Below are 89,028 nucleotides of genomic sequence, written 5' to 3' on the forward strand. Positions count from 1 at the left end.
TATCTCAGGACGGGACAAATTTATACATAAAAAAGGCGAACTATTCAGTTCGCCTTTTTTTTATGTTAATACTTTATTGAAATATTAAAAACCGGCATCTTTACTTACTTTTTTAATATAGCCTCAAACTGTTTCATCGCTTGTTCGAACTTAGGCTTAATTAAAATTTGGCAATAGGGCTGCTCTGCATTATTGGCAAAATAATTTTCATGAAAACTCTCTGCTTGATAAAACGCTTCAAACATTGTTACTTCTGTCACAATAGGTTTAGGCCAAATACCTTGCTGAATCAGTTTACTGATAGCAATAGTCGCAGCATCAACTTGTTTGGCATCATGAGTAAAAATAACCGAACGATATTGAGGGCCTTTATCATTGCCTTGACGATTTAATGTCGTCGGATCATGAATCGCAAAAAATACTGCAAGTAATGTTTGATAACTTATCACGCTAGGATCATAAGTCACTTGAACAACCTCTGCGTGGCCAGTAGTTCCACTGGTGACCGCTTCATAATGCGCATCTTCAGTTCCACCGCCGCTATAGCCAGAAATTACAGATTCAACACCGTCTAGACGTTGGAATATCGCTTCGATACACCAAAAACAGCCAGCACCGAAAGTTGCTAGCTCCATCGACTTTGCTTTTGCTGAACGTTCATTTTCAATTTCTTCTTTGCTTTTAAACACCATCGAAGTTGAATTGACACAATGACGTGTATTTTTACCCGTTAACATTTCGCCTTTAAAAACATGGCCAAGATGGCCACCGCATTCGTGGCAGGTAATTTCTGTGCGTTGACCATCAGCATCCAGCGTTCTATCTATAGCACCGTGAATTTCGTCATCAAATGCTGGCCATCCACAGTAAGCATTAAATTTAAATTCGCTTTTATATAATGGGTTTAAGCATTTTTTACATAAGTACAAGCCTTCTGCATCATGATTGACGTACTCTCCACTAAATGGACGTTCAGTTCCTTTTTGCTCAATGACATACTTTTCAAACTCAGTTAATTCGTTCATTTGCATCGTCCTAACTTCAATCTAGACCTTCATACTTTAAAGCAATTTTTCAGATATGGCAGTATGCCGAATAAAGATCACTAATTCGACTTATTAGACCTGTTTTTACTTCAAAAAATTGCGACAAAGTGTGACCAAGGTTAAAATCAGCATGGGTCAAATAAAACAATAAGTAGAAAATATGAAATTAGAAACCATTGATTACCGCTCAGAAGATTGCGCAAAGCAATTTGTTGAGTCATTACGTGAGACCGGATTTGGTGTTTTATCAAATCACCCTATTAGCAAAGAGCTCGTAGAAACCATCTATAAAGAATGGTATGAGTTTTTTCAATCAGAACAAAAACAGGATTTTCTGTTTAAACCTGAAACCCAAGATGGCTTTTTCCCAGTATCAATATCTGAAACGGCAAAAGGACATACAGTAAAAGATATCAAAGAATATTTTCACGTATACCCTTGGGGTCGTATTCCTGAATCATTAAAACAGAATATTCTTGCTTACTATAAACATGCAAATCAGCTCGCCGCTGAACTACTCGGCTGGATTGAACAGTATGCGCCTGAGGACGTCGCCAAGCACTTCTCTATTCCTTTACCTAAAATGATTGAAGATAGTCAAAAGACATTATTAAGAGTGTTGCACTATCCACCAATGTTAGGTGATGAAGAACTGGGTGCAATCCGAGCAGCAGCCCATGAAGATATTAACCTTATCACTGTCTTACCAGCAGCGAATGAACCAGGATTGCAGGTTCAAACCAAGGACGATACTTGGATTGATGTCCCAAGTGACTTTGGTAATATCATTATTAATATCGGCGACATGCTACAAGAAGCCTCTGGTGGTTATTACCCTTCGACATCGCATCGTGTGATCAATCCAGAAGGCACTGATAAAACTAAATCAAGGATCTCTTTGCCACTATTTTTACATCCTAACCCTGAAGTTGTGCTTTCTGAACGCTATACTGCAGACAGTTATTTAATGGAAAGATTAAGAGAACTTGGTGTAATTTAAGTTTGTTAACGTTTCCAAGCAGTTTAAAGCGTCTTTTGGCGCTTTTTTTTATCTTTTAGAGGCATAACAAGGTAGAATATGCCCCCCTTGTAAGTAGTGGTTTAAAAAAGGCAAACTCATGGCAATTCAATGGTACCCAGGACACATGCACAAAGCTCGTAAAGAGATTGAAGAGGCAATGCCTCAAGTCGATCTTGTCATCGAGGTTTTAGATGCACGTATTCCATACAGTAGCGAAAACCCTATGGTGTCAACGTTAAGGGGCGATAAGCCATGTATCAAATTACTCAATAAATCTGACTTAGCCGATCCTGAAGTCACTGCTCGCTGGATTGAATACCTTGAACAAGAGCAAGGCGTTAAAGCAACAGCCATTACCACGCTTCAACCAGGTCAAGTTAAGAGCATTCCTGATATTTGTCGTAAATTAGTACCAGCTCGAGACAAAGTAGAAAAAGATATACGTACGATGATTATGGGGATCCCAAACGTCGGAAAATCAACCATTATCAACACACTGGCTGGCAGAACTATCGCTAAAACCGGTAATGAGCCCGCTGTGACTAAACGTCAGCAGCGTATTAATCTCAAAAATGGCATTGTACTATCAGACACGCCAGGCATCTTATGGCCAAAAGTTGACAATGAATCAAGTAGTTACCGCTTGGCAGTAACCGGTGCCATTAAAGATACCGCAATGGAATACGAAGATGTTGCTATGTTTGCGGCAGAATATTTCTTACAAGCTTATCCTATAGCGATTTGCGAGCGATACAAGCTCGCCGAGCTTCCGGAAACCGATATAGAATTACTCGAAGCGATTGGCCGTAAACGTGGTGCACTTAGACCTGGTGGCCGTATCGATTTACATAAGGCGTCTGAATTATTACTGCATGAATTCCGCTCAGGAAAAACAGGTTTACTAACACTAGAAACGCCTGAAATGGCAGAAGTTGAAAAAGCCGAAGTCGCTAGACTATTAGCTGAAAAAGAGGCGTTAAAGCAACAAAAACTTGAACAAGAAAAGCTAAAACGCTCAGGCAAGCGACACCAACAAGGTTAACGAACAAAAAAGGCTTACCACTCGGTAAGCCTTTATTTTAAAACATCTTGTTTACAACATTTTCTTTGCCAACTGACTTAAACTCGCTTCAAGCAAATCAAGAACTAATTCAAAACCTTGCTCGCCACCATAGTAAGGATCAGGCACTTCCCTTGCTTCCCCTTCCGTATCTGTAAAAGATAATATCAACTGCAGTTTATGTTGATATTGAGCAGGACAACGCCTCAGTAAGTCATTTAGATTATTCTTGTCTGCCGCAAGTATTAAATCAAAGTGTTCAAAGTCGCTATCGAGTACTTGCCGCGCCTGCATATTGGTAAAATCTAATCCTCTCTTCTCACCTGCTGCTATAGAGCGAGGATCTGGTGGATTGCCTTGATGATATGCAGCTGTCCCCGCCGAATCAATTTCTACCGTTAATGAAAATGATTTAGCCTGCGAACGAAACACCGCTTCAGCGCTGGGTGAGCGGCAAATATTACCTAGACAGACAAACAAAACCGATTTTATCTTGCTGAAATCCACTTTACTGGTAACGTTACGTGTATTAGTCAAGCTCACTAAATTACTCCTCACCGTGTTAACGGCTCAATTCTATATAAACCTAAACATAAACTCTATTGCTCATACTTATTCATTATTCTTGTTATTGTTATTGTTATTGTTATTGTTATTGTTATTGTTATTGTTATTGTTATTGTTATTGTGACTCTCTAACACGCAGAAAATGAGCGAACCGTGGAATGCCATTTTTAGTGAGTCCTAAATATTGATAAGTAATAATAGCGCCCAAAGGAGGCGGATTACGTCGTAGCTCATTAGAAAAACCAGAACCAAGATTAAATTGTTTTCCATTTGGCATTTCAACCTTAAGTGACCCCATCAAGCCTTCGAACTTTCCTTTGCCTTCATTAAAACCAATAACTCGCGCTTCAGCATCATATTTAGGTTTTAACTTTACAATATTCTGACTGCGGCCAATTTGATAATACCCAGATTTAAGATGAAGCATTAACCCTTCACCATTGTTTGCAATAACATGATCAAGTTGAGCCATTAATTGCGCTGTAGAGACAAGCTCCTGTTGCTCTATCGCCTCAATATATCTGCTTTCTAAGGCTATTTGTTGCATTGCATTTACGCGCTCAACAAACATCCCCCCATGCTCTGGCAAGTCAAAAATCATATATTTTACCAACTTCCACTCAGCATGATGTGAATGTGAACTGCGAGCTAACGCTGATACCGCATCAAATTCACCTTGCTTAATCCAAAGTTCTCCATCTAATGCTGTTTTGGGGAAATCTGCAGTAAACCAATCGGGTAAAATCATGACTCTTCCCGAACGCGACAGCATTTGATTTCCATCCCAATAGCCTCTTACTCCATCAAGCTTTTCACTGATCAAGTATTGAGTAACATCGGTGTCGGTTTGGTAACGCATAGCGAGTTGGAGCGCGGGCTTATTATTAGCATCTACGGCATCTGAAATCAGCAAAGCCATAAACACAATTAAGACTGACAATATAAATCGAAACATAGTAGCATCCTTGCTAATTTGAGTGATGGTGGTGGCAATATCCTATCGTACTTATTTTACGGTTCTTTATTTATTGAACTCATTGATTATACTAACCATTTTAAAAACCAATATTTAAAATGATTAATGATTCAAATACAGTTTAGTCAAATATGGCTGATTTGCTTATTTAGCTTACAATGCTAAAGGTTTAGGACATATCATCAATAATTAGGTCACCTATGAAACCCACTAATAATCACGGTATTAAACGCATCATACGAGCAACAGGTTTTTCATTTAAAGGGTTAACCAGCGCTTGGAGAAACGAAGCTGCTTTTAGACAAGAACTAATATTATGTCTTTGCCTTGTTCCCATCGCTTTAATAGTCGATGTCAGTGTGATTGAAAAAATCCTCATGATCATGACACTATTTATTGTACTGATAACTGAACTACTTAACTCAGCGATAGAAGCCGTGGTCGATCGCATTAGCGATGAAATTCACCCACTAAGCGGCCAAGCAAAAGATGTTGCCTCTGCAGCAGTATTTCTCAGTTTATTATTATGTGGACTGACTTGGATAGGGATTTTAACTCATGCTTACCTGCTTTAACCTATTCACAATTTAGCGGTTCAGCCATAATGTGTTCAGGCTTTCATGCAATACGGTTTAATAAACCAATAACTTTTTCAATTTCATTCATTCGCTCACTTGTTAGCGCATAGGATGCATAAACGTGGCGCCGGATTTCTTTCACATCACAAACTCGATGCAATTTGCCGCAGGCAATATCCTCTGTCACCATAACTTCAGGTAAAAATGCACACCCTTTATTTTGGATAATAAAGTCATGGGCAATTTGCGCTGAACTCGTATGCAAAACGGGTAATGGAAGTGCTGTTAACTCTTGTGCATGAGTAATATTAAAAGCAGTGCCCCAATCCACTTTGACATAGTGCGAAAGAGCCAAATCAGAGATATGCAAATTAGCTTGAGTGGAAACAAGTAATAAATTTACTTGGCTTAAGGTAATTGTATCAATGCCATCAATATGGAAAGGATCGAAGCTTAATGCGATGTCCAGTGTCGTTTCTGCCATCTTTTTTGCCATCACAGCTGAAGTAATCACATCAGTACGAAGCGACAGGCCGTGTTCAGTTTTATATAAAGGTTGTATTGCCGTTTTTAAATAACTTTCCCAAATATTATGACCCATGCCTATCGACAACTGAACACTGTGCTGCTCTATTAAGGAAACATCTTGCTTGGCGCGTTCCAGAGCAGTTAATACGGCATTAGCATGGGCTAACATTCGCTCACCCGCAGGAGTTGGTTTGATATTATTGCGTTCACGATCAAATAAAATAACACCTAGCAATGATTCAAGCTGTTTTAGCCTAAAACTGACTGCACTGCGGGTGATATATAAGTTATCAGCAGCCTTGCCAAAGTGACGAGTACGATAAACTTCAAGAAACGTTTTTAATAAATCAGTATCCATAATGGATTTTTACTCAATGTCTAACAAAACATAAACAGTCTAATCGCGTTTTATAGCAAAATTATGGCAGCGTGTAATCAAATTTAATTTACGCATATGACTTAAGTATAGGACTTAGTTGAAGCAGCTTTTCTTTAACCATTTGGGGTATATTTCTCCACACCTTGCTCGTTACATATTTGTTAACGTGCAGTCAAAAAGATGACATTTAAAGTTCTTCTGACACATTAAATAATGCTAATTTAAAGATGATTAAAACGTGCTAGCTAAATAAATAGCAATGAAAAAAAGCCGACAAGCAATAACCGTAAACCATTGAAATAAAACAATTTAAAATAGGCTTGCAGTTCTATAGTTTTACCGCCAAATGTTTAATACGAATAAATCGTGATCTTAGTTCTCATTTTTACATTTTTACAGCAACAAAAGCTTCACATTTAGTTACATAATGTTAGTATGACTACATAATAAGATATAACCCTGATTAACAATAACAATAAAAGCACAGTTTACTGATTTAAGTAATTTTAAAGTGCGGAGAATAAATGTTAAAGCAAGCCTTCGTAGGACTTTTAGCTGCAGCCAGTTTTTCTGGCCATGTTAATGCAGATGAGTATAAATTCACCATAGGTGCTTTTTATGCCAGTTCCGACTCCACAATGCTTGTTAAAAGCGCCAAAGATACTAATAGTTATTATTTATTAGATTTCGAAGATGATCTGCTACTTACTGAAGATCAATTCCTGCCTTTTTTTGAATTCACATATAGTTTTAACGACCGCCACAATATCTATCTTGACTGGAAGTCACTGCACCGTAACGCAGATACACCTCAATTAGGATTTGATATCGAAATCCCTGAGTTTGGTGATAACGATGATAATTTTTTAATTGATGGTGAAGCCAAAATTTCGACAACCTTAAATATTGATATTCTTCGATTAGGCTATGGCTACGACATTTGGGAAGGTGATAATTATACAGTGGGTGCTTCAATCGGCTTACATACAATGTTTGTTGAAACCGTATTTGAAGGCAATATAGGCTTATGTGAAAGCCGAAGCGATCCAAATGCCTTGTGTGACACAGCAACTTTTACCCCTCGTATTGTTGATAATGCCCTTACCGCTCCGTTACCTGATGTAGGTGTTTACGGAAGTTATGAGTTTTACCCTGGCTGGGTATTTAATGCTCATGCACAATACTTTGCGATAAAATATGACAATGTAAAAGGTTCTTTAGTTGATATTCGAGCTGGGGTTCAAGCTATTATTTGTGAGAACTGGCATTTATCATTAGCCTATAATTATTATGATGTTGATGTTGATATTGAGCAATCTCGTAGTATCTTAGACACTGAATTTAGAACCTTTGATTATAATATTAATTACAGTTTCACTGGCCCAATGTTTGCGGTATCTTATTCTTTTTAATATAAATTGAGCACTCTATCTTAGGGTGCTGAGTTTGACGTTATTTTTAAATCATTTAGCAAGTTGAACGCGTTCAAGAAAACTAAGCCCTCATTGGCCAAATTGTATTTAATTCAGCTTGGCCTAAAATTAGTACAACGTTTTAAACTCCTGCCTTAATTCGCTAAGTGATGTATCAGAGATGAGGGATTAAATGTCTAACGAGCTACTGAAAACAGCGGCATTAAATTTAAAAAAAGCTGTCCCATTGATGCTAAAACATAGCATCCCTACCACGCCAACCAATTATGCTCTCTGGTATGCTTACGTTTCAGAGTCTAATCCAAAATTAAACATTGCGCTTGATGCTACGATTGCACAAAACCAACAGTACTCTCCGACTTCGAGCGAGTTACTATATCGACAACATATTGCCGATCCTGTTGAATTAGACGTAAGAAGCATGCGCCAGAACCTAGATGCAATGGTTTGCGAACTGTCTCAATCTCTTAAAGACACCAACCACGATACAACCACTTTTCAAACAAAAATCCAAAAAGAATTCAGCAAATTAGCAGAACTGGAAAATCAAGGCTTTTCGTTGGAACAAGTGATAAAAGTTGTCAAAAATATCGTCAGCGAATCTGCAAACATTCATTCAAGTACAACCAGTTTTACCCAGCAGCTTGATAAAGCACAATCAGAAATCAATGCCTTAAAACAACGTCTAGCGGAAACCGAAAAAGATGTGCTTTATGACGCATTAACAGAAGCATTAAATCGGCGTGCATTTGATGATGACATTTCTGCGTTGGTCAATCAGTCGCCCAATGGAGCTTGTTTAATCCTAATTGATATTGATCACTTCAAGCAGTTTAATGACACTTACGGCCACCAGCTAGGGGATTTAGTACTTAAAGTGGTCGCTAAACGCTTACAAGAATCTTGTCGAGATGGTGTAAAACTCTATCGATTTGGCGGTGAAGAATTTGCAGTAATTATCCCCAATAGCCAACAACGCGTAGCAAGACAACTTGCAGAAGCAATGCGCCGTTCAATAGAAAAACTCAGTGTAAAAGACCGCCGTAGTGAAGCTCGCATTGATAACATTACTGCGTCTTTTGGGGTTAGCGAATGGAAGCACAAGCAAACAAGTAGTCAACTGATTGAAAGTGCAGACACTCTACTATATGAAGCTAAAAGGCTAGGTAGAAACAGGGTCATGCCAATCTCAAATTAGGCGATGACTGCCGTTGACTTTTTTAGCCGTCACCACATAACGATAATCACTGTTGGCTGATAAATCTTCAAATGGATAGCATGTAATCAAGGTTAATTGATTATCCGTTGTCATATCTAACACCTCGGTTTGTGTTTCGTGAACAATATCGGTACTTACGATAAGGTATTGCTGTAACACGCCTTGGGATGTTTGTAGCTCAACAATGTCGCCTCTTTTGACATTTTGTAAAGGCAGAAAGTGGGTATCTCTATGCCCCGCAATGATGGTATTACCCTGCTCACCAATCCCAGCTCCATTAAGCAATAAACTAGGACCAAAAGCGAGGTTTCTGCCAGAAGCACCTGCTAGTACAAACATAGGCTGACCAATTGGGTAAAAATCATGTTCTTTATCAGCAAAGAGTTTAAGCTTCCCAACTGGATGTGTGTCAGCCCAGCGCCAAGGTTTATGAGGACGCTGATCGGCTAAGGTTTTAGTCCACGCTTGTTCAATAAGAAATTGCGCAAAGTTTGCTTTAATTTGCATATACGCTCCATGTGATAAAAAACTCAGCCCAATCAAGGCTACACTGCAAGGAATAATCCATTTCATAGAAATCATAAGCAAGCCTCCTCATTAGGTTTCTTCGGTAATATCAATTTCTGACCTGGTAAATACCCTTTTAACCAACAAGCATTTAATAAGGCTATCAGTAACAGACTAAGCCCAATTAGCACATTCAAACGACTTGAGGTTGCGGTTTGTGGAAGCACTCCTACTGATTGATTTCTTCCTGCTGGCAGATGTCTCTTCACTTGTTTTTGCGCGGCCATCTCTGCCATAGGTTTAACCGGTGTAGTATCAATGGCAACCAAACTCGTTTGTGAAGTCACTAAGTGATACTTCATACCAAGCGCTTCAACTTGTTTTTTAATCCGCTGCTGATTCGCTTGTGTGCGAGTTGCTTCAATAGCCTGAATTTGTGCATTAGCCCACAGCAAATCTAGCCCACTAGCATTGTGACTTGCAGAGGTATTGTCCTGACGTTTAATCTGTTTTTGCCAGTACTGACCTTGGGTATAACCCGATACAATAAAGTCTTGTTGATTGTAAGCTGGCGACTTAACACTGACCAATATGGGCTCATTTGTGTACAAATCAGGAATTTGTGCTGGCCAATAATCTGGTATTGTCCCATCGGCATACGTCAAAGAAACATTGGTGGCAACTGGTTTTTCAATTTTTGCCATTAACTTAGTTATTTTTTGGTTCACTTCTGAAGTATTACCAATATAAGTAAACGTACCTCGACCAAATAAAGCCGCGCGCTCCATAAAGTAAGAATTTGGAGCAGCGCCAATACCGACTGTAAATAAACGGCTTTGTCCTAACTCCGCTTCAATCTGTTGAAAAATGCCATGTTCATTACTCACTGCGCCATCGGTAATAAAAATAACTTGTCTTAAAAAGTGGCTTATATCAGATACTGCTTGTGCTTGCTCAACCTGTAACGCCGCAGATAAGGCTTTGCCAATTTCAGTTCCGCCATTGGCTTGCAACCCTTTTACAAACTGATGCGCACGGCCAATATTACTACTTGTGCCAGCGAGAGACTGCTGAGATAGCCGATTAACATTATGATTAAACTCATAAATATTAAACTTATCTTGAGCCCTTAACCCAGCTAATGCATAGAGGATAGATTGCTTAGCTTGTGAAAGCGCAGCACCCTGCATCGAACCAGAGGTATCAATCACTAGAATTAACTCTCTGGGTGTATGTGAGGTATCTTCAGTATGCTTTTCACTTATCAGTGGCGGCGATAGCATCACAAGATCATATTGAACATCTTTCAGTCCAGATACATGAGGTGAATTATCATTTTTTGAGTTAGCCGAATCAGTCTTCTTCTGATGGGTTTGGCCCTGCTGAGAAAATACTGCAGCGATTGGTTGATAAGACTCTTGATGCTCTGCCCGCCATTGAAGCACAAAATCTTTATTCGCTTTTTCTGGCTTGGCAAACGAAACAAGCCATTGCTGATGATTCGAAAACGACTGAACTTGAGCTGCTTGTCGCACCTTAGCGATCTTGTGGTAGGGACTTGTTATAGCCTCTGCTTTCACATCAAAACCCGCATCTAAATTTACCGTCATATTCACCATTAATGCGTTATGATTTGACTCTTCCAGCCCCACATTCAAGTCTTGCTGCAAGTATGGGTCGGACAAGATTTCAGACTGAGTTTCGTCAATGAAATATTCAGGTAAGTAACGAGTGACGATATCAGGCAACTTGCTCGAAAGAGATTGATAAGACAAATAAGAATGCTGTTTAATGTCCGCGTTACTTTTTTCGGCTGATGACGCCAAGCCTTGTTGGCTATCTTGTCGTTGTAAACGCGCCGGTGTATAACGGGGGGTAATCGTCATAGGAAAGCGTAAGCTAAACATGCCTTCTTTATAATTCAGCTTCTCTTGATAAGTGATCTCCACAATTGCAGTTTCGCTAGGGCCCAAATTCGCGATCTCAGTGGTAAAAATATTGGGCCGTTGCTGGCTCACTAAACTTGCTCTTTTACCTTGAGATTTTGCCTTTTCAAAATTAGCTTTTGCTTGCTTTTTAGGCTGAATAACACCTTCAATACTACGATCGCCAATAATTAAGCGCATACTGTCTACGGCACTGTTATGAGATAAAGGAAACACATAACTGCCATTTATCCACTCAGACGAATTATTCATAAAGGTTTGCTTAACACTCACCCTATTTGTCCAGCCAGAAACATTCATTGTTACATCCGTGCTTAACGGCAAGCTTTCATACTGTTGACCACCTTGCTGATAACGTAGTACTCCTTGGGTGACTTCTTGATACCGACTTTCAATCGGAATCACCGTTTCGAGATCAGTTGTAACCGATGTAGCCATGGCATAAACAGGAAACAATACACTTAAAACCATTAGTCCAAGTAACACAGATGCAGATACGCTGTAGCCGAGTATTGATTGACCACAGTTGTTACAACTTCTATCACTAGGAGTTGGCTTATTAGATTCATAACCTGACAGGCATGCCTTATCGGCAATGGCGTAGCAGTGTGCTTTTGAGTTGATACCTTTCATTTGCTCTCTCCATGAATTCAATATCGCCCTAAACCAATACCTAATGGCACCTTGCTCAAGGCGATAATGAAGTAGGTAAATTAGTTGGCAGCTAATGCTTCACCTACAGGCATAACTTTTAATGTCACTCTTCGGTCAAAAAAGTCATTTTCAAAGCTTTGTTGCTCATGTAATGGCGCTGAAGCACCATATGCTTGAGAATGTAATCGCTCTGCTGACACACCTTGACTCACTAAGTAACTTGTCACTTCTATTAATCGCTGCTCTGACAGAGCTTGATTAAATTTACTGTCTCCACGTCTATCGGCATATCCGGTTAAATCCAGTTTTAATTCCGGTGATAACGCCATCAAATACGCCACATCATCAAGTTGTTGCTCAAAATGAGGTTCAATGGTCGAAGAGCCCGTTTTAAACTGAACATTTAAGCCAATCGCTAATTCTTGTAATTGCTGCTGTTGCGCCGCTTTTAAGTCAGAGAGCTGAGCTTGAACATGAAGGTATTCATCTGTCACCTCAGCAAGCGACTGCTGCTTTTCATGTAATGCAGTAAGCTCTGAGGTTTGCATTTCGATAGATAATTTCTGTTGAGCTAATAACTCTTTTTGCGACTGAATTTCGGTATCGTCACCGACAGTTTTACCAATTAACGTACCTGCGAATGCTCCAATGATGGCGCCAACGGGTCCACCAACGACAGCACCAAGTACAGCACCTGATGTGAGACCAACCAATTCTTCTGTGTGCTCTCTTTCCTCACCCTTCACTACCAACTCAGTATTAGCGTTATCATTGTCATAGGCGCTTGCATCGAAATGATTAACATCATCTGCTAGTGACACATTTGAAAAAGAAAGACTGCTGATGATAGCGATGGCGATTAGTTGTTTTTTCATGATATTTTCCTTTCAGTGTTTTAATGTGATTAATGAACTCAACAACTTGTTTACTGCGTGTCGTTAAGTTGATGTCACTATTAAACACCTCAGAAATGGCAACCTCAGGGCATAAAAGTGGCAATGTGCAGATGAAATGTGGCAACAATATGGCAATGTGTCTGAGGCGATTTTTTTGCAGTTAAAATCATGTATAGTCAGCCATATAAGCCAAAACAAAGATTAAATAGATGAAAAGAATCGCCATCGTTGAAGATGAAGTCGCTATTAGAGAAAACTACAAAGAGTTATTGCAGCAACAGGGCTACAGCGTACAGGGATATGCCAACCGACCTGCTGCGATGCTGGCATTTAATGCTCGATTACCAGATCTAGCCATCATTGATATTGGCCTAGAGAGTGAAATCGACGGTGGCTTTACTTTATGTCAGTCACTACGTTCAATGTCTAGCAGTTTACCGATCATTTTTTTAACCGCTAGAGACAGCGATTTTGATACTGTCTGTGGTTTACGTTTAGGCGCTGATGATTATTTATCAAAAGATGTTAGCTTCCCGCATTTAATCGCACGTATTGCTGCATTGTTTAGACGTTCAGAACTTATCGGCGCAGCCAACGTAGAAGATAATTTAATTGAACACGGCGCGTTAACCATTGATGGTAATCGTATTCAAGTGTATTGGAATCAACAACCGATTGAGCTCACGGTGACTGAATTTTGGATGGTACACGCCATGGCGAAACACCCTGGTCATGTCAGAAGTCGCCAAGATTTAATGCAAGAAGCTAAGATATTTGTAGATGACAGTACAATTACTTCTCACGTTAAACGGATCCGTAAAAAATTTATTAGTGCCGACAAAGACTTTGATTGTATTGATACGGTTTACGGCATGGGCTATCGCTGGGACAGTGTCAATTAATGTTTAATATTCCCATTGGACTAAGGGCCAAAGTTGTCATTTTATCGCTATTTTTGCTGTGCTTACCTTGGCTTGGGTACGAGTATGTATGGGAAATGGAAAAGTACTTACGTCACGGTCAGGAAAAAACCCTTGAAGGTACAACTCAAGCTTTAGCCACCGCCTTACATGAACGGCCAAAGCTGTTTAATCATCAAGCCAGCTTTTTAAGTCAGGTTGAAAAAGGTCGTGACTTATACGCCTACCCGCTTTCTGGTCCAATCCAATTAGATGGTAAGCTGCACGATTGGCAGCAATACCAACATCGAATGATTAACTACTCTAATGAGCACGTGATCTTTAATCGAAATGAAAACCAACCAGTCGATATTCACTTTACGCACATGGTGGGTAAATATGCTGGGTATTTATATGGCTTTTTTCAAGTCAATGACAAGCACGTGGTATTTCGTAATAAAAATAGTTTACGGGTCGACAAGAACGATCATTTAGTCATCGCTACACAAGCGCCAGATGGACAATTTCGTCGTTATATTATTGCCAACACAGAAGATGGTTGGTTAAGTGCGTTTGAGCTACCGCAAGATCCCACTTTATCCATGCCTGTTACTCCAGAGATCCGTATCCAAGGTCAATGGTTAAGTACTGCTGAAGGTTACAATGTCGAGTTTCGCTTGCCGTTATCTATGGTGGGAAGCAAGCTTGGTTTTGCAATATACAATGTCGATGATATTAAAACTCGCACAGTAAATACGATAATTGGTACCTCAGCCATCGATTCAGTTGCCCATCTTGGTACGGTACTGGTGCCATCACCAGAAATTGAAAATATCATTAAGGGGATGAGCCATAACAGCTCTCGGATTTGGGTCGTCGATAACCATGGCAGAGTGTTAGCAAAATCTGGAGATATCCGTGCCAATAATAATGTTTGGTCATCCAGTTTAGCTGAAACTCAAACCAGTAGCGCTTGGAGTCAGTTTAAAAAAGATTACTTATTACCACTTTATTATAAAATCCTTACCAAGCCGCCACAGGACTTTGTCGACTCGTTGCAAGACTCTACCGAACTAAGCGGTAGTCATATTCAACAGGCATTAAATGGCAAACGAGGCTCAACTTGGCGTTTAACGCCTGACAATAAAGCGGTGGTATTGGCTGCTGCGAGCCCTATTTGGATTGATGATAAAGTGATGGGTGCTGTCATTGCAGAAGAAACCACGCATGGCATTCGTACATTGCGTAACCGTGCATTAGAAAAGCTATTTAATGTCATCTTAACGATTATGAGCATGGGTACACTTGCCTTATTTATTTTCGCATCAAGTATTTCTAGCCGCATACGTAAGTTACGAGATCAGTCAGAGCAAGCCATCGATAGCCAAGGCAGAGTTAGACAGCAAATTGTGCCTTCTAAAACCCGTGATGAGATTGGGGATTTATCACGAAGTTTTGCCAATATTGTCGGACGATTAGGCCAATATACTCACTACCTTGAAAACATGTCATCTCGCTTATCTCATGAGCTTAGAACACCTGTTGCTGTTGTTCGATCTTCACTTGAGCATTTAAGCTTGCAGCCACTTGAACCAGCAAGTGAAAAATACGTTAATCGTGCTCAAGAAGGCGTTAGCCGCCTACATTTAATCTTAAATAACTTAAGCGAAGCCACGCGGCTAGAAGCAAGTTTGTCCCACGCCGAGCGCAGTGAATTTCCGCTGCAACAGGTTGTCAGTGGTTGTATGCAAGGCTATCAATATACTTATCCAGACAACGAATTTGCAATCGACATTGCGACTAACCAAATGATGATGAATGGCGTGCCCGAGTACATAGCGCAATTGATGGATAAATTAATTAATAATGCTATTGAGTTTAGCACTCAAGATACCATACAAGTATCGTTAACCTTATCTGGCAAAATCGCTACCTTAAAAGTAACCAATAAAGGACCGTTACTGCCAGTCAACATGAGTGAGCAAATTTTCGAATCAATGGTATCGATCCGTCCTCAAGGGGTGCAAAGTAAGCCACACTTAGGATTAGGCCTATACATTGGCAGACTAATTACTGAGTTCCATAAAGGGACAATAAAAGCTGAAAACCTTGCAGATGGAACGGGAGTTACTTTCACACTCACCTTCCCTGTAACTGAAGTAAAATAACTTTATTTTAGCCGTATAGATGTTAGGATGGCTAAAATATCAAATACGCCTATCACCTTGTAAAGATTGGGAATGCATTTATGAGTCACCAGCAAGATAAATTAGCCACTCAAATTGTCAGTGTTGGCCGAGACAAAAAGTACACTAAGGGCATTATTAATCCGCCTGTATTTCGTGCATCTACTGTCGTTTTTGACACGATGGATGACATGCGTTTTGCGATAAAAAACAAAACTAATGGTGAAATGTTTTATGGTAGACGTGGAACACCGACTCACTTCTCATTCCAGCAAGCAATAAGTGAGCTTGAAGGTGGTGTCGGCACTGCATTATACCCTTCTGGTTCAGGCGCTATTAGTGGTGCTTTATTATCATTTCTAAAAAGTGGCGATCACTTACTTATGGTCGACAGTGCTTATGAGCCAACACGAGACCTGTGTAATAAGTTACTGGCAGGCTTTGGAATTGAGACCACCTACTACGATCCATTAATTGGCGAAGGCATCAAAGAACTTATTCAGCCTAATACCAAAGTTTTGTTCTTAGAATCTCCAGGATCAATCACTATGGAGATTCAAGATGTACCGACATTAAGTCGTATAGCCCATGAACATGATATTGTGGTAATGCTTGATAATACTTGGGCATCGCCAATCAACTCACGTCCATTTGAGATGGGCGTCGATATTTCAATCCAAGCTGCAACCAAGTACATTGTTGGTCACTCTGATGTCATGATGGGAACAGCGACAGCTAATGAAGCACATTGGGAACAATTGCGTGAAAATAGCTATTTGATGGGACAAACCACCTCGCCAGATGATGTTTATATGGCTGCTCGAGGATTACGTACTTTGGGCGTACGCATGGCTCAACATGATAAAAATGCACGTATAGTCGCTAATTGGTTAGCAAGCCGTCCAGAAGTGGATCATCTCCGTCATCCAGCCTTTGATACTTGTCCTGGCCATGAATTTTTTGAACGTGATTTTAGTGGTGGTAACGGTTTATTCTCGTTCGTATTAAAACAAGGTAACTTAGCTTCGGTCACTGCATTTGTAGAAAATATGCGCCACTTTAAAATGGGCTTTTCATGGGGGGGTTATGAAAGCCTCATCCTTGGTGTTTTTGGTATTAATAAACTGAGAACCGCCACTCAATGGGATAGCAGCAAACCACTTATCAGGTTGCATATTGGTTTAGAAGATCCTGAAGATTTAATTGCAGACTTAACCGCCGCTTTTGAGCGTTATGCAGAAGTGGAAGCCAAACGTTAATTCGTCAATTTAGTTTAAAAATGTTAGCGAAAATACAAAAAGGCCAAACATACTTTGTTTGGCCTTTTTATTAAATGAGTGAAGCTTTACCGGTTTCAACCATTATTCCACCAGCAATATGGCAGCATTTCAACCAGCAAGTATCTTAAGAAATACTTTTATTAGCATCATAATCTAGTGCTTTCGCCTTTAATTGCTGTATATCTGATGCACATAAATACCTTTTTAACGTTTCAAACTTTTCAGCAGGCCAATCATAAATGTTGAGCAGTGTCAGCTCTTCGATGATAGCAGGCTCAAAACGATATTTAACTAATTTGGCTGGAGAGCCACCAACAATACTATAAGGAGCAACATCTTTCGTTACTACGCTATTCGCAGCAACGACAGCACCTTCACCAATACTGACACCTGGCATTACCATGGCTCGCATGCCGATCCATACACCATCATGAATATAAGTATCGCCTTTACCAATGTAAGCTTCATCGATGTAATTCATAAATGGGTACAAGCAAAACCAATCAGTTCGATGAGTGTGATTTCCTCCCATCAAAATGACGGCCTCAGCGCCAATACAAACGTAATCACCAATATGGAGCTTATCAATTTCCCATCTAGGCTCCCAATGACGACTGATTTCATCACCGTGTAAATACCTGACAACCGACTCTTCAAAACCATTATCCCAACTATCACTATAATAGCTATGTGTTCCCTTTATTGTGATATTGGAGTTAGTCACGACATCATGTAACAACTGAAATCTAGACCAGTGTTTTTCATGCATATATAACCTCAAGCTAATATTAAATAATAAAATGATTTACTTAACATTAAGCTCGTCAATGGACTCGAGGTTGATTTAATAACGGGATAAGTTGCATTATGACACTCTACAATAAACACAGCTTATAATAATACACCTGTATACTAACGTGTAAAATATATCTGTTGTTCTAACTTTGACATCGTTTAACTTTGACATCGTTTTGGGTAAGTAACAGCCCGTACTAAACCTGATGAACATTGTGTAAATTAAACAAAGATCAATTTGGCTAATTTGGCTAATTTGCATTCACAACTGATTGCAGGACTTTACGTAACTCATCACTATTTTGTTTCGATAACCCAAGAATGATACTCGGTTTTTGGCCACGTGTTTCTATTTCAATTTTATCCCAGATGATCCCACTTCGATAATTGAATCCAGCAATCTTATTCCAAGGCACTTCGTCAGTATTATTCCAAAGACGAAATATCCCCGGTGAGTTAATGGTAATTTTATCTTCATCGGTAATGATTTCTTGCGGCAACAAACGGAAACGAAACAATAATGAAGCAAGTACTTCTGCAGTAAAATGCATGGATATTTGTGTCACATCAACACTTATTTGGCTAAAACGATAATGGCAATATCCGCATACTTTAGCCCCTTCAGGCAAGGTATGGCTGCAGTCTGGGCACGTATGCCCTGATAAAAAAGATAAACAGGCAGCGCATTTTACTGCGCCGCTAGCAATACTCGTTTTGCAATAGGGACAGTCCATATACCCTCACTCATGTATTTAACAGAAAACAGATTCATGCCTTAGGTTTGAGTATAGAATCTTCGCCTTAAGCATGTTATTTGATATTTACTCATTAGCGACTATCAGATAATGCTTAATAGCTCATTGCTAGTCGTTAATGTTTATATCTAACAATTAGTGTCTAATAGCCATCATCGACGCTATTTATCTGAATGTTATTTTCAAATGTCGACACTAAATCGAGTCAATACAAGCCAGTTAATGCTATACAAAGCTAGACTAAATAGCAGGTTGTGCTTTCCTGTACGCTTTGGTTCCCCATAAAGGTACTGTAGATAGGCTGTGCTTATAACTACCTGATGTCTCTTTGGTTGAGTACGACACATACATTAACGTTTGGTTTTCTTTATCAAAGATACGACGTATTTTCATCGTCTTAAAAAAGATACTTTTCGACTTTTTAAAAACAATTTCACCCGATGCTGACATATCAATACCGGCAATCATTTCCGGTGTGATTTCACCCGTTTGGCGGCATGAAATAGCTGAATCTGATGGGTCTGAAAAGCTTAAATCAGCTTCAATACTTGCCACATGACAAGTTACCCCAGTCACAATGGGATCAACCATCATATTGAGCTTAATATCTTTAGTGGTAAACACCCCTAAACTGACTTTACCCACATCATCACTACAGCTCATTGTGAGGAAACTTGTTGCAACAATCAGTAAGGCTGACGATAGTTTTTTGTTTAAAAATAAGCTTGATTGAGAAAACATAAAGCGACTTTTCCTTAAGAGTTAAATTCTTTGCTTGCCCAGCGCACTAACCCACTGGTAACACTGCCAAAGTGATCGCCAACAACAATATCTGCACCAGTAAACTGATCAGCAATGCATTGATGTATCACCGGACTTTTTGCCGTCCCGCCTGTGACATAAACAACATCAGGTAACACACCAGCTTCATCTACCGCTTGCTTCATAATAGTGACTAACTTAGCAATGGGTTGCTCAACAGCGATTTCAAACTCATTTTGATTAACAGTGACGTCAAATTCTGGCTCTATAAACGTTAAGTCTGCAGCATAGGTTGAGGCTGAGGATAACCCAATTTTTGATTGCTCAGCTTGACGCACAAACTGATAACTCATTTGGTGCAACCTTAAGGATTTTAGTCGAGTCAGTAATTGTGGCTGTTGTGCATCCTTGATTAGTTCATCAATCAACTTAGCAGTAGACAATGCGCTAAATTCACGCTGCGCACTTATGTCATTCACAGCAACCCCATTCCAAAATGGTTGGCGAGGCACTGTTAAGTTATTTTTTAGTTTCGAGCCTAAACCAAGATGCGGCATAAAACAGTTCATGGCAACGGCAATATCTAAATCATTACCGCCAACACGTTGACCACTGTGACCAAGAACATCATCTGAGCGATCGGTTTTATGCTGACGCTCTGGTCCCATTTTCACCATAGAGCAATCAGTAGTACCGCCTCCCACATCCACAACTAACACGGTTTGATTGCTATCCATGGAGGCTTCATAATCCATCGCTGCTGCCATTGGCTCAAACAAAAAACGTACTTCGGTGAATCCAGCTCGTTTTGCGGCCGTTTCTAATATCGTTTGTGCTTGCTGATTACTTTGCTCACCACCAATACCTTGAAAGTTAACAGGTCGGCCAATAACTGCTTGCGTAATCGGTTCATTAATTAATTTGTTTGCACGGGACATAACCTCTAGCATCATCAATGTCACGATATCTTCAAACAAAGCAACTTGTTCTGGACGTAAACCACTGGCGCCAAGAAATGATTTTGGCGACCGGACATAAAAACCTTCATCAGGTAATTCCAGGTATGCGTCAATCGCTTCAGGCCCAACAAAAACCACTTGTTCGTCAGGGTAAATATCTAATTCATGGCGAACTTGGCGTGCACGGCTTAATTGTGATGAACGTAACTGGGCAAATTCTGGCTGAAGTTCTGGTGCAATGCGTTGATATACCGCTTCAGCAATCAACTCTCTATCCATTGCATATAAGGTAGAGGATAAAAAATGACTATCACCATTTATTGGAATTAAACTCACTTCACCATTTTTTTCTACGCCAACAGAACAGTTTGCACTGCCATAATCAAACCCAATAAACATTTCTTACCACTCAAAATTTCAAATCAATGCTAAAAATAACACAAGCTTTATATCGGATCTTATAAAGTTTAGTGTTCACTGTTATTTAGCTGACAATTTCATCAATTGGTTTAATTTGCTTAATCAATTTGTTGCACTATTGAATTTACTGAAAACAGTGTTCGCCTCAATAACATCACAAAATTGTCATATTACTGCATTAAAATACCTTTTGAACTTTATTCATATTAAACAGTGAATTAGCTATTCCACCCTACCGTATTATTTTCGCACCATTCGATTATGGCTTTTATGAAAGTATTACCGCGATGCTTTGCAGGAGCAAAATGTGACTGAATCCCGTCATCTAAAATTCGTTGATAAAGAACTGTCTTGGTTGTCATTTAATGAACGTGTATTACAGGAAGCTTATGATGCTTCTGTACCACTCATTGAGCGAGTGAGGTTCTTAGGGATTTTTTCAAGTAACATGGATGAGTTTTTTCAGGTCAGAGTCGCTGCAGTGAGACGAGCGATACTCGTTTCTGGTATCAGTTCTAAACAACTTAAGTACCAGCAATTAATGAACAAAATTCAGGAAAAAGTTTTCGACTTACAAGAGAAGTTTGATCAAATTTATCCTGTATTAATGAAAGAGTTAGCCCGCTGTAATATCTTTTTAATTAACGAGACTCAACTGAGTGAGTTTCACAGTGCCTGGCTTAAGAAGTACTTTAAAAATCAATTAAAGCGTCATATAGCACCCCATATCGTCACCGATGAAAGTGATTTAGTGCAGCACTTAGTTGATGGGACTACTTACTTAGTCGCTAGCCTGCAATCGGGCGATAATAAAGAGTACGCTTTGGTAGAAGTGCCCAATAAGAATGTACCTCGATTTTTAGAACTACCAACTGAAAAAACATCAAAAATTAAACACTTAATATTGCTAGATAATATTATACGTCACTGTATTGATGATTTATTTAGACCTTTTTTTGAGTTCGATACCATTCAAGTTTTCTCAATGAAAATGACCCGAGATGCGGATTACAACATCAGTAATGAGCTTGAACAAACAACACTTGAACGAATGACAAAAGGGATTAAAAAACGTTTAAATGCTCAACCCGTGAGGCTAGTATATGACCGCAATATGCCTGTAGATATGCTAGAAATGCTAAAGTCACACTTGCATATCAGCTCTACAGAGTGTCTTGTGCCGGGCGGCCGATATCATAGCTTCAAAGACTTTATGGACTTCCCCAATCCAAGTCGAAAAAAACTGGTAAACGAGAAGCTTCACCCCATTGATAGCAGTCAGTTTTTAGCGTTTGACAACAGTTTTGATGCAATTAGGCATAAAGATATTATGCTTAATTACCCGTATCATAAGTTTTCTCATTTTACTGAATTAGTCAGACAAGCCGCTTATGATCCAGCAGTTAAATTTATTAAAATTAACCTTTATCGAGTAGCGAAGAAAAGCCACATTATGCAGTCACTGATTGATGCCGTTAAAAATGGTAAACAAGTGACCGCAATCATTGAACTTAGAGCCCGTTTTGATGAGGAATCAAACATTAACTGGACTCGGCACTTAGCTGAAGCCGGAGTGACTGTGCATCATGGTATTCCGAGTTTAAAAGTCCATTCAAAACTATGCCTCATTGGCCGTAAAGAGCATGGTCAAACCCAGTATTATTGCCACATAGGTTCAGGTAACTTTAACGAAGGAACAGCCCGTTTTTATACTGACTTTTCGTTGTTTACCGCCAATCAAGATATTGCAGGTGAAGTCAAACAAGTCTTTGATTTAATTGAAAGGCCTTACCGTAAAGACGAATTTAATCATCTCATCGTCTCGCCTTATAACTCGCGAACACGCTTTTTAAGCTTAATCGATGATGAAATTGTACAAGCTAAACAAAACAAGCCTGCCAGTATTCAGCTAAAACTGAATAATTTGGTGGATGACATCATGATTAATAAGCTATATGAAGCCTCGAATGCCGGTGTCAAAATCACTATGCTTATCCGTGGCATGTGCAGCTTGATCCCGCAAATACCTGGGCAAAGTGACAACATTAAGGTTTATAGTATTATCGATCGTTATTTAGAGCATTCACGGGTGATGTTGTTCCATGCTGGCGACGAACAAAAACTGTTTATTGGCTCCTCTGACTGGATGACGCGTAATATTGACGAACGAATTGAAGTCTCAACCCCAGTATACGATAAGCAGTTAAAACAAATGGTTATTGCTATACTTTCATTGCAATTTAAAGATAATACTAAGTCTAGGGTGATTAATCAGCAGCATGATAATCGCTATAACCCTAGAGGAAACAAACGCAAACTTCGTAGTCAAGTTGCTATTCATCAATACCTTAATAGCTACGAAAAGAAAGTAAAAACTGCATTAGCAGTCAAACATAACAATAAGAACCAAGCAGAATTACCACAAGAGGCTTAAATTGGCTGATGTTATTGCACAAGACTCGCAACATTTTGTCGCTATCGACATGGGGTCAAATAGTTTTCATTTAGTTATTGCACGTGAACAAGACGGGCTTTTGCAAGTGTTACATAAAGAAAAACGCCAAGTGCAACTAGCCAAATACCTTGATAATCACAATGTGTTAGCAGAAGTTGCAATCGAAAATGGCGTTCAATGTCTTAAAGACTTTAGTCAGCGTTTTTCAAACTTAGCGAAAGCTCAAGTCAAAATTGTCGCCACACACACCTTACGGGTAGCCAAAAATCGCCAATCATTTTTAACCGCAGCCCGCAAAGTGCTGCCCTACCCAATTAATGTTGTTTCAGGTCATGAAGAAGCGCGGTTAATTTATACCGGTATCGCCCACAGCCAAGTGCTTGAACAAAAAAATATAGTTATCGATATTGGTGGTGGCTCAACAGAAGTGATTGTGGGTAATGAAAAACGCGCTAAACACTTAGCCAGTTTAAAATGTGGCTGCGTCAGTTATAACAAACGCTTTTTTGTGAATGGACACCTTACAAAAGAAGCGTTTAAACAAGCTATTCAAGCTGCAGATAAGCAATTTTCAGGCTTAAGCCAAGTTTATTTTAACCAAGATTGGTCACTCGTGTTAGGGAGTTCAGGCTCAGCAAAAGCTATCACTCTCGCCATCAGTGAAGTGACTGATAATGGCAAAGGTATAACCAGTAAAAACCTTTTAGCGTTAAAGAAACACCTCATCAATGTCGGTAGTATCGACAAGCTTGAATTCGAGCTACTAGATGAAAGAAGGATCCCTCTTCTTGCTGCAGGTTTAGCTATCTTAATCAGTTTTTTTCGGCAATTGGGAATTGAACATTTGCAAGCTGCAAAAGGTGCCCTTCGAGAAGGTGTCCTCTATGAGCTTGCCAAGATTGAACAACAAGATGATATTAGGCAACGCACATTATCGAGTTTGGCTCAGCTATATCATGCTGATGTTAACCAAGCATCTAAGGTGACTAAAACTGCTTTAACCTTATTTGAGCAAGTCAGTAATTCATGGCAATTAGCAGATTATCGTTGGTTACTGGAAGGCGCTTGTCAGCTCCACGAAATTGGCATTTCGATTAATTCAAAATCACACCATAAGCACGGAAGTTACATTCTCGAAAATAGTGACTTACCGGGTTTTAACCAGCAACAACAGCAAATGTTATCCTTGCTTGTAGGCAATCATCGAAAAAAACTAAACTATCCTGCAATAACGATAGCTGATGAGATTCAGCGCCAAGCTTTTACTCGCTTATTAACTCTTCTGCGTCTCGCTGTATTGTTTAATTTAGGCCGAACATCCAGCAGCAACCAACAAATAAAAGTTAAAGCGCAACAAGCTGATTTGACCATTAAGTTTTCGCAGCGCAAAGAGCTGGATAAAGAAACAATTCAACGCAGCGAATTATTAATACAAGACTTATATGCCGAACAAAAGAAGTTAGCCACTATTGGGATTAATTTGAGCTTTAAGTAAGTTGAATTTTAACTCATATGAATGCCCAAAAAAAAGTACACGCTATTATTCATAACGTGTACTTAAATAGTTCTTGAATCTAGTTAGGACTAATTAAAGAGCGGTAACTTGTTGATGCTTAGTAAAAGCAAACTGATATAAAGAGCGCTTTAACTAGCTTTCGTTTTGCGCTTGTTTTTGGGTTTCTTTTTGTTTCCGGCGTTGTGCAATGACTTGTTTTACTTCACTACCAATATGCGCCTCACCACGTTGTTTTGCTAGTTGAACTTGGCGTTCACGTTCAATAAAGCGCTGACGTTGCTCATCTGAAATTTTATCTATACAGTGCGGGCAACTTACCCCTTGAACATATGCTTCTGTTTGCATTTCTTCTTGGGTGATTGGCATACGACACGCATTACATTGGTCATAACCCCCTTTTTCAAGCTGATGGTTAACTGCAACGCGGTTATCAAAAACAAAGCACTCACCTTCCCATAAACTTTGTTCAGGCTTTACTTCTTCTAGATATTTTAGGATGCCACCTTCAAGATGATAAACTTCATCAAAGCCTTGCTCTTTTAGATAAGCTGTCGATTTTTCGCAGCGGATACCACCGGTACAAAACATGGCGACTTTTTTGTGTTTATTTGGATCAAGGTTTTCTTTTACGTACTCAGGAAACTCTCTAAACGTCTCGGTAACCGGGTTAACAGCATTTTTAAAGGTGCCAATTTGTACTTCATAGTCATTTCGGGTATCGACTAATAGCACTTCAGGATCAGATATAAGTTGATTCCAATCTTTTGGTTTAACGTAAGTGCCAACCACTTCACGGGGATCAATACCTTCTACACCCATGGTGACAATTTCTTTTTTTAATTTCACTTTGGTGCGATAAAACGGCATGTTGTCATCAAAAGATAACTTGTAAACAATATCAGCTAACCCGTCTTGTGTTGCCAACCATTCAAGAAGCCCATCTATAGCTTGTTGCGAACCTGCTACGGTCCCGTTGATACCTTCTTTTGCCAGCAGTAAAGTACCTCGGATTTCAGAGGATTCCATTTTATCTAATAAAGGAGCACGAATCGCTTCGTAATGGGGTAAGGCTACAAATTTATATAAGGCACATACGACAACTTGTGACATGTTTCTCTCCGCTAGCTGAAACTTAATTTCCAGTGCATGTTTAGTGAATAATTAACCGAATTATTGTTTCCAATACCGTCTGGCAACCGCAAGATGGTGATCGTTATCAAATAAAAGCGCAGAATTGTACCTTGCTCACAGCATCAAAGCCAAATAAATAAGACTTAGATCACAAATAAAAAATCGCCATCGCAGTTTTTAACTAACAATTATCGCCATAAGGACTTAAAATACTGCCAAATGACTCAATACTATGCCCTATAAAGAAGTCTACCCTCATGATTTTATACAGTTTCAGACGTTGTCCTTATGCAATGAGAGCCAGATTAGGCTTGCATTTATCAGCACTCAACCCAGATGTAAGAGAAATTGAACTGCGTAATAAACCCGAAGCCATGCTGGCTGTTTCGCCTAAAGGAACAGTTCCTGTGTTGGTAATTAATGCACATCACGATGTTTCAGCTGGGGAAAGTGAGGACAAAAGTACTAATCGCGCTGAAAATATATTGGAAGAAAGTCTTGATATTGCCCGTTTTTCTTTATCAAACTACCCTGATAAGTGCTCTGAATACTTATGCGGCAATGCTTATATCTCGCTACTTGAATCATTAGATGATGAAAGTACTGAAAAGCTGATTAGCAAAAATGACATTGAGTTCAAACCTTGGTTAGATAAATATAAATATGCAGACAGGCATCCAGAGTTTGATGAAATATATTATCGCGATCGGGCTTGCGAATTTATTCAGTGCCTAGAAGAACATTTAACTGATAAAAATCAATTAATGGCAGATACACCGACATTTGCCGATTTCGCTATTTTTCCATTTATTAGACAGTTTGCTCACGTCAATAAATCTTGGTTTGAGCAAAGTCCATATCAACATGTTAGACGTTGGCTGACTGCGCATATGGAAAGTGAGTTGTTTAAAGCTGTGATGATGAAGTATCCATTATGGCTTGATGACACCAATAAACAGACAAGATTAAAATCAGATAGTTAGCTCCATTATTCCAAAAGCTCGATAGATTGGTTATTTAATCAACGATAAATCAACCTTTTGTATATATATGCACAAACATCCTTGAATTATGAATAATGACTGCAGTAGTTTATGTCATCTATAAGATGGATTTTATATTGAAATAGCTGCTAAATAGTAAAATAGGATTAAGCTTAAGTTAGTCTTTTTGCAGCGCTCAAGGATGTAGACATGGAACAAATGGATTTGGTTGTGCTACTGATCATATTACTGATCATGTTGCACATTATGTTTTGCTATCGCGCAATCACTACTGGGGCTCATATTGACGACGTTAAACGTTATGTATGGGGCACCATAAGCCTATTTTTTGGGCCTCTAGGCTATTACCTGTTTCAAAACCTACTGCCGCTAGACTCGTTAGATCCGAGAGAATAACTTAATAAGTGGCTAACCATCTGTTGCGCCACTTATTATTCACAATTTACTTTCACCTATAAATAACGGGTAAATTGACGGCCTGGTTTTAATGGCTTAACCGGTGCTTTAACTGCTGGTGTACCTATATATAAAAAACCGACGATTTGATCATCAGCATTTAAGCCAAGCGCTTTATTCACAATGTCACTAAATGCAAAACTGCCCGTTCGCCACACTGCACCCAATCCCAACGAAAATGCAGCTTGCTGCATAGCCATCGTGGCGCAACCTGCTGCTATATGCTGCTCTAATACCGGAACTTTAGGATGCTCATGCTGTTTGGTGGCAACCGTAATGACCATTGGTGCGCGATGCGGCATCACTTTTGCTTTCGCTATATAAGCTTCATCTTTGTTTTTAGCTATTGCATCTTCTACAAACGCTTCAGCCAGTTTATCCAAACCATCACCGGTAGCAATAATAAACTCCCAAGGCGTCAATGCTGCATGATCGGGAACCCGAGCCGCTGCGTTAAGAATAAAATCAAGCTGAGATTCACTCGGTGCTGGTAGGGTTAATCGTGGTGTAGATTGACGAGTAAGTAATAATTCTGATGCGTCCAATGGAGTGTCCTTTTTACTGAATTCAGGAAGATATTAACAAAAATCCCACATTAACGTGGGATTTTTTAATCGCATTGTTTTTCAGAAAAGGCAGATTAAGATAAAAATCGTTTGCCAATAAAGTGATCAACACTGGTGTAGCGACCACCGCCAAGCATAAGTAATGCAAGCAACATGAACAAATACGTAATGGCAAATTCAATACCGTTATTAAGTATGACGAAGTTACCTGAGCTCGTCAGCCAGTCATAATTACCATGCTGCTGAAGAATCGACTTGGCTGCCGCCAGTTTTTCTGCGGACGCAGCAACATTATCATTCGCTAACCATGAACTCGCATCCGCTATAGCAAGCCAGCCATTATCAATATGTACAGCAAACGCCGCCACAAACATAGTGAACATCATTGGAATCGCAACTAATCGCGTCGCCAGACCTATTAACAATAAAAATCCACCAAAAAACTCTGTCCCTGCAGCCAATGCGGTCATCACTTCAGGAAAAGGTAACCCCAAGCCCCAGTCTGGATTACCGAACCAAGCTGCTGTATCGCTAAAGTGAGATAGTTTGTTATAACCAGCTTGCATTAACACTGGCGCTAAATAAATTCTAAGTGCTAATGGGGCTAAGCCTTCAATATGCTTCAAAAATCCTAAAAATTGTTGGTATAAATTTACCATGTTCATTCCTTTAAATTGTATCTTCTGTCTCACTAGACCTAATACGTAGAAAAAAACTTTCAATTACCACTACTAAAAATGCATTTCACATAGTGAGGTTTATTTAATTTCTTTAGATAAGTCACTTAAATCTTCAATTAATTCAGACATCTTACGAGTAAAATGTTTACGCTGTTTAGGACTTAAACTTTGGTTGATTTTATTAATAAGTTGGCCAAATAATTGGGTATTTTGATCCACATGTTGTTGATAAGCTGCAGATTTTAATTCATCAGGATTGGTCATTAATAGACGCATTCTTTGTTCAAGTAATGCCGTTTCATCCCTCTGCTCGATTGCAACTTGAAATTGCCTTAACCAATCTAAACGGTACTCTAACCACATATCCAAGGTCGCCACACGTTGTTGATTATATTCAGCAACTAATGCTGCTTGTTCATCAGATACTGAACCTAACCAATCATCCATACGGTCTTGAAGCTTTTCATTTGATTCGTTAACTAATTGTAGTTGAGTTTTACCTGCATACTTTTGGTTAAGTTCTTGGTTATCTTTCTTGAGCTGAGCAATTAGCTCATCTGCTTGTTCATCACTAAAGCTGGATAAAATCGGTAATAAATCAGGTAACACAAAATTAAAAATACGAAACCAATGCGCTTTAGCGTCAACAACTTGTTGCTGCCACATTTCGGGCGTTAAGGTTTGATTTTCGATGGCGACTGATAAGGATGTTAATTGACTACTGTATCGAACTAATTCATCTTTTTGATGCCAAACCAGAAATTTATCCAGTAATACATCAAACTTTTCTTGCTGCTCATCATCGAAGGTAACGTATTCTTCAACTCGCCACTCAATAGCCCAATCAAGAAAAAAATAACTAAATTTGGTGGAACAACCCGCCAGAAACATCACCAGCAACAATGGAATCAATGACTTTTTCAACTTGCATTCTCCCTAATTAGCGATACTAAATTAAGAATAATAGGCTTATGAGATTAAAGATAGGTATTTGTTGAACAAGATAAAATATGATGCAATTTCTTCATCGTGCTCTTTGGCATCTAACAAGCTCCTGCCTGCCATCATTAACGCCCAAGCTGCAGAATACATCCAAAATATGTTCATCATTTGAAGCATGAATTTTGGCGCATGAACCGATAAATTAGGGTGTAATGACAAGTATTGTGATGTTAGCTCATCCGTTTGTTGTGGTGTTAAAGGATGAGAAGCAATCACCGAGGCGAGATCAAACATCGGATGACTGGTCGCGCAATATTCAAAATCGATGCAAACCAGTTTGTCTTGCTTAAGTAAAAGATTAAAAGGCGTTAAATCACGATGACAAAATTGTGGTGAAATTAAACAAGACTCGGCATCATTAACCCAAACATCCATTTGTGGCTGCATAGCTAATAATTGCTGAAAGTTAGCGCGCCAATCTGCATGATATTGGGTTAATAATCCTGCCTGCTGAGATTGCGCGAGACGAAGTAAATCATCAAGATATATTTGCCACTGCCCTGACAAGCTCACCACTTTGTCAGGTAATGGTAGTGTTATAAGCTGATTGAGTAATTGCAATAGTAATGGGACGGGATCGACGGGGTAAATTGACTGAGTAGGCCTTAGAGGCTGGTTAAAACCAAACTCATCGTAAATGGTTGACCAGTCAAATTGCACCTGCTGAATAAACTCACTGATATAAAAACGTTTGTCGTCACTGATCCATAATAATGTGGGCGCAATGGACATCGCCGCGACATTTTTCCAGCAATCGACTTCATTATTTCTATCACACCACTGTGCTATGGATAGATTATCTCTAACAACCCAATCTTTGCCATCCATGTGCAAATGATAATTCGTGTTACTGAGTCCAGTAGATAACTTTTCAACCCGAGTACATTGTTGGCTAATCAATAATGCTAATGCTGGCGGTAAGGCCTGCTTTAGTGCATTTGGTAGATATTCCCAAGGTTCATCCTTGTTCATAACAATGATTAACAGGCACTTTTATTAAGTGATATGGATGTGACACCATTATCTTGCTGCATTTTTTTACGCCACATGAAGTAACCGCTAATGGCCATAAAGAGATATAAAATCAATAAACCAGACGTTAGCATTAAGCCTTTTTGCAAATATAAATAAATCGACAGCGAGTTAATCACCATCCAGTAATACCAGTTTTCAATCACTTTTTTAGCCACTAAGTAAGTCGTCATTACTGCAAAGCATGTTGTTAATGCATCAAGGTAAGGAAACGATGCTGAGGTGTTATTTGCCATAAGGTAGCCGACAACCAAAGCTATAACAGTAGTCACACCAATAATTATTAGGTGAGTTTGTAATGACCAACTGACAATAGGTAGCTCGGTATTGTCAGTCTCTTTTTGACCGTATCGCCATAGCCAAAAACCATAAACCGCCATCGCCATATAATAAACGTTTAACACCGACTCCATTAATAATGAGACTTTCCAAAACAACACTGTGTATATTGCCGTGCTGACAAACGCCGCAGCCCAGCACCAGATATTCGTTCTCATGGCCAGGACTAAATAGGCGATCGCCAATATAACCGCAATAGCCTCCCATCCGGTCATTGCTGACGCTTCAGATATCGCCGTTTGTATTGGTTGTGAAATCTCATCAAGCATAGTGTTAACTTCTTATTATTTGCTAATACAGCAGTTTTTTAATTATTCAGTGTGACTTAAATCCAGCTCACCACCGATGAACTTACACACAAATACCGCTTTGCCCCACTTTTGGTGAGCAGCTTCCATTTCTACAGCGAGCATAGACATCACATCTGCATATTCACCACATACTTGGGTGGCCATCGCATTGGTTTTTCTTTCAATATTGCTATAACTGTCTACACGGCCTATAAACCATTTAATGGGATCTAAGTAGTTTTCGTTAAACGGGTACATACTGATTTCAGCAGTTAATTTCATTCTACATTCCTCGATATTACACTAAATTAAATACCGCCATAGTTTAGCAAACTATGGCGGTATTTTACTGTTACATAGCGTAAAACTGTTGTAATTATTAAAGAAATTATCTTCAATAATGATCTACCATTTCTACATAAACTTCACATCTAATGTAATGCCTAATTGACGAGGGTCACCATATCTTACGTATTGCTTGTCGGCCCAATCGAGATCAGGTTCGTTACCGAAGTAAAAACCTCTAACGCCATATTGCTCATCAAATAGGTTTCTGCCCCATAAGTATGCTGACCACATTTGAGATTCATAACCAATTCGTGCATTGAAAATAGTATAGGCATCTGACTTAGATTCGTTACTATCTGAGTAATAAAAGTCACTTTTGCCACTCGCATTTAGGTTAGTAAACCAGCCAGAGTCGCCCACATAGCTCATGCCTGCACTGTAAGTAAATTTAGGTGCATGTGCTTGATCTCGGCCCGTTAAATCAATAACGTTGCCATATTTATCATTATATTGATAATCACCATACTCAGTTTCTAACCAACCGACGCTACCATAAAATTGTATATTTTCAGTAGCATAATAATTAAAGTCAGCCTCGGCGCCATAGTTTTTAGCACTGCCAGCATTTTCTGTGTATAGAATAAAGCGCTGCTGATCATCAGGATCTTGTTGAGATGCTGAAACTTGTTGGTTTTGACGATCCATATAGAACACTGCAACATTGGTTGCTACATCACCATCAAACCATGTCGATTTCAAACCTAGTTCGTAGTTATATAAGGTTTCAGCATCGAACTCTTTTTTATCAGACAATTCAGGTGGCAATGTCATGTTAAAGCCACCCGCTTTGTAACCTCGAGCAATTCTAAAGTAAGCGTTATGATCATCAGTTAACACTTTAGAAATGGCTAAATGTCCGCCCCACATGTTCTCACTTGGGCTAAACTCATCGCCGTTACTGTCACTGTATTCGCTTTCTCTGCGTTCTAAACGAAGACCTGCAGAAAATACATAACCGTCACCAAACTGAGTGTCGGTTTGTCCAAAAATGGCATAGTTAGTTGCTTCATACTCTGACACTAACACTTCATCTGGCCAGCCATTGTATTCAGAATATAAGTCATTATCTTCTTGAAGGTTCATGCCATATAAACCCACTAACCAGTCTGTAGAATCATTAAAGATTCGACCTGCATCATTTGAGCTAATGCGGAATTCTTGAGAAATGGTTTTACGATCGCCTTGTTTGTCCCAAGTGTAATCATAAACACATGGTTCAGTACCAATTACAGCCCAATTCTCGTCATAAGCTGGACATTCTTTTGATGCCCAGTAATCAGGGTTAGCCCAGTCACCATCGTAATTATGATGATGGTCTGTTTGTGCGTATGAGGTCAATGAGGTTAATTCAAATGTATCGAATTGAGAGAAAATAGCTTTAAAGCCTACACCTGTGGTTTTTTGGCTGTCTACACCAGGCTTGTCAGTAATGGTTTCAAAACCATTATTGTCTAATGTCCATGCATCATAGCCATTGTCAAAATTTGCATGCAGTAAAGTTAAGTCTAATTGGACATTTTCAGCAGCATACCAGCGTAATTTTGCACGAGCGGTAAACTCATCACGGGCATTGGTATCTTCGCGCTCAAGATATGTATTATCGCGGTAGCCATTTTGTGAGTGCTGCTCAAGCGATACGCGATATAATAATTTGCCTGAATCGCTCAGTGGGCCAGAGCTAAAACCAGAAAATGTTTGTAAGTCGTCATCACCAAGTGACATTTGGGCGCCATGCTCAAACACATCCGTCGGATCGTTACTTTTTAAATATATTAAACCCGCTAATGCATTAGCACCGTATTGGGTACCTTGAGGTCCACGAAGGACTTCAACTTGTTGCATATCGTACATGCTAGAAACCATGCCGATACCCGAGAGATCGATATCATCAACAATAAAACCAACCGATGAATTAGGGGCACCTTGATATTCTTCTTGCTCACCGACACCACGAATTTGAAAATATTTAGGACGCGAGCTGCCACCAGACCAGTTAAAATTGGCGATTGAATTTAATACGTCTTCGAAATGTTGAGCACCTTCATCTTGTAATTGTTGGCTATCAATGACAGTGACACTCGATGGAACTTTTTCAAGTTCAACACCACTAAAGTCAGCGTTAACAACAATCACTTCCATTTTTTCGGCATTAGGTGCAACACGTTCAATATTTTCAGTTTGAGCGACAGCTGAAGTAGATAAAGCGGCGAGAATGGCAACCGCCAAAGGCGATTTTGATTTAAATAAAGACATAGGACCTCAAATATTCATTTTGAGATCCGGCAAGCATAGTGAATTAGTTTGTGCATCCATGACAAAAATAGCAAGTAAAGCATGCAGCCCATTCCTACGCCGGTATTAGCCGGATCAGGTTCTAAGGGTTTGTCATAAGACATCTCAGTTTACGAAAAAAAAACGCAAACACCCCTTGGCGAGGCGGATTATAAACGATTCAACTAAAGTGCGACACTATTAGTGAACACTTTTCATTAACTAAATCAATACAAGCTGGCTTCAGAAACAATTGAATGATTAATAAGAGCACAAAATGCGTGATACTAGCACGAAGGCATGTCATAAATTGTGGTATTTAAGCCATAAAAAAACACCCGATTATTGGGTGTTTTATAATGAGTTTATTTAGCGGCCAAATTGGACTCAGTGAGAAGAAAACCAACGGCTAATGAATCACTAAATCATCACCAATTATGCACAGTATGATGCACGTAACGCTCTAAACAAGTGACGTTAGGATTAATTTGAAAACGCTTTTCTTACATACACTTCAAACCGAGTAGCATTGGCATTTGGCGCTAACGCACTCACCTGCATTTGCTGCTTACCGTGTAGTTTTAATGATTTCCAACTCACGCCTTCATCTTCAATAGTAAAGTCGTTTGCATCGTACCAAGTAAATTTATACTGCAGTCTTAAATCAGTAGAAACTTTACTTAAAATCAGTGCGGAGCCTTGCAGTAAATCAGCTTGAGTGCGGACTCTGACTTGCTCAATACCAACTTCTCGGGAAAATGAATTATTGTCGACTCGAACAACACCATTAGATCCTGCTGATAATCCAGCGGTGTGATTTGCACAACCAGTCATCAACAAAAATAAGGTTACTATTACGATTGAAATCTTCATCATTTATCCTTTTAACACTGTGAATTTGAATCCCATAGGTATTAAAGCGCTTCAGTCATCTTATTATTGATCTAACAAGAAGTGCGCTCTTGCTGTCGCAACAAGCTGTTTTCTGTTTGTTTGCCAACAATTAATACTCACATTTGCAACTCTGCGACCTTGGCGAGTAATTTTACACTCTGCAAACGTATCTTGATGCAAACCTGCTCGTAAATAATCAATTGAAAAATCGATTATTTTTGGCACTTTTTTAGCTTGCATAAACACCATTAGTTGCACGATGGCAGACATTTCCATAAAGCCAGCAATCACGCCACCATGAATGGCAGGTAAAATAGGATTACCGATATTGTCGTCTTTAGCGGGTAATTTAAACACCATTTCATCACCAAAGCGATTAACACTCATGCCGATGAATTGTGTATAAGGCACTTTCGCCAGTAAATAACTGTAGTCGTTTAAGTCTATTGCTCGTTTTACAATATCATGGACATTAATTTCTGCCGCCACAATATCAGTAAGACTTGCCTGAGTAGTTGCTTCTTTAGTAAGTGTAGTCCCATTCTCAGTCGCTAACTCATTGACCTTGATATCTGATTCACCCATTAATGCCTGACGAAACTCTTCCCCCACCATTTCAGGGCTAATACGCATAAAGGAACCAACAGCATGAGCAATGGGATCATCAATACTGTCTTGATAAGCAATTGCACGAGTAAAAGCAACATTAGAGGATAAACGATAGCACTCTGCAAAAGCGAAAATAGGCTTATCTGGCTCTGCAGGTTTCATATAATCAACCCGTAAATCTAACGTGGGTGATATTTCTAATGATTGATATTTTTCTAAAATCGCACTGACCACTGCCGTACCAGACGCAGTATCAATTAACGTAGTGACGACACCACCATGAATAACACCAGTATCAGGATCACCAATAATGTCCTGACTATATGGCAACTCTAACAGTACATGGTGCTCACTGGCCTCAAGTACCGAGATTTGTAAACGACGACAATGTGCTAACTGGCCAACAAAACGCGTGGCCACTTCAGTTAACGGGAAAAACTCACTGTTTATTTTCATTAATGGCTACTTAGTCTTTACGGCTTAACATTGGGCCAAGTGGCTTACCGCCCACCAAATGCATATGAATATGGTAGACCTCTTGGCCACCATGCTTATTACAATTCATAATTAACCGATACCCGTCTTCGGCGATACCAGCTTCTGCAGCTAGTTTGGCAGCAACAGTCATCATACGTCCGAGCGCAAGCTCATCTGACGCTTTAATGTCATTAGCTGTCGGAATTAAGTGATTTGGAATGATTAAAATATGCGTTGGCGCTTGAGGGGAAATATCACGAAATGCAGTGACCAACTCGTCTTGGAATAAAATATCCGCTGGGATTTCACGACGAATAATCTTACTAAAAATGGTTTCTTCGGCCATGTGTCATCATCCTTTTATTATGTGTTAGTTAACGCGGGTAATCGCAATGCTTGGCTAGATTATCTTATAGTATCAACTGCAGTGTTTGTCACTCCAGTCAAAAGCATAAACAGTTGTTACTATTCATGTACAGATGGATTTGCACATTAGTAATGAATTTGGCAGCATTGGGTTTCTTCTCGTTCTTATTTCTTTTCAGCAACACCTACTTACTTGGAAATTGCTCATGCATTATCACATCATTGCTATCGATCCTAAAGCACATTTGTTTGAAGTCACTCAAACTATTCAAGATGCAAAATCACAACAGATATTGTCTTTACCTTCTTGGCTTCCAGGCAGTTATATGATCCGTGATTTTGCCAGAAATTTAATTGAAATAACCGCAGTGGATGAGCAAAACACGCCAATTGAAATCGAACAACTCGATAAGCAAACTTGGCAATGTAAAAACAGTCAGTCATTTATTAAAATTTCATATCAGGTTTATGCTTGGGATTTATCTGTGCGCTCTGCCCATTTAGACACAACCCATGGTTTTTTTAATGGCAGTAGCGTGTTCTTAAGTGTCAAAGGCTTAGAGCATACCAAGCACACACTAACGATAGCCAAACCAGCCCTGGATGAACTTAAAGACTGGAAACTTGCCACCAGCATGAAAAGAACCGCTGGTGAACAATACGGTTTCGGTGAGTTTTACGCAGATAATTATGATGATTTTATCGACCATCCAGTAGAAATGGGCCCACTTGCAATAGCCAGTTTCGAAGCCTGCGGTGTGACCCATGATGTTGTGTTAAGTGGTAAACATGATGCTTCATTACCGCGTTTATGCCAGGATTTAAAAGCCATATGCGAATATCAAATCAACTTATTTGGTGGTCAAGCTCCTTTTGATCACTACGTATTTTTAACGACTGTTTTAGGTAATGGCTTTGGTGGATTAGAACATCGTGCAAGCACCGCATTAATGTGCTCAAGAAAAGATTTGCCAACAAACATGACCCATGAGGTCAACAAAGATTATCGCGTTTATCTATCGTTATGCAGTCATGAGTATTTTCATAGTTGGAACGTAAAACGTATAAAGCCTGCTGAGTTTACCCCATTTGATTTATCTAAAGAGGCTTATACTGAGCAATTATGGGCTTATGAGGGGATTACCTCATATTTCGATGATCTATTAACTTATCGCAGTGGTTGTGTCAGCCAGAACCAATATCTAACTATGTTAAGTGAAATTATGACACGGGTTTACCGTTCGCAAGGTCGCTTTAAACAAACACTGTCATCCTCAAGCTTTAATGCATGGACCAAGTTTTATAAACAAGATGAAAATGCCAACAATGCCATTGTTAGTTACTACACAAAAGGAGCTTTATTCGCTTTATACCTTGATTTAACTATTCGCATTGAAACCAAGGGAAAACACAGTTTAAACGATGTCATGTTGGCGCTTTGGCATGACTATGGAGCTAAAGGCATTGGCACTCAGGGTGATACACATCAGCGTATTATTGAGAAGCTACTAAACCGTAACTGTGATGATTTATTTGTTTATTTAAATAATACCCAAGATATTCCACTTGAACCTTTATTGAATAAAGTTGGTATCACCATGACCTTGCGTACCAGTGCCGGGGCTACTGATTTAGGTGGCGGTGAAACTAAAGGGCTTAATATTGCATTTGGTGCTAAAACCAAAGCAGAGGCATTCGGTCTCAAAGTACTGACCGTTACCAACGACAGCCCAGCGCATCAAGCAGGCTTAAGTGCTGGTGACTTACTCATTGCAGCCAATGACTTACAGGTTGATAGCCAATTTGAACAGCAATTACAATCTAAAGAATTGGACACAGAGTTAGCACTACATTGGTTTAGACGAGATGAGTTAATGCAAGGCAAAATGCCAATTAAACTTGCTATAAAAGATACGATTAGTTTATCTATCAATGATGAGAAAAAACTCAAAATATGGCTATAAACCTTCGCTAGTTCAATAAAAAAGGTGCCGTATGGCACCTTTTTAGTGTTAGCTTAACGATTAAAAAGTACGGGGTTTAACCACGTTTAATTCTTTCGCTTACTCGGGCTTCACTATGCGCTTCTAACCAATATTTTTGTAAGGTTTCATTTTGCATACCTGTTGCAGAATCACCTAAACTCCATGCGCCTTTCCAGATACCATCTGCAATTAAATGTACTACTGCACTTTCGATTGCTGATGCTACACATAAACTGACAGGTTCGTTAGACGTGTAACCCGCTTCTGCTTCCAGCAATTCTTGCGCATCGATAAATTTAAAAACCCCTGCGGTGATTTCTTTTGAAATAACCGATTTAGTTGTAGTCACACTGCTTAATAATCTACCCGTTCGAATATCAACTGCTCTTAGGTTAACGGTAATGCTATCAACACGATATTGGCCTGATGCTCCGATACCCAAGTAGCGCGCACCTGCACCACCTGTTTTAATATTGGTATCATAAGCCACAATACCGCCTTCCATTAAAACTTGTGCACTATTCAGTTGAGGTAACTTGCTTGCATCGCCTTTGAGTCCTGCTCTAACAATTTTTCGCTCTGTTAACAGGTTTTGTAGCCCTTCACGTTCAACTGGAATAAACCACGAAGAATCATTAAGAGATTGAGCTAGAAAAGCGGTCCCCGATTGCGGTACTGCAGTCGAAAAGTTACTGGACGGAATCGGCTTATATTGCCCAGTTTGATCACGAAAATCATAAACTGCCGCAACCATCGCACCTTGTGGAAAAGGTAAGCTAATTAAATCGTAATAAGTTTCACTTTTCGGCATTAAACTGGTTGTTGCATCAATATTCTCGAACTCTTCATCCACTGATGAACAAGCTGATAGCATAACCACAAGAGCCGATATAATAATCTTGTTCATATTAGCCTCCGGTACCAGTATCAACGATACCGCCGACTTCAATGATGGTTGTTTCGCCTGTTAAAATATCCGTGATGTGAACAATCAATGCGCCATCTTCATTCACAACGTTTATTTCAAAGTCATCTGTTAACAAGTAGCCTTCGCCACCATTTGCGGCGTCATTAAATAACTGTGACATTAACCGAGACTCTAAAGAACTGGCTAAACGCTCTAATGCCGTGGGCGGCGTATATCCTGAACCAGAGCTACTTTGATGGTCATTTTGCGCTGCTGCATTTGCTAATAAGTATGAGCCATTTAAATAACTACCACCAAAAGCGGGGTTAACAGGCTGATATATCAATTGAGTTGCTAAACACTCAACTGAAAATAATAATAAAATTGAGCTAAATAATATTTTTTTCATTTTGGCGTTCCCTGCTTAGAATTCGTCAGGAGCAAGGTCAGGATCTAAAAGAGCCCCTAACACTGCTTGTTCATTTTGTTTTATTACCGCGGTATTCACTCTTTTAGCGGCATAATTAACTTGTTGTTCCAAATTTCGACTAATAGGCGAAACAAAAGTGACAAAGATTGTTTTTCGATTTTGTTGGATTAAAATTTTACTACCACTACGCGCGGTAGCTTGCTCTATAACCGTAATTCCCGAATGCTTAGTCGCACCGCCAATATCCCGATAAGCACTCACAAATTCACGATAAAACTGATGCCCTATTCGTGTCATCGCTCTATTAAGGATCAAGCCCTCAATCAAGTCCGATTCACGTTTAGGTTTGGCATCACTGACAACGACTGTTTCGGTGTTTGATTTTTTTAAAGAGTTTTCTTGCGCAACAGACGCTTTAGATTCAGGGACAACTTCATCAGAAGCGGGTTTAATCTCAGGGTTAGTTAACCCTGAGGTTTCAGATATCGCTTCCAATTTCTTATCTTCAGCCGCACTTACCTGGTTTGCAGTAAACACAAACGCACAAGCTAAACACAATAGAATCGGAAGCGTTATCTTCACACTCTCACCTCATGCATATGAGTTTGGGCCCACGCAATGGCTTGGCCACGGCTAGATACCCCAATTTTGCGAAATGCGCGGTATAAATGAGTTTTAATCGTTGATTCACTCACAAATAATTGGTTTGCGATATCAAGATTAGTGCTACCGGTCAATAAAGCTTGTAATACTTCTCTTTCTCGAATGGTAAGGTGTTCGCTTTCATCTTCATTCTCAAAGCCCATTAATGATTTATGTAAATCATTTGGAATAACACTTCTTCCTTTGAGAATTTCATTAAAGCCGCTACTAATTTCAGCTAAATCTGCATCGGTATAAAATGCGCCAGAAGTGGTTGCTGGATGAATTAAAAATTTAGCGTCAACCTGTTTAGGAAAATTGATAAATACAGTTTTGACAACATAGTGCTCTCTCTCAATGAGCCTTTGTAATTGATAAGCTTGTTGTAAATCGATGGTGGCTAAATCAAAAACCACAAGAGAGATTTGCTGTTCAGACAGCTGCGAGCTCATCGTCGCAGGGGTTGCTTTCGCTAGTTTGACCAAGAACTCTTGTGGCCAACGACAATCAAGTAAATCAACAAGTAACCGCGAACGTGAAACTATCATCCAATTGATAACTTTAAACATCACTTACACTCCATGTGATTAAACAAAGTAACTTACATCTGATACTGTACCCGTATCATTAAAGCCAGATTAGCAAGCTAATCTGGCTTTAACAATTAGCCTAAAGGGTGTTTAAAATCCCTTTTGTATACTTTAGTACTACATACCTTGAGTAACGGTTGCCATGTTGTTTGAACCCACTTGAGTCACAACTGCACTGTTGCCCATGTCAGTTTGAGTAACTAGGGTAGTATTCATGCTTCCATTGGCATAAACGTCAGCAAAATGATCTGAACCTGTTTGCAAGATATCGATATCATTACCAGAACCAAGCCATGACTCACCAATCGCTTCGTTCATATCACCTGTTTGTACGATATCGACCATTGAACCATTACTTGAACCGTCAGCATATGCACTGTTATCGTTACCAGTTTGAGTAATATTAACGGTATTATTGCTACCCCATGTTCCAGCACCATATCCTGTGCCATAGAAACTTGAAGAATTAGCGTTATCCGTTACAGAATTCCCATTACCAGTTTGAGTGATAGTAATAGTGTTATCTGCGTTATAACCAGTTTTTGCACCAGCATAGTTGTCTGCGCCAGTTTGGTAAACATTAATGTCATTTGAAACACTAGAACCAGTTTGGCTAACTAAAGCCGTGTTAGAGTCACCACTTTGCATAACGATTGCAGTATCATCAGTACCCGCTTGATCAACTGTGGCAGAGTTACCCATACCAGCTGCTGAACCACTTTGAGTAACTGTTGCAGAGTTACCAGAGTTACTTTGAGTTACATTTGCCATTTGATCATAATCAGATTGCGTTACAGTGGCAGTTTGACTAAATCCTGATTGAGCGACCATTGCTTGGCCATTCTCACCGTCCTGAGTTACAGTCGCTAAGCCACTATCACCCGTTTGATCAACATCTGCCATATTATTTAAATTAGATTGAGTAACATATGCTTGGTTGTCGTTACCCATTTGCATTACATTTGCATCGTTAGATAAACCAGTTTGAGTCGTATTTGCTATATTGTTGTCACCTTCTTGACTAACAGCAGCAACAGTATCATCAGAACTAGCTATATAACCAAAGTTCAATGTCGTTTGACTAACAACTGATTGGTTACCAGTACCATTTTGATCAATCGAAGCAACTGCACCATCTGAAGATTCTTGAATAATTGAAGCATTATTCAAAGGTCCACCTGCTTGAGTAATTGTGGCATCTGCATAATCAGACCAATGGTTATAAATGTCCGCAATATCACCTGAACCATTTTGATTAATTGTAGAGTTAGCTGCATCCCCATTATCCTGTAAAATATTAGCGTTATTGTTATCGCCATTTTGATTTACAAGTGAGGCCGCATTTGCACCATTGTTGAAGCGCTGTTCGATAGCAGCTACGTTTTCATTACCAGTTGTGCTGATAATACCTGTCGCAGACTGTGTATCATCATGCTGAAAAATACTACCTTGGTTTAGATTACCAGTTTGAGTAATAGAGCCCATTGTTTCAGAAGTATCTTCTTGTGTTACTGACGCGGTATTGGTATCACCTGATTGAGTAATAAATGCATCATTATTTTCGCTGTTCAAAACTTGAGTAACAGTGGCACCATTGCCATTACCGGTTTGAGCAACGGTTGCTTCATTATCAGAACTTGCATATGCACTGCTTGACGCTAAAATCGCAGCTGACACTAATATTGCTAATTTAGAATGTTTCATTATCGTATTTCCCTTTACTGTGTATTATTAATTAATTTAATCAAGGTTAATTACTGCAACATTGCTGAGTTACCTCAACGTGTTGCGAATTACCCCACTGGAGTACACCTACTGCATTCCCAGATCCGTACTGCTGGATCTCGATTGAATTCTCGTAACCACTTTGTTGTATTAAAGCTACGTTTCCTGTTCCTGTTTGCATCACATCTAAAAGTAGGTTTTCACCCTGCTGAGCAGATAAAACGACATTTCCAACACCGACTTGCAATATTTCAGCTTCTACATTGGCACCAAATTGCGATGCCAAGACATAATGTTGTGAACCTTGCTGGTCAATATTTATCGTATTTGTGAAACCGTTTTGAAATGTTCTAGATTGATTATCTACACCAGATTGATTTAAATTTAATGAGTTATCGCTACCATCCTGAACAGCTCGAGCAATATTGGTCCCACTTGCGAGTTCATCAAAATCACTTAAATCTGACTGACTGAAACTAGGAAAAGAAGCTAGACATACAGCAACAGATAACATCCCTGCTATTGTTTTAACGCGATGTAATTGTTCACGCTTGAATAAGTCCATGCTTCCTGCCCTTCACTTTGTAAAAGAGTTATTGCCTTTACATTTCCAGTGAATTTAGTATTACTCGATATAATGTGTTCTGAATCCACCCCGAGTATTAAAGGAACTTAGACCAATAGACTAAAATGTATCCTAACCCCCACTTTTGTACTATAAAGAATTATCAAACTAAACAAGATAAAGCATTGATGTATAATTAAAATATTGAAAAGCGCCATTAAAATGACATATAACGAAAGGTTGAGCTGAAAAGCAGGAATGGAAAACAAGATTAAGTATTGGACAAACAAGATTGACTAAAATGGATTACGTATTTGAGCAGAATAAACTTGATTTATACTCATCACACAAGTGATAAATACAGTGACCAAATAAGCAAAATTACACTGACTGTTTGCCAAAACTTTACAGGATTTCGCTCAATAAAAGGAATGGTTGTTTTAGGCTTAGCCTTTGCTGGCGTGGTTAAAGCATGAATAAATTCATTCGTATCAACAAAACGAAATGAAGGCTCTATAGACAAGGCTTTTTCTAATGCGGTATCCATCCACTCCGGAACCATAGGATTGGTTTTGAAAACAGGTACATAATTTAGCTTTAAGAAGTCGCTGCGCTGATGGCATTTTGCCAACTGACCTTTAAAAGGTTGCTCACCTGCTAACATTTCATACGCTATCACAGCAAATGAAAACAAGTCAGCACGCCCGTCAGCTTGATACCCTAAAATCACTTCAGGTGATGTGTAATCTGCAGTACCAAGAATTTGATCGCGTTTTAGCGGCGTTGTAATTTCCGCAATACCTTTGATATGGCAAGCGCCGAAATCAATTATTTTCACCACCCCTTCACGAGTAATAAAAATATTATCTGGCTTTAAATCTTGATGTAATGTTTCTTTACGATGAAACGCGCGAATGCCTGTTTCAATTTGTTTGAGTAATTGCAATACATCTTCAACTGGACCTCGTTGATGTTGTGCCATCCAGTCAGCCAAACTTAAGCCTTCTAAATATTCTGTTAAATAATAGAGCGCCGACTTATTAAGGTGGTGATCAACGACTTTAACTACATGTTGACTATTGATTCGGTGGCCAATCCAGCTCTCAAGCATAAATCTCTCTATATATGCACCATCATCAATATAATTAACTGATGGGGTTTTCATACAACGTACTTCGCCTTGGCTATTTTTGACAACATACACCTGGCTGCGCTGACTTTGGTGAATCACTTTTATAATTTCGTAATCATCTAAACGCATTCCTACTTCCATTGGAGGCGGAAAAGGACGGCTAGCGAGCTTGTGATAAACATCGTCTATCGCTTGGGTGGGTAATTGTGAAACTGAAATTAATTGAGCACTAAGGTTGTCTTTACTATCAAACTTGAAAGCTTTGTCGGTGAGTTGCTGACAGAAGTGCTCGCAAGCTTGATCTGAGATCGTGATATTATTTTCTTGAAATACAGCTAACATCTTTTTTAATTCATGATCAGTCAACACATCATGAACACCATCAGTTGTTAGTAAATAAAAGTCACCAACCTCAAGATTCAGCTGCTTATAATCAACCTCAAGGTTTACATCCATACCTAAAGCTCGGGTTAAATAGCTTGTATATTCATTTACTGATGTGCTGTGATCTCGGGTTATTTTAACTAATTCGCCTTGCCTGAATCGGTATATTCTAGAGTCTCCAGCATGCAACATGTGCGCAGAACAAGACTTTAATACCAAAGCACTAAAAGTGCAGACATAGCCTTTACGAGCATCTCTATAGTCTTGACCAAGACCATACAACCAACGGTTAAGTGCAGTTAATACTCGTGTACTTGACGTTAAAACACTCCAAGACTCGGGTGTTGAGTAGTAATCAGCGATGAAGTTAGATACGCTAATAGCTGATGCTTTCGCACCACCTTCAGCCGCACTCACCCCATCGCTAATAACACTCACAATACCTTTAGTGGTTAACATTAATCCGGTTGGAATTTTTATACCAATTGCGTCTTCATTTTCTGATTTTCGGCCTTTATCTGAATATTGCCCCGCATGCACTTCAAGAGCACCCGATATTGGTAATTGTTCTTGCTTATTGTTCGGCAAAGTTAAACCAGTGTCTGATGATGACAATATAATGTCTTGTTCAACGTCGGTTTCTTTATCATGTCCTTTGTTAGTGACATGACTCAATGCTTGGTTTTTTAGATGTGATTGCATAAAACCCTTTAAACACCAACACCGTATCGTTCTAGTGATACGGTGTTAGTGATTGAGATAGATAAAAATCTAATTAACACTAATTAGTGTGACTTCACCTTTTTCATTCACCTCAGCCATATGACCTTTGGGCTCTGTCATAAAGAATAATGTGATGAAACCAATCACAGCGCTAATAGCAATAACGTAAAAGAATACAGAGGTTGAAACCATTGAGTAAACCGTTAAGAAAAACACAGCCCCAACATTACCATAAGCTCCTGTCATACCAGCAATTTGTCCAGTTAAACGACGCTTAATTAATGGCACGGCAGCAAATACTGCCCCTTCACCACCTTGAACAAAGAATGAACATGCCATCACCACAACAACAGCAAGCGGTAATGCCCAACTACCGTCTATTTGGCCTACCGCAAAGTATCCAACAGCCAAACCAGCGGTTAAAATTAGTAAGGTATTCTTACGTCCGAATTTATCACTTAACCAGCCACCACCAGGTCGAGACATTAGATTCATAAAGGCATAACTTGAAGCGACCATACCAGCTTGCGCCATGCCTAGGCCGAATGTTTCAGCAAAAAATAACGGCAGCATTGATACAACGGCTAACTCAGAACCAAAAGTGGTGAAATACAGCACATTTAATACGGCCACTTGTTTAAAAGGATACCGCTCAAACTCTGGCACCTCGTTAACAAAAATATCTTTGTTAACTTGATAAGTTTGATAAATGTCCACCAGTAATATAAGTACTAAACCAGCATAAATTAACTGGGTTGTTTGCTCTGCTAACATACTCACGCCAGCAGGCGACAATTTCCATGCTAACAAGGCTAACGTGGCGTACATAGGAAGCTTCATAAATATCAATAAAGCAAAATCCCCTTTACTGGTGACTTCTAATCCACCTGCTTTTTTGGGTTTAAAATAAGTCGACCCCTTTGGTGTATCGGTGACATTAAAATAGTAAACAAATGCAAAAATTAAGCTAATTAACCCTGTTAAGCCAATCGCGTATCGCCATCCGTCTTCGCCCCCAAAAAAGATGGCTAATCCAGGTAAAGTAAATGCAGCTGCAGCTGAGCCAAAATTACCCCAGCCGCCATAAATGCCTTCTGCTGTACCTAACTCTTTCGCAGGAAACCACTCACTGACGATGCGAATACCAATCACAAAACCAGCACCAATAAAGCCAATTAAAAAGCGCGCTAATGCCAATTGTTCAAATGAATTAGCCACTGCAAACATAAAACAAGGTATAGAACAAACACCTAAAAGCACAGAGTAAGTTAACCTTGGGCCATACTTATCTGTCACCATTCCGATAATAATCCGTGCAGGAATGGTTAATGCAACGTTCAAAATCAACAAGGTTTTAATCTGTGATTTAGTTAATCCCAAACTATCAGCAATAACACTTAACAAGGGTGCCGCATTAAACCAAACCACAAAGGTAATAAAAAATGCAATCCAGCTTAAATGCAGCGTTTTCATCTTCCCCGAAAACGACAATAAATTAAATTTCTCAGAACTCATACGACATGTCCCTATGACTTAGCCAAAACCAATACTTGGCCAGCTTCCTTTTTAATTTCGTAAGGTGAAGCAACGAGTGCTTCATCTTCTAAACACACGCCTGTCTCTAGGCTGTAATGTTGCTTATATAATGGCGATGCAACACAAAGCACTCCTTCCATATCGCAAATTAACCCACGGGCGAGTAGACTTACCCCAGTTGCAGGATCAACATTATCAATAGCATATAAACCATGCTTACCTAAATCAAAAATGGCAACTGCTTTGCCAGCAACCCAAGCTGCTACACCTGTTCCTTGAGGCAAAGTTGACTCATTACATACCGTTACCCAACTCATACTAGTTCCTCCACAGCTTCTTGCTCATTTTGTTCAGCAGTAATATCTTTAATCGCAATATTGCCAGCGCCAGATGATGCTATATCGACTGGGAATCGTTGTTCGCGTACACGATGGTATAGATGAGTTTCTCCCTCAGGTTTAGCTTCTGGGTTAACAAACTCATTGAAGCGAGCCAAAAACTCCGGTTTTTCAAGACTTGTTTTCCATTCACATTGATAGGCATCAACAACTCGACTCATTTGAGCATCTAATTCACTAGCAATCCCTAAACTGTCTTCAATTACTACAGATTGTAGATACTCAAGACCACCTTCTAGTGACTCCATCCACACTGAAGTACGCTGTAACTTGTCTGCTGTTTTAATATAGAACATCAATACTCTATCGATATATTGTATTAGTGTAGGCGTATCTAAATCAGTGGCAAATATGTCACCATGACGAGGTCGCATGCCGCCGTTACCAGCCACATATAAGTTCCAGCCTTTATCAGTGGCTATCACACCTATATCTTTACTTTGCGCCTCTGCACACTCGCGAGTACACCCCGACACAGCAAACTTAATTTTGTGCGGACTACGTAACCCTTTGTAGCGATTTTCTAAATCAATGGCTGTTCCAACAGAATCTTGTACGCCATATCGACACCAAGTACTACCCACACAAGATTTAACCGTACGAAGTGACTTACCGTAGGCATGACCAGTTTCAAAACCTGCTTCAATCAACTTCTGCCAAATAACTGGTAACTCTGATAATTTAGCACCGAACAAATCGATACGTTGTCCGCCAGTAATTTTGGTATATAAATCGTGCTCTTTGGCCACCGCACCAATCGCAATTAAGCCATCTGGAGTAATTTCACCACCTGCAATACGAGGCACCACTGAATAGGTGCCATCTTTTTGCAAGTTACCTAAATAAGCATCATTAGTATCTTGTAATTGCACATGACTGTTGTCTTGGTTAAGCACATATTTGTTTTGTAGCGAAGCAAAAATGGAAGCTGCTGCAGGTTTACAAAGATCACAACCAAATGTTGATGCTTCACCTGTTGCTGAGCGTTTACCGTGCTTAGAAATTAACGTATCAAAATCTTCAATACCTTCTACCTGGCACAAGTGATATAGAGATTGTCTATCATGCTCAAAATGGTCGCAAATGCCGGTATTACACTCAACACCTTCTGCAATAAGCGCTTCATCCATGACTTGCTTCACAAGTGCAGAACAACCTCCACAACCTGAAGCTGCTCGGGTACAAGACTTGATTTCTGCAATTGTGTGATTGCCTTCTTTTACAGAACTCACAATGTCCGCTTTTGTGACTTGGTGACATGAACAGATAATTGATGTGTCTTTCAAATCTGCAGCTGACTCTTCACCTGTCATTAATAAATCAACGGCATTACCTTCAATTTCATCCTGAGATAAATAACAATCAAGCAAACGGTTATAGTCACTATTGTCACCAACTAACACAGCTCCTTTTAAGAATTTACCCGTTTCATCTAACCAAAGCTTTTTATAAATGCCCGATTGGTTGTCCGATAATTCCACAAACTGGGCATTTTCAAAGCCACGGCTTTCACCGATTGCAGCAACGTCGACACCAAGTAATTTGAGCTTGGTACTCATGTCTGCACCAGTAAAGGCAGTTGATGATGTTGCCGTATCAGTTAAGCTAGCCACGAGACTTGCTACCGCTACACGTGCCATTTGATATCCAGGTGCCACTAAACCAAAAATGCGGTTTTGCCATAATGCACATTCACCAATAGCGTAAACATCTGCTGCTGAAGTCAAACAATTATCGTCGATTGTGATACCGCCACGTTCTCCCATTTGCAATCCACTTGAACGAGCAAGCGCATCTTGAGGACGGATACCCGCAGAGAAAACAATCATGTCAGTTTCAAGAAAACTGTCATCATTAAAAGTCATACGATGCATCGCTGACTCGCCATCAATAATAGCGGTAGTGGCTTTTGAGGTATGAACGGTAACCCCTAGATCATTGATTTTACTCTTTAATAAATCACCCGCTTTATCATTTAACTGAACAGGCATTAATTGTGGGGCAAATTCAACAACATGAGTCTGCACACCAAGTGCCATCAAAGCATTAGCAGCTTCAAGGCCTAGCAGGCCACCACCGACGACGACACCCACTTTAGATTGACTAGCCGCAGCTTCAATATCTTGCAAATCTTCAATGGTACGGTAAACAACACAACGTTCTCTGTCATTACCATTAATGGGTGGTACAAAAGGATAAGAGCCTGTGGCTAACACTAAGCTGTCATAATGACTCGTGACACCATCTTCGGTGGTAATGCTTTTAGATTGTGTATCTAATTCAGTTATTCGGGTATCAAGGTGCAGCTTGATACCCCAATCTAGATAATCTTGTGCACTTGTTAACATCAGCTCATCAGCGCTGCCTGTTTCAAAGTATTTAGATAGTTGCACCCTGTCATAAGCTGGGCGTGGTTCTTCACCAAAAACCTCAACATCAAACTGCTTTTGAAGCCCTTGACTGCATAATTGCTCGATAAAATGGTGCCCGACCATACCGTTACCGATCACAACCAACTTAGGTTTTTTGTTGACCGTTGTCGGTGAATTCGACGTTCCTGTAGAATTAGCCATCGTTGGCTCCTTTTTTATTTTTGAAATCAAAAAACAAAAAGGCGCCGATCTCCGCAAGCAGAGATGGCGCCATTGCCTTTATTCCAATTTTTAAATTAAAACTTTATATACTTTGTTATTCTCATTGACTCTAAAACGGATGATAGTAAAGACGCCATTGCCTGCTATATCGTTTATCACGTTTTAAGTCATTCGAGCGTTAACGAATGCGTTTGAGTTAATTTCGGTATTATTCATTTATGATTATGTGTTGCATTGACTATGCCAATTACAATGTAAATATAAGTACATAAAAACAAAGGATTATATTTACAAAAGACTTACCAACACTAGGCTTTGCTGTTCGCACCATGGGCACACGCACCAATTTGATGCACACGCTTTGCTTCAAGTTGTTGCGCCGCTAAAATGATTTCATTGGCCATTTCAGCAAAACTGATCGACTTGTCCATTGCTTGTTTCTGAATCATTTTATGTGCTTGAGCCTCTGTCACTCCCTGACGTTGTAATAATGATTTAGCCCTTGATACACGTTTTAAGTCAGTGCACTTTTCATCTAACTCTTTGACTTTCTCAAGCATAGTTGAAGCACTATTAAAGCGAATTTTAGCCAAGCCAACTAATGACTTTAATCGTTTAGGCGTCAGTTTTTCTGGTACAAATGTCACTCGCCCACACTGTAATAAACTCTTTAATAATTCTTCATCCCATGCGTACGCATTAACAATAATTGGCAGTGCCGTTACCATTAATAAACGCTCAATGAATACCTGTTGCAGTGGCGTCAAAGACTCAGTAAAAAACACCAAACAAAGAGCATTGCCTTTTATAATTTGGCGCTCTAACTGACTCAAAGAACTTGCTTCCATACACGGGTCGATACTACTCAACTCCGACATACAATCGATAAACACGTTTTCATTGGTAAATGAAGGATCTCGATATACTAAGTTAACCACGACTAAGTCCTCACTTCACGCTGCTTACTTTGATACTCTCTTGATGAAGAGTGATCGTATGCAGTTTCACAAATAGGATTAAAATCAGAATTACCAGAGATAAATTCTTGTTGAATATCATTTTGTTGTTCGTCAGCCCAGTCAACGTGTTCACTACAGTTTAACTGTTGATTATTAATGCCATTTTCAGACGTATCAAATTGGTGAGCATTATGAATAGATAGCTTATTTAATTGAGCAACGTTATTTCTACATAACCAACTTTTACTTGCATATGTTAGGGCTGTGTCAATTGTTAAACTCGGTGTTGATAGCATTTTCACTAATGCGACAGTCGCAGTAATACTGGCCATAGCTTGTTGTAATTGCCCATCTGTAAGTTCGCTTTCAGCAATATCTTCCCCGTGCCAAAGTTGTGCAAGCAAATAAGCTGGCAAGTCCGACTGCCCTACTTTAGCGCCAACAAATGCTTCAAGCTGAGTAGGAAGATCAACATGGTTCAATTCAAGTGTTTGCTTATCGCCACTTGCACCAAATCTAAGCAATTTTACACTTGTACTCACTCTTGGATTGATTTCTGTTTCACCTTGTAACCCCTTAAAAATCGCAATGTCGGCATGTTGCTTTGCTAAAGTATCGCAAGCTTGCTGCTCTGCTAGTAACATTGCGACTTGTTGGTGCTGCTCATCTAAACCTGGGTGAAAATAACTACGTAAACTGAATGGTGCATTGGTAGGATTGATACAGCGAACTGACATTTGAATTAAACTACGAAGGCCTAACTCCTGGTGCAAGCGGCGACAATCATTGAGCACAGGAACGATATCGGCAGAATTGACATAAATAATCCCTGTTTTTGCTAAATTAACTTTAGCTTGCTCTGCGGTAAAACAGCGTGGAATGTCTAACGCCGAAATAAAAGACTCTACATGTCTTCGGTGAGGAAGAGACTGGCTGTCACCATGTAAAATAATCGTTTGGCCTTTGCGCGCAATTGTTTTAGCGGCTAATAATAACCATGGTAATTGCTCTCGCTTTCCAGCATATACAGGCCAATCTATGTCCGCATTAAGGTCTTGCCATTCTTTGCCAACAAGCTGCTTTAGCCCAGAAGCAACGCCTGCAAGCTCCTCAACTGACTCACCTCTGACTCGCATTAGCATCATTGCAGCTGCCATTTGAGCAGATGATAGCTCCCCATTAGCGAAAGCCCTAATGAGATGAGATGCCTCAGCAAAATTTAAACTTCGGCTACCTTTCACGCCTTTACCTAATGCTTTAACCAGCTTGCGGTTATCAAAGTCATCAGCATCAAGCTGTGTTTTTGAATGTTGTTCAACCATTGACGACCTCGGCCATTGATGTCGCACTGACATCAGCAAGTAAAGCAGCTAGCTCTTGCCCAACAGCAACCACTTCACCAATAATAATCAGTGTCGGGCCAGAGTCTTTAATTGTTTCAGCTTGTTCTGCCATCGTTGAGACATTGGCGTAAGTCACTAATTGATTGGGTCTGCCGCCATTTGTGATAAAAGCAACGGGTAAATCAGCTGGCGCATCAACAGCGAGTAGCCCAGCTGAAATAGCCTTGGCCTGCTCTTTACCCATATAAAATACCAGTGTCGACTCAGCTGCGAGTAATGCTTTCCAATGTGTGGGGGCTTGGTCAAACTTAGTTCCCGTCACTAAAGTCACTGAACGTGCCGTTCCTCGAAAAGTAAGCGGAATACCCGTATTCGATGCGCAACCTAATGCCGCTGTTACTCCCGGTGTAAATCGGCTTATCAGGCCATTTTTTGCTAAAAATAGCGACTCTTCAGCACCGCGACCAAAGATATGCGGATCGCCTCCTTTTAGACGAACAACTTTTTTTCCTTGAAAGGCTAATTTGGCCAACAAGGAGTTAATATCATCTTGCTTATAACTAGGTTGGCCACAACGTTTTCCGACAAAGTGTCGTTCACAATCAACTGAAACGAGAGATAAAATATCACTGCTTACTAGGCTGTCGTAAACTAATGCGTCAGCTTGAGAAATAATTCTAGCGGCTTTAATGGTCAACAAATCAAGTTGGCCACAACCTGCGCCAACAATCTCAACCTCACCAGCAACTAACTCGCTGCTAGTAACATTAGAAGGATTACTCCCAGCAACACTATGGTTCACTAATTGACTGATTGAATGACTCATCACGCCACCTCCTCTTGAGTTGATTTGGATTGTTTTTTATTTTTTACTGCCACAGTCTCTATTGCCATATCTTCAAGACCAAGTAGCCAAACATCACTTGCACATTGCACCACTTCACTATGGCAACTGCCGCATTGCTTGCCACAACCCAATTCTGACTGTGTCTGTTCAAGCGCTTGTTCAAAATCACCTTGGCTCAATATCGCTTCATTACCACTTGTCCGTTGAGCAAACACCAAATTATCTAACGCTTGCAGCATTGAATCCTGAATTTTGGCCTCTGTGACACCAGTACACGCACAAATAAGCGGACTGTTGCCAGCTTTAATCAGTTGATGTAACCGGTTCATTAGCCCTGTATCTACTGTTTCACCGATAAGAAGATGCATCGGCTCAAGGGCGACTTCAACTTGCTGCTTACTTAGCAATTTAAGCGACACTAATTGGCCCTGATTCATATTGCACTGAACATGAATAACTTGCTTATTCAGTAAGCTCACCGTCCACTTTAAAGAGTAACTAGTAGACTGAAAATTAAAGCCTTTTTCCGCATCATCAAAAGCGATGTGATAACACTCACCCGCTGACAAACTTTGCTGAACATTCCAACATGTGCCGGTAAATAACGGGTCATGCTCGCCAAAGATAACCCCTTGTAATGCCAGCTCTACTTTAGTAACGGTTGTTGCTTGGCATTTAAAGCCAGGTTGCTTCGATATTGGGTCTAACTGACTATTTAGTGCTTGATTCACTCCTTTACCAAGGGAGAATTGCGAAGACCAATGCATAGACATGAAAGCCATATCGGGAGATTGATTGTCGTCGGAAACAACCCTCGCCGCAGCTTGAACACTCGATGTACTCTGTTCGCAACTTGCTAAATCACGCTCAGCATCAGGCGTTGCAAAACACACTAAATCGCCATCATTTAACTCAAGCTGTTGAATTTTGATTGGATGTAACGAGACAAATGGCTCAGGAATACTCGCCCTAAGACTGGCAATGTGGCCAGTGCGAGTCATGGTATGCCACTGATCCCGACTGCGGCCACTATTGAGCAATACTTGATGTTGACCGACACTCAACTCTGACTTGAGCGGCTGTGCTGCAATAAACTGCGCTTTATTAGAAGGCGTTGAAAATAGCCCATCTTGGTATAATCGACGTTCAGTTTGTCCAAGCATAGCGGCACTTGTTACTGGCCATTGAGTTGGCGCTAACCTGTCGTATTCAGCATCAGTTAATTCACTCATGCCAGAGATATCAAATTGTTTTTCAGGAAATTGTGCTTTTACTGCTTTTGAAAGCTGAGCAAACTCTTTAAACACAGCCGCACTGTTTGAGAATGTAAATGCTGCGCTAAACCCCATGCGTTTTGCGACTTCAGCGAGTGCCCACCAATCAGGTTTTGCATTGCCTTTAACGGGTATAAAGCCACGTTGACGAGTGATAACACGTTCGCTGTTAGTGACAGTGCCACACTTTTCTGACCAACCTAAAGCAGGTAATAATATGTCGGCTTGTTTTGCTGTTGCGGCATCTTGGGTGATATCTGATACCACCACAAATGGGCAAGCATCAAGTGCCTGCTGTACTTTTGCAGTGTTCGGTAATGAAACTAACGGGTTTGTTCCCATGATCCATACGGCTTTAATTTTGCCATCAGCCATCGCATCAAATAATTCAACTGCAGTTAACCCTTTATCTTGAGCAATGGATTCTGTTTGCCATACATCTGCTAATAACTGTCGTTCAGGAGCAGAGAATCCCATATGACAAGCAAGTTGTGTGGCAAGTCCGCCTACTTCTCGCCCGCCCATCGCATTAGGCTGACCAGTTAAAGAAAAGAAACCGCAGCCAACTTTACCAATATGACCAAGCGCGAGATGGCAATTGATGATTGCATTCGTCGTATCGGTACCTGAAGTAGACTGATTCACTCCCTGACAACTGGCAGTAATGACTTTTTCATTGGCAATAAACAACTGATAAAATTGAGTTAATTCGCTTTCCGTCAAGCCTAAATACGATGCAAGCTGGTCAGTTTTAACAAGATCAGTTTGTGAAGATAGGGTGTGAAGTACAACATCAAAACCTTCTGTGTGCTCATCAATGTACGCCTTATCTTGAGCCTCATTTTCAGAAATAAACTGCAATAAACCATTAAACAACAGACTGTCAGTGCCAGGCGTAATTTGTAAATGTAAATCTGCTTGAGCCGAAGTGGCCGTTTTAGCTGGGTCAACCACAATGATTTTTGTACCAGATTGCTCGCGCGCTTTAATCATTCGTTGAAATAAAACCGGGTGAGTCCAAGCGCTATTCGCCCCAACTAACACAATAACATCCGTTTGCTCAAAATCGTCATAACAGCCCGGCACTACATCTTCACCAAAGGCACGCATATGCCCACTCACAGCCGATGACATGCATAAACGTGAATTGGTATCTACATTGGCTGTACCAATAAAGCCTTTAGCAAGCTTGTTTGCTACGTAATAGTCTTCAGTTAGCAACTGACCAGATAAATAAAAAGCCACAGAGTCTGGCCCGAACTCAGCAATTGTCTTTGTAAAAGTGTCTGCAATTGTTGTTAACGCCACATCCCAGTCAATTGGCTTACCTGACTTACGTTTGGGATAACGCAGTGTATTAGGCTGAACCAAGCTTTCTAGTAAACGTTCGCCTTTAGCACATAACTGTCCTTTATTAGCTGGATGTTGCAGATCACCCTCAAGGTTATACATGGGTGCACTTGCTCTTGAGTTTTTCTGCTCATCGTTAACATGCGGCGTTACCTCTGCAAGAGGCGAAACACTAACACCACAGCCTACTCCACAATAAGCACAACTTGTTTGGATACTAGACCGGATATGAGACATGCAACTTCCTTTTACTGACAAAATTCTATGTCAATAACATCGCAAAAGTTGTGCCAATAGCCAAAGTTATGATTTTAAAGATGTTTTAAATTTGAGGGTAAGGTTTCAACCAAAAACTGTTCTAGATAAGTGCATTATTTTGCACCAATTAAGCGCAAACCATTGAAAACACAGTAATTTAAATACCTCTTTAGGGGTAGTTTAATTATAAGTCACTGAACATGCAATGTGTTTTTGATATACAAATATCAGTCAATTTAAGGCGCTTGAATCAAAGCAAAAAAAAAGCACCGTCATTAACGGTGCTTTATTCATCAGTTGTTACACAGTTCAACTAGCTCAATTACTGAGCAGAGCGACCATCATCATGACAACTATCACAAGTTGGTACGTCACCCACATTCATATCATGTGGCGCGTGACAATCGGCACACATTAACATGCCGTCATGCGGTGCATGATTATCATCCATTTCAGCTAATGTGCCATGACAACTTTGACACTGTTCAAACTCATACTCACCATCAGCAGATGGTTCACCATCAGCGTGACAGCTTTCACAGCCACCCATTTCGGCATGGAAATCAGCTAAGTTTTCATCTGACGCAAACGCGTTTGTTGACAATGTCAGTACAGCTAAAGCTGCTGCAAACAAAGCCACAAGAATTTTATTGCTCACTATAATACCCTCCATTTGTGATAATAAAGAAAACGATCATCAATTAGCTTTCTTAGTTATCGGTTATCAGCACGACATTTTGACTCAATATTTTGGCTCAATACTTTGACTCTACAATAAACTTAGCTAACACTGCTTAATTTAGCAACAGTAAATACAACTACCCAAGCCTAACATTGAACCTTCTCCCTTAACATGCGTCACGCGATGTAACCACAAGATTAAAGTGGTCATCATTCTACTCGCACAATTTCAAAAAGAAAGTATTAAAAAAGGAGCCCTTGGGCTCCTTTTCGCAATCTTATTAATGTATTAGCTGTTTTTAAGTGCGCTAATGCGTTTGTCTAACGGCGGGTGACTCATTAAGAATTCAGCCATTGAACGCTTACCATTAATACCTAATGCAGCCATTTGTGCTGGCATTGCACCTGTTTCTGGCCCTGTTTTTAAACGCTCTAATGCAGCAATCATTTTATGCTTACCTGCAAGTTTAGCTGCGCCTTCATCGGCTTTAAATTCACGAATACGTGAGAAGTAAGCCACAATCATTGACGCTAAAATACCGAATAGCATGTCCATGACAAAAACTACGGCCATGTACGCAAACATACCTAAACCTTCACCATCTTCGCTGTTATTAGCAACGACATTGTTAACAATGCCAGCAACAACACGAGCGGCAAAAATAACGAAGGTATTAACAACACCTTGAATTAAGGTCAATGTCACCATGTCGCCATTGGCAACGTGGCTAACTTCGTGCGCTAGTACGCCTTCAATTTCGTCTTGAGTCATGCCATAAAGCAAACCAGAACTTACAGCAACTAACGCATTGTCTTTGCTTGGGCCAGTGGCAAAAGCATTCATTTCTGGAGACTGGTAAATCGCCACTTCTGGCATTTTGATACCCGCTTGCTCAGCTTGACGGGCAACCGTTTCAACTAACCAACGTTCAGTGTTATCACGTGGTGTTGTAATGACTTCACACCCCATGGTCTTTTTAGCCATCCACTTAGAAATCGCTAAACTGATGAATGCACCACCAAAACCGAACATGGCAGCAAAAATTAATAACCCGCTCATGCTTGAGGTACTCACCCCAAGTAACGACATCACAATCGAAGCAACTAGCAAAATTGCTAAGTTGGTGCCAATCAATAACATAATACGTAACATTACAACTCCTATCTGGCACTAACGCCGCTTAAAACTTTCTAATAACGTACAACCATGTCTTCATGCATGATTGTTTAAATCTTTTGCCAATTCTACTTTTTACATTGAGTGTATGGCGATAGTTCAATGTATAATGACATAATATGTCCTATTAGGTTATTTTCAAGGTGTCATCGAAAAAAAATGACATAAAATGACAAGTTCTTGAAAATATCACATCAAGCCTAATCTCAGCTGAATGGTCTTCGTTAAATTATGACTTAATCGCTATCAGAGATAAGAAGAGCGCAAAGTCTAGGTAGATAAGATTAATCCAAGCTTAAATTTATCCTCCATTAATCATTTTCCATCCACTTAGGTTATGGTTTGTAATTAATCTTTGTTAATATCCAATAAATATAAGAATAACTAGCGATTAATTAAACAGTTAAGGAAATCGAAATGGCCGTAAATGCATTAATGCTCAGCAGTTCACGTGAAGGCAATACTCCCTATTTAGCCCATGCCATTGAGTTCATCAAACCGCTTACTACTCACGCAAAAAAATGGGTGTTTATTCCCTACGCAGGCGTGAGTGTCGATTATGATAAATATCTTGCAATGGTCACCGAAGGTTTAGCCCCACTGAATATTGAAGTCAGTAGCATTCATCAATACAGTGACCCAAAACAAGCGATAAAAGATGCTGATGGAATTTTAGTTGGCGGCGGTAATACTTTCCAATTATTAAACGAGTTATACCGTTACGATTTGGTGCATTTATTAAATGAGCAAGTTAGCAATGGTAAGCCATATATCGGCTGGAGTGCGGGTTCAAACATTACTGGTCTAAGTATTCGCACAACAAATGATATGCCAATTGTAGAGCCTGCTTCATTTACTGGCTTAAAACTGTTGCCATTTCAACTAAATCCGCACTACACCAACTATCAAGCTCCTGGTCATAACGGTGAAACTCGAGCGCAGCGATTACTTGAATTTACGATTGTCGATCCTATTACGCCAGTTATTGGTATTCAGGAAGGTACAGCCCTTTGGCGTCAAGGTGATACTCTCTCACTTGTCGGTGAAAAGGACGCATATTTATTCCATGGTAAAGAACAAGAGGTCGTCATTCCTGTTGGCAGTGATTTAAGCCATTACTTAGATTAATCCCTCATTAATACTGGGTAGGTTCTGCATAAAACCTTGCGATTGAATCATACCTAACCAAAAAAGCCTTAAATTCATATTGAATCTAAGGCTTTTTAACGCTTTTAACCGCTAAGTTAACTCAGCGATTTAGAAAGTATAATTGACTTTAAGACTGAAATAACGGCCCGGTTGCGTGTAATTATCTTCTGTCACACCTAAGTTAGACATTAAAAATTTAGATTGGCCAGCCACATCAGCGTAATCAATGTACTCAGTGTCAAATACGTTGAATACCCCGCCACGTAATGTCCAATTGTCACTAAGCATGACATTGGCCGTAATATCAAATACTGCGTAACCTGCTGTATTGTAAACTTCGTTAAAGCTATCACCCCAACCAGGTAAAATGTCTAAATCAGTTGTTCTATCCATATTGTCAGCAAAACGAACCGTCAAGCCAAAATCCACTTCCTTATTAGCAAGATAAGTGTAGTAATTCATCCCGACATTACCTTTAAGCGGACTAACTGAATTTAAATAATCACCGTTTTGATCTTCACCATGGGTATAAGCAATGTTACCCCATAGTTCAATTTCATTTGTAAACCAGTGACTAAATGACGCTTCTGCACCGTAAAGGGTAACTTCATCATAGTTAACATATTGGTATTCCAAACGTGGGTTTGGAAACGGAGGGAAGACAAAATTTACAAATTCCCAATCAATATAGTCTTTGGCTTGTGTGTAGAATGTGGTCAATTCGTAACGTGTATCACCATGATGACCACGAACCCCTATCTCAACAGTATGGCTTGATTCTGACTCTAAATCGTAGTTTGCTTGAATCAATACAGGGAATGGCATTTTGCCATCTTTAACCTCAAGCTCACCCCATTTTTGATCAGGTGTTGGCATTTTATAACCATACGCATACTGAGCGTATACGTTGACGTTATCGGTCATATGGTACACAAGACCTAACTTAGGTGACCAAAAGCCATCGCTCATCTCTTCAAAATCAGCAGGATCACGACCAGCATCTTCAGCTTGTTGTTGATCAGGTGTATTACTGAAGTAATCGTAACGCAAGCCTAAAATAGCATTTAACTTACCATCGTAAAAAGTAATATCATCTTGAATGAAAGCACCAACTCGTAAGCTTTTAGTATCTGCAAATGAGAATGTATCCGTATCAGATGGCGACCAGCTACCATTGTCATCAATCACTTGATAATCACGAGGACGGCTCATTTCTGATTGTTCAACATCAAGGCCATAAATAATATTGTGATCGTGACCCGTTAGCGATAATGATTTAGCAAACGTACTTGCAAATCCAACACGATACTCATCAAATTGGTAATCTCTTTTCTCGGTAATGTCACGAATACCGCCTTGGGCGCCATCATAATAATCACGTTTTTCAGTTTGATCTGTTTTACCGTAATACAAAACAAAATCGACACTATCGTGGATACCACGGTCTTTAGTCGAACGAAGACGCAAAGAGGTATTTAACGCCTGTGTTTGACGGTCGTAGTCAATTGAACTTAAGTTATCTAAGCTGTTTTCCCAGCGATCTAATTGCTGGTTCATGTAATCAACGGTTAACTGTAAGTTAGTGTCATCATTGAAGTGATATTTGCTTTTTACGATAAAGCTATCAGTGACAAGATCACTATCAGGCAAAGTACCATCGTAGTTTTGCTGCTCTTCACCTTCACGGCGTTGATACGTTACTAAGTTATCAAAATTACCTGCAGAAAATGCACTAGTAAAACCCGCAGTGTACTCATCATTCATACCTGTGTAACCAGCATTCGCCGAGAAGTAGTAATCTTCACCACGTAAATAGTCATCAGCATCTTTAGTGGTCATCACAAGAACACCACCTAATGCATCTGAGCCATACATCGTTGATGCAGCTGCTTTTAATACTTCAACTTGTTTTAAACCTTCGACTTCTGTCAGGCCACGACCTGTACCTTCAGCACCTGGGCCTAATGGTGATGCGTATTGATTATTTACACGAACACCATCTTTAACCATCATCACACGGTTTCCGCCGATACCGCGAATAGTCACTGAGCTAGGTTTGCCTGCGCCACCTTTAACATCAACAGCGGCTTCATTTTTGAACAGCGTTGCGAAATCTGAACTCATGTTGCGAGCAATAGCTTCTTCATCAATTACAACAACTGAGCCAGCAACTTGATCTAATGTTTGCTCAACACGTGAGCCAGAGATAACAATCACTTCATGGAAGTTAGAGATAGATTGTTTAATGTCTTCTTTAGATACAACTTCATCTGTATCTGCCATAACCTGAGGGGATAATGCAGCAGCAATTGCAGCACTAATTAATTTAACTGAAAGTGGTTTCATCAACGCTATCCTTAATTAAAACTTAATAGGAATTAATCTCATCTCGAATTGCGCAGGAGTCTACCATGAAGTATTTTTCACATAGCGATCTCGATCCCAATATCCATTTATCGTGAATAAACTCATTGAGAATTTTCGCTTATGTTTCATTGATGTAAAAACTTTTCAGAATAATATTTACCAATATGAGCCAAAGCTAATTTAAAAAATAACATTTGTCACTTTTTGCATCTAACATCAGTCATCAAAGCAACACCGTCTAAGTTAAGCTTTGGGTTTACATGACTTTAATAGCTATGAATGTAGATTCAATAATGGTGATTGAAGAGGACTAAAGTCACTTTCAGTAAAATATGGAGTGAAATATGGAGTGAAATATGGAGTGAGTACGTTGGCTCGCCAATATAATAGCGAAAGTATGATTCTGTATTTACTAGCATAAAACAGGTTTAGACAATGCTTACCTAAACCTGCTTTAGCAAGTATTAATCAGCGTTTTCTTGGTCAGTGATCTGGGCTAACTCTTCTTGTGTTAATACTCCACCGCCAAGCGAGCGGTAAAGCGTAATCAGCGATAATAAGCGATCACGCTTAACTTGGCTTAAGGTTAACTCAGCACTAAATAAACTGCGCTGTGCATCCATCAAGTCCAAAGAACTTGAAACTCCATTTCGATAACGCAAAGTGGCTAAGCGAGTGTACTCTTTTGACGCTTCAACCAATTCTTGCTGTGCTTCAATCGCTAACTCTGAACGACGAAAACTATTCATAGCGTCATTGACTTCAAAGTAAGCCTTGAGCACTGTACTTCGATAATTTAAGTGTGCTTGATTAAATGCTTCTTGTGAGATGTCATATTGCGCAGCGATACGACCGGCATTAAATATTGGCGCAGTAATGCCACCAAGTAATGACCAAGTAACACCTTGGCTATCAAATATACTGCTAAGATCATCGGTTTCAGTGCCATAACTGCCTGTTATAGTAAATTGTGGAAAAAAGGCAGTTTTCGCCACGCCGACATTCGCATTAGCGGCGATAAGTTCTTGCTCTGCCGCCTTAACATCTGGGCGCTGAGATAACATTTGAGATGGCACCCCCACAGTAAAGCTGGTCGGGAACAACTGCCGATAAGCTGTAATCTCCTGCTGAGTTTTAAGCACTAAAGGATAGTCAAACTCACCCAAGAGTATTTTTAATTGGTTAGCTTTTGCTTTACGCTCGAAATCTAAGTCAGGTAAAGTGACTTTGGCACTTTGATACTCAACTTCAGCCTGACGAACCTGTAAACCTGAAATCACACCATTTTGTTTACGAAGTCTTGCTAGATCGCGCTCTTTTAAGCGTATTTCAACGGTATTGAGAGAAATTAAATACCGCTGTTCAATATCCAGCCATTCATAGTATCGAGTCGCGACATCACTAATCAGGCTAATAACCGCTAAATTTAACGCTTCTTGCGCAGATAGGAAGTTTGCATATTCAGCTTCACTGCGACGACGGTTAGCTCCCCAAACATCTAGCTCCCACGATACCGTGCCATCTAAAGTAAACTCGTTACCATGTTCAGGATCGGTATTGGTAATCGCACTATCAATAGAGCGCTCTGCATCTGCATTAATTCCAAAAGCTGGATATAAAGCTGAGTCTGTTACCGTGACTTCTCTTCGTGCAGCAATTAATCTTGAGCGTACAGTTTCTAAGTCTAGATTCTGCGCAAGTGCATGACTGATAAGCACTTGTAAATCTTCATCAAGATAAAACGCTTTCCAATTAGCAAGCCCCAAATTTTCTTGAGACTCTTGTGCTAAATCATCATGATACTGAGCTGGGACTTCAATTTCAGGCCGCTGGTAGTCAGGCCCCATAGCGCAACTGGATAGCAGTAACGTTACACTCGCCCCAAAAAGGATAGACAGATAACTTTTTCCTTTGACTCTAATCCCATCAACATTGCCTTGTGTCGGGGCAGATAAGCTGGAAAATTTAAGCATGGTTGCCCTCCTCATTCGTGTCCGTATTTTGCACTTTTTGCACAGGATTTGACTTAGTTTCATTTGAGACTTTAGATTTAAACCAACCCACTGTCGTGACGAAAAATAACGGCACCATGACAATACCTATGGTTGTCGCAAACACCATCCCACATAAAATTGGAATAGAAATGCTTTGCCTACTCACAGCTCCTGGGCCAACAGACAGAACCAAAGGTAATACCCCTAGAATAAATGCCATTGAGGTCATTAAGATTGGTCTAAAGCGCATATTGGCAGCCTCTAACGCTGCATCAATTCGACTTTTGCCCTCTTTATGTAATTGATTCGCAAATTCCACAATTAAGATTGAGTTTTTAGCTGCCATACCAATCAAGGCGATAAAGGCCACTTGGAAAAACAAGTTACTTTCCATACCACTCACTAAGGTGCCCAGTGCCGCTCCCAACATTGCAATGGGGGCAATTAGCAGTACAGCAATCGGGATTGTCCAACTTTCATACAGTGCTGCTAAAAACAAAAAGACAAATAACATGGCCAAGGCGACCGCAATACTCGTTTGATTTGCAGATTGTACTTCTTGGAACGTAATACCAGTCCATTCATAACTAAACTCATTTGGCAGCATTGGTTTTGCTACTCGTTCAATCGCTTTAATCACATCGCCCGAGGCATACCCTTGTGCAGGCGTAGCATTAATCGAGACACTACTGAATAAGTTATAATGGGTCACTGCAGCAGGTCCAACTGAGTATTCATATTTGGCTAACACACCAATGGGCACCATAGCGCCGGATGCCGAGCGTACATAGTAATCTTTAATTTGCTCTGGAAACTGACGATATTGCTCTTCTGCCTGAACCTTCACTCGGTAGACTCTGCCAAATAAATTAAAGTCATTTACGGTAGATGAATCAGTAAATGTTTTAATCGTGCTGTAGATATCTGCCACATTCACGCCAATGGCCATCGCTTTTGCTTCATCAACAGTCAAATGCAGTTGTGGAATTGCACTTTGTAGTGACAAACTAGCTTTAGCGATTTCTGGTTGAAGTTTTAATGCTTCTATCAGTTCATCTGCCGTTTCAGTTAACCCTTTAAAATTGGTACCAGATGTATCTTGCAACTCCATTTCAACACCTGAGCCGTTACCTAAGCCCGGAACAGCAGAAGGAAGATAAATATTAAAGTCCGCCTCTAAAATATCTTGAAGTGAGCCTTGAATGTCTTTCATCACTTTTTGGACTGTAGCATCTGACTCTGCTCTTTCAGCCCAAGGTTTAAGAATAACTTCAAATTGTCCATTCGCCTGATTTGAGCCTGAACGTTTATTTTCCCCTGCTAGCGTAAATGAATATGCCACCGCGGGATGAGCTAAAACATGAGATTCAGCTTTTTTAAGTACAGCTTGAGAGCGATTAACCGTTGCACCGTCAGGCAAGGACATATCAATGAAAAAGCGGCCTTGATCTTCATCAGGCATAAAACTTGACGGTAAAGACGTCATAATGAAATAAACCCCACCAACCATCAATGCAAACAGTAAATAACTGCGTTTAGCATGCTTGGTTGTCAACGCCACCAGCGATACGTATTTGGTGGTACTCATATCAAGTTTATCGTTCATCCACTTGAAAAAACCAGAGCTCGGCTTATCGCCAGGTTTTAACAATAACGCACATAATGCAGGTGACAGTGTTAAGGCAACCACTGTAGAAATCAGCACTGCGACCGTAATCGCAACCGCAAATTCACGATACATGATCCCTGTGATTCCAGATAAAAATGAAACAGGCACAAAAACGGCAGCCAGCACAAGACTCGTAGCCACCAGCGCCCCTGATAACTCCTTCATCGCAACGCGAGTCGCTTCAACCGATGATAGGCCCTTCTCGTTCATTAACCGCTCAACATTTTCAACCACCACAATGGCATCATCCACCACAATACCGATGGCCAATACCAGCGCTAATAAACTCACCGTATTTATCGTAAAACCAAAAGCTAACATTGCAGCCAATGTGCCAATCAAGGACACAGGTACAGCAATCGCAGGAATTAAAGTAGCTCGCACATTTTGTAAGAATAAAAACACCACTAAGATAACCAGAATAAGCGCTTCTACTAGGGTTTTAACCACTTCATCAATTGAGTTTTCAATAAAGACAGACGCATCAAAAAAGACTTCCCAATTCATACCTTGAGGGAATTTTTCGGCCAGTTTCGCCATTTCTTTTTTAACGTTTTTAGTGACCTCTAGCGCATTGGCTCCTGGTAATAAATACACTTGTAAAATGGTCGCGTTTGCGCCATTTAATTGAGATTGTAATGTATAAGCAGAGGAGCCAAGTTCAATATCGGCAATATCCCGCAAGCGAACGATAGAGCCATCATTATTAGCTCTTACTATGATTTCTTTAAACTGAGGAACGCTACTCATACGGCCCGCAGCGGTAATAGGTAATGTCATACTAAGCGCATCACTATTAGGCTGAGAGCCAATAGTGCCAGCTGGCGACTCTTTGTTTTGCGCTTTTATTGCACTAATAACATCAGCAGTCGTTAACCCATAGCCTGCCATAGTGTCAGGTCGTAACCACACCCGCATTGAATAACTGCGCGAACCAGTATTACGAACACGACCGACACCTGGAATACGTTTTAATGCAGACTCAATGTTAATTGTGCCGTAGTTACTGAGGTAAATTTCGTCAAAGCGTTCATCAGTTGAGGTCAACGCAAGTTTTAATAATTCGACAGAGGCTTCTTTTGACACAGAAACGCCTTCCGTTTGCACATCAATTGGCAAACTACCTGTAGCTTGTTGAGTCGAATTTTGAACATCAACAGCAGCCAAGTCAGGATTGGTTCCAACATCAAAAGTTATTGTGACATTGGCACTTCCTGAATTAGTACTTTTTGAACTCATATAAATCATGTTAGGTAAGCCATTGAGCTCTTGCTCAAGTGGCGTGGCAACAGATTCTGCAGCGGTAGTAGACGTTGCACCGGGATAAGATGCCGATACTTTCACCTGAGGTGGCGTAATATAAGGGTATTGGTCAATAGGCAATTGAAACATGGAAATAAGGCCAAGCAACACAATAACGATTGATATTACGCATGCATAAACGGGGCGATTAACAAAAAACTGAGCCATTATTTTTGCTCCTGTTCTTGTTCCAATATCTGTTGCTGAAGCGCTTGCTCTTTTTCAATTGCATCTTCTTTTTTTAGATATTGTTCTGCAGTTAACGGCTCTGCGAGTTGGCCATGTCGAACACGATGCATGCCTTCGACAATGACTAATTCACCCGCTTTTAAGCCACTCTTAACCACTACACCTAGTTGGCTTTGGTGTTCAATCACAATGAATCTGCGTTCGACTTTATTGTTTGGTAATACCACCATGACATACACGCCTCCTTGCTCAACTTGCGTTGCTTTTTGAGGGATCACGATGGCATCTTTCATTTCATTCAACTTGATGCGCACATTGGTGTATTGGCCAGGTAGAAGCTCTCTATTGGGGTTTGGTAACTCTGCTCGCACTTCAAAAGTGCCCGTTTCAGGGTTTACTGATGGGTCAGTAAAGCGAACATTACCTAAGTATCGATATTCACTGTCATCAGGCAAGGTGATAGTGACAAAACCTTCAACCGCTTTACCTTCTGCTTCTGCTTCTTGTTGCTCAGAATAACTGGTCATGCGTCGGCGAGCATTGAGGTAATCTAATGCTGACATATTAAAAGTCACATAGATTGGATCAACCTGTTTAACACGGGTCAATAAAGACTGGCCATTACTGCCAACCAATGCCCCGATATCAACTTCGGAGCGGCTCACTAATCCTGAAATTGGTGAGGTGATTTGGGTATAACTTAACTCAAGCTCAGCTTCTTCTAGCTCTGCTTTACTTGCTGCAAGACTTGAGCGAGCCTGAGACAATATCGAAATCGCATTATCAAAATCTAATTGGCTAGCAGCATCTTGCTCATACAAAGGCTTTAAACGTTCAACATCTCGTTGTGACTTATCTAAAACAGATTGCTGAGACTCCACATTCGCTTTTAAACGGTTTACCACAGCCAAATAAGGTCGATTATCAATACTGTAAAGTAAGTCGCCTTCTTTAATGGCACTCCCTTCAATAAAGCTTTTATCCTGTACAAAACCATCGACGCGCGCCCTAACCTCAACATCGAGTGATGCCTTGGTTACACCGACATAATTACCGAATAAAGGCACCGTTGCCGTATCCACTTGTTCAACCACAACCAATTTGGGTGTGATAACAGGTTCTGGGGTTTCACAACCCATTAATAAGGTTACTGCTGCGAATAAAGAAAATGTCGCACGAGTTGCAGAGTTAAATTTTGCCATATCTATAACCTAAACCTTTTGTAGTGAACCGACGCTTCATTGTTTAAATTTTGTTAGTAAGATATTACTACATGTGATTGGGAAATGTTTGAAAAATCGGAGTTTTATTTAGAATTAAACATAGCAGAAAAATAGTCATCGTTTTTACTTATCGCGCTAATACCTCTGTTAAATAAAATAGAAGCGAGTATCATTAATGACTTCGCTTTATATTAGTTAGAACCAATTAACGCTTAAGTCATATATCATCGCCAAAATTCAACCTTCTTTATTAACAGAAACAATCACGCAAACTCTTGCTCAATTGAAAAGATATCGTTGAATTTTAGACAGGCCAAACTATGAAGTCATATTGTCGAGCAACACGCGAGCGCTCACATTGGATTTGAACATCATTTTCGTGGCTTTCACGTCACGATATAAACGCTCGTGCGCTGACAGTGAAAAGGTATCTTCTCGAGTCGTATATTGGCCAATCCAATCAATTAACATTGGCAAATTAGCATCTTGCGCTTGTTTGTCGGGATATTTGTGCGGCTCCCATGGACGTCGCTTTGCATTATCAACACATTCACTAACTGGCAGGTTTAGAAAAATAGCTTCTTCAGCAAAAGGAGCGACTAATGCTAATAAGTCAGCATAGCAGCCTTCAATCACCCAATTTGTATTCTTGTCTAAAAATGATTGAATATGAAGCTGAGATTGTTCGAGGGGTAATCGAGTGGGTGGATTAGATGCCTGCCACGCAATGGTGTCTAAATCTAAGTGAGAAAGCTGGTGACGTTTTGCTAAGACACAAGCCAACGTCGATTTACCTGAGCCTGAATTACCGAAAATAATAACTTTGTTCATATCTCACCCTAGAAACGGTTCAATCACATTGACGTAAAACAAAAATTAAGTGGTGTTTTTACTATCTCATTCAATAAACTCATTCAATAAACTGATGAATGAACCTGACTTTATAAACTTACAATAGATTAGTGAGTGCAATAAACTTTGCTGCCTGTGCTGCACTTGGCTGAGTTAAATGAGGAATATAGCCCAGAAATGGAGCCGACATTATTTGCTGTAAACTGGCTAAATTTTCTTGCTGATTAGCCATGTTAGGATCGACTTGATTCGCAACCCAACCCGCTATCTTTAACCCATCAGCCACCACAGCTTCTTGAGTTAACAATGCATGATTCAAACAGCCTAATTTCATCCCAACCACCAAAATAACACCTAACTCGTTGTTTGAGTTTAATCGCTTCACTGAGTCTGACAAGAACTCACCATTGCCAAGGGGTAATCGCCAACCACCCGCACCTTCAATCAAGCTAAAGTCTGCACTCAATAGCGCCGCCAAAGGTAATGACTCCACAACCCCTTGCGCGGTTAACTTGACCCCTTGAGCGTTTGCTGCAATGTGTGGCGCGATGGCAGGTTCAAATGAAACAGGATTAATCTGCGAATATTCAAGTTTAATACTGGATTGAGCGATTAACGCTAATGCGTCGCTATTTCTTAGCCCTTGGGACGTTTGTTCACAACCTGAAGCTATCGGTTTTACACCTATGGTTGAGCCATTAGCGGCATGCAGCAATGCTGAAGAAACTAATGTTTTACCACTATCAGTATCTGTACCTGTGACAAAATAGAGCATCGCAATTCGCCTTATTTTTTAATCAAATGTAAGTAGGTAATTTGGTATGTCAGTGGAATACCTTGCTCAACTCTCAGTGATTCCGCTTTCTCAGTCAGTGCAAGCCAGTCTTGGCGGCCTCGTAAACTCACTGAGCCTTGCTTTTCTTTAGACTGAGTTTGCTGATGTGACTTAACTGACGCCCCAACTCCTTTGATGGAATACAATAAAGTGCGTAAGTCTGTAAAATATAAACTCTCACTGCAATGCTCAGCGTTTTCAATCTGCCAGTGGTGCTTAATTGCTTGAGCGACGATGTCATCAAAATGAGAAAAATCATTGTGCCCGAGCCCCAATTTGCTTAATTCAGGTAAACTGCCCGCAGACACAATACTAATTAAGCAATGAGCACCTAGCTTTAATATACGATAAAACTCACTTAGCACTGCGGGTAAGTCTTCACACCACTGCAATACTAAGTTTGAATACAAACCATTAAATTGATTGGCACTAAGCGGTAATGCTGCAGCATCGGCACATAGCGTATGGTAATCAGGAAAATCTTGCTTCACCATTGCTAGCATTTCCGATGACAAGTCAACCGCCATTACCTGCTTGATTTGATTTTGCTGTGGATTAACTAAAGTAAAATCAGTACCAGGACCACAGCCGATATCAACAATATCTCCAGATAAAATTTGGTGTTTCAGTAATTTTTCTGCTGTTCTTCTTTGCAACACATCATGCTGTTTATAACATTTGGCCGCTTGAGAAAACTTTTCAGCTACTGGATTTTTAAAAGTCATCGATACTCTCAAATAGGAGATAACTGCAAATTGGCAGTGTATAAAATATAATTTTAATTGTGTGGATGGATTAATCTAGATAATGCCATGACCAACTGATTTATCTGTGTTTTTGTGTGCTGTGAATTAAGTGTTATTCGAAGCCTTGCTTGACCTTTTGGCACGGTAGGCTGTCTAATCGCACCAACAAGTAACCCTACCGCCCTCAATTGCTCCGCAACCATAACAGTCTGCTCACTGCTGCCGATAATAACGGGTTGAATAGCGGTTTCAGACTCTGTTAAATCGATTCTTTCGTGCGCGCAAGCCTGCTTAAAATAGTGAATATTGTCTTGAAGCGAATTAAGCCGATGAGATGAACTTTGGGTGAGTTTCACTGCCGCGAGCGCTAAGTGCGCATTAGCAGGCGATAGTGCTGTTGAGTATATATAGTGACGGGATTGAGCAACCAGGTAATCAATCACAGCTTGACTGCCTAATATCGCAGCACCTTGACAACCTAATGCTTTACCGAAAGTCACAACTTGTATATCACAATATTGGCTAACGGAACTGGCAGCCAATACCCCAAAACCATGCGCATCATCAACAACTAACCACGTATTATACTGTTGGCACAAGCCTTTTAACTCAGCTAACGGCGCTTTGTCACCGTCCATACTAAACACACTTTCGGTCAGTAATATTGATTCGGGATGACGAGTTAACAACTGCTCAGCATGCTGTAAATCATTATGCTTAAAGCGTTTAAGGCTTGCACCTGAATCCTTTACGCCGTCAATCATTGAAGCGTGGATTAACTTATCCGCTATGACGACATCATTGCCATCAACAAGTGTTTTAAGTAATGCTTGATTTGCACTGAATCCAGAGCAAAACAATAACCCAGCTTCATGTCCTGTGACCTCACACAAGTGTTTCTCTAAATCATGATGCGCTTGACTGTAACCTGAAACTAAAGGTGACGCCTTACTGCCCACGCCATAACGATTTGCACCTTGATTTAAAGCGGAAATCATTTCAGCACTAGTGGCTAAACCTAAATAGTCATTGTGACTAAAGTCAATAATATGTGAAGAAACGCCTGTCTGATTACGCTTTCTAAGCAAGCCATCTTGATCCAGCTGTTGCATGCGCTGATTGATCTTATCGAGTAACGGATGACTTGCCATAAATACAGCCTGCTTTTATAACGAACAATTCTCTTGAAAATTCTTAAATCGCACCAGCGTCAAAGAACTGCTTAGTCGCCTTATCTTTTTTAGCATTGGCCTTAGCTAATAAAGCGCTATCAGATTCTATATTGGCAGAGGGGCCTTGTTCAGGGTGAAGACCTAAACGCTTAAATAACGTCATGTCATCATTTTCTTCTGGATTCGGTGTCGTTAATAACTTGCAACCATAGAATATCGAATTTGCGCCTGCAAAAAAGCACATAGATTGCAGTTCATCAGTCATGTTTTCACGACCTGCCGATAAGCGAACTCGTGATTTAGGCATAATGATCCTAGCCACAGCGATGGTGCGTACAAACTCAAGTGGATCGAGATCATCAATTTTTTCAAACGGTGTTCCAGCTACCTTAACTAACATATTAATTGGCACTGAATCAGGGTGCTGCTCAAGATTCGCTAACTGTTGTAAAAGCCCTGCACGGTCAGTCGCTTTCTCGCCCATACCAACAATCCCGCCAGAACACACTTTCATGCCTGAAGCACGTACATTAGATAAAGTATCAATACGGTTTTGGTAAGTACGCGTGGTAATAACATCACCATAGTATTCTGGCGATGTATCTAGGTTATGGTTGTAGTAATCAAGACCCGCATCAGCAAGTTCATCTGACTGCTCTTTTGACAACATACCAAGTGTCATGCAGGTTTCCATGCCTAATGCTTTTACATCCTTAACCATTTGCGTTAAATAAGGCATGTCACGCTCTCGTGGGTTTCGCCAAGCTGCGCCCATACAAAAACGAGAAGCGCCAGCGGCTTTAGCACTTTTAGCCTCAGTCAACACCTTTTCAATCTCTAATAAACGCTCTTTTTCAAGACCCGTATCATAACGAGCACTTTGAGGGCAATATTTACAGTCTTCTGGGCATGCGCCGGTTTTTATCGATAATAAACGACTAATTTGTACTTCGTTAGGATCAAAAGTTTCACGATGAATACTGTGTGCTTTGAACAGTAAATCATTCATAGGTAAAGCAAATAATGCTTCAATTTCTGCTTTGCTCCAATCGTGACGGATCGCTGACGATGACATGGTTAATCCTTTTTATTCATTTTATATTCGCTTGTTGTTGGGTTAGGATACCTTGAGCATGTAAACTGTCAATGCTACCAAGCAACACAACTTGACTAACGGTTAAAATATGAACAATTCATTACAACAATCTCCAGCTAATATTGATTTCGAATTTGATAAAAAGCATATATGGCACCCTTATACTTCTATGCATAACGCGGCAAAAGTAACCGGTGTGGTTAGTGCTGAGGGATGTGAGTTAACCCTAAGCGATGGCCAAGTTGTTATTGATGGCACCAGTTCTTGGTGGGCTTGCATCCATGGCTATAATCATCCTGAAATTATTGAAGCCATGCAGTATCAATTAACCACATTAAGCCATGTGATGTTTGGCGGTATTACCCACGCACCTGCAGTTAACTTGTGTAAACGCCTTGTGGATATGACGAGCCCTAATCTGACTAAAGTATTTTTAGCTGATTCAGGATCAATTGCAGTTGAAGTTGCGATGAAAATGGCAATGCAATATTGGCAAGGTAAAAACCAATTCAAAAAACAACGAATATTAACGGTTAAACGCGGCTATCACGGCGACACGTTTGCCGCGATGAGCGTATGCGATCCTGATAACGGTATGCACACCATGTTTGGTGACGCAGTCACCGAGCAATTGTTTGCCCCAGCGCCGACGTCTTCTTTTGGAGAAACTTTAGCAGAAAATGATACTGCTGCACTCGAAGCCATATTACAGCAACATCACCACAATATTGCTGCACTGATTATTGAGCCTATTATGCAGGCAGCGGGTGGGATGCACTTTTATTCTGCTGAGTATTTAAAAGCAATTCGACAACTTTGTGATCAATACAATGTACTTTTAATCCTGGATGAAATAGCCACAGGTTTCGGCAGAATTGGAAAGTTATTCGCATATGAATATGCCGAAATCGAAGCTGATATTTTATGCTTAGGCAAGGCGTTGACAGGGGGGTACATCAGCTTAGCAGCGACAATTTGCAGCGATGAAGTCGCTAATGGCGTAAGTGACTCCCCTGCCGGTGTTTTTATGCATGGTCCAACTTTTATGGGTAATCCACTCGCTTGCTCTGCTGCAGATGCCAGCTTAAAAATATTACAAACGGGTCAATGGCAACATCAAGTAGATGCCATCGAAAAGCAAATGAAGCAAGAACTAGCTGAAGCAATTGAATTTGAACATGTTATAGATGTACGAGTACTTGGCTCAGTTGGCGTAATAGAAATGAACAGTGCCATTAACACCGGGGCACTACAGCAAGCATTTATTAAGCTTGGTGTATGGATAAGACCTTTTGGTCATGTACTGTATATCACTCCGCCATACACGATTAGCTCGGAGCAATTAACCACATTGACCCAAGCTTTGAAAACCATCGCTAAAAACATCACATTAGAGCAAGCTACGGCTGATACATTCAGTAATGGCTAATTATTTATCTGTGCAGCAACTCGCTGCACTTAATCATATTTTAACTGCTATAACCACTATCGTTAGACTTTTAAATTGATTAGAGCCAGAAATATATAAAGTCGCCAGACCTAGAAACAATTTCTAGTTTGGCTACTTAGCCTCTCCAATCATGCGCCGCATACCATAAAAGCGACTCATTAAGCTGACTGATATTATATCCATGTTTGAGTTATGACTTCATAATCAGTGTTACCCTGTAAATTTTTCGAATACGATTAGCAAATACGATTAACATGTGCATATTGCAAGACACCACACCAACCAATATTACCAAAAAACATTACCAAGCAGACTTACCAATTAAGACTCATCTGTAGAAAAAACCAAAAAAGTTACATTGTTTTAATATAATCAAATCAACAATCTGATGATTAATTCAGCACTAATCACTGCTTTTAGCGACTAACACCTAACCAATCAACTTAAAATCTGACATAAACAAGCAGCCAACACTTTTACCCCAATTTAGCCGTCATTGAACACTGCCACCAATCATTACCAGATTGGTAATAACATGTTGCATTAATTGGTAACGTGTTATATAAATGTTTCTGTTGTTTAAAATAACAACAATTGGTCATACCAAAAAAGGCAAGACCAAAGGGAATAATTTTCGGGGGAATTATGAAGCTCAACAAAATAAGTGCAATGTTTAGTGCGACTAAAAATAAATCAACTAATATAACGATTTTTGGTGCGACACTAACAGCTCTACTGTCTATGCCGACCTTCGCTGCTGATGCTGAAACTCAAAATGCAGAAACAGACGAAATTGAAGTCATTGCAGTTAAAGGGATATTTGGCAGTTTAAAAGCAGCTAATTTACTAAAGCGAGCTGATGATCGTATTGTCGATGCTATTGTTGCAGAAGACATTGGTAAATTACCTGATAATAACATTGCAGAAGCCTTGCAACGAATTACTGGTGTTTCTATTGGAACTGACTTCGGGGTGGGTGAGTCAGTAACAATTAGAGGCGTATCTGAAAACTTGATACTACTTAATGGTCGCTCTACTGCAGGTGCTGGTCGTGGCGGTATTGGATTGGATGACTTTCCTTCAAGCTTTTTGAAAACGGTTGAAGTCATTAAATCACCTACACCAGACATGATTGAGGGTGCTTTAGGTGGTACGGTAAACATGCAAACTATTCGTCCATTAGAGCTGTCAGAACCGCTTGTGGCAATTACGCTTGATGGCGAATATTCAGATAAAACAGAAAATACTGCACCAAATTTTTCAGCTGGTATTGGTAATAACTGGGATTTAGGTGATGCAGGTACATTTGGTGCTTCAGCTAACCTTGCTTATTTAGACCGTGAACTACGCCGTGATGAATATTTCAACAAAGTTGATTTGCTCGATAACATCGATATTAACGGTGACGGCGTTGTTGATGACTCAGGTGGACCTAATGGCAAATACTTACGTAGAACGCAAAGCACGTTAGAGCAAAAAACAGAAGAACGTGAACGTACAGCTTATGGTATTTCACTACAATGGGAACCTGTTAGTGCTGAAGCCAACATTTATCTTGATTTGAATGCAACTAAACTTGATGGCGGCCAATCTGCTTACTCTATCTTAGATGTGGGTGGTAGTTCTGTAGCAAGAAGTGATTCTTACTATGATGCTAACGGTCAGCTACATAATTACGATTTAGACGGTGTCCTTGTAATTCCAAAAACTTGGAGTGACTTTACGACATCAGATACCACCTCTCATGCCCTCGGTGGTGAGTGGTTTATCACTGATAACATTGAATTATCTGCTGAATACTCAATATCAAAATCTAAAGAAAAACAAACAGCAAATGAATTTAACTTACGTCCAATTGAACGTACAGATCCTACCCTTGATCTTGTAACACATACCAGTACAGGTAGTTCGTTTACGGGCAGTGGCATTCCTGGTTACACATATGCTGATTCAGGTATGTTAACTAACCCTGATAACTTAGTATTTCGTGAATTCTTCCATAAAACACTTGAAACTGACAATGAAGAACAAGCATTACGCTTTGACTTCAAAATCTCTGACATTGGTGTAGATTGGGTATCAGCGGTAAAAGCTGGTGTGCGCTTTACTGACCGAGATTATAGTGCCAACCGCTATGACCTAAAACCTATCAACGGCAACACTACCCTTAAAGATTCTTATAAAAAAGCAACCAATGCTGACGGACTCTACAGCCCTATTTGGATTGATAATCCTGTACTGGCTGACAGCATGAAAATCGTTAACATGAGTAATTCATTTGACCAAACAGGTGTAAATGGTCAAAACGATTTAATGACTTACAATGTTTATGATGCTGATTTACTACAGAACACTGAAGCCACTTACGCATTAGTTCAACAAATGCTGCAAGGTACTTCTTATGCCATGAACGGCTCATTAGCTGACAACATGGTAGAAGATAATGGTGCATATAAAGAAATTAACGAGAAAACCAGCGCTATCTATGCTCAATTCCATTTGGATTTTGATGATTTAACTGCTGTATTTGGTGGTCGTTATATTCAAACAGAATTAGAGTCTAGCGTTGTTGCTTCTGTTGATGCCAATGGCAACAAAATTCTTGATACTGGCGAAAACGATTATTCAGATTTTCTCCCTAGCTTGAATGTGACCTATACCCTTACAGATGAAACCTTAATGCGCTTTGCTGCTGCAAAAGTTATGCGTCGTGCAGACTTTGATGAGCTAAGCCCAGCATTATCAATTGATAACTCATTAGTGACTGGTACTCAAGGTTCTTACCAACTTGAACCATACCGTGTGACTCAATATGACTTATCTGTTGAACACTATTTTGGTGATGGTGGCATTGTTTCAGCTGCACTTTTCTATAAAGACGTCAATTCATTTACACAAACAGACAGCAGTTGTTTAGCTGACCAAAGTACTGTAGATGGCCAAAACACGACAGAATGGGGCAACGTTTGTTTACTTGATACTGCAGGTCAAAGCCAAGGTGACGTAAACTTTGCAACCGAGGCACAAGGTTTAGCCTACGTTGACTCAGAAAAAGCTGCGGGCAGAACAGGTATTGTTGTTGATACTGATGTTAATGGTGGCAGCGGTGAAGTAAAAGGTGTTGAGCTAGCTTATCAACAACAGTTTACCTTCTTACCAGGTTTCTGGTCTGGATTTGGTGTCAATGCCAACTATACCTATGCTGATAGTGAACAACCTGACGGCAACCCACTGCTAAATATTTCTGAAAATACAGCTAACGGTCAAGTGTACTGGGAAAATGACGACCTTCAATTCCGTCTAGCATATAACTGGCGCGATCGTTACTTATATTCTCAAGCAGAGAAACGCGTTCAAACAGTTGGTGCATTAGGTTATAACGTATTTAACCAAAATGACCCATCAGCAGATAACTTTGATGCGACTGTGGGTAACAACTACCGTGAAGCTCGAGGTCAATTCGACTTCTCTGCAAGCTGGGATATCAATGAACACTTCACTGTTGTTGGTAATGTTGTGAATTTAACTGGGGAACCAATTGAATACACTACAGAGCTAAATTCGGTATGGAAGTACAGTGAATCAGATCGTCGCTATACTGTTGGAGTTCGCGCTAGATTCTAATAAGCCACACTTAATAAGAGCCTTCCGCTACGGGTAGGCTCTTTCTCCAACAATCACCTTTCCATTAATGACAATAAATTTAGCGAAATTACATAACAACACAACTTAGCTTCACAGGTTAACTTACCAATTTAACTTTTGGTAAACCAAAATATAACAAATTGGTTGACAATAAATTTATTATTAACTAATATTGGTAATAAGCTCGATTTAGATAATATTTACAAATACTTAATAGAGTAGAGCATGTAAAAACAATTAATTGCATATTCAAAAATGGACAGTTAATCCATGCAGCTAATTGACTCGCACTATTAAGCGTTGAGCAATCTTTGTTACTCAGATAAACATATATAAAAATTTTAGGAGTTAGATATGACAAAGCCAATCATTGGTTTCATCGGCCTTGGTCTTATGGGCGGCAACATGGTTGAGAACCTTCAAAAGAGAGGTTATCAAGTCAATGTAATGGATCTAAGCGCTGAAGCTGTTGCACGTGTTATTGACCGTGGCAATGCAACTGCTTTTACATCTGCAAAAGAGTTAGCTGCTGCCAGTGATGTGGTTCAGTTTTGTTTAACGACATCAGCAGTGGTAGAAAAAATTGTATACGGCGATGATGGCGTATTAGAAGGTATTAAACCTGGCTCTGTACTAGTTGACTTTGGTACATCTATCCCCTCTTCGACTAAAAAAATTGGTGCTGCACTTGCTGAAAAAGGTGTCGGCATGATTGATGCGCCTTTAGGCAGAACACCTGCACATGCTAAAGATGGCCTACTTAACATTATGGCTGCTGGTGACATGGATACTTTTAATAAAGTGAAACCATTACTAGAAGAGCAAGGCGAAAATGTATTCCACCTAGGCGCTTTAGGTGCAGGACATACAACTAAATTAATTAATAACTTCATGGGTATGACAACGGTAGCAACCATGTCGCAAGCATTTGCAGTGGCAAAACTTGCAGGTGTTGATGGACAGCAGTTATTTGACATCATGTCGGCAGGACCTTCTAACTCGCCGTTCATGCAATTCTGTAAGTTCTATGCTGTCGACGGTGAAGAAAAACTTGGCTTCTCAGTTGCGAATGCCAATAAAGACTTAGGTTATTTCCTTGCAATGTGTGAAGACTTAGGGACTAAATCTCTTATTGCTCAGGGCACTTCTACTAGCTTACAAGAAGCGGTAGATGCAGGTTTAGGTCAAAATGATGTTCCTGTCATTTTTGATTATTTCAGTAAGTTAGAAAAATAATATCGACATCGATATTCCTAAAAGATTGATTGTTTTATTAGCTACACCGTTTAACTGAGTTTAAAAAGCCCCTTATCTAGTTTGATACGGGGCTTTATTTTTCTAGTCGCATGTTCTCAAAATCAATGTAATTAATCTTGCATACCGACAAAGCCTGGCTGTTGTTCAACATTACTCAACCACTGCCTTATATTCTCAAAGGGCGTTATATCAAAGCCACCTTCATGGGCGACATGGGTATAAGCAAATAAGGCGATATCGGCTAAACTGAATTGTTCCCCTAAGATAAAGGCTTTGTTGGCTAACTGCTCATCTAGTAATCTCAACACTTGTCTACCCTTAACGTGTAAAAGATCATATTCAGCTTGGCGCTCAATCGGCATGTTCTGATAAAGGCGAATAAAGCGAGCAACGGCTATACAAGGTTCGTGGGTGTATTGCTCAAAGAAAAGCCATTGATACATTAATGCTTTATCAAACTCATCAGTCGGTATTAGCCCAGACCCTTCAGCTAAATACCCTATAATGGCATTTGACTCTGCCAGCACCCTTCCATCATCAAGCTCAATAATAGGCAGCTTCCCTTGAGGTGATTTTTTCAAAAATGTTGCCATTTTAGTTTCACCAGCCATTATATCGATATCTCGCCAACGATAAGCTTGATTTAGTAACCTTAACGTTAACTTTACCTTGTAACAATTTCCCGACTTTTCGTCACCATATACAGTTATCATCTTCATCCTTGCTTTGGTTAAATCTCTCACTATTTCATCATCTATTTTACTAGGCTTGAAATCAACGCTCTTAATGCAGCAGGTTTCACCATTTTAGCCATGTAGTGATAGCCACGCTTCTGTACATCATCAATGAGATCTTTGTTGGTATTAGCAGTGATTAAAATACCCGGTAAATGCTCACCGTATCGAGAGCGAATTCCATCCATTGCATCCACACCGTTTTGATCATTATCTAAATGATAATCAGCTAAAACGATATCTGGAGCTACCCCTTTGAGGCCTAATTTAATGCGTGCATCAGCCAAATCTGTAGCACAAACAACATCACATTTCCAACGAGTCAGTAAACTTTCAAGTCCCGCTAAAATGGCTTCTTCATTATCAATACATAGCACTTTCACCCCTGCTAGAGGCTGAGTTGGCGTCGGTACCGGTTTCACGACTTTCTCTGTCACCGTTTTGCCCAACGGCACCATTATAGAAAATACCGATCCTTGTCCTAACTTTGATGTCACTAAGATTTGATGGTCCAGCACTTTACTGATTCGGTCAGCAATAGCCAAGCCGAGCCCTAGTCCACTAACGTTGCGACTACTTGGATGATTTAGACGTTTAAACTCTTTAAAGATTTCTTGCGTTTCATGTTCATCAATACCGCAACCAGTATCAAGAACTTGAATTTCAATAAAATCACCACGATGACGACAACCAAGTAATACTCTTCCGCCTTTTGCATATCGATAGGCATTGGTTAAAAAGTTTTGTAACACTCGCCTTAATAGGGATAAATCAGAATTAATCGTTGCATTACAAGGCATCATATTAAATTTGATTTGATTGTCCGCAGACATGGCTTCAAATTCAACGGCTAAGCCATTTAGTAATTCTCCAAGAGAAAAATCTCGACGATTCACCTCTACCATATCTGAATCTAATTTAGAAATATCCAACAAGTCAGTTAATAATTCGCCAGCAGTGCGAAGTGAATTATTAATATGAGAAAGCGTGGTTTTTCCTTCCAAATCCAAATTCGGATATTGTGCAAGCGATGCTGTAAACAAACGAGCCGCATTTAAAGGCTGCATTAAATCATGCCCAACAGCGGCTAAAAAACGACTTTTAGAGGCATTCGCCATTTCTTCTTGGGCTTTTGCTTCAAGGAGTTCACTATTGAGCATTGCGAGCTCATAAGTACGCTCTTGTACTCGAGATTCTAATGTTTCATTCGCTTCTAATAAGGCTTTCTCTTGCTTGCGATATTGAGTAATGTCAGTAAAGGTCATCACAAAACCGCCATCAGGCATTGGGTTGCCCTGAATTTTAATCACTTTCCCATCTTTTCGCTGCCGCTCAGATGTGTGCTCTGTACCATTACGCATATGTTGCACACGTATATCGACTTGCAACTCTATGTCGCCCTCACCACAGTAGCCTCTGGCAGCATTAAAACGGATCACCTCGCTAATTGGCATGCCCTGTTGTAAAAATCCTTCAGGGTAATCGTATAGCTCAGCATATTTAAAGTTCCAAGCAACTAAATTCAAATCTTTATCGACCACACTCATGCCTTCATAAGCGTGCTCAATTGCGCCTCTAAGCATATCTTGGCTTAAAATAATCTTAGATGATGCTTCATCTACCAAGCTGAATACTTCATCAAGGGCTAAGTCACGACCTTGTAATACTGAATCCATTACCAAAGAGGCACTAGAGGCACCTAATACCCCAGCAAGCATATGCTCTGTGTGTGACACTAAAGATTGGTCAGCCATTTTATGCCATGAATCACTACGCACAGCATCTGGGGAGAACTTACTAAAGCTTTCATATGCTCTAGTTGGGCTGACAAATCGACTGGCGAGAATTAACAAGTCTTGCTGGGAAATGGCAGTGTGTTTTCTGTTAGCGTCTTTTTTGTTTGAATCAGATTGAAGTGAGCCCGGATTGATAAAATGGCTAGCTTGAATACGCTCAGCGACACCCGCTCTAAACCATAATGAGCCTAATATATAACAAATAATATTAGCTAATAGGGCAATAAGCGTATCGTCAACCTCTGGGCTAATTGAGGCTAATAAGCCTGTTTCTTGCCCTAAACCTACACTGCCTTCAAATAGGATATAACACCATAAAGAAAACCCTACCGCTAAGCCTAAGAATACCCCAGAGCGATTACCGTACTTCCAATACAATCCACCGAGCAAAGCTGGTGCAAGCTGAGCGAAAGCACCGAATGACAATTGTCCTAAATGAGATAATGACTCACTATTACCGAACAATAAGTAGCTTAAGTAGCCTAATGAAAGAATGATAACGATGGCAAGACGGCGAGCATTAAGTAAAAAACGAGCAAATTGGTTAAAATTAGTTCCACTCACTTTATTCGTGCGTAGCATGAACGGAACAATCCACTCATTACTGATCATAATACTTATCGTTACCACAGCAACAATTACCATACCCGTTGCCGCAGATAATGTACCTAACAACGCAATCACCGCCAGTACCGGTTGATCTAGTGCTAAAGGAAGATTAATCACGTAAGTGTCGGCGGCCACACTGTCGCCGAGCAATAATGTGCCAGCTAAGGCTAATGGCGCCACAAACAAGCCAAACATGGCGAGATATAATGGGAATATCCAACGTGCTTTTTTAAGTACAGACTCTTCAGCACATTCCACCACCATGACATGGAATTGCCTTGGCATACATAAAAATGCGGCTACACCCACAAACATCTCAGGCAAAAAAGAAGTAATATTTAATGAGCCATGTTTAATAATGTCTTTTTCTGCCGCCTGCTGCCAAATATCACCAAACCCATCAAAAAAGCCAAAAGTAATCACAAAGCCAACAATTAAAAAAGCAGCTAGCTTCACTAATGACTCGAATGCAATAGCGACCATCATTCCAGGGTTATGCTCTGTTGCATCAAGCTTTCGTGTACCAAATAAGATAGCAAAGATTGCTAAAATAAATGTCATGACCATGGGGACGCTGACATCATTTAATGGCATGTTTTCAGGCTGAAATAAATTCAAGCTAAAGACCATCGCTTTTAACTGCAAAGCGATATAAGGCATGATCCCAAATAAAGCAATAAGTGTCACAATTGCAGCAAGGGTTTGAGATTTTCCATAGCGAGCGGCAATAAAATCTGCAACAGAGGTGATATTTTGCGCTTTTGATATGGCTACTATCTTACGAAGCATGCCAAAGCCTAAAGTAAAAACCAAAATAGGGCCTAAATAAATCGGTAAAAAAGACCACAAATCATTAGCAGACTGCCCCACCGTGCCTAAAAAGCTCCACGACGAACAGTAAACCGCTAGACTTAAGCCGTATATCCACACTTGCACCTTTTTGGTGATTTTACTAAACCAGCGTTCAGCTCCCCACGCTAAGATAAACAGCAAGGAAACATAGCAAATTGCAATTACAGCAACGACTAAGGTCAAATTCATAGCATTCTCTTTAATTATTTTTATGCTTAATATTTGTGCAATAAAACCGTTTCACGAATACGTCATGCTAACATGCGCAACAGGTTAAATATTAAGGATATTTTAAAACTAGACCAAGGTCTAATAGTGTTAACCTCACCTTGCAGACAATACTCTCGTAACGCTAATTTTGACAAAGGGAAGCCCTATGAGCTCGCAGTCTCTCTATAAAGTACCAGCAGATTTCGCCAACAATGCACTGGTAGATAACGATAAATATAAAAAAATGTACCAAGAATCAGTGGTAAATCCAGAAGGATTTTGGAGAGAACATGGTAAGCGTATCGATTGGATTAAGCCTTACACCAAAATCAAAAAGACCTCTTTTGATGATCATAACCTGTCTATCAATTGGTTTTATGATGGCACATTAAACGCCTCTGCAAACTGTTTAGATCGCCATCTTGAAAAAAATGGCGATAGAGTTGCCATTATCTGGGAAGGCGATGATGCAAATGAGCAGCGTAAAATTACTTACCGTGAGTTACATACTGATGTGTGTAAATTTGCCAATGCACTTCGCAGCCAAGGCGTTTGTAAAGGCGATGTCGTCACGATTTATATGCCAATGGTGCCTGAAGCTGCTGTAGCCATGTTAGCTTGTGCTCGCATTGGTGCTATTCACTCAGTGGTATTTGGAGGTTTCTCTCCAGACTCCATTGCATCTCGTGTTATTGATGGCAAATCAAAAGTATTGATTACTGCCGACGAAGGTATTCGTGGTGGTCGTAAAATTCCTCTTAAACGTAGTATTGATGACGCACTGAATAATCCAGATGTTGATTGCGTCGAAAAAGTTATCGTACTCAACCGCACAGGCGGAGATATCGACTGGGTTGAAGGTCGTGATATTTGGTGGAGCGATGTAATGGCAACAGCTTCAGAGCATTGCCAAGCCGAAGAAATGGGCGCTGAAGACCCGCTTTTCCTGCTTTATACGTCAGGCTCAACTGGTAACCCTAAAGGTGTGCTGCACACAACCGGTGGTTACATGGTTTATGCATCAATGACACACGAATATGTATTTGATTACAAAGAAGGCGAGGTTTATTGGTGTACTGCCGATGTCGGTTGGATTACTGGCCATTCCTATATGGTCTATGGCCCACTGGCTAATGGTGCAACGATTCTTATTCATGAAGGTGTACCTAATTCTCCAGGTCCATCACGTTTAGGTGAAATGATTGATCGTCATAAAGTGAATATTCTTTATACCGCACCGACATTAATCCGTGCACTGATGGCTGAAGGCAAAGAGCAATTTGACGGCTTTGATGGCAGTTCGCTTCGTGTAATGGGCTCAGTAGGTGAACCTATCAACCCTGAAGCTTGGCGCTGGTATCACGAAGTCATTGGCCATGAGTCTTGCCCAATTGTTGATACTTGGTGGCAGACAGAAACTGGCGGTATCTTAATTAGCCCACTTCCTGGAGCAACCGATGCTAAACCAGGCTCTGCGACTCGCCCATTCTTTGGTGTGCAGCCAGCCCTAGTTGATAACATGGGTAATATTTTAGATGGTGCAGTTGAAGGTAATTTGGTCATTCTCGATTCTTGGCCAGGCCAAATGCGCACGGTTTATGGCGATCATGACCGTTTTGCATTAACGTATTTTAAAACTTTCCGAGGCATGTACTTTACTGGTGATGGTGCCCGTCGTGACGAAGACGGTTATTACTGGATCACGGGTCGTGTGGATGACGTTATTAACGTATCCGGTCATCGTTTAGGTACCGCCGAAGTTGAAAGTGCCCTTGTTTCACATGAGCTAGTTGCTGAGGCCGCAGTAGTTGGTTACCCCCATGACATCAAAGGTCAAGGTATCTACGCTTATGTGACCTTAACTAAAGGTATTGAAGAAACGGAAGAGCTTCGTCAAAACTTACGACAATGGGTTCGTAAAGAAATCGGCGCGTTAGCTACCCCAGATTTGATTCAATGGGCTGGTGGTTTACCTAAGACTCGCTCTGGCAAGATCATGCGCCGTTTCTTGCGTAAGATTGCAGCAAACGAGGTAACAAACTTAGGTGATTCTTCAACACTTGCAGATCCTGCGGTAATCGATACCTTGATAGAATCACGCTTAAACAAAGCGGAATAATATCCTAATCAATTAACTGTCCTACCCACCTTGAGAAATCCTAACCAGATTCTCGTTGCCCCTTCAATTGAGGGGGCTTTTTTATATCAATTTTTTATACAGCCTAAATTAAGGGCTTTATTTCATGCTAGAGTAACCATTTATATCACTAGCAATATCACTAGCAATGTATGCTCCGTGAATGCGATGAATTTGATTATTACTTTGAACATTATTTAATAACGATAAAAACCTATGACATCCGTAATATCCCTTCGTGATTACCAACAAGATTCTGTTGATGCCGCTATAAAACACTTTAAGCAAAGTAATGACTCCGCTGTATTAGTATTACCAACAGGTGCTGGTAAAAGTATCGTGATAGCAGAACTTGCAAGAATAGCTAGAGGCAATGTTTTGATATTGACTCATGTTAAAGAGCTAGTCGCTCAAAATGCAGAAAAAGTGGGATTACTGACTCAAGATGCCAGTATTTATTCAGCTGGATTAAACCAAAAGAAAGCGGTAGGTAAAACGGTTGTGGCTAGCGTTCAATCAGCTGCTAGGGCGCCTGAAAAATTTAACCAAACTTTCTCTTTGGTTATTATTGATGAATGTCACCGTATTAGTAACGATGAAAATAGTCAGTATTGGCAGTTATTAAATCATCTGAAAAAAAATAATCCGCAACTAAAATTACTAGGCTTAACGGCAACACCATACAGATTAGGACTAGGCTGGATATTTCGCCATCATTATCACGGTAAAGTCGGCAACACAGAAAAACCTATTTTTGAACAATGTATTTTTGAATTGCCCATGCGGCCACTCATTAAACGCGGGTATTTAACAGCACCTAAGATATTCGATGGCTTAAGCGCACAATATGATTTTAGCCAGGTAACTCCTTCAGAGACGGGCGAATATCCACAAAAAGAAGTCGATGATTTATTAGATCATCAAGGCCGAGCTACCACAGCAATTATTAAACAGGTTGTGCAACTAGCAGAACACCGTAAAGGCGTGCTCATATTTGCGGCAACAGTGCGTCATGCAAAAGAAATAATGAAGTTACTCGATGATAGTGCAGCTTTAATTACCGCTGACACCCCTCATACAGTGCGTGATGATATTATTTCTCGGTTTAAGCAGCAAAGTCTTAAATACATTGTCAACGTAGCGGTACTTACTACAGGCTTTGATGCTCCCCATGTAGATTTAATTGCTATCTTAAGGCCTACGGCCTCTGTGAGCTTATTTCAGCAAATGATTGGCAGAGGCTTACGCTTAGCAAAAGACAAAGAGGATTGCCTAGTCATTGATTATGCGGCTAATGGATATGATCTTTACTTTCCTGAAGTTGGCCAAGTCAAACCCAACAGCAAATCTGTCCCAGTACAAGTACACTGCCCCGTTTGCCAGTTTGCTAATACTTTTTGGGGTATTGTAGATTCTGACGGTGATATTGTTGAACACTTCGGACGACGCTGCCAAGGGTTAGTCGATACAAAACAGGATACACAACAGCAATGTGATTTCAGGTTTCGCTCTAAATCCTGCCCTGATTGTGGCGCTGAAAATGATATTGCAGCGCGCATTTGCCAAACATGCCAGTCAACACTCATTGATCCAGATAAACGATTGAAACAAGTTTTATCCTCTCAACATCATCATTTATTCAAATGCCAAGAGATGCATCTCATCGAAGATGATAAAAAGCTGATAGTGAAATATTTCGATATTGACGCTAATGAATTTAAAGAAAGCTTTAGGATGGAAACACCTGCTCAGCGGCGCGCCTTATATGCAATTTTTATTGCTCCACACTCGCGCACGCCTGGGATGAAACATCCACAATTCTCATCACCTCAACAAGTTCTTGAACACCAGAAACATTTTAAAACGCCTGATTTGCTGTTACTAAAAAAACAAAAGCATAAGTGGGAATTAGTGGAAAAGTTTTTTGATTATAAAGGACGATTTAAAACCATTAATGAAAACAGTTTTGTTTGAATTGAATGAAATTATCAATTCGATAAAACTTATGGTATAAATCGTCAAATCAAAAAAAGGAGTCACTATGTTTGTTGTAATTTTTGGCCGTCCAGGCTGCCCTTATTGTGTTCGTGCTGTTGAACTATCAGAAAAATTAACTGAACAGCGTGACGGATTTAAGTTCAAGTATGTCGACATTCACGCTGAAGGCATTTCAAAAGCTGATTTAGAGAAAACGGTTGGCAAGCCTGTTGAAACAGTGCCACAAATCTTTGTCGATGAAGTGCATGTTGGTGGTTACACTGAATTTGAACAGTACGTACGTTCAAACAACTTATTGGGCTAATTAGATTAAAAATCAATTATGCACAAATGAAAAAAGGGTTAATTCAATGAATTAACCCTTTTTTGATGTCGTAATGCTACCTTAGAAAATCACTAGCTTTTAAAGCACGTATTTAGCAGAGAACAAAATACGGCTTAGGTCACCATCACTTCCATTTTCACGTTCGTTTTTCGCGTACATATATTCAACACCAAAGGTCAAAGGCTTGGTTGGTGAATACAATAAGTTAATATAACTTGAGTAAGACTCAGCATTTACTAAGCTACTCGATAGCATGGTATCGTTATCAGCTTTAAATGCTGACACAGTGACACTCGTACGCCATTTGTCATTCCACCAATGGCGGTAAGCGGCATAGCCACCGTAAGAGCTTATCGCTTGTATTTCACCGTTAGCATCAAGATTACCAGCATTGGCATAATTCAACGCCATATAACGCCCTAGGCCTTCACCGTAGGTTGCTGAGAATTTAAAGTCATCGTTTCCGACCGGGATAATACCGGCAATACTCGCACCGTAACCCATTTCAGTTGAATCTACCGCCTGCCCATCAACATTTTCTTCAACATTCAATTGACGTAAAATACCAGCCACAGAAATAGCAGTCCCGCCTTCTGTCTTAAAGTTATAACGAGCAACGACATCTGGCACAATGCCACTACCACTGGTGAGTCGTGTTGCCGTAGCAAATTTATTTACAGTCGTTTCAGGGTTTTCGACTGCTATTTGAAATCCACCATTTGTATAGCGAATCATCGCTTGTCTAACAAAAGGTGTACCTTCGGCTGCACCAACAAAATCTAAGTTTTCAGGCAATGCGCCAGGATTTTGGAACGTTGTCCATGTTTGACCGACTGTCCAGTTATCATAACTAATAAAAGCTTGTCGAATACGTGGAGAATAACTGTTAGATACACGTTCATTACCGTCAGTATGAGTCATGAAATCTAATTCAATAAAACCTGTTAACTTATGACCATCAAAATCTGAAACCGTTTTAAAATTAAAACGAGTCTCTCGCGCCTGAAAATCGACAACTTGTTTACCATTACCCTCTTCGCCATAAATAGTACCAGGCACATAAAATTGACGAGATAAACTTCCTGAATCGGGTGCGCCATTACCATAGTCACTGAACATCACATCAGCTTTTACGTAGCCCCCAAACTGCATATCAGTATCTGCATAACTAACATTACTTAATGCCAGCATTGAACAACCGATTAATAAACCATATTTTGCTTGTTTCATCATGCTCTCCCTGTTCTTATCATCTAAAGCAATATGACCCACTTAACAAATAAGCAACATTAGCAATAGGTCTATTAGACAAAAGTAGATGAGAGAAAGCTAAAATGATTAACAGGTTTGCAATTAAATGGTAGATAACATTAGCAATTTGAATACGTTAAGACTGCCCAGCAAAATTAATAGCTAAGCAGTATTCTTGTGAACAAAAGAATACTTAATCATGAGGAGATAAAGTTGACAAAAAGTACAACATCAACATACAAGAGTTGAGTTTATAGTAAGGCTGAATAAAATAAAAAAGCTTGAATATGAATAGATTAAAAACGGTAGGACAATAGAAGAACTGAATTAAAGCCGAACAGGCAATCTCACTTTCAGAAAAGTGGTGG

70 protein-coding genes and 1 riboswitch are annotated in these 89,028 nt (G+C 40.0%); of the genes, 20 read left to right on the forward strand and 50 right to left on the reverse strand.

The features are described from left to right. Window positions 1–104: 104 nt before the first annotated feature. Window positions 105–1,025, reverse strand: coding sequence for a bifunctional methionine sulfoxide reductase B/A protein (locus AB4128_RS19655; protein ID WP_211030833.1), 921 nt, complete (start codon window positions 1,023–1,025; stop codon window positions 105–107). A gap of 181 nt (window positions 1,026–1,206) precedes the next feature. On the opposite strand from AB4128_RS19655, the gene AB4128_RS19660 reads away from it, so the two are divergent. Both AB4128_RS19660 and ylqF read left to right on the forward strand, forming a co-directional pair. Further along, a complete protein-coding gene (locus AB4128_RS19660) occupies window positions 1,207–2,046 on the forward strand; it encodes an isopenicillin N synthase family dioxygenase (protein WP_372038695.1) in 840 nt (279 codons plus the stop codon). Between the two features lie 118 nt (window positions 2,047–2,164). Further along, window positions 2,165–3,109: a ribosome biogenesis GTPase YlqF gene (gene ylqF / locus AB4128_RS19665; protein ID WP_372038696.1), complete on the forward strand. Its 945-nt coding sequence runs from the start codon at window positions 2,165–2,167 to the stop codon at window positions 3,107–3,109. Window positions 3,110–3,160: 51 nt separating this feature from the next. Here the strand turns inward: ylqF and AB4128_RS19670 are convergent, their stop codons facing one another. Both AB4128_RS19670 and AB4128_RS19675 read right to left on the reverse strand, forming a co-directional pair. Further along, window positions 3,161–3,634 (reverse strand): low molecular weight protein-tyrosine-phosphatase, encoded by a 474-nt coding sequence (locus AB4128_RS19670; RefSeq protein ID WP_372038739.1) that lies wholly within the window; start codon window positions 3,632–3,634, stop codon window positions 3,161–3,163. 175 nt (window positions 3,635–3,809) lie between these two features. After that, on the reverse strand, window positions 3,810–4,649 hold the full coding sequence (locus tag AB4128_RS19675; RefSeq protein WP_372038697.1) for a DNA ligase: 840 nt from the start codon (window positions 4,647–4,649) through the stop codon (window positions 3,810–3,812). Between the two features lie 221 nt (window positions 4,650–4,870). On the opposite strand from AB4128_RS19675, the gene AB4128_RS19680 reads away from it, so the two are divergent. After that, entirely contained in the window at window positions 4,871–5,245 is a 375-nt protein-coding gene (locus AB4128_RS19680) for a diacylglycerol kinase (RefSeq protein WP_055024411.1), read from the forward strand. A 43-nt stretch (window positions 5,246–5,288) separates the two neighbouring features. Here the strand turns inward: AB4128_RS19680 and AB4128_RS19685 are convergent, their stop codons facing one another. After that, entirely contained in the window at window positions 5,289–6,134 is an 846-nt protein-coding gene (locus AB4128_RS19685; protein ID WP_372038699.1) for a LysR family transcriptional regulator, read from the reverse strand. Between the two features lie 545 nt (window positions 6,135–6,679). Between AB4128_RS19685 and AB4128_RS19690 the strand changes: the two genes are divergently transcribed. Both AB4128_RS19690 and AB4128_RS19695 read left to right on the forward strand, forming a co-directional pair. Beyond that, window positions 6,680–7,567, forward strand: a complete 888-nt coding sequence (locus AB4128_RS19690; protein ID WP_055024409.1) for a hypothetical protein — start codon at window positions 6,680–6,682, stop codon at window positions 7,565–7,567. Between the two features lie 193 nt (window positions 7,568–7,760). Continuing rightward, on the forward strand, window positions 7,761–8,786 hold the full coding sequence (locus AB4128_RS19695; RefSeq protein ID WP_372038700.1) for a GGDEF domain-containing protein: 1,026 nt from the start codon (window positions 7,761–7,763) through the stop codon (window positions 8,784–8,786). Here AB4128_RS19695 and AB4128_RS19700 read toward each other — a convergent pair. From AB4128_RS19700 to pdsO, 3 genes are all read right to left on the reverse strand, one after another. Next, the gene (locus AB4128_RS19700; protein ID WP_055024407.1) at window positions 8,778–9,389 is read right to left on the reverse strand and encodes a class GN sortase; all 612 of its coding nucleotides are present in this window, start codon (window positions 9,387–9,389) and stop codon (window positions 8,778–8,780) included. The genes AB4128_RS19695 and AB4128_RS19700 overlap by 9 nt on opposite strands. Continuing rightward, window positions 9,386–11,893: a marine proteobacterial sortase target protein gene (locus AB4128_RS19705; protein WP_372038701.1), complete on the reverse strand. Its 2,508-nt coding sequence runs from the start codon at window positions 11,891–11,893 to the stop codon at window positions 9,386–9,388. The genes AB4128_RS19700 and AB4128_RS19705 overlap by 4 nt, the downstream gene beginning before the upstream one ends. A gap of 80 nt (window positions 11,894–11,973) precedes the next feature. Beyond that, the gene (pdsO, locus tag AB4128_RS19710) at window positions 11,974–12,789 is read right to left on the reverse strand and encodes a sortase-associated OmpA-like protein PdsO (protein WP_372038702.1); all 816 of its coding nucleotides are present in this window, start codon (window positions 12,787–12,789) and stop codon (window positions 11,974–11,976) included. A gap of 230 nt (window positions 12,790–13,019) precedes the next feature. Here pdsO and pdsR point away from each other — a divergent pair, with 230 nt between their 5' ends. The 3 genes from pdsR to AB4128_RS19725 all read left to right on the forward strand — a co-directional run bounded on the left by pdsR (window position 13,020) and on the right by AB4128_RS19725 (window position 17,154). Then, on the forward strand, window positions 13,020–13,712 hold the full coding sequence (pdsR, locus tag AB4128_RS19715) for a proteobacterial dedicated sortase system response regulator (protein ID WP_055024404.1): 693 nt from the start codon (window positions 13,020–13,022) through the stop codon (window positions 13,710–13,712). Beyond that, window positions 13,712–15,877, forward strand: a complete 2,166-nt coding sequence (gene pdsS / locus AB4128_RS19720) for a proteobacterial dedicated sortase system histidine kinase (RefSeq protein ID WP_372038703.1) — start codon at window positions 13,712–13,714, stop codon at window positions 15,875–15,877. The genes pdsR and pdsS overlap by 1 nt, the downstream gene beginning before the upstream one ends. Before the next feature lie 80 nt (window positions 15,878–15,957). After that, complete coding sequence (locus AB4128_RS19725) at window positions 15,958–17,154, forward strand: cystathionine beta-lyase (protein ID WP_055024402.1); 1,197 nt, start codon at window positions 15,958–15,960, stop codon at window positions 17,152–17,154. 145 nt (window positions 17,155–17,299) lie between these two features. On the opposite strand, the gene AB4128_RS19730 is transcribed toward AB4128_RS19725, so the two are convergent. From AB4128_RS19730 to yegD, 4 genes are all read right to left on the reverse strand, one after another. Continuing rightward, entirely contained in the window at window positions 17,300–17,944 is a 645-nt protein-coding gene (locus tag AB4128_RS19730; protein WP_372038704.1) for a CatB-related O-acetyltransferase, read from the reverse strand. Between the two features lie 277 nt (window positions 17,945–18,221). Then, window positions 18,222–18,704: a zinc ribbon domain-containing protein gene (locus tag AB4128_RS19735; RefSeq protein ID WP_055024400.1), complete on the reverse strand. Its 483-nt coding sequence runs from the start codon at window positions 18,702–18,704 to the stop codon at window positions 18,222–18,224. A gap of 261 nt (window positions 18,705–18,965) precedes the next feature. After that, window positions 18,966–19,388 carry a CreA family protein gene (locus tag AB4128_RS19740; RefSeq protein ID WP_225442264.1) on the reverse strand — a complete coding sequence of 141 codons (423 nt, stop codon included), beginning with the start codon at window positions 19,386–19,388 and terminating at the stop codon, window positions 18,966–18,968. A 92-nt stretch (window positions 19,389–19,480) separates the two neighbouring features. Beyond that, a complete protein-coding gene (yegD, locus tag AB4128_RS19745; protein ID WP_372038706.1) occupies window positions 19,481–20,845 on the reverse strand; it encodes a molecular chaperone in 1,365 nt (454 codons plus the stop codon). 328 nt (window positions 20,846–21,173) lie between these two features. Between yegD and ppk1 the strand changes: the two genes are divergently transcribed. Next, on the forward strand, window positions 21,174–23,300 hold the full coding sequence (ppk1, locus tag AB4128_RS19750) for a polyphosphate kinase 1 (RefSeq protein ID WP_372038707.1): 2,127 nt from the start codon (window positions 21,174–21,176) through the stop codon (window positions 23,298–23,300). A 1-nt stretch (window position 23,301) separates the two neighbouring features. Continuing rightward, complete coding sequence (locus AB4128_RS19755; protein ID WP_372038708.1) at window positions 23,302–24,816, forward strand: exopolyphosphatase; 1,515 nt, start codon at window positions 23,302–23,304, stop codon at window positions 24,814–24,816. A gap of 153 nt (window positions 24,817–24,969) precedes the next feature. Here AB4128_RS19755 and AB4128_RS19760 read toward each other — a convergent pair whose 3' ends face one another. After that, window positions 24,970–25,947 carry a rhodanese-related sulfurtransferase gene (locus AB4128_RS19760; protein ID WP_372038710.1) on the reverse strand — a complete coding sequence of 326 codons (978 nt, stop codon included), beginning with the start codon at window positions 25,945–25,947 and terminating at the stop codon, window positions 24,970–24,972. A gap of 278 nt (window positions 25,948–26,225) precedes the next feature. On the opposite strand from AB4128_RS19760, the gene AB4128_RS19765 reads away from it, so the two are divergent. Next, window positions 26,226–26,951: a glutathione S-transferase gene (locus AB4128_RS19765; protein ID WP_372038711.1), complete on the forward strand. Its 726-nt coding sequence runs from the start codon at window positions 26,226–26,228 to the stop codon at window positions 26,949–26,951. Window positions 26,952–27,161: 210 nt separating this feature from the next. Continuing rightward, entirely contained in the window at window positions 27,162–27,368 is a 207-nt protein-coding gene (locus AB4128_RS19770; protein ID WP_055024395.1) for a hypothetical protein, read from the forward strand. A gap of 56 nt (window positions 27,369–27,424) precedes the next feature. Here AB4128_RS19770 and AB4128_RS19775 read toward each other — a convergent pair whose 3' ends face one another. The 10 genes from AB4128_RS19775 to hinT all read right to left on the reverse strand — a co-directional run bounded on the left by AB4128_RS19775 (window position 27,425) and on the right by hinT (window position 36,282). After that, window positions 27,425–27,973: an NAD(P)H nitroreductase gene (locus AB4128_RS19775; protein WP_055024394.1), complete on the reverse strand. Its 549-nt coding sequence runs from the start codon at window positions 27,971–27,973 to the stop codon at window positions 27,425–27,427. A gap of 95 nt (window positions 27,974–28,068) precedes the next feature. Beyond that, complete coding sequence (locus AB4128_RS19780; protein ID WP_055024393.1) at window positions 28,069–28,659, reverse strand: DoxX family protein; 591 nt, start codon at window positions 28,657–28,659, stop codon at window positions 28,069–28,071. 93 nt (window positions 28,660–28,752) lie between these two features. Further along, entirely contained in the window at window positions 28,753–29,598 is an 846-nt protein-coding gene (locus tag AB4128_RS19785) for a DUF6279 family lipoprotein (RefSeq protein ID WP_372038712.1), read from the reverse strand. Window positions 29,599–29,643: 45 nt separating this feature from the next. Beyond that, window positions 29,644–30,648 (reverse strand): phosphotransferase, encoded by a 1,005-nt coding sequence (locus tag AB4128_RS19790; protein WP_372038714.1) that lies wholly within the window; start codon window positions 30,646–30,648, stop codon window positions 29,644–29,646. An 8-nt stretch (window positions 30,649–30,656) separates the two neighbouring features. Then, window positions 30,657–31,316 (reverse strand): nicotinamide riboside transporter PnuC, encoded by a 660-nt coding sequence (gene pnuC, locus AB4128_RS19795; RefSeq protein WP_372038715.1) that lies wholly within the window; start codon window positions 31,314–31,316, stop codon window positions 30,657–30,659. 42 nt (window positions 31,317–31,358) lie between these two features. Continuing rightward, entirely contained in the window at window positions 31,359–31,619 is a 261-nt protein-coding gene (locus tag AB4128_RS19800; RefSeq protein WP_055024389.1) for a YkoF family thiamine/hydroxymethylpyrimidine-binding protein, read from the reverse strand. A gap of 132 nt (window positions 31,620–31,751) precedes the next feature. After that, complete coding sequence (locus AB4128_RS19805) at window positions 31,752–33,938, reverse strand: TonB-dependent receptor (RefSeq protein WP_372038716.1); 2,187 nt, start codon at window positions 33,936–33,938, stop codon at window positions 31,752–31,754. A gap of 74 nt (window positions 33,939–34,012) precedes the next feature. Beyond that, a riboswitch (TPP riboswitch) is annotated at window positions 34,013–34,124 on the reverse strand. A 315-nt stretch (window positions 34,125–34,439) separates the two neighbouring features. Continuing rightward, a complete protein-coding gene (locus AB4128_RS19810) occupies window positions 34,440–34,832 on the reverse strand; it encodes a YcfL family protein (protein ID WP_080915507.1) in 393 nt (130 codons plus the stop codon). A gap of 60 nt (window positions 34,833–34,892) precedes the next feature. Next, a complete protein-coding gene (locus AB4128_RS19815; protein ID WP_372038717.1) occupies window positions 34,893–35,915 on the reverse strand; it encodes a PaaI family thioesterase in 1,023 nt (340 codons plus the stop codon). 10 nt (window positions 35,916–35,925) lie between these two features. Further along, complete coding sequence (gene hinT / locus AB4128_RS19820) at window positions 35,926–36,282, reverse strand: purine nucleoside phosphoramidase (protein WP_055024386.1); 357 nt, start codon at window positions 36,280–36,282, stop codon at window positions 35,926–35,928. Window positions 36,283–36,508: 226 nt separating this feature from the next. On the opposite strand from hinT, the gene AB4128_RS19825 reads away from it, so the two are divergent. After that, complete coding sequence (locus AB4128_RS19825; protein ID WP_372038719.1) at window positions 36,509–38,266, forward strand: M61 family metallopeptidase; 1,758 nt, start codon at window positions 36,509–36,511, stop codon at window positions 38,264–38,266. Window positions 38,267–38,342: 76 nt separating this feature from the next. Here AB4128_RS19825 and AB4128_RS19830 read toward each other — a convergent pair whose 3' ends face one another. The 16 genes from AB4128_RS19830 to htpX all read right to left on the reverse strand — a co-directional run bounded on the left by AB4128_RS19830 (window position 38,343) and on the right by htpX (window position 57,778). Then, window positions 38,343–39,194, reverse strand: a complete 852-nt coding sequence (locus AB4128_RS19830) for a CsgG/HfaB family protein (RefSeq protein WP_055024384.1) — start codon at window positions 39,192–39,194, stop codon at window positions 38,343–38,345. A gap of 1 nt (window position 39,195) precedes the next feature. Continuing rightward, entirely contained in the window at window positions 39,196–39,603 is a 408-nt protein-coding gene (locus AB4128_RS19835; RefSeq protein ID WP_055024383.1) for a curli assembly protein CsgF, read from the reverse strand. 15 nt (window positions 39,604–39,618) lie between these two features. Then, window positions 39,619–40,206 carry a curli production assembly/transport protein CsgE gene (locus AB4128_RS19840; protein WP_244899790.1) on the reverse strand — a complete coding sequence of 196 codons (588 nt, stop codon included), beginning with the start codon at window positions 40,204–40,206 and terminating at the stop codon, window positions 39,619–39,621. After that, the gene (locus AB4128_RS19845; protein WP_055024382.1) at window positions 40,203–40,835 is read right to left on the reverse strand and encodes a LuxR C-terminal-related transcriptional regulator; all 633 of its coding nucleotides are present in this window, start codon (window positions 40,833–40,835) and stop codon (window positions 40,203–40,205) included. The genes AB4128_RS19840 and AB4128_RS19845 overlap by 4 nt, the downstream gene beginning before the upstream one ends. Window positions 40,836–40,973: 138 nt before the next feature. Beyond that, the gene (locus tag AB4128_RS19850; protein WP_372038720.1) at window positions 40,974–42,560 is read right to left on the reverse strand and encodes a beta strand repeat-containing protein; all 1,587 of its coding nucleotides are present in this window, start codon (window positions 42,558–42,560) and stop codon (window positions 40,974–40,976) included. A gap of 46 nt (window positions 42,561–42,606) precedes the next feature. Beyond that, entirely contained in the window at window positions 42,607–43,146 is a 540-nt protein-coding gene (locus AB4128_RS19855; RefSeq protein WP_055024380.1) for a hypothetical protein, read from the reverse strand. A gap of 343 nt (window positions 43,147–43,489) precedes the next feature. Beyond that, window positions 43,490–45,364 carry a protein kinase domain-containing protein gene (locus AB4128_RS19860; protein ID WP_372038721.1) on the reverse strand — a complete coding sequence of 625 codons (1,875 nt, stop codon included), beginning with the start codon at window positions 45,362–45,364 and terminating at the stop codon, window positions 43,490–43,492. Window positions 45,365–45,433: 69 nt separating this feature from the next. Beyond that, entirely contained in the window at window positions 45,434–46,900 is a 1,467-nt protein-coding gene (locus AB4128_RS19865; RefSeq protein WP_055024379.1) for a NarK family nitrate/nitrite MFS transporter, read from the reverse strand. Window positions 46,901–46,911: 11 nt separating this feature from the next. Continuing rightward, window positions 46,912–47,238 carry a nitrite reductase small subunit NirD gene (gene nirD / locus AB4128_RS19870; protein WP_055024378.1) on the reverse strand — a complete coding sequence of 109 codons (327 nt, stop codon included), beginning with the start codon at window positions 47,236–47,238 and terminating at the stop codon, window positions 46,912–46,914. Next, window positions 47,235–49,892, reverse strand: a complete 2,658-nt coding sequence (gene nirB / locus AB4128_RS19875) for a nitrite reductase large subunit NirB (RefSeq protein WP_372038722.1) — start codon at window positions 49,890–49,892, stop codon at window positions 47,235–47,237. Before nirB ends, nirD begins: the two co-directional genes overlap by 4 nt. 329 nt (window positions 49,893–50,221) lie before the next feature. Beyond that, a complete protein-coding gene (locus tag AB4128_RS19880; protein WP_055024376.1) occupies window positions 50,222–50,851 on the reverse strand; it encodes an ANTAR domain-containing response regulator in 630 nt (209 codons plus the stop codon). 2 nt (window positions 50,852–50,853) lie between these two features. Continuing rightward, window positions 50,854–52,194, reverse strand: coding sequence for a glycosyl transferase (locus tag AB4128_RS19885; RefSeq protein ID WP_372038723.1), 1,341 nt, complete (start codon window positions 52,192–52,194; stop codon window positions 50,854–50,856). Further along, complete coding sequence (gene cobA, locus AB4128_RS19890; protein ID WP_080915497.1) at window positions 52,187–53,041, reverse strand: uroporphyrinogen-III C-methyltransferase; 855 nt, start codon at window positions 53,039–53,041, stop codon at window positions 52,187–52,189. Before cobA ends, AB4128_RS19885 begins: the two co-directional genes overlap by 8 nt. Further along, complete coding sequence (locus AB4128_RS19895; protein WP_372038724.1) at window positions 53,041–55,923, reverse strand: molybdopterin-dependent oxidoreductase; 2,883 nt, start codon at window positions 55,921–55,923, stop codon at window positions 53,041–53,043. The genes cobA and AB4128_RS19895 overlap by 1 nt, the downstream gene beginning before the upstream one ends. A 343-nt stretch (window positions 55,924–56,266) precedes the next feature. After that, window positions 56,267–56,602 (reverse strand): tetraheme c-type cytochrome CctA, encoded by a 336-nt coding sequence (cctA, locus tag AB4128_RS19900; protein WP_055026312.1) that lies wholly within the window; start codon window positions 56,600–56,602, stop codon window positions 56,267–56,269. 312 nt (window positions 56,603–56,914) lie between these two features. Next, window positions 56,915–57,778, reverse strand: coding sequence for a protease HtpX (gene htpX / locus AB4128_RS19905; protein ID WP_055026313.1), 864 nt, complete (start codon window positions 57,776–57,778; stop codon window positions 56,915–56,917). Between the two features lie 441 nt (window positions 57,779–58,219). Between htpX and pepE the strand changes: the two genes are divergently transcribed. After that, complete coding sequence (pepE, locus tag AB4128_RS19910; protein WP_065108312.1) at window positions 58,220–58,930, forward strand: dipeptidase PepE; 711 nt, start codon at window positions 58,220–58,222, stop codon at window positions 58,928–58,930. Window positions 58,931–59,059: 129 nt separating this feature from the next. Here the strand turns inward: pepE and AB4128_RS19915 are convergent, their stop codons facing one another. The 9 genes from AB4128_RS19915 to bioB form a co-directional block, all read right to left on the reverse strand. Next, window positions 59,060–61,297, reverse strand: a complete 2,238-nt coding sequence (locus AB4128_RS19915; RefSeq protein WP_372038725.1) for a TonB-dependent hemoglobin/transferrin/lactoferrin family receptor — start codon at window positions 61,295–61,297, stop codon at window positions 59,060–59,062. Between the two features lie 485 nt (window positions 61,298–61,782). Next, entirely contained in the window at window positions 61,783–63,291 is a 1,509-nt protein-coding gene (locus AB4128_RS19920) for an efflux transporter outer membrane subunit (protein ID WP_372038726.1), read from the reverse strand. After that, a complete protein-coding gene (locus tag AB4128_RS19925) occupies window positions 63,284–66,451 on the reverse strand; it encodes an efflux RND transporter permease subunit (RefSeq protein ID WP_211030810.1) in 3,168 nt (1,055 codons plus the stop codon). Before AB4128_RS19925 ends, AB4128_RS19920 begins: the two co-directional genes overlap by 8 nt. Next, on the reverse strand, window positions 66,451–67,611 hold the full coding sequence (locus AB4128_RS19930; RefSeq protein ID WP_167692953.1) for an efflux RND transporter periplasmic adaptor subunit: 1,161 nt from the start codon (window positions 67,609–67,611) through the stop codon (window positions 66,451–66,453). Before AB4128_RS19930 ends, AB4128_RS19925 begins: the two co-directional genes overlap by 1 nt. Window positions 67,612–68,013: 402 nt before the next feature. After that, window positions 68,014–68,526 carry an AAA family ATPase gene (locus AB4128_RS19935; RefSeq protein ID WP_372038727.1) on the reverse strand — a complete coding sequence of 171 codons (513 nt, stop codon included), beginning with the start codon at window positions 68,524–68,526 and terminating at the stop codon, window positions 68,014–68,016. 118 nt (window positions 68,527–68,644) lie between these two features. Beyond that, entirely contained in the window at window positions 68,645–69,322 is a 678-nt protein-coding gene (gene bioD / locus AB4128_RS19940; RefSeq protein ID WP_372038729.1) for a dethiobiotin synthase, read from the reverse strand. Between the two features lie 11 nt (window positions 69,323–69,333). Continuing rightward, window positions 69,334–70,107 (reverse strand): methyltransferase domain-containing protein, encoded by a 774-nt coding sequence (locus tag AB4128_RS19945; RefSeq protein WP_372038730.1) that lies wholly within the window; start codon window positions 70,105–70,107, stop codon window positions 69,334–69,336. A gap of 53 nt (window positions 70,108–70,160) precedes the next feature. Continuing rightward, window positions 70,161–71,279 carry an aminotransferase class I/II-fold pyridoxal phosphate-dependent enzyme gene (locus tag AB4128_RS19950; RefSeq protein WP_372038732.1) on the reverse strand — a complete coding sequence of 373 codons (1,119 nt, stop codon included), beginning with the start codon at window positions 71,277–71,279 and terminating at the stop codon, window positions 70,161–70,163. A 43-nt stretch (window positions 71,280–71,322) separates the two neighbouring features. Further along, a complete protein-coding gene (bioB, locus tag AB4128_RS19955; RefSeq protein WP_055026322.1) occupies window positions 71,323–72,375 on the reverse strand; it encodes a biotin synthase BioB in 1,053 nt (350 codons plus the stop codon). Window positions 72,376–72,484: 109 nt separating this feature from the next. Here bioB and bioA point away from each other — a divergent pair, with 109 nt between their 5' ends. The 3 genes from bioA to AB4128_RS19970 all read left to right on the forward strand — a co-directional run bounded on the left by bioA (window position 72,485) and on the right by AB4128_RS19970 (window position 78,727). Continuing rightward, window positions 72,485–73,825: an adenosylmethionine--8-amino-7-oxononanoate transaminase gene (gene bioA, locus AB4128_RS19960; protein WP_372038734.1), complete on the forward strand. Its 1,341-nt coding sequence runs from the start codon at window positions 72,485–72,487 to the stop codon at window positions 73,823–73,825. Between the two features lie 666 nt (window positions 73,826–74,491). Beyond that, a complete protein-coding gene (locus AB4128_RS19965) occupies window positions 74,492–77,470 on the forward strand; it encodes a TonB-dependent receptor (RefSeq protein WP_372038735.1) in 2,979 nt (992 codons plus the stop codon). 375 nt (window positions 77,471–77,845) lie between these two features. After that, window positions 77,846–78,727, forward strand: a complete 882-nt coding sequence (locus AB4128_RS19970) for an NAD(P)-dependent oxidoreductase (protein ID WP_055026325.1) — start codon at window positions 77,846–77,848, stop codon at window positions 78,725–78,727. 131 nt (window positions 78,728–78,858) lie between these two features. Here AB4128_RS19970 and AB4128_RS19975 read toward each other — a convergent pair whose 3' ends face one another. Then, window positions 78,859–79,458: a glutathione S-transferase family protein gene (locus AB4128_RS19975; RefSeq protein ID WP_372038740.1), complete on the reverse strand. Its 600-nt coding sequence runs from the start codon at window positions 79,456–79,458 to the stop codon at window positions 78,859–78,861. Window positions 79,459–79,502: 44 nt separating this feature from the next. Further along, a complete protein-coding gene (locus tag AB4128_RS19980; protein ID WP_055026327.1) occupies window positions 79,503–82,928 on the reverse strand; it encodes a PAS domain-containing hybrid sensor histidine kinase/response regulator in 3,426 nt (1,141 codons plus the stop codon). A 187-nt stretch (window positions 82,929–83,115) separates the two neighbouring features. On the opposite strand from AB4128_RS19980, the gene acs reads away from it, so the two are divergent. The 3 genes from acs (at window position 83,116) to AB4128_RS19995 (ending at window position 87,388) form a co-directional block, all read left to right on the forward strand. Continuing rightward, entirely contained in the window at window positions 83,116–85,068 is a 1,953-nt protein-coding gene (acs, locus tag AB4128_RS19985; protein ID WP_055026328.1) for an acetate--CoA ligase, read from the forward strand. Between the two features lie 234 nt (window positions 85,069–85,302). Then, a complete protein-coding gene (locus AB4128_RS19990) occupies window positions 85,303–87,060 on the forward strand; it encodes a DEAD/DEAH box helicase family protein (RefSeq protein WP_372038738.1) in 1,758 nt (585 codons plus the stop codon). Between the two features lie 67 nt (window positions 87,061–87,127). Continuing rightward, on the forward strand, window positions 87,128–87,388 hold the full coding sequence (locus tag AB4128_RS19995; protein WP_055026330.1) for a GrxA family glutaredoxin: 261 nt from the start codon (window positions 87,128–87,130) through the stop codon (window positions 87,386–87,388). A 99-nt stretch (window positions 87,389–87,487) separates the two neighbouring features. Here the strand turns inward: AB4128_RS19995 and AB4128_RS20000 are convergent, their stop codons facing one another. After that, window positions 87,488–88,639, reverse strand: coding sequence for a DcaP family trimeric outer membrane transporter (locus AB4128_RS20000; protein ID WP_055026331.1), 1,152 nt, complete (start codon window positions 88,637–88,639; stop codon window positions 87,488–87,490). Window positions 88,640–89,028: the final 389 nt, after the last annotated feature.

This window comes from Shewanella sp. 10N.286.52.A9 (genome assembly GCF_041468985.1).
Taxonomy (GTDB): Bacteria; Pseudomonadota; Gammaproteobacteria; order Enterobacterales; family Shewanellaceae; genus Shewanella; species Shewanella japonica.

What these genes read in the sequence shown, in the direction of transcription:
- pdsS (WP_372038703.1), top strand. Translation starts at nt 13,712, where the DNA reads ATGTTTAATATTCCCATTGGACTAAGGGCCAAAGTTGTCATTTTATCG.
- pdsO (WP_372038702.1), bottom strand. Translation starts at nt 12,789, where the DNA reads ATGAAAAAACAACTAATCGCCATCGCTATCATCAGCAGTCTTTCTTTT.
- AB4128_RS19895 (WP_372038724.1), bottom strand. Translation starts at nt 55,923, where the DNA reads ATGTCTCATATCCGGTCTAGTATCCAAACAAGTTGTGCTTATTGTGGA.
- AB4128_RS19705 (WP_372038701.1), bottom strand. Translation starts at nt 11,893, where the DNA reads ATGAAAGGTATCAACTCAAAAGCACACTGCTACGCCATTGCCGATAAG.
- AB4128_RS19990 (WP_372038738.1), top strand. Translation starts at nt 85,303, where the DNA reads ATGACATCCGTAATATCCCTTCGTGATTACCAACAAGATTCTGTTGAT.
- pdsR (WP_055024404.1), top strand. Translation starts at nt 13,020, where the DNA reads ATGAAAAGAATCGCCATCGTTGAAGATGAAGTCGCTATTAGAGAAAAC.
- AB4128_RS19830 (WP_055024384.1), bottom strand. Translation starts at nt 39,194, where the DNA reads ATGAACAAGATTATTATATCGGCTCTTGTGGTTATGCTATCAGCTTGT.
- AB4128_RS19970 (WP_055026325.1), top strand. Translation starts at nt 77,846, where the DNA reads ATGACAAAGCCAATCATTGGTTTCATCGGCCTTGGTCTTATGGGCGGC.
- AB4128_RS19765 (WP_372038711.1), top strand. Translation starts at nt 26,226, where the DNA reads ATGATTTTATACAGTTTCAGACGTTGTCCTTATGCAATGAGAGCCAGA.
- AB4128_RS19980 (WP_055026327.1), bottom strand. Translation starts at nt 82,928, where the DNA reads ATGAATTTGACCTTAGTCGTTGCTGTAATTGCAATTTGCTATGTTTCC.
- AB4128_RS19730 (WP_372038704.1), bottom strand. Translation starts at nt 17,944, where the DNA reads ATGCATGAAAAACACTGGTCTAGATTTCAGTTGTTACATGATGTCGTG.
- AB4128_RS19965 (WP_372038735.1), top strand. Translation starts at nt 74,492, where the DNA reads ATGAAGCTCAACAAAATAAGTGCAATGTTTAGTGCGACTAAAAATAAA.
- AB4128_RS19790 (WP_372038714.1), bottom strand. Translation starts at nt 30,648, where the DNA reads ATGAACAAGGATGAACCTTGGGAATATCTACCAAATGCACTAAAGCAG.
- pepE (WP_065108312.1), top strand. Translation starts at nt 58,220, where the DNA reads ATGGCCGTAAATGCATTAATGCTCAGCAGTTCACGTGAAGGCAATACT.
- AB4128_RS19835 (WP_055024383.1), bottom strand. Translation starts at nt 39,603, where the DNA reads ATGAAAAAAATATTATTTAGCTCAATTTTATTATTATTTTCAGTTGAG.
- AB4128_RS19810 (WP_080915507.1), bottom strand. Translation starts at nt 34,832, where the DNA reads ATGATGAAGATTTCAATCGTAATAGTAACCTTATTTTTGTTGATGACT.
- AB4128_RS19945 (WP_372038730.1), bottom strand. Translation starts at nt 70,107, where the DNA reads ATGACTTTTAAAAATCCAGTAGCTGAAAAGTTTTCTCAAGCGGCCAAA.
- AB4128_RS19770 (WP_055024395.1), top strand. Translation starts at nt 27,162, where the DNA reads ATGGAACAAATGGATTTGGTTGTGCTACTGATCATATTACTGATCATG.
- AB4128_RS19780 (WP_055024393.1), bottom strand. Translation starts at nt 28,659, where the DNA reads ATGAACATGGTAAATTTATACCAACAATTTTTAGGATTTTTGAAGCAT.
- AB4128_RS19930 (WP_167692953.1), bottom strand. Translation starts at nt 67,611, where the DNA reads ATGGGTTGTGAAACCCCAGAACCTGTTATCACACCCAAATTGGTTGTG.
- AB4128_RS19800 (WP_055024389.1), bottom strand. Translation starts at nt 31,619, where the DNA reads ATGAAATTAACTGCTGAAATCAGTATGTACCCGTTTAACGAAAACTAC.
- AB4128_RS19660 (WP_372038695.1), top strand. Translation starts at nt 1,207, where the DNA reads ATGAAATTAGAAACCATTGATTACCGCTCAGAAGATTGCGCAAAGCAA.
- AB4128_RS19740 (WP_225442264.1), bottom strand. Translation starts at nt 19,388, where the DNA reads ATGAGCTGTAGTGATGATGTGGGTAAAGTCAGTTTAGGGGTGTTTACC.
- AB4128_RS19685 (WP_372038699.1), bottom strand. Translation starts at nt 6,134, where the DNA reads ATGGATACTGATTTATTAAAAACGTTTCTTGAAGTTTATCGTACTCGT.
- pnuC (WP_372038715.1), bottom strand. Translation starts at nt 31,316, where the DNA reads ATGCTTGATGAGATTTCACAACCAATACAAACGGCGATATCTGAAGCG.
- AB4128_RS19935 (WP_372038727.1), bottom strand. Translation starts at nt 68,526, where the DNA reads ATGAACAAAGTTATTATTTTCGGTAATTCAGGCTCAGGTAAATCGACG.
- AB4128_RS19760 (WP_372038710.1), bottom strand. Translation starts at nt 25,947, where the DNA reads ATGTCACAAGTTGTCGTATGTGCCTTATATAAATTTGTAGCCTTACCC.
- bioD (WP_372038729.1), bottom strand. Translation starts at nt 69,322, where the DNA reads ATGCTCTATTTTGTCACAGGTACAGATACTGATAGTGGTAAAACATTA.
- nirB (WP_372038722.1), bottom strand. Translation starts at nt 49,892, where the DNA reads ATGGCTAATTCTACAGGAACGTCGAATTCACCGACAACGGTCAACAAA.
- AB4128_RS19655 (WP_211030833.1), bottom strand. Translation starts at nt 1,025, where the DNA reads ATGAACGAATTAACTGAGTTTGAAAAGTATGTCATTGAGCAAAAAGGA.
- AB4128_RS19680 (WP_055024411.1), top strand. Translation starts at nt 4,871, where the DNA reads ATGAAACCCACTAATAATCACGGTATTAAACGCATCATACGAGCAACA.
- AB4128_RS19700 (WP_055024407.1), bottom strand. Translation starts at nt 9,389, where the DNA reads ATGATTTCTATGAAATGGATTATTCCTTGCAGTGTAGCCTTGATTGGG.
- AB4128_RS19735 (WP_055024400.1), bottom strand. Translation starts at nt 18,704, where the DNA reads ATGGACTGTCCCTATTGCAAAACGAGTATTGCTAGCGGCGCAGTAAAA.
- bioB (WP_055026322.1), bottom strand. Translation starts at nt 72,375, where the DNA reads ATGTCATCGTCAGCGATCCGTCACGATTGGAGCAAAGCAGAAATTGAA.
- hinT (WP_055024386.1), bottom strand. Translation starts at nt 36,282, where the DNA reads ATGGCCGAAGAAACCATTTTTAGTAAGATTATTCGTCGTGAAATCCCA.
- AB4128_RS19885 (WP_372038723.1), bottom strand. Translation starts at nt 52,194, where the DNA reads ATGGTTGAACAACATTCAAAAACACAGCTTGATGCTGATGACTTTGAT.
- AB4128_RS19845 (WP_055024382.1), bottom strand. Translation starts at nt 40,835, where the DNA reads ATGTTTAAAGTTATCAATTGGATGATAGTTTCACGTTCGCGGTTACTT.
- AB4128_RS19925 (WP_211030810.1), bottom strand. Translation starts at nt 66,451, where the DNA reads ATGGCTCAGTTTTTTGTTAATCGCCCCGTTTATGCATGCGTAATATCA.
- AB4128_RS19860 (WP_372038721.1), bottom strand. Translation starts at nt 45,364, where the DNA reads ATGCAATCACATCTAAAAAACCAAGCATTGAGTCATGTCACTAACAAA.
- AB4128_RS19825 (WP_372038719.1), top strand. Translation starts at nt 36,509, where the DNA reads ATGCATTATCACATCATTGCTATCGATCCTAAAGCACATTTGTTTGAA.
- AB4128_RS19815 (WP_372038717.1), bottom strand. Translation starts at nt 35,915, where the DNA reads ATGAAAATAAACAGTGAGTTTTTCCCGTTAACTGAAGTGGCCACGCGT.
- AB4128_RS19675 (WP_372038697.1), bottom strand. Translation starts at nt 4,649, where the DNA reads ATGTTTCGATTTATATTGTCAGTCTTAATTGTGTTTATGGCTTTGCTG.
- AB4128_RS19725 (WP_055024402.1), top strand. Translation starts at nt 15,958, where the DNA reads ATGAGTCACCAGCAAGATAAATTAGCCACTCAAATTGTCAGTGTTGGC.
- AB4128_RS20000 (WP_055026331.1), bottom strand. Translation starts at nt 88,639, where the DNA reads ATGAAACAAGCAAAATATGGTTTATTAATCGGTTGTTCAATGCTGGCA.
- AB4128_RS19690 (WP_055024409.1), top strand. Translation starts at nt 6,680, where the DNA reads ATGTTAAAGCAAGCCTTCGTAGGACTTTTAGCTGCAGCCAGTTTTTCT.
- AB4128_RS19950 (WP_372038732.1), bottom strand. Translation starts at nt 71,279, where the DNA reads ATGGCAAGTCATCCGTTACTCGATAAGATCAATCAGCGCATGCAACAG.
- AB4128_RS19855 (WP_055024380.1), bottom strand. Translation starts at nt 43,146, where the DNA reads ATGGACTTATTCAAGCGTGAACAATTACATCGCGTTAAAACAATAGCA.
- acs (WP_055026328.1), top strand. Translation starts at nt 83,116, where the DNA reads ATGAGCTCGCAGTCTCTCTATAAAGTACCAGCAGATTTCGCCAACAAT.
- AB4128_RS19915 (WP_372038725.1), bottom strand. Translation starts at nt 61,297, where the DNA reads ATGAAACCACTTTCAGTTAAATTAATTAGTGCTGCAATTGCTGCTGCA.
- AB4128_RS19920 (WP_372038726.1), bottom strand. Translation starts at nt 63,291, where the DNA reads ATGCTTAAATTTTCCAGCTTATCTGCCCCGACACAAGGCAATGTTGAT.
- htpX (WP_055026313.1), bottom strand. Translation starts at nt 57,778, where the DNA reads ATGTTACGTATTATGTTATTGATTGGCACCAACTTAGCAATTTTGCTA.
- AB4128_RS19805 (WP_372038716.1), bottom strand. Translation starts at nt 33,938, where the DNA reads ATGTCTTTATTTAAATCAAAATCGCCTTTGGCGGTTGCCATTCTCGCC.
- nirD (WP_055024378.1), bottom strand. Translation starts at nt 47,238, where the DNA reads ATGAGTTGGGTAACGGTATGTAATGAGTCAACTTTGCCTCAAGGAACA.
- yegD (WP_372038706.1), bottom strand. Translation starts at nt 20,845, where the DNA reads ATGTTTATTGGGTTTGATTATGGCAGTGCAAACTGTTCTGTTGGCGTA.
- ylqF (WP_372038696.1), top strand. Translation starts at nt 2,165, where the DNA reads ATGGCAATTCAATGGTACCCAGGACACATGCACAAAGCTCGTAAAGAG.
- cobA (WP_080915497.1), bottom strand. Translation starts at nt 53,041, where the DNA reads ATGAGTCATTCAATCAGTCAATTAGTGAACCATAGTGTTGCTGGGAGT.
- bioA (WP_372038734.1), top strand. Translation starts at nt 72,485, where the DNA reads ATGAACAATTCATTACAACAATCTCCAGCTAATATTGATTTCGAATTT.
- AB4128_RS19865 (WP_055024379.1), bottom strand. Translation starts at nt 46,900, where the DNA reads ATGAGTTCTGAGAAATTTAATTTATTGTCGTTTTCGGGGAAGATGAAA.
- AB4128_RS19695 (WP_372038700.1), top strand. Translation starts at nt 7,761, where the DNA reads ATGTCTAACGAGCTACTGAAAACAGCGGCATTAAATTTAAAAAAAGCT.
- AB4128_RS19850 (WP_372038720.1), bottom strand. Translation starts at nt 42,560, where the DNA reads ATGAAACATTCTAAATTAGCAATATTAGTGTCAGCTGCGATTTTAGCG.
- AB4128_RS19995 (WP_055026330.1), top strand. Translation starts at nt 87,128, where the DNA reads ATGTTTGTTGTAATTTTTGGCCGTCCAGGCTGCCCTTATTGTGTTCGT.